Below are 111,718 nucleotides of genomic sequence, written 5' to 3'. Positions count from 1 at the left end.
CCGCTCGCCGCCCGACAGGGCGTGGAGGCGACGGTCCAGCGGAAGATCGGGAAGACCCGCCAGCGCGAGCGCCGCGCTGACACGGGTCTCCAGGGTCCAGTCCGCGGCGTCGAAATCGTCGGCGCTACCGGTGCCCGCCAGAACGCGGCCGAGCACTTCCACCGAGCCCGCGACGCCGAGCGCTTCGGCCAGGGTCCACGCCTGCGGCATGTCCTGCCGGAGAACGCCGATCGTCCCGGTCCGCCGAACGACGCCAGACGACGGTTCGGCAAGACCGGCGATGATGCGCAGGAGAGTGGATTTGCCCGAGCCGTTGCGGCCGACGAGCCCGACGCGTTCCGCCCCGATCGCGAAGGTCAGGTCTTGGAAAAGCGAGCGGTCAGGCGTCCGGGCGGAGACGGAATCGAGCGTGAGGAAGGTGGACATGGTCAACCGTGGCAGGTGTCGAGACAAGGCGGATCGCGTTGCTCATCCTGCTGTTCACGGCTGCACTCCTCGGCGTTTCCACCCCAACGTATGACCGGACGGCTCCTCGTGCAACCGGACAGCGGCGGTCCGGCGTAGGACGAGGCGCTCCCCGCCTCCGGGAGGGGTCGGCCACGGAACGTCTCCTCTCGGACACCGGGGGGCCGGATCCCGCTCGTCGCGGAACACTCGGCCCCCCCGGACCCGGGCCTCCAGCCCCGCCCGCCCGAGCGCGCCGAATCCCCCTCGTGCCGCCTCGGCCTGCACCGCCGCGGGATCGCCGAGGAGGCCCGGGCCGGGATCGGTCGCCACCGTGCCGGCGCGGCAAGCGCCCGGCCGGGAGCGCGGGGAGCGGCGTCGGTCAACCCGCCGCCCGGCACGCCGCGTCTTCGCGGGAAGCGGCCGTCGCCGTGATCTCGGCCAAGGCCGCCGCCAGCGCCGCCTCCGTCTCCGGACGTGGCCGCACCAGGGGCAGGCGCAGGTCGGGGGCGAAGCCCGGCCGCAGCAGCGCGAGGGCGAGCTTGACCGGACCCGGATCGGTCTCCCGCGACAGGGCGGCGACCAGCGGCATCAGCCCGGCCTGGAGCGCCCGGGCGCGCCTCTGGTCGCCGGCCCGGGCGGCGCGCTGGAGGGCGGCGCAGATGCCCGGCACCAGGTTGGCGACGACCGAGACGCAGCCCCGCCCGCCCATCATCGTGTAGGCGGCGGCGGTGGCGTCGTCGCCGGAATACCGGAGGAAGCCGGGGCCGGCGGCCCGCTCCACGGTCGCGAGCCGGGCGAGGTCGCCGGGCGCGTCGACGAGGCCCGCGATCCCCGGCAGGGCGGCGAGGCGCGCCAGGGTGTCGGGCAGGAGGTCGATCCCGGCCCGGGCCGGGACGGCGTGGAGGAGGAGCGGCAGGGTCCCGGCCGCCGCGATCGCGGCGAAGTGCCGGACGAGCCCGTCCTGCGTCGGACGGTTGTAATAGGGCGTGACCGCGAGCGCGGCGGCGGCCCCGGCCCCGGCGGCCGCCCGGGTCCAGGCGATCGCCGTGCGGGTGCAGTTGCTGCCGGTGGCGGCGATCACCGGCACCCGGCCCCGCGCCGCCTCCAGGGCGACGCGCAGGGCCCGGTCGCGCTCAGGGTCGGTCAGGGTCGGCCCCTCGCCGGTGGCGCCGCCGACCACCAGGCCTTCGGTCCCTTGCGCGACGTGCCAGGCGACAAGGTCGCCGAGCGCCCGCTCGTCGAGACGGGTCCCGCCCGCCGCGAAGGGCGTGACCAGGGCGGTGAGCGCGCCGCCGAGCCCGTGCAGGGGCGTCATGGGACGAGGGCGATGGGCGTGCTGGACAGGCGCACGGCGTCGGGCCGGCGGCCGGTCTCGGCGGCGGCGTAGTGCAGCGCGTCCCGGCGGCTGCGGAAGATGCCGCCGCCGAGGCCGTGGGTCTCGACCGCGAGCCAGTGGCCCTCGGCGCTCTGGCCGACCAGGAAGGCGAGCGGGAGACGGGCCGGCGCGGCGGACTGAATCGAGGCCTGGATCGAGGCTTGGATCAGGGGTTGGGGCATCGGGGGGATCGGGTTCGCGCGGCCGTCCGGCGGCCGCACCCTCAACCTGTCCCGGACCCCGTAAGGGATCGAGGCGGACGAACCGGCCCCGGTATCAGGATCCCGTATGGTTTTGCCTGCACCGAGCGGGCGCTCCCCCAGGCGGCGACGCCCCCGCGGAGAACCGCGAGGGCGAGGACGAGACCGGCAAGGCAGCGGATCAGCGTCATGGCTTCACGTCACGGCCTCGCGCCCGGGCGGGTCGCACCGGCCACGCGGGTCCACCACCGGGGCGTCGAGGCCGCCGAGCCGGCGCCCCCTTCGGCGAACGATACTTGGACACTTGGAGGCGCGGCGCATGGCAGGTCCAAATCAAGGGTCGAATGAGGCGAGGCGCCGATCGCATGACCATGGCCTCACGAGACGGTGACCGGCATCGATGATGCCGGTGTCAGGAGGCGAGCCCGTAGACCGCGTCGCCGAGGCGGCGAAAGACGCCGCCACCCTGCGCGCGCTTCCACAGCCGGGTGTTGAGGGCCGCGACCGGGTCGTGGCCCGGCAGGGTCAGGCCGCGGGCGGCGAGCTGCTCCCAGATCTCGGCGGCGTGCATCGGCCGCCCGGCCTCGGCCAGGATCTCCTCCGCCGCCTCGATCAGGCGGCGGCCCTCCCGGCGCGCGGCGGCGCCCGGAAGATCGGCATCCGGTGTGGGATCGGGCCGGACAGGCGCGGGGCTGGGCGCCGGGGCGGGCTCGGCGGAGGCCGACCTGGAATGGAGTGATTCGGAACGCGACGCCGGGTCCGGGCGCGAGGGCTCCGCCGGAACGGGCACGGGGCGGGCCGGCTCCGCGATCCCCGGCCGGGCGAGCCGGCGGCCGAGATCGAGATAGAGCTCGTGCTCGGCGATGGCCCGGTCGAGGGCGGCGCGCTGGCGCCGCAATTCGTCCAGCCGGGCCTCGGCTTCCGCTTCCGACAGGAACATGGTGCCCTCTTGGAATATTCTACATTCCCGAGACATCCCCATCGTCGCCGGGCGCCTCGAGAATAAGAATATTCCATACGGACGCAAGCCCGGCGCCGGACATTCCATGCCCGGTCCACCACGGAACGGCGTTCGCCAGGCCCTCCCTCTCCCCGCCCGGGGTTGCACCGCGTCTCGTCGCTCAGGCAGAACGAATGCGAAACATTCCATATTCCTTTGGAATGATCCCTGTTCCCATTCGTCCGGGGCGACCCATCACGATGGCCCCGACGATGGCCCATGACCGTGGTGCCGAGCCGGCCACCGCCTCCTCCCCTGCGTCCCGGACGGCGCAAGGCTATCCGGGGACGCGTCAGACGGAGGCTGGGCCGCGGGTCCCCCCTCTCCCGTGTGGGAGACGGAATCCCGCGCTGGATCGTGAACCGATCTTTTGCGGATGGCGGGAAAGGAAGGCGATCCGGGACGGGGCCGGAGAGGCAGGCGGTGGCCCGTCGCGCGCCGGACCTTTGCCGGTCCGACCGACCCGGCGCGATCCTCAGGCCGCCCCTGCCCCGGCCGCCGCGGCCTTGCGGCGGGCGGGCTTCGGCGGGACCAGGAGGGAGCCGGGATCGGTCGGCATCAGCTGCAGGCCGGCCTCGTCGAGGCTGATCGGCAGCTTCGGAAAAACCTCCTTGACGTGGGCCACGTCGGCCTTGAACGCCTGGCGGAAGCTCCTGAGGGAGGCGTTGTCGGCGCCGAACTGCTTGTGGACCGTGTCCCAGCTCAGGCGCAGCGGCCGCTGCAGGCTGCGCAGGCGGTAGCCGATCCAGAACAGCAGGTCGAGCTTGCGCGCCGAGCCCGAGAAGGCGCGGGCGGCCCGGATGTCGACCGGCAGGGCGTGCTGGACCAGGTTGTCGTAGAAATCCTGGTGGAACTGCACCGTCTTCGACCAGGCGATGCCGTCCTGGCCGCTCGAGCGCCACAGGTCGAGCTGGCGGAACGGCGGCATGGTGATGGTCGAGGAGCGCGACTGCCCGTCCCACAGGCCGATCTGCATCGTGCAGGCGGCCAGCCGATGCAGCTGTTCCTTGAACTGCCGGATCGTGCCGCGCTCGCCGCCGGTGACGGCGAAGCCCATCTCGCGCATGAAGCCCGACAGGCTGTCGGCGACCTCGACCGTCGGGCTGCGCTGGCGCACCGCCTCGGTGCAGAGATGCAGCAGCACCAGCCGGGCCTTCGGGCCGTAGGGGAGCCCTTGCAGCTCCATCTGGCCGGTCGCCGGGTTCTTCAGCCGCCCGGCCAGCAGGCTCAGCGTGTTGCGGCCGTATTCGCGAAAGAATTCCCGCTCGTCGCCGGGGTCGCGGTAGGGCAGCCCGCAGAGCGCCAGGACGGAATGGATGTGCTGGATCGTGTCCGGGGTCACCGGCTCGGCCTCGATCACCATCCGCACCGCGTCGCGGCGGCGCTGGTCGCGCCCCATCGCGGCGCGGGTCTCCTGCTGGCGGCCGGCCTCCGCCCGCTCGGCGTCGCGCAGGGCCTGGCGGTGGGCGATGTGCTCGACGATGACCGCGAACAGGAACCCGCCCCGGGCCGCTTCCAGCTCGGCCAGCAGGTCCTCGTCGTGGATCGCCGCGATCTTGGCCTCGATGCTCATGGCTGATGATGTCGCCTGCCGGTCGCCTGGTGCCGCGGCGCTCCCGCCGGTGTCGTGCCAAACCTTCATGCACGATTCGGCTCCCGGGATTCCGTGTCCCCGGGCGGGTTATCCCAAGATTCCCGCCACTCATCCCCGTTATCCCGCCCGTTATCCCGCCCGTACCCCGCGGAGATTCCGACCCGGCACGTCTCCGATGGCGCGTGGCGCGGTCCAGGAGCCCCGTGGAGGCCCATCCGACCCTCGGACGGCCTTGGGAGCCTCCCGCCCGGTGACGCGCCTGTGGGCCGCCTGTGCACGGCCCTGTGGGTCGGATGGGACCAAGCCTGTGGCCGGTTCCGGCCCAGGCCTGTGGGTGGAGGGTTGCGGGAGCGGTGGAGCACCGGTGCAGGAGCGGCGCAGAGTTCGATACGGGGCCGGTTTGCGGGTCGGCTCCCCGCGCAGAGTCCGATACGCCGGGGCGGATCGAAACCGGCTGGATTCCGAGGGCTTGGCTGGCGCCCGACGCCGAATCCGATGCACGGCCACGCCGAATTCGATGCGCGAACCCCCGGAATCCCCGCAGAGTCCGATGCGCCTCCACGCAGAGTCCGATGCCGATCCACGCAGATCCGTATGCGCGACCACCCTGCAAACCGTTGAAGGAGCAGGGGGATTCGCCCCTCCATATAATCCACATAACTGACTCTCTGAGAATCCATGACTGATAAGTCACCTATAGGCCCGAGAGAGTGTTCGTTTTGAAGAACGATCCAGACCAGCTCCGGCACCGATTGGATACAATCTTCAGAAGAAAGGAATTTACGGAATATGCCAATAAACTCAGTCCCCTGCCCTGCCCCTCGTGGCGCTTCACCGAAGTCCCGGCGGCGCCTATGAGCGGGGTGGAGGCGCCGCCGGACGCGGCGCGGACGGATGGCCCGACATGAGCACCCCCCCGATCGCGCGGCTTCTCGGGATCATGGCGCGCTTGCGCGACCCGGAGGGCGGCTGTCCCTGGGACCTGGCCCAGACCCCGGCCAGCATCGTCCCCTACACGATCGAGGAGGCCTACGAGGTCGCCGACGCGGTCGAGGGCGGCGACCCGGAGGAGCTGCGCGACGAGCTCGGCGACCTCCTGTTCCAGGTCGTGTTCCAGGCCCGGATCGCCGAGGAGGCCGGCGCCTTCACCTTCGACGACGTGGCGACCGCGATCGCCGACAAGATGGTGCGCCGCCACCCCCACATCTTCGGCGCGGTCCGCGGTCTCGATCAGGAGGCGGTGAACGCGCAATGGGCGGCGATCAAGGCGGAGGAGCGTGCCGCCAAGGCGGAGCGCGACACGACCTCCGGCCGCGCGCGGCCGGACGGGACGCTCGCCGGCGTACCCCTGGCGCTCCCCGCCCTCGCCCGGGCGGAGAAGATCTCGCGCAAGGCGGCAGCCGTCGGTTTCGACTGGCCGGATGCCGCCGAGGTCATCGCCAAGGTGCGCGAGGAGACCGACGAGGTCGCGCAGGCGCTGGCCGGGGAAGGCCCGGACGCGGTGGCCGAGGAGATCGGCGACCTGCTGTTCTCGGTCGCCAACCTCGCCCGCCACGCCGGCGTCGATCCGGAAGAGGCCTTGCGGCGGGCCAACCTCAAATTCCAGCGCCGCTTCGCCGCCATGGAAGACGAGGTGACGAGGGACGGCCGCACGCTGCCGGAGGCCGGACTGGCCGCCATGGAGGAGGCCTGGATCGCGGTGAAAAGGCGGGAGCGCTGACGGCCCTCATATCAAGAGAGTGACGACGACGGACGGGCTTGACCGTCGCTCTCGTGTGAGAGATTTTCTCTTTTATGAGAGATGGTCCCGCACCCGCATCCATGCCCGATCCCCTGCCCGAGGCCTCGGCCTCCGACACCGACCTGCGCCTCGCCGCGCGGCTCGCCTCCCTGCGCCAGGAGCACGGCCTGTCCCTCGACGCGCTCGCGGCGAGCAGCGGCATCAGCCGGGCGACCCTGTCGCGGCTGGAGCGGGCTGAGACCAGCCCGACCGCCTCGCTGCTCGGCCGGCTCTGCACCGTCTATGGCCGGCCGATGTCGCGGCTGCTGGCCGAGGTCGAGGCCGATCCGGCCCAGGTGGTGCGCCACGCCGAGCAGGCCGTCTGGGTCGATCCCGAGACGGGCTTTCGCCGCCGGGGCGTCTCGCCCCCGGCCCGGGGGTTCTCCGCCGAGCTCGTCCTCGGCACCCTGCCGGAGGGGGCGACCATCGCCTACGAGGCGCCGCCGGTCGGCGGCCTCGAGCATCACCTCTGGCTGCTGGAGGGCCGGCTCGACCTCGCTCTCGACGGCGTGACCCACGCCCTCTCGCCGGGGGATTGCCTGCGCTACCAGCTCGCCGGCGCCTCGCGCTTCACCTGCCCGGGCCCGGAGGCCCGCTACCTCATCGCGATCTGCCGGCCGTGAGAGACCCCGTCATGACATCGATCGAGATCCTCTCCCCCGCCGCGGCCGAGGCCGCCCTGCCCGACCTCGCCGCCCTGCTCCACGCCTGCGTCCTCGACGGGGCGAGCATCGGCTTCGTGCTGCCCTTCGCCCTCCCCGAGGCCGAGGCGTTCTGGCGCGACGGGCTGCCGGCCCTGCAGAGCGGCGCGCGCCGGCTGCTGGTGGCCCGTGACGACGGGCGCATCGTCGGCAGCACCCAGGTCGGCCTCGCCGGCCCGCCGAACGGCCGCCACCGGGCCGAGATCACCAAGGTGCTGGTCCATCCGGACGCGCGCCGCCGCGGCCTCGGCCGGGCGCTGATGCTGAAGGCCGAGGCGATCGCCGCGGCGGACGGGCGCTCGCTCCTGATCCTCGACACCCGCTCCGACGATGCCGGCGAGGCCTTGTACCGCTCGCCCGGCTACGCCGTCACCGGCGTGGTGCCGGACTATGCCTGCTCGCCGAGGGGCGTGCCGGAGGCCTGCACCTTCATGCACAAGCGGCTTTAATCCGCACCCAGCCTGGAATTTGACGAATTTTTGATCGGCATTCGCTTGCGCACAATCGAATGGTCGGGTCATCTCGCGCCGGGCCGACTCGGCCCTGTGAAGGGACCACCGACCATGACCCACTCCCTCCTCCGGCGCACGCTCATCGGCGCGGCGCTGACGCTCGCCGCGCAGGCCGCCTTCGCCCAAGCCGCCTTCGCCCAGACCGCCCCGGCTCAGGACGCCTCGACCACGGCCGAGCAGACCATCGCGGCGATGACCAAGATCTTCGGCGACCATCCGGGCCAGCGCGCGAACCACGCCAAGGGCGTGGTGGTGGAGGGCAGCTTCACCCCGTCGAAGGACGCCAGGACCCTGAGCAAGGCGGGCGTGTTCGCCGGCCCCGCCGTGCCGGTGACCGTGCGCTTCTCCGACGCGACCGGCCTGCCGCAGATCCCGGACGGCGCGCCCGAGGCCAACCCGCACGGCCTGTCGATCAAGTTCAAGCCCGCCGACGGCACCGAGATGGACATCGTCGCCAACTCGCTGAAGTTCTTCCCCGTCGCGACCGGCGAGGAGTTCCGCGATCTCCTGGTGGCCATCACCCGGAGCGGCCCCGACGCCGCGAAGCCGACCCCCGTCGAGCAGTTCATGGCGGCGCACCCGAACGCCCCGAAGGCGCTCGCCACCGCCAAGACCCCGTCGAGCTTCGGCCGCCAAGTCTATCACGGCGTCAACGCCTTCGTGCTGGTCGACGCCATCGGCAAGCGCAACGCGTTCCGCTACCGCTTCGTGCCGCTGGCCGGCGAGGAGATCCTGAGCGCCGACGACGCCAAGGCCAAGGGCCCGAACTATCTCGTCGAGGAGATGCCGGCGCGGCTGGCCCAGGGCCCGGTGGCGTTCCGGGTCGAGGCGCAGATCGCCCAGCCGGGCGACACGACCAAGGATTCGACGATCCCCTGGCCGGAGGACCGCCGCTTCGTCGATCTCGGCACCCTGACCCTGACCCAGGCGGTGCCCGACAGCCAGGCCGTCGAGAAGACCCTGCTGTTCATGCCCAACAACCTGCCGGACGGCGTCGAGGTCTCGGACGACCCGCTGATCGATGCCCGGGTCCAGGCCTACGCGATCTCGTTCGGGCGCCGCTCGCAGTGAGGAGCGGGCGCGCGGCTCGGGGAGGGCCCGCGCCGCGCGCCTTCAGGCAGCCTTCCGCGGCAGGGGCCGGATGCGGTCGACCTCCGCGCCGATCCGCCTCTGCGCGCAGCGGAGGTCGTGATCGCCCTGGAGGTTGATCCAGATCTGCGGGTCCATGCCGAAATAGCGCCCGAGACGGAGCGCGGTATCGGCCGTGACCGGCGTCTCCTCCCGCACGATCCGCTCGATCCGGGTGCGCGGCACGCCGCAGGCCTTGGCAACGGCATAGGCCGTGAGCCCGAGCGGCACCATGAAGTCCTCGCGCAGCACCTCCCCGGGATGGAGCGGCGGAAGCAGATCTTCGGTTTCCAGTTCGATCGCCATGGGGCGGTCCCCTCTGAGGCCGGGTCTATACCCATGCCTGCGATGGAATGTTTGCTTCATTGATAGTCCGTGATCTCGACGTCTTCGGGTCCCTGGCTCGTCCAGCGGAAGCAGATGCGCCACTGATCGTTGATCCAGATGGCGTGCTGCCCGGATTGATCGTTCAGAAGCGGATGCAACCTGTTGTCCGGCGGGACCTTCAAGGCGTCGAGTGAGGTCGCGCTGTGAAGATAGCGCAACTTGCGACGGGCGACTTTCAGGATGCCGGTCGGCAATCCCTTGGGTTGCTGATCGTTGAACACAGCCTTGTATGGGCTGCTCTCAGTCAAGGTCCTTTATTGCATTTGGATCCACCTTTCAGTCACGATAGTACGATCCGAGGGGAGCCTTCGCCCGGGCGCAGTCCGCGCCGCAACCTTGTATTCGGTCGGGTCATCCTGAACCCAGACCATGAAGCAGTCATTCGCTTCGGCGGCGTGGCTCCGAGGCGGCGGGCCCATTCTCGGTTCGGCAGGGTCGCCATGGCTGTGTTCGGGTCACCGCCACCTCGGATCGTGATCGGCGGCCCGCGCGCGTCGCGGCAGCCGTCGAAGTCGGGTGACGCCAGGCGTCAGGCTGCAATGGGGCGCAACTGCACACCCTGCGGAACCTCACCGCTCATCACCAGTCGCCAGAGGGCGATGAGTAGTTTGCGCGCCAGCGCCACGATCATCGTCGTTTTGCGCTTGCCCCCACCTTCCGTGCGCTCACGGTACCAAGTCGCTAATGCGCTCTCCGGCTGGAACCGGAGGAACCGCCAAGCGAACTGCATCAGACCGCGGCGAACTCTTGCGTTTCCGGCCTTCGCCAAGCCTCGCTCCCGGCGCTTGGTCCCGCTCTCGTCAGGCGAGCCCGTTACACCCGCGTAGCGAGCCACGGCTCGGCGATCTCGAAGGTTCCTACAGAGAACCTCGCGCACGAGCATGTCCGCCGTTTCCACCCCCATCCCGACGATCCGTGTCAGGAGTTGCACCTTTGCTTGTGCCTCGTCTGCTGGGGTCTGTTCCAGACGCTCGAGACGGCTCTTCTCGATCGCTGCGATCTGCTCGCGAACCCAGGCCAACCGAGCCATATCCCGCTTCAGCTCCGCCAACATGTTCGGCGGGACCAATATGCCCTCGGGCGTTCTCAGCTCTTCGAGCTGGGCTGACGCCTTGGTGCGGTCGGGCTTGAAGGAGCGAAGGCCGAGGCGAATGAGGGCTGCCTTCATGCGGTTGATGATTCGCGTTTGCTCGCCGACGAGGTTTTCGCGCTCACGGCTGGGGCGTTTAGCATCCTCTTCCTCAACCGTCGGCACAGCGACCATCTTGCAATGCCGTGGCTCACCGCGCAGCCAGCCAAGGAACACCCGGATCAGCATCTCGGTATCGAGCCGGTCTGTCTTGGCCCTGCGATGCTCGCGTGAGACCGCTACGCTCGTCGAATGGACGACGAAGGCCTCAACACCGTGTGCTTTCAGCCAGCGGGCCAGCCAGAACCCGTCGCGTCCAGCCTCATAAACCAGCACCACGCGATCCACGAATTGGCCCGATGCTCCTGCCTTCTCGCGCCATTTGCCGAGCCAACCCAGCAACGCGACTGGATCCGGCTCCAGCTTCTTGAGCGGTCGCTGGCTGATCCCAGGAACGACCGCCGCCGCCAGCCATCTCGACTGGCTCATCTCAAGCACAGCCACGAGGGTTCGGTTCTGGTCAAACGGAACGAAGGAACGGCTCAGATCATCCACCTGGGTCATGGCGCACCTCCACCTGCTGTCAGGCGACACCCGGATACGGCCCCCTGGCGATAACAAGAGGCACACGTGCACGTTGTTTTGATCAGATGATCGATGCTTCGCATCGACCATCTGCCTCATGCCCGTTCACTGGCGGGGGCGGGTCAAGGCCTTGTCGCGCAGAGCGCGATGGCGCGCAGCGCCAGCCTTGACGCGCTCACGACGGTGAACAATCCGAAGCTGCAGCAGCGCTCAGTGAGAGGTCCGCCTTCTTGTCACCCAAAGGTCGGTCCCGACGTCGCCGGACACCTGTTGTCCATGCCGGCAATGATACCAGAGCCGCCGCCCTCCCATAGCTTCTCGGTTCGGTCATCGGCAAAGCTGCGGATCACGATGAATTCTCGGCCGTCGTTTTTGGTATCATAGCATGATACTAAGAGGTCCGGAAGAGGTTGGTGTTGCCCGCTCGTGGCAATGCCCTTCGATCGAAGCCGACGGCGACAATTCGCGTTGCGGCGGTGGTCCGCTCACCGCCATTGTCGACCCACGCTCCTCCACTACCCCCAGTCGATGACCGCCTTCCTCAAGGACAACCTGCGCTGGCTCGCGGCCGGGTTCCTGCTGCTGTTCTGCTCCTGCTTCGGCCAGACCGTCGTGGTCGCCCTGTCGGGTGGGGCGATCCGGCGGGAGTTCGGGCTGTCCGACGGGGCGTTCGGGACGCTCTATGCCGGCGTCACCCTGGCCTCGGCGGTGGCGCTCGCGGGGCTCGGCGGGCTCCTCGACCGCTGGCCGGCCTCCCGGGTGGTGAGCCTCGCCGCTCTCCTCCTCGCGGCGGGCGCCGCCGGCCTCGGGCTTTCGCCGAACCTCCTGGTGCTGGCACCGAGCCTGTTCCTGCTCCGCCTCGCCGGCCAGGGGCTGATGCTGCAGACCGCCTACACGCTCATCGGGCGCTGGTTCGCGGCGGAGCGCGGCCGGGCGGTGTCGCTCGCCGCCACCGGGCTCAATGCCGGCCAGGCCTGCCTGCCCCTCGGCTTCGTCGCCGCCGCCGCCCTCTTCGGGTGGCGCGGCGCCTGGCTGGCGATCGCGGCGATTCTGATCGTCGGGGCGCTCCCCCTCGCCCGCCACCTCGTGCGGCGCGAGCGGGTGCCGGTGGAGACGGCCCGCTCCGGCCCGGCCGAGGGGGCGACCCGCGCCCAGGCCCTCGCCGACCCGTATCTCTACGGGTTGCTGCTGGCGATGCTGCCGCCCTCCTTCATCAGCAACACGATTGTCTTCCACCAGGTGCATCTCGCCGAGAGCCGGGGCTGGCCGCCCGCGATGCTGGCCGCCGCCTTCCCGCCCTACGCGGCCGCGACCCTGGTCTTCCTGCTCGTGGCCGGCCGCCTCGTCGACCGGTTCTCGGCCCTGGCCCTGCTGCCGTTCTACCTGGTGCCGTTCGGGCTCGCCTGCCTGATCCTCGGCGGGGTCGGCGCCCCATGGGCCGCCTTCGCCTTCATGCTGCTCTACGGCGTCACCGACGGGATCTCGCTGACCCTGTTCGGCGCCCTCTGGCCGGAGGTCTACGGCACCCGCCATCTCGGGGCGATCCGCGGCGCCATCGTGGCGATCATGGTGCTGGGCACGGCGCTCGGCCCCGGCCTGTCGGGCCTGATGATCGATGCCGGGGTGCCCTTTTCCGGGATCGTGACCGGGATGGGCGTGTATTGTCTGACGATCTCCGGCGGCCTGCTCCTGGTCCGGCGCCGGCTCGTCGCGCATCTGCACGGGCGCCGTTTCGCGGCGGCATGAGCTACCGCTTCGGCCAGACCCAGGATGGCGGGTCGTGGTCCGGCGCCAGGGTCTCGCCGAGGCGCTTGTCGAGGGTGATGCGGGCGGCGCCCTCCTGCTCCAGGCCCGCGACGAGCGCGGCGGCGTGCGACACCACCACGACCTGCGTGGCTTGCGCCGCCCGCGCGATCAGCCCGGCGAGGGGTGCCAGCAGGTCGGCGTGCAGGCTGGTCTCGGGCTCGTTGAGCACCATCAGGTCGGGCGGGCGCGGCGACAGAAGTGCTGCCGCGAGCAGGATGTAGCGCAGGGTTCCGTCCGAGAGCTCCGGCCCGCGCAAGGGGCGCAGCAGCCCGTGCTGACGCAGCTCGAGCGAGAACTGGCCGTCGCTCGCCGCCACCGACAGGGTTGCGCCCGGGAACGCCGCGGCGATGGTCGCGTCGAGGGCGTCGCGGTCGCCGATCTCCCGGATGGTCTGGATCGCCGCCGCGACGTCGGCGCCGTCGGCCGCGAGCACCGGCGTGCGGGTGCCGATCTGCGGCCGGCGGGCCGGGGCGTCGCGGTCGGTGCGGAAGTGATCGTAGAAGCGCCAGGCCCGCATCCGCTCGCGCAACGCGAGCACGTCGAGGGCGTCGCGGGGATCGGCGCCGTGGGTCATCAGGCTGTCGAACGGGGCGAGATCGCGAAGGGCCTCGCGCCAGGCGCCGGATTGGTCGCGCAGCCGCACCAGCGGCCCGCGCCGCTCGGCGAAGATGTTGGCCCGGCCGACGATCGGCCCGGTCCAGACGCTCTCGGCCTTGATCTCGGGGTCGTGGGCGAAGACCGTCTCCTCCCGGGACGCCGACGGCAGGCCGAGCGCGATGGCGTAGCCGTAATCGTCGTCGGAGAAGCCGAGCTTCAGCTCGACGGGGTGGCGCCGCACGGTCCCTTCGACCCGGTGCGTGCCGTCGAGGACCCGGCGCCCGAATGTCTCAGGCCCGGCCCACAGGGCCGAGGAGAAGCCGCCCTCCTGCGCGAGCGACGGGATCGCCCGCCCCTGCGCGACCTCGGCGAGGAGGCGCAAGGCGCGGTAGAGGCTCGACTTGCCGCTGCCATTCGCCCCCGTGACCACGGTCAGCCGGTCGAGGCCGAGGATGATGTCGCGTAAGCTGCGGTAGCCGGAGATGGCGAGACGGTGGATCGGCATGGGTATGACTCAGGCCCGGGTCATCATGCGATTGAGTTGCAATATGGCGACGATCTCAATCTCTATTTTGCTGCATTTTCTGCATCGATCCGTCATTCAATTCGGCAGAGAAAATTCGAGACCTTGGAGAAAGGATCGCTCCTCTATTTGGGTCGGTCTCCGATCAACCCCTCGTGGGCGGGATAGCCGTAATGAAGCGAGCATGACTGCTCGACTCGACCGACCAAATCGTTCTCACGCGTGGTATTCGGCCATCAGGCGCTTGAATCGGCCGTTCGAAAACCAGTTTGCGGTCGCACGAATCCGAGTTCGCGTCGCGCACAAGGTGGCTTGCGATCGAATGTTCCAAGAGGGCGAAGGCGAGTTCGTTGGGATTTTCAAGAGAGAAGCCGAAGCGAGCGAAGAACAGAGCCTTGGGACCGCCCGCTCGATGAGTTTAGTTCAGGAGGTAATGTGTGATCTTACGTGGCTCTATCAGCCACTCCGACGGCCAATCCGCCACCTCAGATCGGAGCTCGGGCGACGAGCGTAAGGTCGCCCGGATCGATCGTAGCCAAGGCACCAGGTGGCTCTGCGAACTCGACTTCGTAGGCTGCGCCACCGCGCCAGATTCCTACGATCGTACCCTCGGAGCCCGCGGCGATCTGGTCGCCGTCATCCGTGATGACGGCGACGTTGATCGTGACGCTGTCGAGGTCCTGAAACCTCGACCGCGGCTCTTGCCGCCGCATCAGGAAGACCATGTCCGCTGTCATGGCGTGAGGTTACCCGAGGCGAAGAATTCCGCAAGCTCCGGTGAACGGACCTCACCCGCCCCCCCGCAACCGCCGCGCCGCGCCGAACCGGTTGAGGAAGCGCGGCTCCTTCTCCGGCGCCACCCGGACGACGAGGTGCAGGGCACCCTCGGCATCCTCGCGGCGGTCGAGCACCTCGGCATTCTCGTAGAGCCAGTGCAGCTCGGCGCCTTGCGCCGGCTCCAGGATCACCGCGAAGCTCGTGCGGGCCGCCGCGATCCGGGCCTCGATCCGGCTCATCAGCCGGTCGATGCCCTCGCCGGTCAGCGCCGAGAGCAGGACGGGCTTCGGCCCTTCCTTGCCGTTCGGCCGGCTCAGGTTGAGCAGGCGCTCGCGCTCCGCCTCGTCGAGGAGGTCGGCCTTGTTCCAGACCTCGATGATCCGGTCGGCGTCGGGCTCGATGCCGAGCTCGGCCAGCACCTGCGCCACGTCGGCGCCCTGCGCCTCCGCATCCTCGTGGGCGATGTCGCGGACGTGGAGCAGGATGTCGGCCTCGATCACGTCCTCGAGCGTCGCCCGGAAGGCGGCGATCAGCATGGTCGGCAGGTCGGAGATGAAGCCGACGGTGTCGGACAGGATCGCGGTCTCGCCGTGCGGCAGCTTGATCGCCCGGGCGGTCGGATCGAGGGTCGCGAACAGCATGTTCTCCGCCAGCACCTCGGCCCGGGTCAGGCGGTTGAACAGGGTCGACTTGCCGGCATTGGTGTAGCCGACGAGCGCGACGATCGGGTACGGCACCCGGCGCCGGGAGCGGCGGTGCAGGCCGCGGGTGCGGGTGACGGTCTCGAGCTCGCGCTCGATCCGGGTCATCCGCTCCTGGATCATCCGCCGGTCGGCCTCGATCTGGGTCTCGCCCGGGCCACCGAGGAAGCCGAAGCCGCCGCGCTGGCGCTCGAGGTGGGTCCAGGACCGCACCAGCCGGCTGCGCTGGTAGGCGAGATGCGCGTGCTCGACCTGCAGCGTGCCCTCGCGGGTCGAGGCGCGCCGCCCGAAGATCTCCAGGATCAGGCCGGTGCGGTCGATGACCTTGACGCCCCAGGCCTTCTCCAGGTTGCGCTGCTGCACCGGCGAGAGCGCGCAATCCATGACCACGAGGCGGATGCCGTCGGCCTCGATGCGCCCGGCGATCTCCTCCACCCGGCCCTTGCCGAGGAAGGTCGAGGGCCGGATCTGCTGGACGGTGACGAGGAGCTTGTCGGCGACGTCGAGCTCGATCGCGGCGGCGAGGCCCACCGCCTCGTCGAGCCGGGCGAGCGGCGGACGCGGCTCGCCGTGGGCGTCGCGCTTCGTCGGGTAGGGGCCGATCACCAGCGTGCGGGTCTCGGCCGCGATCGCGGCTTCCGGCTCGGCCTGGCGCTGCAGGCGGATCTCGCCTGGGGTCCGCGGTTCCATCGTCTCTCCGGCTGCCCCCGGAATCGGTCGGGAGTCCATCGGACAGAGGTTGGATGGAGGCGTAAGATAATCAAGCGTCGGGGCGCATCCGCGGCCCGGGATTCGACGGCGACCCTGTCAAAAGGCAAACCGGCAAAAAACAGGCCGCGTCGCGCGGCCTGGACACTGGCATGGGGGCGCGAACGGGACCCGGGGGGCCGCGTCGCGCATCGGTCCCTCCGGACGGGATCAGGCCTTCTCGGCCCCCTCCTCGCCCTGCTCGAACAGCTGCACGGGGTGGCCCGGCATGATGGTCGAGATCGCGTGCTTGTAGACCAGCTGCGAGTGGCCGTCGCGCCGCAGCAGCACGCAGAAGTTGTCGAACCAGGTCACGACACCCTGCAACTTCACGCCGTTGACCAGGAAGATCGTCAGCGGGATCTTGTTCTTGCGAACGTGGTTGAGGAAGGTGTCCTGCAGATTCTGAGCGCGTTCGCCCGCCATTCTTCTTGTCCTTTGAACCCGCTGCCAGTCCTGTCGACGGGTCGGTCCGTGTTGTCGTTTTGCGGGAGGCGCGGCGCGCCGCCCCGGGATCCGGCCGTCCCATTACACGGTGAAGCTCGTCCGGACGCAAGTGCAGACTGGCCGCAGGGGAGATCCCCCGGGCCGCGATCCTGCCGCGTCCGGCCGTGCCCGCGATCCTGTCGCGTTCCGGCCACAGGATGCCTTAGCAGAACGACGGGAGCTTGACACTCACAAAAGCGGGTCCCGGGACCCGGCCGTCGTCAGGCGCCGATGCCGAGGGACTTGAGCTTCCGGTGCAGGGCCGAGCGTTCCATGCCGATGAACTCGGCGGTGCGGGAGATGTTGCCGGAGAACCGGGCGATCTGCGCCACCAGGTACTCGCGCTCGAAGATCTCGCGCGCCTCGCGGAGCGCCAGGCTCATCAGCTTCTCGCCGCCGGCGCCGCTCGGGGTGGTCGGCACGAGCGCCCCGACCTCGCTCGGCAGCATCTCGGTGGTGACCTCGGTCTCGGGATCCCCTTGCGTCAGGATCATCAGCCGCTCGACGTTGTTGCGCAGCTGGCGGACGTTGCCGGGCCAGTCGTGCGATTGCAGCACCGCCATCGCGTCGGCGGCGATGCGCCGTTGCGGCAGGCCGGTGGCGGCCGAGATCTGTTCCATGAAGAATGCGATCAGCTCCGGCACGTCCTCGCGCCGCTCGGCGAGCGAGGGAATGCGGATCGGCACCACGCTGAGGCGGTGGAACAGGTCCTCGCGGAAGCGGCCGCCGGCGATCTCCTCGGCGAGGTCGCGCGACGACGACGAGATGATCCGCACGTCGACATGGACCCGCGTCGTGCCGCCGACGCGCTGGAAGTTCTGGTCGACGAGGACCCGCAGGATGCGGTTCTGGGTCTCGCGCGGCATGTCCGCGACCTCGTCGATGTAGAGGCTGCCGCCATGGGCCTCCTCGAGCGCGCCCACGCGCCGCGGCTTGCCGTCCTGGGCCTCGACCCCGAACAGCTCGGCCTCCATCGTCTCCGGGGTGATCGTGGCGGCGTTGATCACCACGAAGGGGCCGTTGGCCCGCGACGAGGCGGCGTGGATGGTGCGGGCCGACAATTCCTTGCCCGAGCCCGGCGCGCCCGCGATCATCACCCGGGCGTTGGTCGGCGCCACCCGCTCGACGGTCTGGCGCAGCTGGTTGGCCGCGACGGAGGCGCCGACGATGCGGCTCGCCTGGCCGGAGCGCGCCTTGAGGTCGCGCACCTCGCGCTTGAGGCGCGAGGCCTCCAGCGCCCGCTCGGCCACCAGGATCAGCCGGTCGGCCTTGAACGGCTTCTCGATGAAGTCGTAGGCGCCCGCCTTGATCGCCGAGACCGCGGTCTCGATGTTGCCGTGGCCCGAGATCATCACCACCGGCAGGTCCGGGGCCTGGGCCTTGATCACGTCGAGCACCTGCAGCCCGTCGAGGCGCGAGCCCTGGAGCCAGATGTCGAGGAAGACGAGGTGGGGGCGGCGCGCCTCGATCGCCGCCAGCGCCTCGTCGGAGGAGCCGGCGGTGCGGGTGCGGTGGCCCTCGTCGTCGAGGATGCCGGCGACGAGCTCGCGGATGTCGGCCTCGTCATCGACGATCAGAATGTCGGCGCTCATGGCTCAGGGCCTCCCCGCGGCGCGGATGGCGGTCCCGGAGGCTCCGCACCCGCTGCTGTATCGAATTCGGCTGTGTGGAATGGGGCTGTGCGAGGTCCGGCGCTCCCGGCGGCCCCCGGCGGACGGGACCTTGCGCGTCACGCGGCGGTCTCCGGGGACGTCCGCGCGGCCTCGGCCGGCCGCGCCGGCCGGGCCGGCGGCTCGTCGCGCCGCACCTCCCTGAGGACCCGCATGCGCACCTGCCCGCCACGCCCGCGCGGGTTGTCGTTCAGCTCGATGCCGCCGCCGTGCTCTTCCAAGACCTTGCTCACGATCGCCAATCCGAGGCCCGTGCCCCCCTCGCGGGTGGTCATATAGGGTTCGAGCAGCCGCTGGCGCCCTTCCTGCGGGAATCCCTTGCCGGTATCGGTGATCTCGATCACCGCCGCCTCGCCCTCCTCGTAGAGGCGCACCGCGACCAGGCTCTCGCCCCGCACGTCCTCGGGCACCGCCTGCACCGCCTCGACGGCGTTCTTGAGGATGTTGGTGATCGCCTGCGACAGGAGCCGCGTGTCGAAGGCGGCGCTGATGCGGCTCGCGCCCTCCTCCAGCGTGAAGGTCACGTCGGGATGGGCCACCCGCATCATGAACAGGTTCTGCTTCACGATCTCGGTCAGGTCGTTGCGGGCGATGGCCGGCTTCGGCATCCGGGCGAAGGACGAGAACTCGTCCACCATCCGCTTGATGTCGTCGACCTGGCGCACGATCGTGGCGACGCACTGCTCGAAGATCTCCTTGTCGGCGGTGATGACGCGCCCGTACTTGCGCCGGATGCGCTCCGCCGAGAGCTGGATCGGGGTCAGCGGGTTCTTGATCTCGTGGGCGATGCGGCGGGCGACGTCGGCCCAGGCCGAGGTGCGCTGCGCCGTCACCAGGTCGGTGATGTCGTCGAGGGTGACGACGTAGCCGCGGTCGCCGTCCTGCGACTGCTCGCTCGTCATCCGCACGTCGATGGTGCGCTCGCGGCCGTTGCGGGCGATCTGGATCTGCTGCTGGGTCGGGCGGGCGCGGGCATCGCCCGGCAGGCCGCCGAGCTCCGGCATCACCGCCTCCAGCGGCTCGCCGACGAGGTCGGCGACGGAGCGCCCGAGCATCCGCTCGACGGAGGGGTTGGCGATGGTGATGATGCCGCGCCCGTCGACGCCGATCACGCCGGCCGGCACCCCGGCCAGCACCGCCTCGGTGAAGCGGCGGCGGCTGTCGATCTGCTCGCTCTGCTCGATCAGGGTGGTGCGCTGGCGGCTGAGCTCCTGCGTCATCTTGTTGAAGCTCTCGCCGAGATGCTGCAGGTCGCCCTCGGTCTTCCGGAACGGCACCTGGGCGTAGTAGTTGCCGGACGCGACCTGGTCGGCGGCGTTGATCAGCCGGCGGATCGGCACCACGAACCGGTTGGCGAAGTTGAGCCCGAACCACACCGCCGAGAGCAGCGCGATCAGGGCGATCAGCGCGAACATCGTCGCGAAGGCGATCTGCACGCTGCGCCGCCCGGCATCGATGGTCAGGAACTCGGTCGCGGCGGCCCGCGACACCCCCGGGAACTCGACCGCGAGCCGCGTCACCTCGCGCTCGACCAGCAGGAAGGCGTCGTCGTAGGCCGGCAGCCGCATCAGCGTGCCGAAGACCCGGCCCTCCCGCGGCAGCAGGCAGGTGGCGTCGGCGGATTTCGCCGCCTCCTCGAAGTCGCTGGCCGAGGGCAGCGGCGGGTCCTTGAGGATGTCGATATTGGCCCGTGCCACGGTCTCGGTCGGCGAACGCATGATCCGGGCGATCGGCAGGCCGAGCGAGGCGGCCCGCGCCGTCATGAAGCTCTCGAACCAGACGCGCTCGACGTCGAAGGCCGGCCGCGCCCGGGTCAGGTCGTCGGAGAGGATGCGGGCCTCGCGGGCGAGGCTCTGGCACTGGTTCGTCAGGTAGGCGTCGGCGACGTCGACCGACATCAGCACGACGTTGCGCATCCGGTCCGAGAACCAGGGCGACAGGCCGCGCTCGAGCGTGATCGACGCCACCACGGCGAGCAGCACCGTCGGCAGGGTCGCGATCAGGCTGAACAGGCCGACGATGCGGGTGTGCAGCCGCGCGGCCGCCGCGTTGGTGCGCCGCGCCCGCAGGAAGACCCGCGCCTCCCAGGCGATCACCACGACGAGCAGCAGCACCAGGGCGACGTTGCTGAGCAGCAGCGTCACCACCACGGTGTGGGTCGGCGCGATCGCGGTGGCGCCGACCAGGATCAGGAAGGTGGCGAGCGCCAGGGCCAGGGCGACGATGACCGCGAGCGCCCCGAACCAGCCCGGACCCCGCGGGGCGGCGTCGTGAGCCGGCCTGGACGGGGTCTGGACCAGCCTGGGCGGGGCCTCGACCGGCCCGGGGGTGGGACCGGCCGCGCCGGCAGGGGGCGCCGAAGCCCGGGGGCGTCGTGTGAACAGCATCCGTGGTGCAAGGCCACTACAGTGTGGCGAAATTAATACGGATGCCGCCGCGGCGGCAATCGCGGCCGCGGGGGATCAGGCCCGTGCGGAGGTCATCCGAGGCGGGCTCGCGCCGGGAGGGCGAGCCCGGGATCAGGCGGCCTGGGTCGAGCGCGGGCGGCGGACCACCGGCTTCTGGCCGAGGCCGATGCTCTTGGCGAGCTCGGAACGCTGGGCGGCGTAGTTGGCGGCGACCATCGGGTAGTCCGGCGGCAGGCCCCATTTCTGGCGATACTGCTCGGGGGTGAGGCCGCGGCCGGCAAGATGGCGCTTCAGCGTCCGGTACCGGCGCCCGTCCTCCAGGCTGATCAGGTAGTCGGGCGAGACGGTCTTCTTGATCGGCACCGGCGGGACCAGCCGCTCGGGCTCCGCCGGCGCGGCCGTGCCGAGCCGGGCCACCGCCTCGTGGACGCTGCGGATCAGGCTCGACAGCTCGCCCACCGGCACGCTGTTGTTCGACACGTAGGCCGATACAATATCGGACACCAGGCCGATCATCTGAGGCGTTTCGACGTGGTCAGCTGAACTCATTGCGGTCCTCGAGAAGTGCGGGCCCCCGTCCGAGGTGATGGATGTTACGCCAGTCTCCGTCAACTGCAAGGTGTCTCGATCAACATGAGAGATGGATCTGCTTTAGTGCAGCGTATTTCCGTAGGGTCAACCATACCGTCCGGTGCGGCGACCGGAGATCGGTCGGTCGGGCGGCGGGAGGATGAGCGCGGGGGATCCGGGTCAGGGATCGGATCGGGAAAACCATTGTCGATCAGCGGTTTGCCGTGGAATGGCGAAGTCGCGCGCGGATCCGCGGCGGGCCGGCGAGACGCGTCGACCGGGCGCCGCGCGCTTGTTCGGCCCTCACTTAATAACAGGTAAAACCAGCGGATTAATACGTTTTCGCCGCTCCGGCCGGTACGCAGAGGTCCAATCCAGGCCTGCATTCGCCAGCCGCCGCACCGCGTGTTGATCGGTCGAGACCGTACGCTGCCGCCGGATGCGCGGTCATGCCCGCTTCTGCTCACGGCCATCCGCTGTCTTCATGAGCTAACGTAGAGTATTGAGGCGGCGATCGCCGTATCCTTGACTTTGCGTCATGATTCGGCGCGACAGGAAAGGCTTCCTTTCCAGCCGTCGAGACGGACCGGACGTCCTGATCAGGCGGTGCAAGGTCGAACACGAGCCAGGACGCGGCGCGGGACCGTGGAGCGGCGCACCGCTCGCCCGCGACTCCGGTCAGGCCAAAAGCGGACCAGGCAAACCCGGCTCCACTCCCAATCTTGCCAGATTATCCCAACAGGCAAGCGCGAAGCAGGAAGCGGGGCCGTGGATGCGTCGGAATGCCGCGCGGGGTCGGGCCGGTTGTCCACCGGCCCGACCCCGCCGCGCCGTCAGCGCGGCGTCCGGAAGTCAGCGGGGCGTCCGGAAGACTTGGAGATCGAGGTCGCGCACCTTCTTGCGCAGGGTGTTGCGGTTCACCCCGAGCAATTCGGCGGCGCGGATCTGGTTGCCCCGGGTCGCCGCGAGCGCCGCGCCGATCAGCGGCCCCTCGATCTCGCGCAGGACGCGGTGATAGAGGCCGGGCGGCGGCAGGGTGTCCCGGTAGCCGGAGAAGTACTCCGACAGATGCCGCTCCACCGCCGCCGATAGGCCCTCCGATTCCCCGCCCCCCTTGCGCGCCGTCCCGCCCTGCGCGGGCGCGGCGAGCGGCAGGGTGTCGAGCTCGGCCTCGATCACCGGCCCGGTGATCGTCTCCTGCGGGTAGAGCGCCGCCAGGCGCCGCACCAGGTTCTCGAGCTCGCGCACGTTGCCGGGCCAGCGGTAGCGCTTGAGCTTCTCCATCGCGTCGCCGTCGAGCTGCTTGCGCGTCAGGCCCTCGCGCTCGACCAGCACGAAGAAGTGGCGCACCAGGTCCGGCACGTCCTCGGAGCGCTCGCGCAGGGCCGGCAGGCGCAGCGGCACCACGTTGAGGCGGAAGAACAGGTCCTCGCGGAAGATGCCCTGCTGGATCGAGACCCGGAGGTCCTTGTTGGTCGCCGCGATGATGCGGACGTTGGTCTTGATCGGCACGCGGCCGCCGACCGTGGTGTACTCGCCTTGCTGGAGGACGCGCAGGAGCCGGGTCTGGGCCTCCATCGGCATGTCGCCGATCTCGTCGAGGAACAGGGTGCCGCCCTCGGCCTGCTCGAAGCGGCCGGCCGACCGTGCGGTGGCGCCGGTGAAGGCGCCCTTCTCGTGGCCGAACAGCTCGGATTCGATCAGGTCGCGGGGGATCGCCGCCATGTTGACCGGCACGAACGGCCCCGAGCGGCGCCGGCCGTAATCGTGCAGCGCCCGGGCCACCAGCTCCTTGCCGGTGCCGGATTCGCCGGTGATCATCACCGTGAGGTCGGTCGGCATCAGGCGGGCGAGCGAGCGGTAGATCTCCTGCATCGCCGGCGAGCGGCCGACCAGCGGGATGTCCTCGTTCTCGGGCGCGGCGCCCGGCGCCGCGCTGCCGCGCGGGCGCGACAGGGCGCGGCCGACGATCGCGGTCAGCTCCTTCAGGTCGAAGGGCTTCGGCAGGTACTCGTAGGCGCCGCGCTCGGAGGCGCGGATCGCCGTCATGAAGGTGTTCTGCGCGCTCATCACGATGATCGGCAGGTCCGGCCGCACCCGCTTGATGCGGGGCAGGAGGTCGAAGGCGTTCTCGTCGGGCATCACCACGTCGGTGATGACGAGGTCGCCCTCGCCTTGCGCCACCCAGCGCCACAGGGTGGCGGCGTTGCCGGTCGAGCGCACCTCGTAGCCGGCGCGCGACAGGGCCTGGTTGAGCACGGTGCGGATGGCGGCGTCGTCGTCCGCCACGATGATGTGTCCGTTCGGCATGGCGCTCACTCGGTCTCGACGGAGGATTCGCGCCCGTCGCGGGCATGCGACATCGGCAGGAGGACGCGGAAGGTGGTGCGGCGGGGGGCGGGATCGCACTCGACGATGCCGCCATGGTCGCCGACGATCTTGGCCACCAGCGCGAGGCCGAGGCCGCTCCCTTGCGCCTTGGTGGTGACGAAGGGGTCGAACAGGTCCGGCAGGAGCTCGGCCGAGACGCCCGGGCCGTTGTCGCGGACCGCGACCTCGATCGGCAGGCTCACCCGCTCGCGCGAGCCCGGCACCTGGAGGCGCAAGCCCGTGCGGAAGGCGGTCGACAGGATGATCTCGCCGTCGACCGCGTCGGCGCCGATCGCCTCGGCGGCGTTCTTGACGAGATTCAGGATGACCTGGATCAGCTGGTCGCGGTTGCCGAGCACCGGCGGCAGCGAGGGGTCGTAGTTCTCGACGAAGCGGATGTGGCGGGCGAAGCCCGACTGGGCCGAGCGCTTCACCTGGTCGAGGACGCCGTGGACGTTGACCGGCCCTCGCTCGACCGGGCGCTCGTCGCCGAACAGTTCCATCCGCTCGACGATGCGCACGATCCGGTCGGATTCGTCGCAGATCAGCCGGGTCAGCAGCCGGTCGTCCTCGGTGCCGGACTGCTCGAGGAGCTGGGCCGCGCCGCGGATGCCGGCGAGCGGGTTCTTGATCTCGTGGGCGAGCATGGCGCCGAGCGCCACCATCGAGCGGGCCGCGCCGCGATGGGTGAGCTGGCGGTTCATCTTGTCGGCGATGGTGCGCTCCTGGAGCATCAGCACCACGAGGTCGTCGTCGAGATGGGTCGCGAACACGTCGACGCTGCGCTCGACGCCGGTGCGCGGCGAGGCGAGCTCGACCCGGTACTCGCTGACGCTGGCGCGCCGCCGCCGCACCTCGTTGACGAGGGCGATGATCGGCGAGGAGAACGGGATGATGTCGCGCAGGCGCTGGCGCTGCATCATCCGGCGCGAATAGTCGAAGAAGTGCTCCGCCGCCATGTTGACCTGCAGGATCCGCTCGTCGGGACCGATGGTCAGGACGGGCAGCGGCAGGGCGTTGATGATCATCTCGCTCGTCGGGCCGCTCATGAACGACGCCTTCCGGGTGCGGGCGGCAGGGGGGGCTGGCGCATCGCTCATCCTCATGCGGCCCGCGATGCGGGCCGTGCGGCCTGCTGCTCAGGCCGTGCCGGCGAGCCCTCGAAGGCGCGCCGCAGCAGCCGCGCGGCCTCGTCGGGGTCGGTGGTGGTGACCAGCCGGGTCCGTTCGGGCGGGGTGAGCCCGCCGGCCTGGTCGGCATAGGCCGCGAGATGCTTGCGGGCGTGGCGCACGCCCATCCGGGTGCCGTAGAGCGCGAGCAGCCCGTCGTAATGCTCGGCGGCGAGCGCGGCCCTGGCGGCGGCGTCCGGCTCGGTCATCGCCTCGCCGGCGAGCCCGGCCGCGACCGCCGCGACGAGCCAGGGCCGGCCGACCGCCGCCCGCCCGATCATCACCGCGTCGGCGCCGGAGGCCGCCAGGCAGGCCCGGGCATCGTCGAGGCTGCCGACGTCGCCGTTGGCGACGACCGGGATCGCCACCGCCTCGCGCACGGCGCGGATCGCCGCCCAGTCGGCGCGGCCGGTATAGAATTGCTGCCGCGTGCGGCCGTGCACCGTGACGGCGGCGTAGCCGAGCCGTTCGGCCCGCCGGGCGAGGTCCGGGGCGTTGCGGCTGGCGTCGTCCCAGCCGAGCCGCATCTTGACGGTCACCGGCACCGACACCGCCTCGCGCACCGCGGCGAGCAGGCGCTCGGCGTGGTCGAGGTCGCGCATCAGGGCCGAGCCGGCCTGGCCGCCGGTCACGGCCTTGGCCGGGCAGCCCATGTTGACGTCGATCACGTCGGCGCCGTTCGCCGCGGCGAGGCGCGCGCCTTCCGCCATCCAGCGCGGGTCGCAGCCGGCGAGCTGGACGATGTGGGGCAGCACGCCCTCCCCCTCGGCCCGGAGGCGGGCCTCCTCGGTGCCGCGGGCGAAATCCTCCGCCGCCACCATCTCGGACACCGTCGCGGTGGCGCCGAGCCGGCGGGCGATGCGGCGCATGTGCAGGTCGGTGACGCCCGAAAGCGGCGCGAGCAGCGCCCCGCGCACGCGCAGCGCCCCGTGCGCCGGCCCTGCCCCGGCGAGCGGCGATCCGCTCGGGATCGGCTCTCTTGGCAGCGCTGCCGGCCCGGCCCCCGGCGCCCCTGCGCTCAAATAATGGTCAGTCGTCATTGTGCACAGCAAATAGCCAAAACCTGGTCATACGCAAGCGCGTTCGGCTTTCGATCCCCGAATTGCCCGCGAATTGTCGGCTGGTGGGATCCTGCCCGGCCCGCGGGCGCCCGGTCGGCGCCGGCGGGCCTCGCGCGCGCCGGCGTTCCGCGCCGATCGCCGGCGTTCCGCGCCGATCCAGGTCCGTCGGGGCGACGATAACCGCCGCCAGCCGCCGAAGGAACGCGGCGAGAGCCGGTCTTTGCTGCATGGCGGGAATGGCCCTGGCGCGGGATTGCATGAGGTGGGACGCCCCGCCCACGCGGCACCGCCCTTCCCCTGGTGCATTTGCCTCGCCGGACCGCCCCGGCTAAGGAGCGGGCAATCCCGGGAGCGACCCTTTTGACCCTTCCCCAGATCGCCGCGGTGGTCGTCGCCGCGGGGCGCGGCATCCGCGTCGGCGGCGACACGCCCAAGCAGTATCGCCGCGTCGGCGGCCAAGCGGTCCTGACCCGGACCCTGGCGGCGCTCGCCGCCCATCCGGGCGTCACGCGGATCCAGGTGGTGATCGCCGCCGATGCCGCCGCCTTCTACGGCGAATGCCTGGGCGACCTGTCGCCCGGGGCGCAGGCCAAGCTCGCCCGGCCCGTCGAGGGCGGCGCCACCCGGCAGGCCTCCGTGCGGGCCGGGCTCGCGGCGCTGGCCCGGGACGGGACCCCCGATCTGGTGCTGGTGCACGATGCCGCCCGCCCCTTCGTCGACGACGCCCTGATCGACCGGGCGATCGCGGCAGCCGAGACGCACGGTGCCGCCGTGCCGGGGGTGCCGGTGAGCGACACCATCAAGGTGGTCGAGCCGGACGGCCGGGTGCGCGAGACCCCCCGGCGCGAGGACTTGCGCGCGGTCCAGACCCCGCAGGCGTTCCGCTTCGCGCTCCTGCACGAGGCCCACCGCCGCGCCGCCGCGGAAGGGCTCGACGGCTTCACCGATGACGGGGCGCTCGCGGAATGGGCCGGCCTGCCGGTGGCGGTCTTCCCCGGAGACCTGCGCAACCGCAAGATCACCCAGGCCGCCGACCTCGTCGAGGCGGACCGCGCCTTCTCGCCCGATTCCGGCGCCGCCCAGGATATGACCGCCATGACGCTTCTGACCCGCCTCGGCACCGGCTTCGACGTCCACGCCTTCACGGAGGGCGACCACGTGTGGCTCGGCGGCGTGCGCATCCCGGCCGATCGCGGCGTGCTCGCCCATTCGGACGGCGACGTGGTGCTGCACGCCCTGACCGACGCGATCCTCGGCGCGCTGGCCGACGGCGATATCGGCGTCCATTTCCCGCCGAGCGACCCGCGCTGGCGCGGCGCCTCCTCCGACCAGTTCCTCGCCGACGCGGTGCGGCGGGTGGCCGAGCGCGGCGGGGTGATCGACCATCTCGACATCACGGTGCTCGCCGAGGCGCCCCGCATCGGCGCCCACCGCGACGCGATCCGCACCCGGATCGCCGAGATCGCCGGCGTGCCGCTCTCGGCGGTGTCGATCAAGGCGACGACGACGGAGAAGCTCGGCTTCGTCGGCCGGGCCGAGGGCCTGGCGGCCCAGGCCGCCGCCACCATCCGCCTGCCGGAGGCGCGCGCCTGATGTTCGATGCCGCCCTCATCACCCGGGCGAGCGTGCTGATCGCCGCCTATCGCGAGCGCCAGGCCCGCCTCGTCACCGCCGAATCCTGCACCGGCGGCCTGGTGGCCGCCCTGCTGACCGAGGTGGCGGGCTCCTCGCAGGTCGTGGAGCGCGGCTTCGTCACCTATTCCAACGAAGCGAAGGCCGAGATCCTCGGCGTCGACTTCAACCTGATCTCGGCCCACGGCGCGGTGAGCGAGCCGGTGGCCCGGGCGATGGCCGAGGGGGCGCTCGCCCATTCCCGCGCCGACGTGGCGCTGGCCATCACCGGCATCGCCGGTCCCGGCGGCGCGACGGCGACGAAGCCCGTCGGCCTCGTCCATTTCGGCCTCGTCGCCGCCGGCCGGGCGACCCGGCACATCGAGCGCCGTTACGGCGATCTCGGCCGCTCCGAGGTCCGGCGCTGCGCCGTCGAGGATGCTTTGGGCTTCCTGGAGATGGCGCTGGAGAAGGTGTGACCGCGGCAGCCGGCCGGCGGATGCGGGAATGACAGGGAAGGCGCACGAGCCGTAGCGTGGTTCGCCCCCCTCACAGGTCCAGCACCCAGGTCTCCCCCACCAGATCCTGCCCGAACGAGCGGTGCGGCGCCGACTCGACGAGGCGGAAGCCCGCCCCGGCATAGATCCGCCGGGCGGCCGTGAGCACGTCGTTGGTCCAGAGCGTCAGCTGCCGGTAGCCGCGCTCCCGGGCGCCGGCGATGCAGGCCTCGGTGAGGCGCCGGCCGAGCCCCTGGCCGCGTGCGGCGGGCTCGACGTAGAGCAGGCGCAGCTTCGCGACCGTGTCCGATTGCGGCGCCAGGAACACGCTTCCCATGACGTCGCCGTCCTGATCGGCGATCCAGGCCCCGGCACGGGCCGGATCGCCGTCGCGCACGAACCCGGCCAGGATCTCGGCCACCAGGGCCTCGAAGGAGAGGTCGAAGCCGTACTCGCTCGCGTAGAGCACGGCCTGGCGGTGGGTGATCCAGCCGATGTCGCCGGGCGCCAGGTCGCGCAAGGTGGCAGCCTCCCTCTCCTGGGAGGGATCGCCGAGGAGCCGGCGCACCTGCGCCATCGCGCCGACGAGGGCCGCCCGGTCGCCGGCCGACAGCCGCCCGAGCAGGGCGCCGACCTCCTCCCGCGACGCCGCGTCGAGGGGCGCGAAGGCGGCCTGCCCCCCGGGCGTCAGGGCCAGGACCTGGCGCCGCCCGTCGCCCGCGGCGGCCCGGCGGGTGACCAGGCCCTGCGCCTCGAAGCGCTTGAGCAGGCGGCTCAGGTAGCCCGCATCGAGGCCGAGATCCTGGCCGAGGAGCGAGGCGGTCAGCCCGTCGCGGTGGGCGAGCTCGTAGAGCACCCGCGCCTCGGTGAGCGAGAAGGCGCTGCGGTGCAGCCCCTCCTCCAGGAGGCCGATCTGCCGGGTGTAGAACCGGCCGAAGGCCCGCACCGCCCCGATCGCCGTCTCGTCGACCGCCCCGCCCTGCATCATCGGCCCGCCTCCCGTCGGGAAGCAGGATCGTCCAATCACTTGACTCAGTCAAGTATCGGGGCGGTCGGCCGCGAGCTGCGCGACGAGGTCGCGGATCTGCTTGATGCGGAAGGGCTTTCGCAGGAAGACGGCGTGCCCGGAGGCGCGCTCGCGCACGGTCTCCTCGGGCATCGAGCTCATCAGCACGACCGGGATGCCGCGCGTCCCGGGGTCGGCCGCGAGGGCGGCGAGCATCGCCGGCCCGTCCATCACCGGCATCATGAAGTCGAGGAAGATCAGGTCGGGCCGGGCCGCCGCGATGCGGGCGAGACCCTGCCGGCCGTTGGCCGCGGTGACCACCGTGTGGCCGTCATCGGCCAGGACGGCGTCCAGCAATTCGGCGATGCCGAACTCGTCGTCCACGATGAGCACGCTCGCCACGGGCCTATTCCCCGCTGCGGCTCGTGGGGTCGCGGTCCGACAGGACCGCCTCGGCCCGGTCCGGGCCGTCGTCGATCGCCAGGCCGCCGGTCCGGATGTCGAAGACGCGCAGCCGCGGGTCGATCCGCGAATCCCGGGCCTTGGCGACGGCGATCAGGCGATGGAACCCGGAGCGCAGGGCGCAGGAGCGCATCAGCACCACGTTCTCGGCGACGCTGGAGGTTTGCCGCAGGGACGACTCGCCGGAGGGGGCATCGAGGAAGGTGCCGCGCAGATCGGTCTCCCGGGTGTACATCGCTGTCACGCCCAGCGCCCTCAGCTCCGCCGTGAGGGCGGCGAAGATGCGGACGATCCGGTCCTGATCCCCGGCGATCCGGCACATCGCGTCCAGACCGTCGATGAACACGCGCCGGACCCCCCGGTTCCGGATCGTCTCGAGGAGGTCGGTGCAGATCTCGTCGATCAGCCCCTCGGTCGCGGGCTGCCAGGTCACCGCGACCTGGCCGGTCTCGATCAGGCCGGCGACCGGCAGCGTGAGCGCCCGCGCCTTGGCGAGGATCGCGGCCTCGCTCTCGTAGAAGCCGCAGAGCAGGCCCGGCGCCTCCGGATCGGCGCCGAGGAACTGCAGGCCGAGCGTCGTCTTGCCGATGCCGGCGGGACCGCCGACGAGGGTGGTGGAATGGTGCGGCAGGCCGCCGCCCAGCATCGCGTCGAGGGCGGGAAGCCCCGTGGTCAGCGGCGCGCCCTCGACGTGGTCGCGCCGGCTCGGCACCCGCAGGGACGCCTCGATGCGCGGAAACACCCAGATCCCGTCATCGGTGATGCGGAAGGCGTGGCGCCCGCGCAGGAAGCCGCTGCCGCGGAACTTGCGCACCTCCAGCTCGCGCTCGGCCCGCCGGCCGACGAGCCGGCTCGACAGGGCGATCAGCCCGTCCACCATCGTGTGCTCGGCCGCCACCAGGTCGGCCCCGGCCGAGGCGCTGGTGAGGAGGAGTACCGTGACGCCGGTGGCCGCGGCTTGGGTCTGCAATTCGTGGATGAAGGTCTTGAAGGCGAGGGCCGAGGCGGCGGTCTCCTCCGCCGCCACCAGGCCGTCGAGGACGACGAGGCTCGCCTCGCGGGCGGCGGTCTCCCGGCGCAGGAGGGTCAGAAGGCCGGCCAGCCCCTCGTCCTGCAGGGTGCGGAAGGCGCTCAGGTACGTGATCCGGTCGGGGATCAGCGCGGGGTCGAAGAAGCCGAGCGGCGCGATGTGGCCGAGCATCCGCGCATGGCTCTCGGCCAGCAGCGTGACGTAGAGCGCCCGGTTCTCGGCGCCGGGACCCGACGGCGCCCCCGCATGCCTGGGAAGGGCGGGCGGGACGCCCGCATGCTTGGGAAGGGCGGGCGGGACGCCCGCATGCACGGGAAGGGCGGGCGGGACGCCCGCATGCGTGTAGCAGGCCTGGTTGCCGAAGATGGTCTTGCCCGAGCCCGGCGTGCCCTGGACGATGTAGACGCCGCCGCGAAACAGCCCGCCGCCGAGGATCCCGTCGAGGCCGGCGATCCCGGTCGGGACCCGCTCCAGCCCGCCATAGGCGCTGGCCTGCCCCATGCTCGGTCCCGTCCCCGTCATCCGCATGCTCGGTCGCTGTCTCGTCTACTGGTGGAGGGGCAGCGTGACCGTGAAGGTCGCGCCTTCGCCAGGGCGGCTTTCGACCGCGACGGTGCCGCCCATCGCCTCGGCGAGGCGGCGCACCAGCCACAGGCCGACCCCGAACCCGACCGGCGCCGTCCCGGGATCGGCCACCGCGCGCTCGAACCGCTCGAAGATGCGGGCCTGGTCGGCCAGCGGGATGCCAACGCCCCGGTCGCTGACCCGGATCCGCGCCGCCCCGGCCTCGCGGACCCCTGAGACGGCGATCGCGCCGCCGTCGCCGTACTTGATCGCGTTGGTGACGAGGTTGTCGAGGATCTGGTCGAGGGCGAGGCGCTCGCAGGAGAGCACCAGATCCTCCGGCACCGTCACGCTCACCGTGCTGCCCGCATGGGCCGCCATCGGCGCGAGGGCGTCCACCACCTCGGCCGCCACCTCGGCGAGCGGCACGGGCGCGGCCAGCAGGGCGAGCTGCCCGGCCTGGACCCGGGAGACGTCGAGGAGGGTCGTCGCCCGGCGCACGTAGCGCTCGACGAGCCAGCGCAGCTGCGCCAGCCCCTGCGCCACCCGGCCCTCCGGCGCGTCGCGCTCGGCCGCTCCCAGCAGCCGCTCGACCTGGCCGAGGATCGGGGTCATCGGGTTGCGCAGTTCGTGCGCCACGCCGGCCAGGAACGCGTCGCGCTCGGCGAGCGCCCGACGCAGGGTCTCGACCTCCCGGCGTAAGGAGGCGGCCTCGTCGGCAGGATCCGCCGCGCCGTCGATGAGGCCCGCGGACCCGGCGGGGGGGGCCGCGTCGTGCCGTGTCGCCGGCCCGTTCATGCGCCCGACCGTCCGCTCCCGGCGCGGGTTCGGCGGTGCAGCGTCGGCGACGCGGGAGGCGAGGTCTGTGTCACCGGGAGGACATAACAAAACATGGTGCGACAGGCGAGCGCCCACTGCCCGCTGCACGCGGCATCCCACGTCGGGTTCCTGCGGGCTACTGTCGCGGTGGATCAGCGCCGCGGCGCCTGGACCGAGACCACCCGCGCGCCGCCGACCGGCCGCTCGCCGCCGTTGATCACGTAGAGCACCGGGTCGGCCTTCGGCTGGGGCGGGATGCCGGCGACGGTCGGGATGCCGTAGGTGCCCTCGCCCCAGGCGGAGGGAACGAGTTCGCTCGGCCGCGGCAGCTTGAAATACGGCTCGGCGACGAGGCCGGGCTCCAGCGCGCCGGCGCCGCCGTAGAGGCCGAGCGGGGCGGCGAAGGTGGTGCCGCCATAGGCCGCGAACCGGCGGCCGTGGACCACCCCGCCCCGGCCGTGGCGCCCGCGCAGGTCGTAGATCGCGGCGCGGCCGCCCTGCCCCGGCGCGAAGTGGGGGCGCCCGGCCTGCCCCGGATGCCCGTCGCCGCGCAGCGGCTGGGCCTCGGCGCCGGCGCCCATCAGGCTGGCGGCGAGGGTGAGGACGATCAGGTCGCGGCGCATGGCGTGTCTTCCCGGCTCCCGGCACTCGCAGGGTTCAATGCTGGGGTGGCATCCTCGTTCCCGCGCGAGGACCGCGCCAGCCGTGGCAGAATGCGGATGAGCCAGGGCTCGCCCCATCAAGGGCTCGCCACATCACCAGCAGGATCTGCCGCGCCCAGGCTGGCACCGATGTCCCGGCCCGGGCGAACGGTCGGCCGCGATCGTCCGATCTGGGGGATCAACTCGCCGAGGCGGCGAGGCCCTTCTCGACGAGCCAGCCGTCGTGAAGCCACTTCTCGGTCTGCCGGCGGCCGGGGATGTTGATCCAGACGATGTCGCGCTCGAAAACGATCACCTCGCGATCGGCACCGACGATCGCCCAGAACCAGCGTCCGTCGGCGGTATTGCGCATCTTCACCTTCATGCCGGTGAGGGCGAGATCCTCGGTGCGGCCGTCTCGCACGGCGCGCAACGGCTCGTCGTGGCGATCGATCCAACGGATCGTCAGGACCGGCAGGAGGTCCGGCGCGTGCTTCCGGAGAAAGCGCAGGGCGATCTCCTCGGCCTCCTTCTTCGAGGGAAGCGGTCTGTTCACGAGGTCGAGGCTCATATGGGCAAGGCCCTTCAGCCGGCCCTCCGCATCGAATCCGGCGCGCGTCCCGCCACGGTGGCGATCAATCCCGGGACGGCCAGGGCGACGCCGGTGCTGAGAAGAGCGCTGGACCAGCCGAGGAAAACCGGCGGGAGAACGACGGCCAGCGCCAGGGCTCCGAGCGCCAGCCCCGCCGCGGCGGTGGCCGCGGAACCGAGGCGCTTCGCCAGGGGGTCGACATGAAAACGTGACACGTGAGGTCCGCCCCGTCCTCATCGCCGTCGCGATACCGGTAGTCATCGCAGTCTCAGGTCCGATCGACCAACCTTACGTTGGGAAATCCTCTGCCGTAGCCCGCACCGTTTCTCGATCAGGTGTATCCGGCTGCCAGAACCGCCCACCTCCCGATTCTTGGTCGAAGAGCTGCAACGGCCCCGATGCTTGCCGGCACCGAATAGACGATGCCGTCGATCTTGTCCGCGCCCGCATGGTCTGCAAGGACGCCGTCCCAACCGGCTGTCTCACGGTGCCGGGTGCCCGATCAGGCGAACTGATCGGCTCCGAATATGCGGCGATGTGGAGGAAGCTCCCAAGCCGTCTCGATGAAAGCCAATTTTGCCGCTCTCTCAGGATCGAGCGCAGCAGCTCTCGCGGCATCACAGGTGAACCATGCGTCGACTTCGACAACATCGCCGTCGAAATGATCGACCGACGTGATCTTGCGCAGAGCGAGGCCGAAAGGCCGTAGCAATCGCACGATATCATGGAGGAGTTTTTGTCCTTCGTAGATAGGATATAGATGCGACTCCACTTTGATGCCAAGGCAATTAAACAATGTGTCTCCAAATCCTTCCAATACTTCGTATTCGAAGCCTTGAACATCGATTTTGATGGCGTCCGGCAGGGGTACCTCGCCGCGACCGACGAGAGAGTCGTAGCGTACACAATCGACCTCGACTGTGTGAGTAATTCGAAATGCCGGCTCGATCGAGTAGCGCCAGAGCAAACTGTCGTTGGGCTTGAGCAAGGATGTGCATCCAAGACTTTTGGTCACGTTGAGGGTGCGCCGCTCGCTGCGATTGCTTAATGCTCGCTCGACGACCGACGTGCCTTGAATGCCCGCCATGCGCTCCCGAATGGCGGCTGCTTCGGGCGGGTTCGGCTCGAAGACAACTGGCAGAATGCTCTCGATGTAAGGTTGCCATTCGGCGCCGATGCCGCCGAGTCCGCCGACATCGACCAGATTGATCGGAGGGAATTTTGGCTTCATCGCCAGCTCGGCTGGGAGATCAGGAAACGTGCGGGTGTTTTTCCGCATCCACAGATCAGCCACCGCGCCAATGTCAAGGACGACAGCTCCGCTCCGTTTAAGTTTATGGGCGTATATCTTGCCAAGTATGCCGGCCGCCACCAAAAATAGCTGCCCTCGGCGGTCGATTGGCTGATCGAGTTCGGCGCACAGCTCGCGAAAACGATGTGGCCAATGCGCTCCCTCAACCGCACGGTCGCCGAGAGCGGCCCGGTGACTTTGCTCCCCGGGCACCTTGAAGTGCTCGACTTCGCTGATCCCGTATGTGCGCCGAAGCGCCTCCGGCAGATCGTCGTGGCAACTGATGAGACCGATCTTGCCGCGGCCACGCAGGAGGCGGGCCAGCGTTCCGCTCAGTACGAGATCGTAATGCAGGACGAGGCTATGCACCGAGGTTCGTGCGGCCCAGGACGGATCGTTCTCGGAAAGCAGCAGGACTTTCCGCATCGTATTGACAACCCAGGCGATTCCGCGCCGCGATCCAATCCCGTATTCGTGCTCGATGGCGTCTGCGTAGATGCCGCCCAGGCAATCCGCCGCAGGAATGGCGGCATTGAACAATCTGATCGCCTCTATGAATTCAGGATTATCGATTATGGAAGTATCCTTGAACCATATATCTGCAAATTCGATTCGATTTGCTCTGTAATATTCATGATACTCTGCTTCGTCGCTATCGTCGACAATCGTGCATGACCCCTCGCCATCGCCAAGGCGGAGAAGAAGGTAGGGTGTACCGGTGTCGAGGGCTCGGTTAATTTCCTTTTCGACATCCGATATGCTTGCGCTGGAAAATATATTTTTGATTTCTTCAAGCATATGAAGGGATTTTTTATAGGGAAAACGAGCAACAAGTCTAACAAATTGCTCATGGATACGTGCTTCCGATGCGAGCCCGGGAAATTTCGAGCTGGCCTCTGCGATCAAGCCGAGAGCCAGATCGCCGTCACCGACGCGAGCGTGCTGCACGGCAGAAAAAAGCATCATCTCCCCGGAGAGCTTGCCGGCCCGATGGGCTGCACCCAGATGGGGAATCGCGCGCGCAGGCGATTTACAGTATACGCTGACGTTATAAGCTAAATCCTTGAGACACCAATCCCAAAATTCAGGATATGACAAAAAATTTTCTGAGACACGCAAGAAAGATTGAAGATCTTTACTTTTATGGATAAAATAAGTGATCCTGAGTGGGATGTCTTGGAAGCCTTCTTGGTTTGCGTTAGATCTTATATAATCGTATATGCCATCGTGCTCATTTTTATTGCCGGTTTGAAGAATCGAAGACCAATTTGCAACGATCTCATCCGCAATCTTCATGAGTCGCGTTTCCAGAAATGGAGAGAAGTATGGCGTATGCGATCGATTTCTGACTGGCAATGCCAAAAATTCGCGATATTGGCGATTTATGGTCTATCCTGGCCATTCGCCGCTGCTGCGTGTGGAATATCATCAATATAAAATAGACAATTAGAGGCTTGGCCGCTCGAATCGCGGCGATCAAGACAAATAAAATAACTTACAACAAACGTAGGTGTTTGTAGTCGCTAGCTTATGATCTGCAAATTAAGCAAACAAATATTTAAGATTTTCGGTGATGCATTGGGCCGCGGTAGCATGATGGGCCGGCAAGCACGGCGGGATCGTATGCGAGGCGGACCTTCACGCCAATCGGAATCGAGACCCGATCCCCCCGACGGAAGTCTCACGACCTAAGTCTCACGACGAATTGTCGAATAGGCCGGATGGCATGACCGGCTTAACGATTCCCTTGAGCGGCGGACACGCGCGAGCGGGCGGTGGCAATCCCCTCGCCCGGCGGAAAGGCGCCGCCGCACACCCGGTTCACCCTGAAACGCGACGATCCCGACGCGGCGAAGATTCGCGCGGCCGACGCGTGCCGTCCCTCAACGGAAACGCTCCCCAAGGAGGAACACCCCATGGCAAGCTCAGCCGCCCTCGGGAAAGCCGGCGATGCCGCGCGCCCGATGACGCGGGAGGAGAAGAAGGTCATCCTGGCCTCCTCCCTCGGCACCGTGTTCGAGTGGTACGACTTCTACCTCTACGGCTCGCTCGCCGGCATCATCGGCGCGCAGTTCTTCTCGTCCTACCCGCCGGCGACCCGGGACATCTTCGCCCTGCTCGCCTTCGCGGCGGGCTTCCTGGTGCGGCCGTTCGGCGCCCTGGTGTTCGGGCGCGTCGGCGACATCGTCGGGCGCAAGTACACCTTCCTGGTCACCATCCTGATCATGGGCCTGTCGACCTTCATCGTCGGCATCCTGCCCAACGCCGCCCAGATCGGCATCGCGGCGCCGATCATCCTGATCGTGCTGCGCCTCGCGCAGGGGCTGGCGCTCGGCGGCGAGTATGGCGGGGCCGCGACCTACGTCGCCGAGCACGCGCCACAGGGCCGGCGCGGCTTCTACACCAGCTGGATCCAGACCACGGCGACGCTCGGCCTGTTCCTGTCGCTGGTGGTGATCCTGGCGGTGCGGACCTTCACCGGCGAGGCCGCCTTCGCCGAGTGGGGCTGGCGCATTCCGTTCCTCGTCTCGGTGCTGCTGCTCGGCATCTCGCTCTGGATCCGGCTGCAGCTCAGCGAATCGCCGGCCTTCCAGCGCATGAAGGAGGAGGGCAAGACCTCGAAGGCTCCGCTCACTGAGGCGTTCGGCCAGTGGCGCAACGCCAAGATCGCGCTCATCGCGCTGCTCGGCCTCGTCGCCGGCCAGGGCGTGGTCTGGTATACGGGTCAGTTCTACGCCCTGTTCTTCCTGCAATCGATCCTGAAGGTCGACGGCTACACGGCGAACCTCCTGATCGCCTGGGCGCTGCTGATGGGCACCGGCTTCTTCGTGGTGTTCGGCTGGCTCTCGGACAAGATCGGCCGCAAGCCGATCATCCTGGCCGGCTGCCTGATCGCGGCGCTGAGCTTCTTCCCGGTGTTCAAGCAGATCACCACCCTGGCCAATCCCGCCCTCGAGAAGGCGATCGAAAACGTCAAGGTGAGCGTGGTGGCGGATCCGGCCCAGTGCGGCAGCCTGTTCAACCCGGTCGGCACGCGGGTGTTCTCCGCACCGTGCGACCTTGCCCGCGACTACCTCGCCAAGTCCTCGGTGCGCTACACCACCGAGGCCGCGCCGGCCGGCCAGCCGACGGTGGTGCGGATCAACGGCGCCGAGGTCCCGTTCGCGGCCGGCGCCCCGGCGGCGGAGTTCAACAAGGCCGCGGCCTCCGCGCTCCAGGCGGCGGGCTACCCGAAGGCCGGCGACGCCCAGGTCGTCAAGATGGCGAACCCGTTCGACATCTTCCGGCCGCAGGTGGCCGGCGTGATCGGGCTGCTGTTCGTCCTCGTGCTGTTCGTCACGATGGTCTACGGCCCGATCGCCGCGGCCCTGGTCGAGCTGTTCCCGACCCGGATCCGCTACACCTCGATGTCCCTGCCCTACCATATCGGCAACGGCTGGTTCGGCGGCCTGCTTCCGGCCACCGCCTTCGCGATGGTGGCCCAGACCGGCGACATCTATTACGGCCTCTGGTACCCGATCGTCATCGCGCTGATGACCTTCGTGCTCGGCCTGCTCCTCGTGCCCGAGACCAAGGACCGGGACATCTTCGACGAGCGGGATACCGCCGCGCAGTGAGTCGAGGATGACGGCATGAGAGGGGCGCCCGCGGCGAAGGCTGCGGGCGCCCTTTGCTATCTGCTTCTATCCGCCATGATTTTGCTGGCGGACCAAATATGTTTATGTATTTTTATAATAACATATATCAATCAACTTACGTATAAAATTTGAAAATCAGCGTTTATATAATGACCTGGGAATCTGCTGATAGGTGATCACAATGTATTGTTTATTAGAAGCACCAATAAAGACTGCTATATTATAATATATTAAATAAAAAAACAAAATAAAGCAAGTGTTTTACAATGTTGTCTAGCGATATTATTTGACTTATAAATAATAAATTTGACATAATCAAATTAATTCTGATACATGTCATTTTCGGAAAACAGTTTCCACATAATTTAAATTTAATTTTAGTGCAGAGGCTGGCCTGGATCGATAATATGAACTTGGCTTCATGCCGTTGCTAAGTGGTGGAGGGAAGAATGCGGTTGGCGTTTGCTGCGATAGTGTTTGCCCAAACAGTTTTGTTTTCAGGCCAGGTCAGCGCGCAGGCTGTCAACTGCAAGCAAATAGAATGCTCTGGTAAGCATATTGAGTGCAGAAGTAAGTTTCCATGGAAGAAGATTGATTGTGAGAGAAAGAAATCGCAGTGGAAAATGCAGTGCGAAGCTAAGAAAAAGGCATGCCTCGCAGTGGAAAAAATTTAAAATTTGGCAGTTCTTAGGGTAAAATATCTTGGGGCACGCATGTGTCGAAACTTCCAATCTAACGTCCTGTGTGCCCCGTCATATCGGCAAGGCCCAATCCCTAAGGGTGACAATGAAGGCTTGCTTCCAGGGCCGGACCGTCCGAGCTGCTGGTATCGAGGCGCGGCGCTGATATGAGGCGTCGAGAGCGGAGGCCGCAATCAAGCTCTGCTCCCAACGAAAAATGGCCCGCCTCAACGAGACGGGCCCCCAACGATCAGTCAACGCGGCCGCGTCAGCGGCAGGTCGTCACCCGGCGCACGATCCAGCCCTCGCCGTCGACGAAGAGCTTCTTGCGCGAGGTCGAGCACTGGGCGTCGTCGGCCTCCGCGGCCGGGGTGGCGACGCTCGCCGTCGCGGCGACGTCGCGGGTGGTGCCGGCTCCGGCCTTCGGCGCCTTGTCGACCGCGGGCGCGGCGCTCGCCACGAGCGGGGCGCCGGCCGTGGCCAGGGCGGCCAGGAGGGCGAACAGGGGCAGTCGGGCGCAGGGACGCGCACGCATAGTGAATGATCCTATCGGTTGGATGCGGAGCGGCATGGGCCGGCGGCGTGGCTCTGGACCGCTCTCCCTTGCCATGAATAAGTCGCCAGCGCCCGAAGAGTTGCGTCGCCCCGGCGGGTCCGTTGGAAAAACGGTAAACACGCAGAGGCGACGCCACGGTGACAATCACGCGACGGCGCGGGATTGCCGGAGCGGCCGCGTCGAAGCGGCCCTTGATTGGTACCGCATTTCACCAGGACTGCAATAGACTTCGAGCGTGCGAAATACCGACGTCTCCATTCCGCAGGGTCGGGCAGAGGATCCGGGTCTCGACTTGAGCCGAACTCGCCCCGCTCAGGCGAGCGCCGGCCGCCCCTGCCCGGCCCGGCGCTGCACCAGCCAGAGCGTGATCGCGACGTTGAGCAGGTTCCAGCCGATGCCGTTGGCGAAGGCCGCCGCGTAGGAGCCGCTGAGGTCGAAGATCACCCCGGACAGCCAGCCGCCGAGCGCCATGCCGAACAGGGTCGCCATGATGACCACCCCGACCCGGCCGCCGGCCTCGCTCGCCGGGAACAGCTCGCGCACGATGATGGCGTAGGCCGGCACGATGCCGCCCTGGAACAGGCCGAACAGGGCCGAGATCACGTAGAGCGAGGTCAGCCCGTCGAAGGCGAGGTAGAGCAGCAGCGCCACGCCCTGCAGCACCGAGCCGACGAGGAGCGTCGGCAGCCCGCCGATCCGGTCGGCGAGGAATCCCGACGCCACCCGGCTGACGATGCCGAAGCCGAGCATCAGGGACAGCATCTCGGCGCCCCGGGCGACGCCGTAGCCGAGATCGCCGCAATAGGCGACGATGTGGACCTGCGGCATCGACATCGCGACGCAGCAGGCGAGGCCCGCCACCACGAGCAGGCCCTGCAGCACGCTCGGCGGCAGGCCCAGCGTGCCGCCCGCCCCTGCCTGCCCGATGCGGGCCACGGCCTGGACCGGCGGGCGCCGGCGCATCAGGAGTGCCAGCGGCAGCATCGTGGCCAGGCAGAACAGCCCGATCCCGGCTTGCGTGGCGCGCCAGCCGTATTCCGACACCGCGTGCTGGACCAGCGGCGGCCACAGGGTCCCGGCGAGGTAGTTGCCCGCGGCGCAGACCGAGACCGCGATGCCGCGCCGGCGCGCGAACCACAGTGAGATGTCGGCCATCAGCGGCCCGAAGGCGGCCGACGAGCCGAGGAACCCGATCAGGATCCCGTGCGCCAGGGCGAACTGCCACAGGCTCGTCGCGAGCGCGGTGGCGCCGTAGCCGAGGAACAGGCACACCCCGCCGAGCACCAGCGGCGCCAGGATGCCGAACCGGTCGGCGAGCCGGCCCATCAGCACGCCGCCGAAGGCGAAGCCGATCATGGTCAGGGTGTAAGGCAAGGACGCCGCGCCGCGGGCGGCGCCGAACTCCGCCTGCACGGCGGGCAGCACCACCACCACCGACCACATGCCGACGCCGCCGATGGTGGTCAGCAGCACGGAGACGACGAGGCGCCGCCAGGCGGCGGCGGAATCGAGCCCGTCGGCGGGCATCGCTTGGGTCGGCACGGGCGTTCCTCGAATCGGCTTTTCGGCTTTGCCGGTGCTGTAGCAGGCGGGGTGCACGGCGAGGAGCGATCCGTGTGCAACCCCTGCCCGCTTCGCGTCACCCCTCCGCGACCGTGCCCGGATACCGCGCCGCCAGATCCCGCCGCACCGCCTCCCCCCAGTCCCGCCCGCGCTCGCTCTTCGGCGTCGGCAGCGGCACCTCCGCCACCAGGCTCGCCGGCCGGCCGGAGAGCAGCAGCAGCCGGTCGGCCACCGCGAGGGCTTCCGGCACGTTGTGGGTCACCATCAGCACCGCCGCGCCGCGGGAGCCGGCGCTGCCGAACACCGCCGCGCGGAGAGACGAAGCCGCCGCGTCGTCGAGGGAGACGAACGGCTCGTCGAGGACGAGGAGGCGCGGCGCCAGCGCCAAGGCGCGAGCGAGCGCGACCCGGCGGGCCATGCCGAGCGACAGAGCCCGGGGGTAGCGTCCGCGCCAGGCCGAGAGGCCGAGCTCCTCGAACAAGGCGTCGAGCGACTGCCCGCGCTCGGCCCGCGGCAGGGAGAGCCGCACGTTCTCCTCGACGGTCCGCCAGGGCAGGAGCCGCGGCTCCTGGAACACCATGCCGATGCGCAAGCCCGGATCCGCGGTCAGGCTGCCCTCGAAGTCGCGGTCGAGCCCGAGCAGGATGCGCAGGGTCGTGGTCTTGCCCGCCCCCGAAGGCCCGATCAGGCACAGAATCTCCGCGGCCCGGACCGTGACGGCGAGGTCGCGCACCGCCTCGACCGGCTCGGACCCGGCCGGGCGGTAGACCTTGCGGCGGACCGTCAGGGTGAGGATCGGGGTGGCCGCCGCGCGGCGGAACTCGGCGGCGGGCTTGGTCAGCGCCATCGGCGGGCCCGGGCGTCGAGGGGGCGGAGCAGCCCGGCGTCGACCGCCAGCATCACGGCGCTGAACACGAGGCTGTAGCCGATCAGGGCCGCGACGTCGAAGAGCTGGAAATAGTACGAGATCGCGTAGCCGACGCCGTTCGGCCGGCCGAGCAGCTCGACCACCAGCACGATCTTCCAGGCGAGCGACACGCCCGAGCGCGCCGCCGCCACCGCGAAGGGCTCGAGCTGGGGCAGGAGCACGTGGCGGATCCAGGTGCGGCGGTCGTAGCGGTAGGCCTCAGCCATCTCCTCCAGGCCCGGATCGAGCCCGCGGGCGCCCTCGCGCAGGATCACCGCGACGTTCGGCATCTTGTTCAGCGCCACCGCCAGGATCGCCGCGGTCTCGGTCAGGCCGAGCCAGATATAGGCGAGCACCGTGATGACCAGCGCCGGGGTGTTGAGCAGCACGAGCAGCGGCGTATCGAGGAGCCGGTCGGCGGCCCGCGAGCGGCCGAGCGCGATGCCGAGCACCGCCCCGGTCGCCATGGCGAGGCAGAACGAGGCGGCGACCCGCCACAGCGTGATGCCGACATTGCGCAGGAGATCGCCCGAGGCCGCCTCCCGCACCACGAACGCCGCCACCGCCTCCGGCGACGGCAGGGTGCGGGGATCGACGCTGCGGCTCGCCAGCCACCAGAGCGCCAGGAGCAGGAGTACCGAGCCGAGGCGGGCAAGGACGGCCATCAGGCGGGCGATAGGCGCGGGGACCGCTCAGCCATTCGGCCCGCCATCCCAGTACAGCCCGTCCGGCAGGGTCGCCGCAGTACCGACCAGGCGCTCGCCGCCGAGCCGGGCCAGCACCGCGTAGAGGCGCTCGGCATCCATGCGCTCGGCGGCGGCCGGGCGGCGCGGGATGCCGTCCAGGAAGGCGCGCTTGAGGGTGGCGTAGGTCGCCTCGTCCTCCGCCGCCATCAGCGGGCGCACCGGCGCCCAGGCGGTGTCGCTTCCGGCGAGCGCCTGCTTGGCCCGGGCCGAGGCGCGGGCAAAGCCCGCGACGGCATGGGGCTGGCGCTGCAGCAGGGCCTCGTCGAAGACGTAGCCGAGGAGCGCGATCGGGCCTTCGACCCCGAAGGCCTCGGCGATGCCGTCGGCGCCGATCAGGCGGCGGAAGCCCCGCGCCTCGAGCCGGGCGCAGAAGGTCCAGTACAGGAGCGCGGCGTCGAGCTCGCCGGTCTCGAGCTTGCGCATCAGGAGCGGCGGCGCGCCGAAGACCGGTTGCGCCTCGCGCTCGAGGTCGAGCCCGTCCTTCTCGCGGGCCCGGGCCCGCAGCAGCAGCCAGTTCTTGTCGAGCGGCCCCCCCGCCACGCCGAGGCGCTTGCCGGCGAGGCCGGCGACGCCGGTCACGGAGCTTCCTCCCGGCACCATCAGGGCGCCCTCGGTCGAGGAATAGGGCAGGAACTTCACCGCCCGCCCCTCGGCCCGCAGGCGCGCGGCCCAGAGCAGGTCGGACACGATGGTGTCGACCTGGCCGCCCTGGAAGGCGATGCGGGCGGCCTCGCTCCCGGCGAGGCGCACGCCCTCAACGGATAGCCCCTCCGCCGCGTCGATCCCCTCCGCCTTGATGACGGCCGCCTCCCACGAGACGGTGCCGAAGGGCAGGAGCCCGACCTTGAGCGAGGTCTGCGGAACGGCCGGCTGCGCCCCGGCCGCACGGAGCGCGATCGGCCACAGCCCGGCCGCCGCCATCAATCCGCGCCGTGAGAGCATGGCCCCCCTCCTCCTGTCCCCGGCCGTGTCGCCGGCCGTTCCCCGGAAGAGGTAGGCGGCGCGGGCCGCGGCGTCCACCGCTTGCGCGCCGGGCCGCGAGGCCGCACCCTGGGCGGGTCCGCCGCCGCGGTCACTTGTACTCTCGTCAGGACGACGAAGCCATGCCGAAAGACCAGGTTCTCGCCCCCGACGCGGTCGCCGCACGCCTTGCCGATCTGCCGGCCTGGACGGCGGCCGACGGCTGGATCACCCGCACCTACCGGACGAACAGCTGGAAGGGCACCCTGATGGTGATCAACACGATCGGCCACCTCGCCGAGGCGGCCTGGCACCATCCGGACCTCACCGCCTCCTATGCCTGGGTCGAGGTGCGGCTCACCACCCATTCGGCCAAGGGCCTGACCGACAAGGACTTCGCCCTGGCGCGGAAGATCGAGGAGGTGGTCGGCTGGCAGCCGGGGCTGGAGGGCGGCGCGCTCGAGGGCACGCCGACCGATCCGCGCTTCGCCTACATCAAGCACGACCGGTAGGGACGGTCGGGACCGTGCGCGCCGGAGCGGCGTCCGACCCGGCGCTGCGGCGTTCCGGCCTGCGAACGCGCGATCGCTGCGGTGCGGATCGATCGAAATCCTGATCAATATGAGTGATGCGTCTCGGTGTGGTTGCGCAACGCTTCGGGGCGATACGGTTGCATGACGTCGTAGTGCAGAACACCGGGCGCAGGCGCCGCGAACCGATCGAGCACCGACGAGTGCAGCGGCGCATTGCGCGGAACGTGGCGCACCCAAGGCTTCCAGCCCAGCTCCTCCCGGGCCCAGATCCGCGTCAGCAGCCACACCGTCCAGGCCGGCCACCCCGCCACGGTGCTCTTGCGCTCGTCGTGCTGCGGGCCCGTGGCCGAGGGCCAGAGGTTCAGCATCGTGCGATCGACCCGCAAAGGCTCCGGCAGGCCCGTCGCCTCGTCCACCATCCAGGCCAGGGCGATGTCGGACAGCCGGGCTTCGTTCTCGATGTAGCTGCCCCCCACGTCCGAGTGGACGCCGGCGAACCACAGCTGGATCAGCTGGGTATGGCCGTCCTGCCTGGTCGTCGTGGCGGCCTCGGCCGCTTTGCCGGGCGTGTCGGTCCACGGCACCCTGTCGAAATCCTTGCGGTTCTCGTCGATCGCCAGGGCATGCCGCGCATGCTGCACGTACGGGCTCAGGACGGTGTCGTAGAACGTGACGCGCCAGCCGGTGACGTGGAGGGTCTGGAGCACGGGCCGACTGCTCTTCGTCGTAAACTTGACGTAGGTCCGCAGCCAGGCGACCGCGGCGGCGGCTGCACCGATGCCGAAGACGAACAGGAACATCCACCAATACGAGGCCGCATCGACCCGGTCGTTGAACAGCCATGCGCGGAGCAGGTTGCCGACGACCGCGAGGAGGCCGATCACGGTGATGAGGCCGCCCGCCAGGGCCAGGGTCCGGCCGGTGGTCAACCCGAGCGCCGCGACGGTGTCCCAGACGCCGATGAAGTAGGGATAGGCATTGGCCAGCGCGGGATCGTTCGGGGCGGCGGAGGCGTAGCGGCTCCGGAAGCGCTCGGCCAGTTCCAGCCGGACCGGGCGGTACGGGTCGCCCTTCACGGAATTGCCGAACTGGTAGACGTCCTTGACCGCTTCCTTCGCGAAGGTGTTCAAGGCCGCCGGATCGCGCCGCAGCGGCGCTCCGTCCGCGCCCCGGGTGGGGATGCCGCACAGGCCGAGCACCCCGGCGACGCAGCGCACGGTGTAGGCGCCGCGGCTGAACCCGATCAGGTAGATGCGGTCGCCCGGCTCCCACACGCGCAGGATCGCGGCGTAGCAATCGATGATGTTCTGCGTGATGCCGAGGCCGGTGGCCCGGCTCAGGATATCGTAGATCCGGCGCCACCCTCCGACCTTGATGCGCATGCCGGCCATCGTCGAGCCCAATCCGGGATCGTAGAAGGCGACCTGTTCGGCCGGATCGATGCGCGTGTCCGGGCAGACCCGCGCAGCCCGAAACAGCTTGTAGACGTTGCTGCGATTCTCGTCGGGCAGCAGGCCGCCGCCTTGTCCCGTTCCGTCCGAAAAGATGACGATGTTCTTGGGCAAGGCGGGTCTCCCTCGCCGCAATCTAGCGGCAAGGGGGGAGAGCTGCCACGCTGACCGATCCGGCCGGACGCGTCCCAGGCGGAAACTTTTCGTGATTGCGACCGTCGCCGTCACGGCGGCAGGCGCCACCCGGAATCCGTGTTCGGCGCGTCGATGGGCGATCGCGGATCGGCACGACGCTACCCGCTGGCTCAGCCGCCCGCCTTCACCCGCCGGCACTGCGTCTTGAGATAGGCGCTCCGCCCCACCCCCTCGCGGATCTCCGAGCGGGCGATGATCTCCTGCCAGCCGGTGGCGCAGCCGATCTCGCTCGCGACCTTGGTCTTGAACACGTCGGTGGCGGTCGCCTCCTCGCAATCCTGCACCGGGATCGCCTGGGCGCAGACCAGCACCACCGCCAGGAAGCCGTTCATCGCCATGCCCCTCCGCTCGAAGGGTCATGATGGGGCGGCGCGGCGCCCGGCCCACCCGGACTCTCGTCCGGGTCGCTCAGGCCGTCACCTCCGCCACCAGCCCGGGATCGAAGGTGCGGCCCTCGACCGGGTTGGCGAGGCAGCGGGTGCCGTGGAGCCGGAGGTCGTGGCCGGCATGGAAATGGCCCGAGACCCACAGGTCGGGCCGATGCGCCTCGGCCAAGTCGGCGAGGAGCGTGGTGGCGTAGAAGGCCGGCACCCACCAGGGCACGCCGGGGGCGTCGCGAAACCGGTCGGCGGCTTCGGCGATCGGCGGGTGGTGGGTGACCGCGACGGTCGGGCCCGGATGCGGCCGGGCGAGCGCCGCCCTCATCGCCGCCCGGTCGGCGGCGTGGGCGTCCATCGCGGCCCGCGGCGTCCAGGGCGTGCCGTCGGATGAGCGGATCGCCCGGTACTCGCGCGAGCCGGTCGCCGGGTCGGTCATCCGGGCGGCGGCGAAGGCCACCGGGTCCTCCGGGCGGTCGGGCGTATCGGGCGACAGCCAGCGCCCGGCGAGGCGCCAGTCGCTCCACAGGGTCGCGCCGACGAAGCGCACGCCGTCGACGACCCGAACGGCCCCGCCTTCGAGCAGGACCACCCGCTCGCGCGAGGCCGCGCGGTTGATCGCCTCGACCCCGGCCCGGAGCGCCGCCAGCAGCTCTGGGCCGGTGCGCGGATCCTCCGAGGGCGCGTAACGCTCGTGGTTGCCCGGCACCAGCACGACCGGCCGCTCGCCGGCGAGCTGGAGGAGCGCCGCGAGCCCCCGCTCCGGCTCGCCCTCCCAGACGTCGCCGGCGCAGACCATCAGGTCGAAATCCTGGGTCGGGGCCGGCACGGCGGCGAGGGGCCGGCGTTCGAGATGGAGGTCGGAGAGCGGGAAGAGGCGCATCGCTCAGGCGCCGAACAGCGACAGCACCACCGGCCGCCGGTCGAGGTTGTAGACCTGCGCCTCGCGGGCGGCCTTGGCGGCGCGCTCGGCGGCGTCGGCGAGCGCCGCGAGGCGGGCCGGCGGCTCGCCCTGGCGCTCCTCGATGGCGGCGGCGAGCCGCCGCTGCACCGTGTCGAGGGCGGCGGCGTAGAGCCCGTCGGCGTCGCGGCCGGCGAGCCGCTCGGCGAGCTTCAGGGCCCGGCGCCAATCCGGCCGGTCGCCCTGCGCCAGGAGCGCCTCGACCTCGTCGACCACCGCGAGGGTGTCGGGATCGAGGAGGTCGAGGGCGCGGGCGACCGAGCCCTCGCTCAAGGATGCCGCCCGCTCGATCAAGGCCGGCGGATGACCGGCCTGGGGGGGGCTAAGCCCGTGCAGCACCTGCGCCACGGTCCCGGCGGTGAGCGGCTTCAAGGTCAGGCGGCGGCAGCGCGAGCGGATCGTCGGCAGGAGGCGGCCGGGGGCGTGGCTGACGATCAGGAACAGCGAGCGCGGCGGCGGCTCCTCGATCACCTTGAGGAGGGCGTTGGCGCTGGCGAGGTTCAGCTCGTCGGCGCAGTCGACGATGCAGATCCGGTAGCCCGCGTCGGCCGAGGTGGCGGCGAAGAGGTGGAGCGCGCGGCGCGCCGCGTCGACGCCGATCTGGGTCGGGATCGTCTTGGAGCCGGGCGCCTTCTGGCGCCGCAGCAGCACGAGGTTCGGATGGGCGAGACCTGCGACCTGCCGCGCCACCGTGTGGCCGGGCGGCAGCGCCAGGCTGTCGGGCGTGCCCTGCCCGTCGCCGCGGGCGAGCAGGTGACGGGCGACCCGGAAGGCGAGCGTCGCCTTGCCGATGCCCTTCGGCCCGCCGATCAGCCAGGCATGGTGCAGCCGCCCGGCGCCGATCGCCTCGCGGAACGCGCGCTCGGCGGCCTCCTGGCCGACGAGGTCCTGGCGCTCGCGCGGGCGCGGCACGCCCGGGATCTCGCCGATCTCGAGCTCGTCGTCCCCTCTCTCAGGCGGCATCGGCGGCTCCGCGGGCGAGGTGCGGCAGCCGCGCGGCCACCGCCTGGCGGATCGCCTGGGCGACGCTCTCCGGGGTGCCGCGCGCGTCGATGACCGCGCAGCGCGCCGGCTCGGCCTCGGCGATGGCGAGGAAAGCCGCCCGCAGGCGCTGGTGGAACGCCAGGGCCTCGGCCTCGAACCGGTCGGGCCCGCGGGCGGCGGCGCGGTCGCGCTGGCGGGCCCGGGCGAGGCCGGCCTCCGGCGGCAGGTCGAGGATCAGGGTCAGGTCCGGCCGGGTCGTGCCGACCACCACCCGCTCCAGGGCGGCCAGCGTCTCCGCATCGACCCCGCCTGCGGCGCCCTGGTAGGCCCGGGTCGAGTCGCTGAAGCGGTCGCACAGGACCACGGCGCCGCGGGCGAGGCTCGGGCGGATCAGGGTGGCGAGGTGGTCGAGGCGGGCGGCGGCGAACATCAGCGCCTCGGCGAAGGGGCCGTAGGGCTTGGCGACGCCCGACAGCACCGCGGCGCGGATCCGCTCGGCCCGGGGCGAGCCGCCGGGCTCGCGGGTGGTCACCACCTCCCAGCTAGGCTGGGCCCTGCTTGCCTCGCTCCCGCCATCGGTGCGCAGCCAGGCGGCGAGCCGGGCGATCTGGGTCGACTTGCCGGCGCCCTCGCCGCCCTCGAAGGTGATGAAGCAGCCGGCACGCCCGGCCGGCAGGGGGGCGCCCGTCACGACTTGCTGGTGATCCGGCTGAGGGCCTGGCGGAACCAGCCGGTGCCGACCTCGAGCGCGGCGTCGAGGGCGCGCTGGGTCATGGTGCCGGCCGGGACCGATTCGGCGGTGTAGAGCGGCATGTCGAGCACCACCTGCTCGCCGCGGGTGACCTTGAGCCGGCCGACCTCGCGCCCCTCCTCCACCGGCGCGGCCAGCGGGCCCTGGTAGGTGGCGCGCGCCACCAGCCGGTCGCTGTTGCCCCGCGGCAGAAGCAGCCGCACCGGCTTCTTCGTGACGAGCGGCACCCGGCCCTTCTCGGCGCCGTAGGTCTCGGCCTCGGCCACGGTCTCGCCGGCATTGAAGATCTGGCGCGCCTCGAACGCGCGAAAGCCCCATTCGAGCAGCTTGCGCGATTCCGCGGCCCGGTCGCGGGCGGTCTTGAGGCCGCTCACCACCAGGACCAGGCGCTGGCCGTTCTGCACCGCCGAGCCGGTCAGGCCGTACCCGGATTCCTCGAGGTAGCCGGTCTTCAGCCCGTCGGCGCCGATGTCGAGGGTCAGCAGCGGGTTGCGGTTCTGCTGTCGGATCTTGTTCCAGGTGAATTCGCGCTCGGCGAACAGCTTGTACTGCTCGGGATAGGCCTCGATCAGGTGGATGGCGAGCTTCGCCATGTCCCGGGCCGTCACCTTCTGGTCGGGCGCCGAGTAGCCGGTGGCGTTGCGGAAGGTCGAGCGCTCGAGCCCGATCTCCTTCGCGTGCCGGTTCATGATCTGGGAAAAATTGTCCTCGGTGCCGGCGACGCCCTCGGCCGCCGCGATCGCCGCGTCGTTGCCGGACTGGACCACGATGCCGCGTAGGAGGTCGGGCAGCTTCACCTTGCTGTTGAGCTGGGCGAACATCGACGAGCCGCCGCCGCCCGCGCCGCCGCGGCGCCAGGCATTCTCGCTGATGGTGAACTCGGTGTCGGGGCCGAGCTTGCCCTTGCGCATCTCGTCGAAGAGCACCTCGACGGTCATCAGCTTGGCCATGCTGGCGGGCGAGAACGGCTCGTCGGCGCCCTTCTCGAACAGCACCGCGCCGGTATCGGCGTCGATCAGGATCGCGTGCGGCGCGAGTGTCTGGAACGCTTGCGCCCGCGCGCCGGAGGCCGCGACGGCGGCTCCGAGGATGGCTGCCAGAGCCAGACCCGCGGCGCGGCGCGCGAGCGCCCTGCCCGCTCCGGTGGTCGCTGTCACACGCAACTCCTCAACCGCTCGCAATCCCGGCCGACCGGGAGACCCAGACCACTCTGCCGCCCCGCTTGGCGGTGCGCAACCGCGCCGGTGCCGCAGTGCGGGAGGGGGAACCGTTTTCGACGCAGGGTTGATCGCCGTCCGGCCTCCTCGGCCTCATCCGACCGCTGTCTCGACCGCGTCGTCATCCCGGCGCCGCGCAGCGGAGCCCGGACCGACCAGGAGGGTGGATGGTCCGTCGAGAGAACGGGCGGGCGCGAGACCCGCCCTCAATACATCCCCGCCACCTTCGAGCGCGGCGCCATCCCGGGCCTGCGGCCGGTCTCCTTCGCGTCCTCCCGGTCGCCCTTCTGGGCGCCGGCGAGGCGCAGCGGCGGCGCGATCGGAGCTGGGCCGCCCTTCGCCACGACGGTGGTGCGCGGGGCCTTGGTCGGCATCGCGGCGGCGTGCATCGCCTGGGCGAGCGAGGCGCGGTCCGGCGCCGAATGGCCCGCATAGGCCAGGGCCTGGCTCGGCGGCGCGGGCTTGCGCGCGACGGCGACCGACGGCTTCGCCGCGTGGGCCGCGGCGAGGCCCGGGTTCAGGCCCTCGACGGCGGCGATCCGCATCGGCGCCGCGGCCGGCGGGTGGACCGGTGCGCGCGGCGCCTCGGCGACCCGGACCGGCGCCGGGCGGCGGACCTCCGGCGCGTCCTCGGCCTCGGCGACCTGCACCGGGGCGACGACCCGCGGCCGCTCGACGATCGGGCGCACCGGCTCCGGTTCGGGCCGGCGGAAGGCGAAGGGCTTCGCGTCGTCCCCGGCATCCGCCACCATGATGTTGGCGCCCATCGGCGAGCCGGCGGGCGTGCCGTCGGTGCGTAAGGTCGCCATCAGCTTGCGGTCGTCGCTGCCGCCGACCGAGGCCTTGCCGACATATTCCACGCGGACCTTGGTTGTGCCGCGGCGGCGGAAATCCAACGCCTCGGCCACCGCCTGCGACACGTCCATCAGCCGGTCGGCGTGGTAGGGCCCGCGGTCGTTGACCCGCACCACCATCGAGTGGCCGTTCGCCAGGTTGGTGACCCGGGCATAGCTCGGCAGCGGCAGGGTCGGATGGGCGGCGGCGACCGAGAAGCGGTCGAAGATCTCGCCGTTGGCGGTCTGGCGGCCGTGGAAGGCGGTGCCGTACCAGGAGGCCAGGCCCTCGCGCACGTAGCCGCGGGCATCCTGGCGCGGCACGTAGGTGCGGCCGGCGACCACGTAGGGCTTGCCGGTCATCTGCCGGCCGCCGCCCTTCGGGATCTTGTCGTTCTCGCCGTAGAGCCGCGGGCTCGCGGCGACGCCGTATTTCGGATCGATGTCGCGACCGCCGCTCCGCATCGCCAGATTCTTGGGCGTCGGCCCGGCGCAATTCGCTGCCGCCAGCGCGATTCCCGCCACTGCGGCCCACCGCACGACCGGCATCGGCCGGAGGGCCCCCCGCTCCGTCGCCGGGCGCGGACGACCGCTCTTCGAAGATCCCGCCATCGACCCCTCGGATCCCCGTGCCGCCTGGGCCGCGCCCCCGCCCGGAGGGGCTGGGACGCGAGGCCTTGGGGCCGCACAGGGTTACGCTGCACTTGTGGAAGACCCTGCCGGCCTTGCGTAAATGAAAGCGTAACGGGGGTATTGGCGCGAGTCCCCTCCACCGCCGTCCACAGGCTTCCCGCGCCTACTCCGCCGGCTGCGGCGTTCCGGCGGGCCTTTTCTCGTCCGCGCGCCCGCGCTTGTCCACCAGCCGCTCCGCCGCGACGTAGAAGACCGGGGTGACGAACAGGGTGAGCAGGGTCGCGACGAGCAATCCGCCGATCACCACCGTGCCCATCGAGATCCGGGCATTGGCGCTGGCGCCGCTGGCGATGGCAAGCGGCACCGAGCCGAGGATGAAGGCAAACGAGGTCATCAGGATCGGCCGCATCCTGAGGCGCACCGCGTCCTGCGCGGCGGTGACCGCGTCCTCGCCCTTCGCCCGCAGGTCGCGGGCGAAGGAGACCAGGAGGATCGCGTTCTTGGCCGCGAGACCCACGAGGAGCAGCAGCCCGATCTGCCCGAAGATGTCGAGGGGCAGATCGCGCAAGGCGAGCGCGCCGACCGCGCCGAACAGCGCCAGCGGCGTCACCAGGATCACCACGAACGGCAGCCGCAGGCTCTCGTACTGGCCGGCGAGCAAGAGCACGATCATCACCACGCCGAGCCCGAAGATCAGCGGCGCCCAGCCGCCGGCGATCTTCTCCTGGTAGGCGACCTCGGTCCATTCGACCGCGTAGTCGGTCGGGAGCGCCGTCTCGGCCAGGCGCTCGACCGCCGCGATCGCCGCGCCGGAGCTCGCCGTGTCGGCGGTGTCGAGGGCGATCTCGATCGCCGGATAGGTATTGTAGGACAGGACCGCCGTCGGCCCGCTGACGAAGTGCGGCGTGACGAGGGAGCCGATCTGCACCGGCTCGCCACGGTTGTTCGGCACCGTCAGCCGCGCCAGGTCCTCGAAGCTCCGCCGGCCTTGCGACTCGCTCTGGACGTAGACCTGGTAGACGAAGCCGAACTTGTTGAACAAATTGACGAAGGACGAGCCGACATAGGTGCCGAGCGCGTCGAACAGCGATGACAGGCTGACGCCGAGCTGCTCGGCCTTGGCCCGGTCGATGTCGAGGCGCAGCTGCGGCACGCCGTAGCTCGTGGTGGCGGTGGCGCCGCCGATCTCGGGCAGCGTCTTCAATTGCGCGATGAAGCCCTCGGCGGTCTTGGCGAGCTTGAGCCCGCCCTCGCCGCTGCGATCCTGCAATTCGAGGGTCAGGCCGCCGCGGGAGCCGAGGCCCGGCAGCGGGGAAGGGTCGACGATGCGCAGCACCCCGTCCGGGTGGTTCTTGAACTGCCGGCGCAGGCGACCGATCACGTCGGTGACCGTCTCCTCGCGCTGGTCCCAGGGCTTCAGGGTCGGGATCTGGAAGCCGTAGAACGGCGCGGTGACGTCGGCCAGGATGCCGCGCCCGGCGACCCCGATGGTGCCGGCGGCCGAGGGCTGGCTAAGCACCGCACGCCCCACCTCCTCCACCATGGCGGCGGTGCGGCCGACCGAGGCGCCCTTCGGCATCGCGATGTCGGCGAAGAAGTAGCCCTGGTCCTCCTGCGGCACGAAGGCGCTCGGGCGGCTCGTCACCATCCAGGCGGTGAGGCCGGCAAAGACCAGAAAGACCAGGCCCGTGGCGATCAGGTGGCGCGACAGCCGTCCCGCCGAGCCGACCGTGAACCCCGTCGCCCGGTCGAGGACGGCGTTGAACCAGCGCAGGGGCGCCCGCCAGCGGCTCCGGTGCGCCGCTTCGTCGTGGGGCTTGAGCAGCAGGGCGCAGAGCGCCGGGGTGAGGGTGAGCGACACCAAAGCCGAGATCAGCACCGAGATCGCGATGGTGAGCGCGAACTGGTTGTAGAGCTGGCCCGTCAGCCCCGGGATGAACGCCACGGGCACGAACAGGGCGGCGAGCACCAGGGTGGTGGCGATGACCGGGCCCGCCACCTCGTTCACCGCCTCAGCCGCCGCCTCGCGGGGGTTCTTGCCCTCCGCCATCAGCCGCTCGGTGTTCTCGACCACGATGATCGCGTCGTCGACCACGAGCCCCACCGCCAGCACCAGGCCGAGCAGGCTCAAGGTGTTGAACGAGAAGCCGAGCGCCGCCATCGGCCCGAAGGTGCCGATCAGCGCCACCGGCACTGCGATCGCCGGGATCAGGGTCGCGCGCCAGTTCTGGAGGAACAGGTAGGTGATGACGACGACCAGCACGATCGCCTCGATCAGGGTCTTGACGACCTCGTGGATCGAGGCCTCGACGAACTCGGTGCGGTCGAGGGCGATCCGGTATTGCAGGCCCGGGGGAAAGCGCCTGGCCAGATCCTTCATCGTGGCGCGGACGCCCTTCATCACATCGACGGCGTTGGCCTCCGGATTCTGGAACAGGCCGAGCGAGGCGGCGGGCTTGTTGTCGTAGGTCGAGCGGCTGCCATACTGCTCCGAGCCGAGCTCGACCCGGCCGACGTCGCGGATGCGCACCACCGAGCCGTCGGGGTTGGCCCGGATCACGATGTCGGAGAATTCCCGCGGCTCGGTCAGCCGGCCCTTGGTGACGATCTGCAGCTCGAAGGCGGGCGCGTCGCGCACCGGCTCCTTGCCGAGCGAGCCCACGGTGATCTGGGCGTTCTGCTGCGACACCGCCTGGACGATCTGGCTCGGCCCGATGCCGAGCGATTCCATCCGGGCCGGGTCGAGCCAGACCCGCATCGCGTAGCGCTTGTTGGAGAAGTTGACGATGCGGCCCATGCCGGTGACCCGGCGCAGGGGCTTGATCACCTGGGTCTCGGCCCAGTTCGACAGGAACAGCTCGTCGTAGCGGTTGTCGTCGCTGTAGAGCACCACGTTGCCGAGGCGCTGGCGCGACGATTTCACGATCTCGAGACCCTGGTCGCGGACCGCCTGCGGCAGGCGCGATTCGGCGCGCTGGGCCCGGGTCAGCACGTCGGCGGCGGCCGCGTTGAGGTCGGAGCCGACCTCGAACGTCGCATCGAGGTTGACGCTGCCGTCGGCGTTGCTGGTCGAGCTGATGTAGATCAGGTCCTGCGCGCCGTTGATCTCCTGCTCGAGCGGGATCGCGATCGCCTCGTAGGCCTGCTGCGCCGTGGCGCCCGGATAGGTCGCCTGGATGTTGATGATCGGCGGCGCGATCTCGGGGAACTGGGCGATCGGCAGGGAGAAGCCCGCCACCGCCCCGATCAGCGTGATGAGGACCGAGATCACGCCCGCCAGGACGGGCCGGTCGACGAAGAAGGCGAACATCCCGGGTCCCGCTCGACCGCCCGCGAAACGGCCTGGGACCGACGCGGGGCCGGAGGGCCATCGGGACGGGAAGCGGGGCCTGCGACGGTAAGGTGAAAGCTCGCGTGCAACGCGACCGTGGTCGAGGGAGTTCCCCTCGAGAGACCATCCATGACCGCCCCGGGCGGCCCCGCTTCGGTGATCCGCCGACCGGGACCGGGCCCCGATCCGAAGGACACCCGCCTCGTGCGTGCAGGGATTCGCTACGGCCTCATCGGCCTGACCGCCGTCGCGGCCGGGGCCGGCCTGTGGTGGGGGCTCGGCCACCCGCTGCCCGCCGGGGTGTCGGGCGCCCTGCCCGGTCCCGTGGCAAAGGTCCTGGCGCCGCCGCCGGCGCCGAAGACGAAGCCCGAGGGCCCGGAATTCGACGTCGCGGTGGCGCGGGCCGCCACCGAGACCGTGCCGGTCGCCTTCTCGTATACCGGTACGGTGATCTCGCCGAAGGACGCCGCGCTCCAGCCCCGGGTCACCGGCGTGGTGGTGGAGCGGCCGTTCGAGCCCGGCGGCCACGTCAAGAAGGGGCAGGTGCTGTTCCGCATCGATCCGCGCCCGTTCGAGGTGGCGTTGCGCACGGCGGAAGCCCAGCGCGAGCAGGCGGTGGCGCAAGCCTCCTTCGCCGATGCCGAGGTCGACCGCACCCAGACGCTGGCCGACAAGGGCTACGCCTCCGAGCAGCGCTTCCAGCAGCTCGAGAGCAACCGCCAGGTCGCCCGCAGCCGGGTGCAGGAGGCCGAGGCCGCGATCGCGCGCCAGAAGCTCAACCTCGAATACGCGGTGATCCGCGCGCCCTTCGACGGGCGCTCCAGCCTGTCGGACGTCAATCTCGGCGATCACGTCAACGAGAACACCACCCAGCTCGTCAGCGTGGTCCAGGTCGATCCGATCGAGGTGCAGGTCGCGCTCTCGACCGAGGATTCGGAGGCCGTGCGCGCCGCGCTCAAGGAGGACCGCGCCTTCATCCAGACCCTGGACATCCAGGGCAAGCCGGAGCGCAAGGCGACGATCTACAAGCTCGACAACCGCTTCGATCCCCGCACCGCCCGCCGTCTGGTCCGGGCCTGGCTGCCCAATGCCGACGAGCGCTACCTGCCGGGCGAGTTCGTGCGCACCCGGGTGCAGGTCGGCACCGAGGAGCGCCTGCTGGTGCCGACGGTCGCCCTGTCGGCCCAGCTCGACCAGCGCATCGTCTGGCGCGTCGACGATCAGGGCAAGGTGGCGATGGCCCCGGTGACGACCGGCGAGGAGTTCGGCGACCGCACGGCGATCCTCAAGGGACTCAAGGCCGGCGACCGGATCGCCACCGACCACCTCCAGCTCCTGCGCCAGGACCAGCGGGTCGGGATCAAGCCGGAGGCTCGGGAGAGCGGCAAGGACGAGAGCAACAAGGACGGGAGCGGCAAGGACGGGAGCGGCAAGAATGCCCGGCAGGCGGCCAACGCTCCCGCCGACCCACCCGGCGATGCCGTGCGCTGACGCACGGCGTCAGAACTTGCTCCGAGGAAAGTCCGGACGCTACGGTTGGCGGGACGCCCCCGCCACGGCATGCGAGCGACCGGCCCCGTATGACTTCTTCCGAGACCGCGTCTCCCGAAGCCGCACGTTCCGAGGCTTCCGATCTTCCCGAGGCTGCGTCTCCCGAGGTGTCGCATCCGGCCGCGACGCCGGATGATGCCGAAGCGCCGGATTCGGCCGAGGTGGCGCCTCCGCCCGTGGCGGCGGCATCTCCCGGGGCCGCGCCGGGCGGTGCCCCCCGCTTCTCGGTCGTGACCGCCGGGCCGGACGAGGTCGAGCTGGTGGTGGCGTTCGGGCCGCGGGACTACGCGGTCCGGCTCGCCCCCGCCGAGGCGGCGGAACTCGGCCTCGCCTTGCTCGCCACCGCCTCGGTGGCGGCGGATGCGGCGCAGGACGTGCCGGCGGGCACGCGGGTGGAGAACTGCTTCTTCCCGGCCCTCGGCTGGACCGCCGGCGAGGTCGCCCCCGGCGTGCCGGCCCTGGCGCTCCGGCTCGCCGAGGGCACCGAGATCGCCTTCCAGTTCGACCGCGCCGCCGCCCGGGCCTGTGGCCGCGACCTCGCCCGCAGCGGCCGGGTGCCCTGGCGCCAGCGCCTGCGGCGCGCCTTGCAGCGCCGTGCCCCGATGCTCGCCGGTCCTCAGGGGGACTGAAGGGCCCCGCGCCACGCCAGATCGAGGACCAGCCCCCGCGGCAGGGTGTCGAGGAGCGGCGTCATCGGCAGGCCGGCGTCGTGGAGGAGCCCGGCGCTCCAGTGGTTGCAGACGTTATGCAGGCCGAAACGCCCCTCCGCCGCGTAGAACAGGCTCGGGCCGTAGAGGCCGGGCCCCAGGATCACCGGATGGCCGTCGCGCGCGGTGACGGCGCGGCCGAGGGCGGCGGCGAGCCGGTCGAAGCCCGCCCGCGACAGCCGCAAGGTCACGATCTCGGCGCCCGGAAAGGCGGCCTCGGGCGAGGCCGCGACCCCGACCACGTGCAGCACCGCCGGGCGCCCGCCCGGGGTGAACAGCGCCCGGAGCGCCAGCCGCCAGTCGAGGGCGTCGAGCGTCGGCACGGCGCGGTAGAAACCGGCATCGCCCCACCCGATCTCGAGCGCCGGATAGGCGCGAAAGCGCTCGACGACCTCGACGAGCGCCCCGTCCGCGGCCTCGGCCGCTGCCCGGGCCAGGTCCGCGCGCGGCAGCAGCAGGCCGGAATGCCACGCCTGGGCGACGAGCCGCACCGTGACCGTCTCGGCGCCGGGCGCCGGCGGGTAGAGGCCCGGGTCGCCGGGCCGGGCGGTGAGCCAGGCCGCCGACGCGAGGGCGAGCGCGAGAGTGAGGACGAGGAGAGCCGCCCACCGGACGATGCGCGGGAGGCGGCGCAACGCTTCAGGCCGCCTCGGCGAGCCGCCGCAGGTCCTGGTCGGCCGCCAGCCGCCGGTCCGAGGCGCCGCGGATCTCGATTCCCGCCACGGTGCCGGCCTCGTCGTCGGTGACGACGATCCCCGGCCGCACCTCCCGGCTCGCCGCCACCGCCGCAGCGGTGACGCGCACGGACAGCATGTCGGTCGCTGTGTCGTAGCGGGCCGTCGCGGCGCGGGCGGCGGTGGCTGTCTTCGGGCTCATGCCTATGCGGATGCTCGGGCGGGGTGCGACGGGGCGCCTCTCAAACGCGCACAGGGCCGCCCGGTCTTGAGCCGGACGCCGCGCGGGCGCTTCGCCCCCGACGGTCGTTCTGTCTTGGAACGTGCTCCGGTGCGGGCGATCCGCGCCCGCACCGGAGGGCCGTCTGGAGGCCGGGCGTCAGCCCTGGAGCCGGGTCAGCGCCTCGCGCACCTTCTCGCGGCGGGCGAGTCCTGCGTCGCGGCGCTCGCGCTGCTCCTCCACCACCTCCTCGGGGGCGCGGGCGAGGAAGTCGGCATTGCCGAGCTTGGCGTCGATCTTTCCGATCTCGCCGTCGAGCTTGGCCTCCTCCTTCTTCAACCGCGCCACCTCGGCGGCGAGGTCGACCACGCCCTCGAGCGGCAGGGCCGCGACCTCGCCGCGCACGATCAGCTGCACGGCGTTGCGCGGGCTCGCCTCCACGATCTCGATCGCGGCGATGCGGCCCAGCCGCCGCACGGTGTCGCCCCAGCGGGCGACGCGCTCGCGCACCGCCGCGCTCGGGGCCACCAGCACCAGGGGAATCTGGGCGCCGGCCGGCACGTTCGTCTCCGAGCGGGCCGAGCGGATCTCCGACACCAGGTCGACGACCCAGCCGATCTCGGCCTCGGCCTCGGGCTTCGCCAGCGCACCGAGATCCGGCCAGGCGGCGAGCGCCAGAAGCCCGCGCGTGATCCCGGCCTCGCGCGCCTTCGTCGCCCACAATTCCTCGGTGAGGAACGGCATGAACGGGTGCAGCAGCACGCAGATCTGGTCGATGAGGGTGGCGATCGTCCGGCGCGTCTCCTCCTTCGCCGGCCCGTCCTCGCCCTGGAGCACGGGCTTGGCCAGTTCGAGGTACCAGTCGCAGAAGACGTTCCAGACGAAGCGGTAGGCGGCGTTGGCGGCGTCGTTGAAGCGGTAGGCCTCGATCGCCGCGGTCACCTCGGCGACCGCGCGGGCGGCCTCGCCGAGCGCCCAGGCGTTCAGCGTCTGGGTCACGCCCGACGGGGCGAAGGCCGGATCGAGCCGGCAGCCGTTCATCTCGGCGAAGCGGGCGGCGTTCCAGAGCTTCGTGGCGAAGTTCCGGTAGCCCTCGACGCGCTGCACCGAGAGCTTGATGTCGCGTCCCTGCGCCGCCATGGCGGCCAGGGTGAAGCGCAGGGCGTCGGCGCCGTAGCGGTCGACGAGGTCGAGGGGATCGACCACGTTGCCCTTGGACTTCGACATCTTGGCGCCCTTCTCGTCGCGGACGAGGGCGTGGATGTAGACGGTCCGGAACGGCACCTCGTCCAGCGCGTGAAGGCCGAGCATCATCATCCTGGCGACCCAGAAGAAGATGATGTCGAAGCCGGTCACGAGCGCGCTGGTCGGGTAGTAGCGCGACAATTCCGGCGTGGCGTCGGGCCAGCCCAGCGTCGAGAACGGCCACAGGCCGGACGAGAACCAGGTGTCGAGCACGTCCTCGTCGCGGCGCAAGGTCACCGGGCGGCCGTGCTTCGCGGCGGCCTGGGCCAGGGCCTCCTCCTCGCTGGCCGCGACGAAGCAGTGGCCCTCCGGGTCGTACCAGGCCGGGATCTGGTGGCCCCACCACAGCTGGCGCGAGATGCACCACGGCTCGATGTTCTCGAGCCACTGGAAGTAGGTCTTCTCGTAGGTCTCGGGCACGAAGCGGGTGCGGCCGTCGCGCACCGCCTGCAGCGCCCGCTCGGCCAGCGGCTTGACGTTCACGTACCACTGGTCGGTCAGGTAGGGCTCGATCACCACGCCCGAGCGGTCGCCGTGCGGGACCGCATGGGTGTTGGACTCGATGGTCACGAGCCGGCCGCGCGCCTCCATCAGGGCGACGACCGCCTCGCGGGCCTTGAAGCGGTCGAGGCCGTGCAGCGCCAGGGCCTCGGGCTCCGGGCTCGAACCTTCCAGGAATTCCGCGTTGCCCTCGAGGCTTATGCGGGCTTCCTCATCCAGGACATTGATCTGGGCGAGCCCGTGCCGGCGGCCGACCTCGAAGTCGTTGAAGTCGTGGGCCGGGGTGATCTTGACCGCGCCGGTGCCCTTCTCGGGGTCGGAATACTCGTCGGCGACGATCGGGATCAGGCGGCCGACCAGCGGCAGGCGCAGGCGCATGCCGACCAGCGCCCGGTAGCGCTCGTCCTCGGGGTGCACGGCGACCGCGGTGTCGCCCAGCATCGTCTCGGGCCGGGTCGTCGCGACCGTGATGGTCTCGCCGGTCTCGTGGCCCGCCTCGTCGACGACCGGGTAGGCGAAGTGCCAGAGATGACCCTTCACCTCGAGCTGCTGCACCTCGAGGTCGGAGATCGCGGTCTGGAACTTCGGGTCCCAGTTCACCAGGCGCTTGTCGCGGTAGATCAGGCCTTGCGCGTGCAGGTCGACGAAGACCTTCAGGACGGCCTTCGACAGGCCCTCGTCCATGGTGAAGCGCTCCCGCGACCAGTCGCAGGAGGCGCCGAGGCGCTTGAGCTGGTTGACGATGGTGCCGCCCGATTCCGCCTTCCACTCCCAGACCCGGCGGACGAACTCCGCCCGGCCCAAGGAGCGCCGGTCGGGCTGCTGCTGCTCCATCAGGCGGCGCTCGACCACCATCTGGGTGGCGATGCCGGCGTGATCGGTGCCGGGCTGCCACAGCACGTCCTTGCCGCGCAGGCGCTCGAAGCGGGCGAGCACGTCCTGCAGCGTGTTGTTGAGGGCGTGGCCCATATGCAGCGAGCCCGTCACGTTCGGCGGCGGGATCATGATGCTGTAGGGCTCGGCGCCGGCGCGGTCCGGGCGCCCGGCCCGGAAGGCCTGCGCCTCCTCCCACTCGGCGGCGATGCGCGCCTCGACGGCGGCGGGATCGAAGGTCTTGTCCATCATCGCTGACACAGCCACTCGCACGGCGCCGCCTCGGGTCGCGGCCTCGAGGGCGCGTCCCGCCGGCGGACGATGGCCCCGGGGCGCCGGGACCAGAAACGAACGAGGCCGGCCGCGTGAGCGACCGGCCCCCGAGCCCGCTTTCAAGCGGACCCGCACCGTTCCGTCAACTGGAGCCGGCCAGGATTGACCCGCCCGGGCTCACCGCCCTCTCGCGACGCGCTCGATCTCGGCGCGGACCAGGCGCTCGACCAGGACCGGCAGGTTGTCGTCGAGCCAGGATTTCAGCATCGGCCGCAACATGTCCTGCACCAGGTCCTCGATGGTGCGGGCGTTGCGGGTCATCACCGTGCTCGCCAGAAGGTCGAAGGCGTGCGTGACGGTGGCGTCGGTCGCCTGCGACAGGAGCCGGTCCTCGACGCTCGGGCGCGGCGGCTCCGGCGGCGGCGCCGCGGCCTTCGGGGGCTCGGGCGGCAGGGGAGCGGCCTTCACCGGCTCCGGCTCGATCTCGATGGCGTCGAAATCCATCGGCTCGTCGCGGAAGGCGATCTCCGACATCGCGTCGAACTGGTCGTCGAAGCGCGGCGCCGGCTCCGGCTTCGGCGGGGTCTTCGCAGCCGGCTCGGGCTTCGGCGCAGGGGCCGGGGCGGGAGCCGGCTTGGGCGCGGGCTTCGGCAGCGGGGCCGCGATCCCGGCGAGGTCGAGCACGTCGTCCTCCGGCTCGGGATCCGGCACCGCCACGGGGCGCGACCCGGCGGCGGGCGGCTCGGCCGGCTTCTGGTCGTCGGCGATGATGCGGCGGATGGAGGCGAGGATCTCCTCCATCGAGGGTTCCTGCGTCTTATCCTGCGTCTTGGGGCTCGCGGCGCTCATCCGGCTCAACGCTCGAGTGCAGAGGATCGGGGGGTCGTACTACGCAGTATTCCACAGGGCGCGCCCCGCACAAGCGAGGCGGCCCGCAACTCACAGGGAGCCGCTCGGGCCACCGGTGGCCGCCGCGTTCAGCGGCCGTCCGGCGTGCGTACGCCGTACCACAGATCCTTGACTTGATCGTAATGCTGCTTGGCGCTGTACTGCGCCACCGGCACGGCGATGAAGCGGGTGGTGAGGCGGCCGACGGTCTGCACCACCTGGTAGGAGCCCACCACCCGGTCGCGCTGGGCGGCGATCAGGCTGACGCGGGCGGTCAGCAACTCCTGCTGGGCGTTCAGCACGTCGAGGGTCGTGCGCTGGCCGACCCGGGCCTCCTCGCGCACGCCGTTCAGCGCCACCTCGTTGGCCTGGACCTGGGCCTGCGAGGCGATGACGCGGGCCTTGGCCGCCTCGAGGGCGCCCCAGGCGGTGACGATGCCGGCGCGGACCTGGTCGCGGGTGAATTCGGCCTGGAGCCGGGCCTGGCCGACCTGCTCCTTGGCCTGGCGGATCTGCGCGTATTCGGCGCCGCCCTGGTAGAGCGGGACCGAGAGCTGGCCGATGATCGAGCCCGCGAAGTAGCGCGTGCCGGCGATCTGCTGGTCGAGGGTCTGCGCCGCGTTGCCGGTGATGGTCGCCGTCGGGTAGAGCGATGATTCGGCGATCTTCACCTGCGCCTCCGCCGCGTCGACGGCGTGGAGGGCGGACAGGATCGCCGGATGCTCGGCAAGGCCGATATCGACCGCGGCCGTGAGCGTGCTCGGCACGTAGCGGTCGATCGGGCGCCCGGGGGCGAGCTGGCGCGGCTCGACGCCGATCACCTGCCGGAAGGTCGCGATGCTGGTGCGCAGGTTCGCCTCGGCCAGGCTGACCTGGGCCCGGGCGCCGGCCAGCCGCGCCTCGGCCTGGGCGACGTCGGTGCGGGTGACCTCGCCGACGTTGAAGCGGTCGCGGGTTTGGCGGAGCTGCTCCTCCAGCACCTCGACGTTGTTGCGGTTGAGCTCCAGCGTGGCGGTGTCCGCCAGCACGTTCATGTAGGCCTGCGCTGCCGTGAACAGCGTCTGCATCTCGGTGTTGCGCAGGGTCTCACGGCCGCCCAGCACCTGCGATTCGGCCTGACGGGTCTGGTTGTCGGTCCGAAAGCCGTTGAACAGGGTCTGCTGCACGCCGATGCCGACGGAGCGCGGATAGAGGGTTTCCTGCCCGCCACCGCCGCCTGCGGCCGCCAGGGCGCTGAGCTTGCCCGAGATGTACGACACGCCGGCGCTCGCCGAGCCGGTGACGGTCGGACGGTAGCCCGCCAGGGCGCGGGGCACGTTCTCGTCGGTGGCGCGCTGGCCGGCGCGCTGCGCGTTGAGTGTCGGGTTGCCCGCATAGGCCCGCGCGAGCGCGCTCTCCAGGGTTTCCGCGGCCGCGCCCTGGCCCGCCATGGCGAGCGCCATGGCGGCGAACCCGCCCAGCCGAAGCCCGCGGAACGCCCGAGTTCCTGTGTCAGTCACGCCTGTCTACCCTGTGCGGCTAGCCCACAAGACCGTCTCTGCACCGCGGGGCGGCGGAGCCGGTTCGTATATCGCTGTGCCCACCTCGAGCGGGACCTTAGCCGAGGGCGGTTCCGGGAGCACCGCCCCCGGACTGTGGACGGCTGTGTTTGACCACCAGTGCCGCAAAAAAGCGACAGGTGTCTCTGGGGAAATCGAGGGGTGCGGCCCGGCGCCGGGGGGTGATTCGCGCCCGGGCCCGGGCCGGGCCGCGGCGGGGTCGGCGCACCCTGCAAGCCATTGATGAAGGAAGTGCTTCCGCGGGGCGCGGCGTCGTGCCCGCCCGGTGCGCTCGCCCCGTCCATCCGGCCTAGGCCGGTGCCGCGGGCCGATGGGTCGGCGGATCGGGCGCCGCCGACAATACCAGGCGCCAAGGAAATTCCGCTCCGGATTGGCGGCCCGGCGCGACCGGCGCCGCCGTCCTTCGACGGAAGGCCTACCTCTTTCGAGGGTGGCGTCGGCGCGGGGATGTCGGCCGCGCCCGACGGCGGTCAGAACGCGAAGCCGGTCTCGACCGCGAAGGCGCGCAGCGGCGGCAGGGTGGCGTCGAAGAGCGGGCGCGAGCCGAAGGCGTCGCCGGAGCGCACCCACAGGGTCGCCTTGGCCGGACGGCCCTGTCCCTGGACGCAGGCCAGGCGGCCGCCATCGGCGAGCTGGTCCAGCAGGGCTTGCGGGCGCCGCTCGACCTGGCCCTCGACCAGGATCGCGTCGTAGGGGCCGTGGCCGGCCGCCCCCTTGTCGAGCGGGCCGGTCTCGACGGTGACGCCGCTCCCCAAGGCCTCGCCGGCCGAAGCGGCGAGGCCGGGAAGCGATTCGAGGGCGACGACCTCGACGCCGAGGCGGCGCAGGATCGCGGCGCCGTAGCCGAGGCCCGACCCGACATCGAGGACGCGGTGGCCGGGCTTGAGGCTGAGCGCCTGGATCAGGCGCGCCAGCACCATCGGGGCCGGCATGAAGCGGGTCTCGCCGGCCTCGGTCCCGACCGCCTGGGGCTGGTCGATATAGGCGAAGGCCGCGCGGTCCGCCGGCAGGAACCGCTCGCGCGGGACGGCGTCGAATGCGTCGAGGAGCGCGATGTCGGTCACGTCGAACGTGCGGAGCTGGCAATCGACCATGAGGCGGCGCGCTTGCGCGTAGTCGAGCATGAACGTCTCTGGGGAGCTTGAGCGACGGTCAAGCCGTCGGGCGACGCGGTTGTGGTGGATCCCCGGCCAAAAGGCAAGGATCGGAGACCGGCGCTCGACCGCGCGTCACGCTGCGTCACGTCTCGGCCGGGCACTCGCGCCGGCCTGATCGGAATTGTGCTGGATCAAGGAAAGATGGAGGCCTCGCCCGGAATCGAACCGGGGTGCAAGGATTTGCAGTCCTCTGCGTAACCACTCCGCCACGAGGCCATCCGGGTCGGCGTCAGCCGACGATCGGGCGTGCCTGGCTCTCCGAGCCGGCTGCGCCGTCTCCCCGGCATCGGGCGGACAACCCGGGGACGAGGGCTCTCTAGCAGAGCCCGCCCCGGCTCCGCAACAGGATCCGGCGGCAAAAACCGCGATCCGCGACAGGAATGGAGCCGGCTCGCGAAACCCCTTGCGCCCCCTGCCCGCCTCGGCTAGATGTGCCGCCGCGATCCCCGATAGCTCAGTTGGTAGAGCAGGCGACTGTTAATCGCCTTGTCGCAGGTTCGAGTCCTGCTCGGGGAGCCATTCCCTCCCGCACAATATTGAAGTCCAGATGCGCCGCCCGCCCAGGGCCGGCGCTCGTCGCGCGTGGCGAGGGTCTCACGGCCGGCAACCGGCTTTCATCCGAAAAAATCCGCGGAACCTGTCGTGGGGTCCGGCGGTTTCTCGTTCAACTTGCTGCAACGCTTCTCTGCACGGCGCCGCGAAGCAATCCAGCAGCCTTCGAACGGGAGTTTCCAATGATCGGCTGGGCCATTACCTTCCTCGTCGTCGCCCTCGTCGCGGCTCTGCTGGGCTTCGGCGGCATCGCCGGCACCGCCATGGAGGCGGCCAAGATCGTGTTCTTCGTGGCGATCGTGCTGTTCGCCGTCTCGGCGATCTTCGGCCTGATGCGCGGCCGCTCGCCCCGGATCTGACGCACCGCACCAGCGGCGGGCCCGGCAGGGCCCGCCTCCCCGATCGAGGCGGCCGTCAAGGCCGCCTTTTTCTTTGGCGTCAGGCCTCGGCGGCGCGCCGCAGGCCGTCGGACGGCACCGGCACCAGGCGCGGCCGTGCCCGGCGCGGTACCAGCCGGTGCACGGTCGCGGAGGGCGGCGGCGTGCGGGCGGAGAGGAGGATCGCTGCGGCGAGGTAGCCGAGGGAGGAGACCTCGATCCGGTCGGGCCGGATCGGCCATTCGAAGCGGGCCGTGGCGTTCATCGCACCCTCCCTGTCCCGCGCGGCAACCCGCGCCCGTCGCCCGAGGCGACCGCCCCGCGACGTCCGGCCGGGGCCGCATCGCGCGCGGATCCCCGCTCGGTCCAGCGCCGCGGACGGGCGGGCCAGGCAGCCCTCGGAGTCTCACTGCCTGGCCCGTCGACCACGCCCGGCCGTGCAAGGGAGAGTGGACACGGCGGGTGCAGTGAACGGTGCGTCGCAAGCGCCGTGCCAAGCATGAGGCCAGGCATCGTGCGTGGCGCGACGGCGACGGCGGATGACGCGACGGGCATCGGGGCGGCCTCTCGCGGGGGACGGACACTCCCGTTCTAGGCACGCCGCGCCGCAGCCTCGACATCATACGATAGGGGCTGCCCGGTCCGGCGCGGCCGTACCGGTGCGCGAAACCCCGCTTTCGCGCCCGGACGGGTGGCGGCAACGCCTGGAATTCGGGCAGAATGCACCAGATGGGCGTCAGAGCCCCTTTCGGAGACACACAGGCATGTCGATCGGCCCCTTCGTCACGGCGGACTGGCTCGCAGAGCGGCTCGCGGCGCCCGACATCGTCGTGCTCGACGGCTCCTGGTACCTGCCGGCGATGGGGCGGGACGCGGAGTCCGAGTTCCGCGCCGGTCATATCCCGGGGGCGATCCGCTTCGACATCGACGCGGTGCGCGACGAGGCGAGCGCCCTGCCCCACATGCTCCCGTCCCCGGAGGCCTTCGCCTCGCGGATGCGCCAGATGGGCATCGGCGACGGCATGACGGTGGTGGTCTATGACGGGATGGGCCTGTTCTCCGCCCCGCGGGTGCGCTGGACCCTGAAGGCGTTCGGCGCCCGCGACGTCGCGATCCTCGAGGGCGGGTTCCCGGCCTGGGTCGCCGGCGGGCATCCGGTCGAGGAGGGCGAGGCCGGCCCGCGCGACCGTCGCCACTTCACCGCCCGCCTCGACCACTCCGCGGTGGCCAATGTCGGCGACGTGCAGCGGGCGCTCGCCGGCCAGGCCCAGGTGGTCGATGCCCGCTCTGCGGCCCGCTTCGCCGGCGAGGAGGCGGAGCCCCGCCCCGGCGTGCGCCCGGGCCACATGCCCGGCGCGCTGAACCTGCATTACGGCGCGCTCCAGGAGAACGGCCGGCTCAAGGACGAGGCGTCCCTGCGCGAGGCGGTGGCCCGGGCCGGCATCGACCTCGACCGCCCGGTCGTCACCACCTGCGGCTCCGGCGTCACCGCGGCGATCGTCGCCGTCGCCCTCGAGACCCTGGGACGGCCGCCCCGCGCCCTCTACGACGGCTCGTGGTCGGAATGGGGCGCGCGGGAGGACTTGCCGGTGGCCACGGGGCGGTAGAGCCGGGGCTGTCCCCTCTGCGACTGCGCAGGGCTGATCGTGCGCATCCGCCTCTCCCCGCGAGAAGCCGGGCTTGCCCGACGTCGTCCATTGCTTGCAGATCCCGGACGAGCCCGGGATCTGTCGGGGAGAGGTGGACGCCGGCGCTTGGCCTGATTTGTGCGGGTCCCCGGGCCCTCAATGCAGGATCTGGCTCAGGAACAGCCGGGTCCGCTCGTGCTGCGGCGCGCGGAAGAACGCGTCCGGAGTGTTCGATTCGACGATCTGGCCCTCGTCCATGAAGATCACCCGGTCGGCGACCTGGCGGGCGAAGCCCATCTCGTGGGTGACGCAGAGCATCGTCATGCCCTCGTCGGCCAGCCCCACCATGGTGTCGAGCACCTCCTTGACCATCTCGGGATCCAGCGCCGAGGTCGGCTCGTCGAACAGCATGATCTTGGGCGCCATGCAGAGCGAGCGGGCGATCGCCACGCGCTGCTGCTGGCCGCCCGAGAGCTGGCCCGGATACTTGTGCGCCTGGTTCGGGATCTTCACCCGGGTCAGGTAGCGCATGGCGATCGCCTCGGCCTCGGCCTTCGGCATCTTCTTCACCCAGATCGGCGCCAGCGTGCAGTTCTCGAGCACGGTGAGGTGCGGGAACAGGTTGAAGTGCTGGAACACCATGCCGACCTCGCGGCGGATCTCGTCGATCCGCTTGAGGTCGTTGGTGAGCTCGATGCCGTCGACGACGATGCGCCCGGCCTGGTGCTCCTCCAGGCGGTTGATGCAGCGGATCAGGGTCGACTTGCCGGAGCCCGAGGGACCGCAGATCACGATCCGTTCGCCCTTGCGCACCGTCAGGTCGACGTCGCGCAGGACGTGGAAGGCGCCGTACCACTTGTTGACCCGTTCCAGCGACACCGCGGTCGGCGCGCTGGCGAGCCGCGTCGCCGAGGTGTTGCGGGGCGCGAGGTCCGGATCGGCCTCGGGCAAGGGAACGGAGGCTGTCGGGGTCGGGACGGGGGAGGAAGCCATCGGGGATCTCACCGTGTCTGGCCCGCCGCGAGCCGCCGCTCCATGAAGCGGGCGTAGCGCGACATGCCGAAGCAGAAGACGAAGTAGAACAGGGCTGCGAAGGCGTAGCCGGTCATCACCACCGTCGGTGCCGCCCAGGCCGGATCGACCCGGGCCGATTCGATCGTGCGGATGAAGTCGAAGATGCCGACGATCGAGACGAGGCTGGTGTCCTTGAACAGTGCGATGAAGCTGTTGACGATGCCCGGGATCACGATCCGCAGGGCCTGCGGCAGGATGATCAGGCGCATCCGGTGCCAGGGGCTGAGCCCTAACGACATCGCCCCCTCGGTCTGGCCGCGGGGGATCGCCTGAAGGCCGCCGCGCACCACCTCGGCCATGTAGGCCGCCGAGAACAGCGCGATGCCGACGAGCGGCCGCACCAGCCGGTCGACCGTCACGTCGCCGGGCAGGAACAACGGCAGCATCACGTTGGCCATGAACAGCACGGTGATCAGCGGCACGCCGCGCCAGAACTCGATGAAGATGACGCAGAACAGCCGCACGATCGGCAGGCGCGAGCGCCGCCCGAGGGCCAGCAGGATGCCGAGCGGCAGCGAGGCGACGATGCCGACGAGCGACACGAGCAGCGTCACCAGCATCCCGCCCCACAGGGAGGTCGGCACGGACGGCAGCCCGAGCACCGGCACCCCGGCGAGCAGCCCGTAGGAGAGAACCGGGAACACGACGAAGAAGTAGAGCGCCCCCCACGCGCGCTTCGGCGCGTCGAGCCACAGCATCCAGCCGACCCCGAACGCCATCAGGACGAAGAACACGTTCGGCCGCCAGCGCTCCTCGATCGGGTACGAGCCGTAGATGAAGTAGTTGATCTTGTTCGCCACGAAGGCCCAGCAGGCGCCGACAGGCCGGCCGATCACCTCGGGCCGGCAGGCATCGCGGTTCTCGCCGGTCCAGACCGCGTCGATCACCAGGAAGCGCAGCAGTGGCGGTACCACGAGCGCGATGACCGCGAGCGCCGCGAGCGTCATCGCGGCGTTGGCGGGGCTGGAGAAGAGGTTCTGGCGCAGCCAGGCGAGCGGCCCGGCCACCAGCGAGGGCGGGGGCGCGGCGGGCACCGCCTCGCGGCGGACGAAGGTGAGCGGCTGGGCTCCGGCGGTCATCGGTCCGGCGGTCATCGTGTGCCTCACCGCTCGATCAGCGCGACGCGCCGGTTGTAGAGGTTCATCGCGAAGGCGGTGACGAGGCTGATCGTCAGGTACACCGCCATGGTGATCGCCACCACTTCCACCGCCTGCCCGGTCTGGTTCAGCACCGTGCCCATGAAGACCTGGACGAGGTCGGGATAGCCGATGGCGACGGCCAGCGACGAGTTCTTGGTCAGGTTCAGGAACTGGCTGGTCAGCGGCGGCACGATCACCCGCATCGCCTGCGGGATCACCACCAGCCGCATGGTCGGGCCGGGCTGCAGGCCCAAGGCGCGGGCCGCCTCGGTCTGGCCCTTGTTGACCGCCTGGATGCCGGCCCGCACCACCTCGGCGATGAAGGCCGCGGTGTAGACGGTGAGCCCGAGGACGAGCGCGACGAATTCCGGGTAGAGCTGCATCCCGCCGCGCAGGTTGAAGGTTCCCTTCACCGGATAGTCGAGCGCCACCGGGGCGATGCCCATCAGCGCCAGCACCCCGTAGGTGAGGAGCGGCAGGCCGAGGATCAGCGCCAGCCCGACCGCCGGCACCGGCAGGCGCCGGCCGGTCCGCGCCTGCTCGCGCTTCGCGTGCGCCCGGAACACCAGGGTGCCGACGATGCCGAGGACGAGGGCGATCGGCAGCGCCCAGGCATCGGCCGCCAGCAGGGGCTTGGGCAGGTAGAGGCCGCGCTGGTTGAGGAAGACCGAGGTGCCGAGCGCGTAGGAATCGCGTGCCCCCGGCAGGCTCGCCAGCACCGCGACGTACCAGAACAGCAATTGCAGCAGGAGCGGGATGTTGCGCAGAACCTCGACATAGACCGTGGCGAGCGTGCGCACGATCCAGTTCGGCGACAGCCGCGCCACGCCGACGACGAAGCCGAGCAGGGTCGCCAGCACGATGCCGATCGCCGCCACCATCAGGGTGTTGGTGAGGCCGACCAGGAAGGCGGTGCCGTAGGTGGAGGTCGCGGCGGCGAAGGGGATCACCGTCTGGTTGACGTCGAACCCGGCGGTGTTGTTGAGGAAGCCGAAGCCTGAGGCGACGCGGGCGTTGCGCAGGTTCTCGGCCGCGTTGCCGATCGCGATCCAGGCCACCCCCCCGACCGCCACGAGCAGCAGGATCTGGTAGGCGGCCCCGCGGAAGCGGGGATCGTAGAGGGGCGAGACCCGGGGCGGGCCGGGCGGCGCATCGGCCGGAAGCTGCGTCGGCAAGGGGCGTGCTCGCGTCTTGTGATGAAGGGAGCGGCGCCCGGGTGGCCCGGGCGCCGCTCGTCACGATGTCAGCGGATCGGCGGGCCGTATTGCAGGCCGCCCTTCGACCACAGGGCGTTGAGGCCGCGCTGGATCTTCAGGGGCGAGCCCATGCCGACGTTGCGCTCGAACACCTCGCCGTAATTGCCGACGAGCTTGACGATCCGGAAGGCCCAGTCGTTGGTCAGCCCGAGATCGGCGCCGTACTTGCCCTCGGTGCCGAGGATGCGCTTGACGTCCGGGTTGTCGGTCGATTTCGCCATCTGGTCGACGTTGCCCTGCGTGATGCCGGCCTCCTCGGCGTTCAGCATCGCGTAGTGGGTCCAGCGGACGATGTCGGCCCACTGGGCGTCGCCCTGGCGCACCGCCGGCGCGAGCGGCTCCTTCGAGATGATCTCGGGCAGCACGATGTTGTCGTCGGGGGCCGAGGCGCGCAGGCGCTCGGCGTAGAGGCCCGAGGCGTCGGTGGTGAAGGCGTCGCAGCGGCCGGAATCGTAGGCCTTGAAGGTCTCGTCGGCGCTGGCGAAGGCCACCACCTCGTACTTCATCTTGTTGGCGCGGAAGTAGTCGGCCAGGTTCAGCTCGGTGGTGGTGCCCTGCTGGGTGCAGACCGAGGCGCCGTCGAGCTGCTTGGCCGAGGTGATGCCGAGCTTCTTCTTCACCATGAAGCCTTGGCCGTCGTAGTAGTTGACGGCCGGGAAGTCGAGCCCGAGGGCCGTGTCGCGCGACATCGTCCAGGTGGTGTTGCGCGACAGGACATCGACCTCGCCCGACTGGAGCGCCGTGAAGCGGTCCTTGGCCGAGAGCGGGATGAAGCGGACCTTGCTGACGTCGTTGAAGATCGCCGCGGACAGGGCCCGGCAGAAATCGACGTCGAGACCGGTCCAGCGCCCCTGCGCGTCCGGCACGCCGAAGCCGGCCAGCCCCGGGTTGGAGCCGCAGGAGATGTAGCCCTTCTGCTTGATGCTGTTCAGCGTCCCTTGGGCCTGGGCGGCGCCCGCCAGCAGGGTGGCACCGAGCCCGAAGGCCAGGGTCGCGACGATGTTCTTCATGGGGTCTCGGATCTCCCGTTCCGGTCGCGGCGCCCTTGAAGCCGCCGTCCGTCTGCTCAAGCACGGACACTGCCTAAGCAAGAGGCATTCCAAGCGAAGCGGGCTGCCCGGTCAAGGGGTTGGCGCGATAGACGAACAGACTAGGCAGGCCTGCCGCGGGGGCGGCGAAGCGCCCACGGTCGGGCTTGACGTCGGAGCGCGGCCCGGGATGTGCTCCGCGCCGGTTTCCCGAACGCCGTTCGCCACGCCAGAGGCCCGATGAGCATCACCCCGCCCCGCGACAGGAGCCGCCTCGGCACCCGCACCCGCCTGGTCCATGCCGGCCGCGACCCGTCGCAGCAGCACGGTTTCGTCAACACCCCGATCTATCGCGGCTCGACGGTGCTCTACGAGAGCTACGACGCGCTCAAGAACCGGCGGGCGGACTATACCTACGGCACCACCGGCACGCCGACGGTCCGCGCGCTGGAGAGCGCCTGGACCGAACTCGCCGGCGCCGCCGGCACCGTGCTGACCCCGTCCGGCCTCGCCGCCGTCACGGTCGGGCTTCTGTCCTGCCTCAAGGCCGGCGACCACCTGCTGGTGAGCGATTCCGCCTACCGCCCGACCCGGATCTTCTGCGACGGGTTCCTCGCGCGCTTCGGGGTCGAGACCACCTATTACGACCCGACGGTCGGCGCCGGCATCGCCGGGCTGATGCGCGACAACACGACGGCGGTGCTCACCGAGGCGCCGGGCTCGCAGAGCTTCGAGATGCAGGACATCCCGGCCATCGCCGAAGCGGCGCATGCCCGCGGCGCCTGCGTGCTGATGGACAATACCTGGGCGACGCCGCTGCTGTTCCCGCCGCACGAGCGCGGGGTCGACATCGCCATCGAGGCCGGCACCAAGTACCTGTCGGGCGGCTCGGACCTGCTCCTCGGCCTGACGTCGGCCAACGCGAGATATTGGCCGGCCCTGCGGCGGACCTTCGACCAGTTCGCGATCTGCGCCGGGGCCGAGGATGTCTTCCTGGCGCTGCGCGGCCTGCGCACCCTGCCCCTGCGCCTGCGCGAGCACGGCGAGCAGGCGTTGAGGCTCGCCCGCTGGTTCCAGGGCCGGCCGGAGGTCGCCCGGGTGCTGCACCCGGCCCTGCCGGAGGATCCCGGCCACGCGATCTGGGCCCGCGACTTCCTGGGCTCCTCCGGCCTGTTCTCGATCATCCTCAAGCCCTGCCCGGAGGCCGCCGTGGCGGCGATGCTCGACGGGCTCGAGCTGTTCGGGATGGGCTTCTCCTGGGGCGGCTTCGAGAGCCTGGTGATCCCGTTCGACTGCGCGCCCTACCGCACCGCGAACCCCTGGGCCCCGGGCGGGCCGGGCCTGCGGTTCCAGGTCGGGCTGGAGGACATGGAGGATCTGACGCGGGACCTGGAGGCGGGGTTCGCGCGGCTGCGGGCGGCGTCGTGAGACGTCCCCGCGTTGGACAAGGAATACCGCCGCGCCGTCGAACGGATCGGTTCGACGGCGCAAGGCAAGCCCGAACGGGCGGCCGACGCCTTGGCATCGACGTATCGATGCCAAGGCGCGAGGGAATAACTCGCACCTTCCCTCTCCCGGCGCCGTCGGGAGGGGGGATCCCACGCCCTGCCGGTCATCGGAGCGAGGCGAGGGGCATCTCACGGCGCCAGCCATGTCGCTCCCGGCTCCTCCCCGTCCCAGGTGAACACGGCCCGCCGGTGCCCTGGGCGGGCGAGGTACAGGAATTCGAGGCGGGCGGCGGTGAGGACGATCACGCGAAACGCCGGAAACCCCGCCTCCACCGCCGCCTCGTCCCGCGGCTGGGCGTAGGCGCCCCCGTCGGGCAGCGGTGTGCCGGGACCCGGCACGGTGCCGTAGCAGACCCGGCTCATCGGCCGGGACGCCTCCCAGGCGGCGCGGGCCACCGCGTCCTGCCCGTGCAGGCGGGCGATGCCCTCGATCCTGACCTGGAGCTTGGCCTTGGGATCGTAGGCGTGGAGCGCCGCCCGGGGATCGGCGGCGATCTCGGCGGCCTTGTCGGAGCGGGCGTCGCAATGGACCCGCACCGTGCGGCTGTCCCGGTCGACCCCGCGCAACACCACCGTGCGCAGGCGCGGGGCGCCGTCGCGGCCGAGCGTGGCGAGCGCCGGGGTGTGGAAGCCGCTCTGATGAGCGGCGCCCTCCTCCAGCCGGCGCCAGGCCTCGGCGAGGCAGCCCGCGAGGTCGTCGTAGAACGGCGGCAGCTCGGTCATGCGGGCCCACGTCTCCGGTTCGTTCACCAATCTAGGTCACGATCCGGGGAACCGGGATGCCCCGGCGAAGCTTGTCCGTACGACCGTTCCTGCCGAGGTTTCGACCCGTGAGGCTTGACCCATGACGCTCCGCACGACGCCGGCCTGGCTCGCCCTGGCCGCCGCCCTCACGGCCCCGCCGGCGATGGCCGCCGACATGCCGGCCGGGTATGCGCCACGCGGCGGGGCCGGGTTCTCCGCCGGCTGGGGCGCGCCGCCTCCCCCGCCGCCGCCCGTCGCGGTCGAGGCGGAGGCCGACATCATCGTGGCCGCGCCGCCGCCGCGCCGGCTCCTCGGCTTCGGCTACGCGCCGGTCCTGCCCTATTACGGCGTCTCGACCGGGCCCTACGGCTACCCGCCGCGGCCTCAGCCCGGCGTCGGCGTCGGGCTGTTCTGATCCGCGCTCGCCAGCGCCTCGGCCACGAGGGCCTGCATGGCGAAGAGGTGGCGATCGCGGATGCCCATCGCCTCGCAGGCCGTCACGGTGTTGAGCAGGTACTCGGCGCTCGGGCCCGTGGGCCCGCAGGCCGCGGCGATGCGCGCGGCGATCCCCGCCTCCGACAGCCGCCCGGCGTAGCGCGCCCCCGCCCGGTCGGCCACGAAGGCGAGGACCGGGACCGGGCCGTCCGCCGTCTCGGCGGTGAGCCAGCGCGAGGCGTAGCCGCGCCCGCGCATCTCCCGCCGCCAGACCGGCTGGATCGCCTCGCGCAAGGTCTCTCCTGGCGAGCCGTCGCCGGCGATGCGGTAGGCGAACCCCCGGCACTGCCCGCCGCGGTCGAGGGCGAGCATCACGCCCGGACGTTCCGGCGTGCCGCGAAAACCCGGCTGCCACAGGCAGAAGCGGCGGTGCCAGCCCCGCAGCCGGGCCACGCGCCGCTCGGCGAACGGGAATTCCGGCCGCCACATCAGGGCGCCGTAGGCGAACAGCCACAGGGTGCCGGGATCGCCGGGCTTCTCGGCCAAGGCCGCGTCGAGGCGCGCATCGGCCTCCGCCTCGTCCATCAGCGCCATGCCGCAGCCCGGGCCGCGCCCGTCCGCCGGCACGGGGTGCGGATGGGCGCGGGCGATCAGTGCGGCGTCGAGCGTGAGGGAGCGTTTGGGCATCGCAACCGTTAGTCCGGTGGGGTGCGGCAGCGCGGCTGGGGACCGATCGGCTTTCCAGCGAAGCTCGGCCGCACCATGTTAGTGCCGTGCTAAGCCGCACAGGTCCAGGTTGTCCGGGAATGGAGGACGCGTCATGGCCATCACGGGTCGCTTCAATTTCCGCAAGACCCTCACCGGCAAGCTCGTCCTGCAGGTCGAGACCGAGCGCCGCTCCTGGTGGCCCTTCGCCCGCAAGGCCTCGCCGGGCCATGTCTGGCGCGATGCCACGCCGAAGGACCTGACCGCGGTGGAGCTGCAGCAATTGCTGAACCTGCGCCGCAACCCCGGCTATATGCCCCGCAACCCGGTGATCTTCATGATGGGCCGGGACCAGAAGGGGGACGCTCCCTCCGCCGAGGTGGTGACGCTCGCCGCCCACCGCGCCGCCGGCCAGCAGCAGGCGGGCTGAACGCGAAAGACGGCACCGCCCGCGCCCGGCCGCGTTGTCCCGGTCCAAGGGGGGCACGACCCTACCGAACGGGAGAGCGCAGCATGGGCATGACCTCCGTGAACCAGGCCGTGATCGAGGCCTTGTCGGAGCAGATCGTCACGACCTATTGCGACGCCGGCGAGCCCGCGGAAGGCAAGGCGCGCCGACGGCTGATGGACGAGGTCATGCACGCGATCGAGGGGCCGGTCGGCACCCGCACCCTCGCCGAGCAGGGCCCGGAGCGGGTCAACGCCGTCCTCGCCGACTGGGAGGCGCAGGAAGGCCGCAGCTTCGGCCTGCGGCTGATCGAGATCGATCCCGGCCGCACCGTGGTGACGATGGGCTGACAAGTCTCGCCCCGGGACGACCCGAGGGTGTCCAACGCCGCGTGAGCTAGGATCAGGCGCCGGCCCCAAGCTCGACCAGCAGGTCGGCCAGCGGGCCCGGGGCGCTCACCATCGCATCGTGGCCGGTGGCGAGCTCCTGCCAGCCCCAGCCGGGCTGGCGCCGCACCCACGCCTTGACGCCGTCGAGGGTGGCGTAGGACGGCGTGGTGCAATCGACGTAGGTGCGCGGCAGGTCGTTGCCGACCGGGCCGCGGATCGGAAGCCGGCTCTCGTAGGTGCTCAAGGGGTGCGGGGTCAGGCGCCGCTCGACCCACGGAACGTCCGCCGGATCGAGGACCCCGAAGGCTGCGGCCGGGGGCGGCGGCAGGCTGAGGCCCCCGCTCGATTCCGCGGCGGCGCGGCGGCGGGCCGCCACCACGTCGGGCGGCAGCCCATCGAAGGGCGCGCGGCCGGCCTGCGCGATCAGCGCGTCGAGATAGACGAGGTGGCGCAGCCGCTCGGGCATGGCTTCGGCGACGCCGCTGATCGCCAGGCCGCCGAAGGAATGCCCGACCAGGACGACGTCGGTCAGCTCCTCGGCGACGATCACCCCGGCGATGTCGTGCACGAAGGTGTCGAGGGTGATGTCCCGGGACAGGAGGTGAGCCCGCTCGCCCAGGCCGGTGCAGGTCGGGGTGAAGACCCGGTGCCCTCGCGCCCGCAGGATCTCGGCGACGCGCACCCAGCACCAGCCGCCGTGCCAGGCGCCGTGCACCAGCACGTAGGTCAGCCCGTCGCTCATTCATCCCTCCCTCGATGGTTGGGCGGGAGCCAAGCGCGAACGGACGCAGCGCGCAAGGGTTCGCGACCAGGAAGGAGTCGCGAAGCCGGGGCTTTACTCCTCGTCCTCGTCGCGGTCCTGCCGGTTCGCGTCGAAGCCGGCGATCATCCGCTCGAGGGACTGGAAGCTGCGCACCGCTTCCTGGGTGCGGCCGGCGGCACAGTTGCCTTCCGCCGAGCGGTACCACAGCAGCATGCTGTTGAAGGCGTGCTGGTGCGGCGCCTCGGCGACGCGGGCGCGGCGGGCGGTCTCGGCGTCGAACCAGACCCGGACCGCGTGGCCGGCATTGGTGCAGATATCGGCGGAGGGCGGCAGGGCGGCGCGGGAGACGGTCGGGTCGCACAGCATCGCGAACCAGATCGCCCCGGCGGCGAGGCCGGAGGCGCCCAGCATGCCGGCAGCGCCGCGGAGGCGACGGCGCCAGTCGGGCCGCGCCGTCTCGGAAGCCGGCAGGGCATCCACCGTCTCCGGATGGCAATGGGTGTAATGCACCGAACCGTCGGTGTGGTGGTGTGGCCACGGATGGGTCATCGAGCACCCCCTTCGGGCAGGGTGGGACTCCGGAGCCTCGCGTGGGCGGTCAAGGGTGCCGGGTCGTTTCAGGCGGGTCGCGGCGGAACGAACAAAGCCGCGGCCGATCGCCGAACGATCTGCGGCGGCATCGGACCCTCGCGAAGTGGCCGGAGGGTAGGCGCACGCCCCCACTCCCGGCGTGCTCCAGCGCACATTCCGCGCGCAAAGGCTGGCGATTTCTCGGGCGGCATGCTCTGCCTGGCGGCAAGGGGGCGGCGACGGCGCCCGTGGGAGGATTGGCGATGCGTTGGCAAGGGGCGGCCGCGGCCGCGATCTGTCTCGGATTCCTGGGCGCTCCGGCCCCGGCGCAGGATGCCGGCCGGACGGCCGGTCGGGTGCGCCACTGGTCGACCGCCTGGACGGGCTCGGTCCAGGGTCCGTACCCGATCGGCAACCCCTCGGCCCAGCCCGACCAGAGCTTCGCCTTCCCCGATCCCGCCGCGGGCAGCCGCGACCAGACCCTGCGGCTGGTGCTGCGGCCGGACGTGTGGGGCCGCGAGGCCCGCCTGCGGATCTCCAACGCCTTCGGCACCCGGGTTCTCACCCTCGACGGCGTCCATGCCGGGCTGCAGCTCGGCGGCGCGGCCCTGGTGCCGGGGACGAACCGCCCGGTGCTCTTCGGCGGCCGGGACCGGGTCACGGTCCCGCCCGGGGGCGAGGTCTGGTCCGACCCGGTCGCCCTGCCCTTCGCGGCCGACCCGGATGCGCCGCTTCTGGCCGGGCGCAAGCTCGCGGTCTCGCTCCACGTGGTGGGATCAAGCGGGCCGATGACCTGGCACGCCAAGGCGCTCCAGACCTCCTACGTCACCGCCCCCGACGCCGGTGCGCACGGCGCCGACGAGGGCGAGGCCGCCTTCCCGTTCTCCACCGCCTCGTGGTTCTTCGTCGATGCCGTCGACATGGCCATGAACGACCCGGCGGTGAGCGCGCCGACCCCCGTCGTGGTCGCCTTCGGCGATTCGATCACCGACGGCACCGCCTCGACGATGAATGGGGACGACCGCTGGCCCGACGTGCTGTCGCGCCGCCTGCACGCGCAATTCGGCAACCGGGTCGCGGTGGTCAATGCCGGCATCGGCGGCAACCAGGTGGTCGGCCCGGCTTCGTACGGGCCGCAGGCCCCCTTCCCGGGCGGGCCCTCGGCGCTGTCCCGGCTCGACCGCGACGTGATCGGGCTGTCGGGCGTCGCCAGCGTGATCTGGCTCGAGGGCATCAACGATTTCAGCCGCAACGGCGAGGCCACGCTGCAGGCGGTGCAGGCCGGGATGCGCGAGGGCGTCGCCCGCCTGCGCGCCGGCATCCCGGGCGTGCGGGTGATCGGCGCCACCCTCCCCTCGGCCAAGGGCAGCTCCAGCCCCGCCCACGGCCACCCCGAGCAGGACGAGAAGCGCCGCGGTCTCAACGCCTTCATCCGCGATTCGGGGGTGTTCGACGGGGTGGTGGATTTCGACGCCGCCACCCTCGACCCGGCGACCGGGGGATTGCGCCCCGAGATGGTCCCGGAGAGTACCACCGGCGGCAAGGGCGACCGGCTGCACCCGAACCGGGCGGGCTACCTGGCGATGGGGAGCGGGATCGATCTGGGGGTGGTGCTGACGAGGCGCTGACGCCTCAATCACCCTTCACGCGGGCGTAGAGACGGCAATCGCGCGGCTCGGGCTGAATGTTGGGATGGACGGTGTGACGGCGCAGCACGCCTTCGAACCGCATCCTGGCCTTCTCCATCACTCGGGCCGAGGCCTGGTTCGCCACGTCGCAGGTGGCGAAGGTGCGCCAGATTCCCTCTTGCGCCAGCGCCCAGCCACTGAGCGCCTGCAGGGCTTCCGGCATCAGGCCGCGTCCCCAGGCGGCGCGGGCGAGGACGTAGCCGAAATCCGCGCTCGTCCCCGCCGGCCTGAGGGCGATGGCGCCGATCGGCCCGGCCCGATCGGCCTCCTCCAGCAGGTCAGTGAAGCAGGTCCCCGCCGCCCATTGCTCCGCGCAGGCGCGCAGGTAGGCCTGCGTCTCCTCGACGGCCCGGTGCGGGCGCCAGATCATGAAGCGGGCGACCTGCGGATCGGCCGTGTAGGCGGAAAACAGCGCCGCGGCGTCGGCGGGCTGCGCCGGCCGCAGGACGAGGCGCGCGGTCGCGAGGCGGTGCGGTGGGGTGAGGCTTGCGGCGCTCATGTCGCAACGTAAGCTATGAAGTCGCGAATCGACCCGCAGAGGTTGGCACACCATGCGCTTTCCCAGCCAGCCCGGTCTCATCGCTGGCCTCAGCCTTCAGGTGACCAGCCTGGCGCGGGCCATGCCGTTCTGGCGCGCCATCCTGCATCCGTTGGGATTTGGTCGCACCTGGCGCGATACCGATCACTGCCTCTGGGCCCGGGAGGGCGCGCAGATCCTGATGTGGGAGCGACAGCCCCCGACGTCGGGCACGCGTCTCATGCTGCGTGCGCCCGATCGGGCGAGCGTGGACAGGCTCTGTGCGGCGGGCGTCGCGGCCGGCGGCCGCGTCGTCATGGAGCCGGCCGCGCGTCCCTTCGCGACCGGGTATTATAGCGGCATCCTCGCCGATCCCGACGACATCCGGGTCGAACTGGTCCACGCCCTCGACGACCTGCCCGAGCAGGACGGGGCCGAGCGGGTCACGGTACCCGGGGCCGACGGCGTGGTGCTGGGCGGCTACCTCTTCCGGCCGGGCGGCGACGAGGCGCCCCGCGCCGGCGTGATCGTGCTGCACGGCTACGCCTCCGACGCGACGGTGCTGGTCTCGGGCGGCGGCGACCTGGCCCGGGCCGGCCTCGTCGCGCTCTGCCTCTCGCAGCGAGGCTGGCTCGGCTCGACCGGTGACGAGGACCAGGGATTCCGGCAGCCCGACGACGTGCTGGACGCGGCCGACTGGCTGCGCCGGGAGGTCGGCCTGCACAGCGTCGGTCTGCTGGGTTTCTCCCAAGGCGGGCAGACCGCACTTCTGGCTGCGGCCCGGCCGGCCGCCTCGTTCGGCGCCGTGGTGTCGTATTTCGCGCCGGCTGACCTCGCGGCGTGGCGCGAGCAGTCAGGCCCCGGGATCGGCGACTATCTCGACGACTTCGTCCCACCGGAGCGCCTCGCCGCCTGCTCCCCCGTCACCGTCGCGCCCGCCCTGGCCTGCCCTGTGCTGCTCCTGCACGGCAGCGAGGACGGCGTCGTGCCGATCGCCCAGAGCCGGGCGCTGGTCACCGCCAACCCGGCGATCGCCTTGCACGTCGTCGAGGGCGCCGACCATTTCGGCCCGAGCGAAGCCTGGGTCGAGGCCTGGCCGGTCGCCCGGGACTTCCTGGTGCGGACCCTGTCCTGACGCAGTCACGCCCGCGCGTACAACCGGTCCGCCCGGCTCTCGAACGCATCCGTGAACTTGCGGAACGCCCGGTCGAACATCTTGCCCATCAGGAGCCCGAGCGCCAGGCTCTTGAACTCATAGGTGATGAAGAACTCGACCGTGCAGCCGCCGTTCGGCGCCTCGCGGAACGTCCAGCGATTCTCGAGATGCCGGAACGGCCCGTCGATATACTCGGCCAGGATCTTCAGGTTCGGCCGGTCGAGGCGGACCCGGGTGGTGAAGTGCTCCGAGATCGCCTTGTAGCCGACGCCCATGTCGGCGACGAGGGTCTCGGTGCCGTCCTCGCCCTCCTGCCGGCGCAGCACCCGCAGGGAGTCGCAGAGCGGCAGGAATTCCGGGTAGCGCTCGACGTCGGCGACGAGGTCGAACATCTCCGTCGGGCTGTGGCGGACGGTGCGGGTGGTGCGGAAGCTCGGCATCGGGTCAGACGGTCCCCAGCCGGTCGAGCCGGGCCTGCTTGAGCCGGGCGAAATCCTCGCCGGCATGGTGGGAGGAGCGGGTGAGCGGCGTCGCCGAGACGAGCAGGAAGCCCTTGGCGTAGGCCGTGGTCTCGTAGGCCTTGAACGCGTCCGGCGTCACGAAGGACAGGACCGGGTGGTGCTTCTTCGTCGGCTGCAGGTACTGGCCGATGGTCAGGAAGTCGACCTCGGCCGAGCGCAGGTCGTCCATCAGCTGGAGCACCTCGTTGCGCTCCTCGCCCAGCCCCACCATGATCCCCGACTTGGTGAAGATGGTCGGATCGAGCTCCTTGACCCGCTGCAGCAGGCGGATCGAGTGGAAGTAGCGGGCGCCGGGGCGCACCGTCAGGTACTTCGACGGCACGGTCTCGAGGTTGTGGTTGAACACGTCGGGGCGCGCCGCCACCACGATTTCCAGGGCGCCGTCCTTGCGCAGGAAGTCGGGGGTCAGGATCTCGACGGTGGTCGCGGGGCTGAGGCGCCGGATCGCGCCGATCACCGCGGCGAAATGGCTTGCGCCGCCGTCACGCAGGTCGTCGCGGTCGACCGAGGTGATGACGACGTGGTGCAGGCCGAGCTTGGCCACCGCCTCGGCCACCCGCTCGGGCTCGGCCAGGTCGAGGGCGTCCGGCATGCCGGTGCGCACGTTGCAGAACGCGCAGGCCCGGGTGCAGGTATCCCCCATGATCATGAAGGTGGCGTGCTTCTTCTCCCAGCACTCGCCGATGTTGGGGCAGCCGGCCTCCTCGCACACCGTCACGAGCTTGTTCTCGCGCACGATGGCGTTGGTCTCGGCCCATTTCGGCGAGCCCGGCGCCTTCACGCGGATCCAGTCCGGCTTGCGCAGGATCGGCTGGTCGGGCCGGTGCGCCTTCTCCGGGTGGCGCGGGCGCTGGTCGTTGCGCAGGAGATCGAGGACGACGGCCATGGGATCCGAGGCGGCAAGGGGTTTCAAGACGAAAAGCGCCCGCGAACCCCTCGCGGCGCAGAGGTGACTTAAGATGTCCGGGCCGCCGGGGCAAATGGGGCGTGACGCGCCGCCGCGCGGCGCGCCATGCATCCAGGCCTGCGCTGGATTGCGACGGCGCCCGGCCGGGCCTGCCGTCGCGCGAGGTCCCGGCTGTCCGACCCCAGCGGTCAGTACCGCCGCTCGCCCCGGACCGCCCGCACCACCGCGATGATGATGACCGCGCCGATCGTGGCGGAGATCAGGTTGCGCCAGAACCCGAAGATCGGGATGTGGAGCTGCGCCGCCAGGAAATTGCCGACCACGCCGCCGATGATGCCGAGCACGATGTTGCCGAGCAGGCCCATGCTGGAATTCATGAAGCGCTCCGCCAGCCAGCCCGCCAGCGCGCCGATGACGATGGCCATCAGGAGGCCGACGCCCGGCTGTCCGAGCGCCCCGTACACGTGACCGTCCATGCTCTTCCCCTGTCTCGCCGCGTCTCGCGGCTGGAGCCCTCTAGATGGGGCAGGCGTGGCCGTGTTGCACCGGCCTGCGCGCGTCCCGGCCCGAAAACCTGACGATGCGGAACCCCTCCGGCGCGAGGCCGTTCTGCGCACGGCCCGCGCCGCGGAGACGGGTGTGGGCCCCCTCGGAGAGTTTCCCCATGACGCTGAAGACCGCCCTCGCGACGGCCGCCCTCCTCCTCGCCTGCGGGCCCGCCCTGGCCCAGACCGCGACGCAGCCGGATGCGGGCGGGGCGATGACGACCCAGCAGGTCAAGACCGCCACGGTGCAGTTCGTCACCCTCCAGCCGACGGCGGCGGTGACCTCGCGCATCCTCGGCACCAAGGTCACCAACGCCCAGAACGAATCCGTCGGCGACATCGCCGACCTCGTGATCGTCGACGGCAAGACCGTGAGCGCCGTGATTCTCGGGGTCGGCGGCTTCCTCGGCATCGGCGAGCGCTACGTCGCGGTCAGCCCCGACAGCGTCGTGCTGACCCGCGACGGCGACAGCTGGAAGGCCACCGTGGCCGCCACCAAGGACGAGCTGAGCAAGGCCCCGGCCTTCGACTACAAGAAGAAGGGCTGAGGGCGGCCCCGCCCCGGCAGGTCCGGGGCGCGTCTCAGGCTTGCCTGACGAAACCGGCCCGCTCCGCGTCGTTCCGGGTCCGCGACAGCGGAGCCCGGAAGGACCGGGAAGGTCGCCCCGGTCCGAGCGGACGGTCGCCCGCCCCCTACTTCCCCCCGGCCCGCCGCTCGCGGAACACCAGGGCGAGGTTGCGCAGGTAGATCACCGTGCCGAGGCTCTGGCCGAGGATGAAGACCGGGTCGCGCCGGTAGAGCGCGTAGCCGAGCAGCACCGCCGAGCCGCCGAGCGACAGGAACCAGAACGAGAGCGGGATCACGCTGCGCCCCGCCTTCTCGCTGGCGATCCACTGGACCAGGAAGCGGGCGGTGAACAGGCCCTGCCCCACCAGCCCGACCAGCAGCACCAGGTCGACCGGGCCGGTGAACAGCGACCAGAAATAGGCGCCGAGCCCGTGCATGATGTCGGCGACCATCGGGCTACTCCGCCTTCGCCGGGTTCGTCGGCCCCGCCGGGATCACCTGCGGCACCCGGCGCCGGCGGCGGATCAGCCACCACACCCCGGCGAGGTCGAGGATGCCGACCCAGAGCCGGTCGAACAGACCGTAATTCGAGTGCCCGGTGAGCCGCGGCCGGTCGACCACGTCGCCGTGGACGACGGCAAAGCCCTCGCGGGCGACGAGGGCCGGCATGAAGCGGTGCAGCGCGTCGAAATAGGGCAGGCGCAGGTACACGGCCCGCCGGAAGACCTTGAGGCCGCAGCCGGTGTCGCGCGTCGCGTCCTTGAGGATGCGGCCGCGCACCCCGTTGGCGATGCGCGACTGGATCATCTTGCGCCGCCCGTCCTTGCGGCCGACCCGCTGGCCCTGCGCCAGCCCCGCCCCCGGCCCGGCCGCGACGAGCGCGGCGGCGAGCGCCGGGATGAAGGCCGGATCGTTCTGGCCGTCGCCGTCCAGCGTCGCCACCAGCTCGCCGCGCGCCGCCAGCACCCCGGTGCGCACCGCCGCGCTCTGGCCGCAGCTCTCGCGGTGGCGCAGCACCCGCAATTCCGGGTGGCGGGTCCCGGCCTCCGCCAGCACGGCCGGGGTGGAATCGGTCGAGCCGTCGTCGACGTAGACGATCTCGAACGGGTGCAGCGGGGCGCAGGCGCTGGCGATCTCGGCCAGCAGCGGCGCGATGTTGCCGGCCTCGTTCTTCACCGGCACCACGACGCTGAGGCGGATCGCCTCCCGATCCGATGTCACGTGCGCATTCTCGGGCTGGTTCTGGGTCACGGCGTCACCGCATAGGCCGACAGGCCGACCGGCTTGCCGCCGTTGATGTTGAAGCCGGTCACGCGGCCGACCGGCTGCGGCGGCGTCCCGGCATTCGCGGTCGCGAAGTCCTTGGCGAAGCGGTCCTCGACATACACCAGGCGGCAGCCGCCCTGGCGCAGGAAGGCGATGGCCTCACCGGCGGAATCGAGCAGCGCGAGGTCGGTGCCGATCAGGAAGACCAGGCTCGGCTCGCGGTAGCCCAGACTGGCGACCGTCGGATTCGGGCAGGGCAGCGCGTCGCGGATCGCGGCGAGGCGCGGCGAGACCTTGAGGGCGGCGAGCGCCGGCTGGGTGAGCCCGAACACCGCCGGTCCGAGCAGCGCGCCGGCCAGCACCGCGACCGCGAGCGCCCGCTCGGGAAAGCCGTCCGCGAAGGCGCGCCAGGCCAGGAACGCCACGGCGCTGGCTGCCAGCAGCAGCGGCAGGCCGGCCCACGGGATCACCCCGTCGAGGCGCCAGGCGGCGATGCAGAGTCCCACCGTGAGGCCTGCGGGGATGAACGGCACCAGCAGCGCCACGAGCCGCGCCCCCGGCCGGTCGCGGTGTACCGCCCCGCGGGCGACCGCCATGACCGCGAGGATCGCCAGCGCGGTGCAGAGCGGCAGGACGTAATGCGGCAGCTTGGTCGGCACCGCCTCGAAGACCAGCCAGGACGGCAGCACCCAGGCGATCAGGAAGGCGACCCCATCCTCGCGGCGGGTCGCCCAGGCGAAGGGGATCGCCATCGCGGCGAAGGCGGCTGCGGGCCAGAAGGTGGCGAAGATGACGAGGAGATAGGTGCCGGGCGGCGCCCAGTGCTGGGTCTGGGCGGTGCCGACCTTGCCGAGCATGTCGTGGCCGACCGCCTCGCCGTAGAAGGCGCCGCCGCTCTTCAGCGTGATCGCGACGAACCACGGCGCGACGAGGACCAGCACCAGCACGAGGCCGAGCCCCGGCCGCAAGGGTTTGAGCCAGGCGCCGGAGCGGGCGAAGACCGAGAGGCACAGGGCCGCGAGGCCAGCGAACATCGGGACCATCGGCCCTTTGATCAGGATGCCGAACGCCACCGCGAGCCAGAAGGTCAGGACGACGGCGTTCGGCAGCCGCGTCGCGGCGGCGCGGGCGAGCCAGGCCCGGGCGAGCGCCGCCATGGCGGCGACGGCGCAGGCGGTGAGCAGCGCGTCGGTCTTGGCGAGCCGTGCCTCGGCCGAGAGCATCACGGAGGCGCCGACGAGCGCGGCGGCGAGGAACGCCCCGCGCCGCGGCAGGAAGGCGAGCGCAGCCCAGTAGCTCAGGAGCACCGTGGCAACGGCACCGATCAGCGAGGGGATGCGGTAGAGCCAGATCGCCGTGCGGGCGCCCGGCACGCCGAGCGCCTCTCCGGCGGCGACGACCGCGCTCTGCGCCCAGTAGATCCCGACCGGCTTCTTGTGCCGGGCCTCGCCCTGGAAGCGGATATCGACCAGATCGCCCGATTCGAGCATCTGCTTCGAGGCCTGGGCGAAGCGCGGCTCGTCCCGGTCCATCGGCTGGAGCGAGGCGAAGCCCGGCACGAAGCAGACCAGCGACAGCACGACGAGCAGCGCGCACGCCGCCCCGTGGCTGCGCGCCCCGAGGTCGAGAAGGCGCTCCGCGAGGGATCCCAGGGAGGCGGCGCGGCCGGGGCGGTGCCCGGCGGCAAGGCTCGTCAATGCACTGCTCCGAACCGGGAATCCCGACGCCCGCGGCACCAGCCGGGCCGCCCGACCGGCGCCGGTCGCGGCGGGCGCCCGTGTCGGTGATCCGGGTCGGAAAGTCAATTTTGACCGGGTCGGGCTGGGCAGTCGAACTGGCTGGTGCCGGGTTTCGCGTTCCCAGGAGGTCGCGGCAGCCGTCCTCGGCTCCTTGAGGCCGCCTTGTTGCGCTCGACGGCCCCCCGAATCCTCCGCGTCGTTTCGGGCCCAGGCGGCGCCTGAGCTAAGCCGATCTCCGCATTGCGAAGCAATCAACCGGAAATCGTATGACGGGTTGGCATCGGGCGGGTCGAACAGTTCCGAGCGATTCGCCTATGGGGAGGTGCTCGAACGCGCGCCCCTCACGCCATCTCGAACAGAAACCCGTCCCGGGCCGGGATCGGCACCGACAGGCTCACCCCGCGCGAGGCCCGCGACAGGCGCCAGGGGCGCTCGCGGCCGGCGCGGACCGCCTCGGAGGGGCGCAGGCGGCGGGTGGCGCCGTCCTCGTCGACCTCGTCGATGGTGAGGAAGCCGTAGACCAGGAGGCGCGAGGCGAGGAGCTTGGTCTCGCGGTCGCCGGCCGCCACCGGCAGGGTGCCGGCCTCGTAGACCGTGTCCATCAGGCTGCGCTGGTCGCGCCGCGCGGCGGCGATCCGGGGGCTCGGGGCCAGCTCGTGCTCCACCGGCGCGGCCCGCTCCTTGCGCCGGAACGCCACGACCGTTCCGCTCTCGCCCGACAGGTTACGCATACGCCCGACACCCTTCACGACCGCGCCGCCGACTCGCTCCGGTCGCGGCGATGGGAAGGATTCGACGAATCCGCTTAACGCCCGATTGACCCTGGCGCGGCCTCTCCCGTGCCGGATCGGCGCACGGCCCTGCGCCCTCGCCTGCGCCAGCCGGCCCGTGTATGAGCGCGACGCTGCCTTCGCCCGTCGAGGATCCCCGCATGACCGATCCGGCCCCGTCCCGCCCGGCGCCCGCCCTGGCGGTGGAGGACGTGGCCTGCCGCTTCGGCCGGGTGCAGGCCCTCGCCGGGGTCTCGCTCACCGTGCGTCCCGGCGAGGTGATGGCGCTGCTCGGCGATTCCGGTTGCGGCAAGAGCACGCTGTTGCGGGTGGTGGCCGGTCTGGAGACGCCGGATTCCGGCACGGTGCGGCTCGACGGGCGCCTCGTCGCCGGCGGGGGCGCGGTCGTGCCGCCGGAGGCGCGCGGCGTCGGGCTGATGTTCCAGGACTACGCCCTGTTCCCCCACCTCACGGTGCGCGAGAACATCCGCTTCGGGCTCAAGGGCCAGCCGCAAGCCGCCCGGGCGTCGGCCGACGAGCTGCTGGAGCAGGTCGGCCTTGCCGGCCATGCCGGCAGCTACCCCCAGACCCTGTCGGGCGGCGAGCAGCAGCGCGTGGCGCTGGTGCGGGCCCTCGCGCCGGGACCGCGGCTCCTGCTCCTCGACGAGCCGTTCTCCAACCTCGACCGGCGGATGCGCGACCGGGTGCGCGAGGACACGGTGGCGCTCCTGCGCCGCACCGGCACCACCGCCCTGATGGTGACGCACGACCCCGAGGAGGCCCTGGCGGTGGCGACCCGCATCGCCCTGATGCGCCGCGGCCGCATCGTCCAGGTCGCCACCGGCGAGGCCCTGTACCGCCGGCCCGGGAGCCTGTTCGCCGCCCGCTTCCTCGCCGATGCCGCCGAGATCCCGGCCCGCATCCGGGACGGCCGGGCGGCGACACCCTTGGGCGACGTGCCGGCCCCCGACCTGCCCGAGGACGCCGCGGTGCAGGTCTGCCTGCGGCCCGAGGCCCTGCGGGTCGGTCCCCCGGGCGAGGGCATCGCCGCGCAGGTCGCGCGCCGCACCTTCCTGGGGGCGGCCTGCATCCTGCATCTCAGGCTGCCGGGCATGGAGGGAAGCGTGCGCGCCCGCCTGCCGGATCCGGGCACTTACGGCCCGGGCGACGCCGTCGGGGTGACCCTGGTGCCGGATGCGGTGCTGGTCCTGCCCGACCACGATGCGGGTTGAGCGGCAGACTTGCGCTCGCTTACATTGAAACAAGTAAAATCTATCGCGCTTGATTTTGTTTCGCGATTGCTTCTCAAGGGGCCGCCACTCTCGGGAGACGCCCCTTGTCCCTGTCACGCACCGCGCTCGCGCTTCTCGGTCTCGTCACCCTCGCGGCGCCCGCCCGGGCCGAGAGCGAGGTGAACCTCTACACCACCCGCGAGCCCGGCCTGATCCGCCCGCTCCTCGACGCCTTCACCAAGGCGAGCGGCGTGAAGGTCAACACGGTGTTCGTCGACAAGGGCCTGGCCGAGCGCGTCGCCGCCGAGGGCGCCCGCTCCGCCGCCGACGTGATGATGACGGTCGATATCGGCAACCTGATCGAGCTCGTTGACCGCGACCTCGCCCAGCCGGTGCGCTCGCCGGCTCTCGAAGCGGCGATCCCGGCGAACCTCCGCGATGCGGAAGGCCGCTGGTTCGCCCTCTCGACCCGCGCCCGGGTGGCCTATGCCGATCCCGACCTGCGCGACCTCGCCGGGATGACCTACGAGGATCTCGCCGATCCGAAGTGGAAGGGCAAGGTCTGCCTGCGCTCGGGCCAGCATCCCTACAACACCGCGCTGATCTCCGCCTACCTGATCAAGCACGGCGAGGCGAAGACCGAGGCCTGGCTGCGGGGCGTGAAGGACAACCTCGCCCGCAAGGCCGGCGGCGGCGACCGCGACGTCGCCCGCGACATCGTCGCCGACCTCTGCGAGATCGGCCTGGGCAATTCCTACTATGTCGGCCTGATGCGCAGCGGCCGCGGCGGCCCCGACCAGAAGAAGTGGGGCGAGGGCATCCAGGTGGTGCTGCCGACGTTCCAGGGCGGCGGCACCCACGTCAACGTCTCGGGCGCGGTGGTGGCGAAGTCCGCCCCGAACCGCGACAACGCCGTCAAGCTGCTCGAGTACCTCGTCTCCGACGAGGCGCAAGCGCTCTACGCCAAGGCCGATTACGAGTACCCGGTGAAGCCCGGCGTCGCCGCCGACCCGCTGCTCACGGCCCTCGGCCCGCTCAAGGTCGACCCCACCTCCCTCGTCGAGATCGCCCGCAACCGCAAGGCGGCGAGCCTGCTCGTCGACAAGGTCGGGTTCGACCGCTAAGGCCGCCCTGCCCGCGTCATCGAACGGCGATGCCGCGGGCACGGACTTCGCGCAAGCCCGCGCCTTGACCGGACGGGCGCGGTCCCGGACGAGCGGAAGACCGGCCGATGCCGCCACGCTGGAACCCTGCGATGCCTGACGATCCTCGCCTCCCGACCCGACGGACGCTCCTCGGCGGCGCGGCGGCCCTGACCGCCGCCTTCTCCGTCGGGGGGGGCGCGGCGCAGGCGCAGATGCCGGCCCCTGCCCCTGCTTCCCGCCGCTCGCGGCTGATCCTGCTCGGAACGGCCGGCGGCCCGACGCCGAAGCCGAACCGGGCCGCCCCCGCCCAGGCGATCGTGGTCGACGGCCACACCTACCTGATCGATGCCGGGAACGGGACCGGCCGGCAGATGGTGCTGGCGAAGCTCAAGCTCGGCTCGCTCGACTCGGTGTTCCTCACCCACCAGCATTCGGACCACAACGCCGATTACGGCAACGTGCTCCTGCTCGCCTGGGCGACCGACCTCGCCCACCGGGTGGATACCTACGGGCCGCCGCCGCTCGCCCGGATGACGCGCCAGTTCCTCGAACTCAACGAGTACGACATCAAGACCCGCATGGCGGATGAGGGGCGCCCGCCGCTCGCCGACCTGATCGTGCCGCACGAGATCACGGGACCCGGCCCCGTGATGCGCGACGAGCGCGTGACGGTGACGGCCGCCCTGGTCCAGCACCCGCCGGTCGAGCCGGCCTTCGCCTACCGTTTCGACTGCCCGGACCGGTCGATCGTGATCTCGGGCGACACCCGCTACTCGCCGAACCTGATCGCGCTGGCCAAGGGCGCCGACGTGCTCGTGCACGAGGTCATGTACCTGCCCGAGCTCGAGAAGCTGATCGCCACCGAGCCCAACGCCAAGACCCTGCGCGAGCACCTGATCGCCAGCCATACGACCACCGAGGAGGTCGGACGCGTCGCGACCGAGGCCGGCGTCAAGACGCTGGTGCTGTCGCATTTCGTGCCCGGCGGCTACCCGTTCATCACGGACGAGGTCTGGCTCGAGGCGGTGCGGCCGCACTTCAAGGGCGAGATCGTCGTCGGCCGCGACCTGATGGAGCTCTGAGGGTGCGCGTCCTCGCGCCGAGCCGGCTCGTGACCCGCGCCGGGCGGACCGCGCCGGCGTCATGACGCGGGGTCCAGCCTCGGGCCGCCTCGTCCCGCCGGGGCCCCGGCCGGCGCATCCCGCGACCGAGCGCCTTCCGGCTCACGCTCCCTCGGAGCGGGCGACCGGCGCGCCGGGGCGTGCCGCCGCGCCGCCGGTCCGGTCGCGGCCCGCCGCCGGGCGCTCGTGGGCTTCGTCGAACCGGGGCTGGACCCTCGCCGCCGGCCTCGTCGCCCTCCTGGTCCTGGCCCCGGTCGCGTCGCTCGCCGTCGAGGCGCTGCAGGGGTCCGGCGGGCTATGGCCCCACCTCCTCGCCCATGTCCTGCCGCCGGCCCTGCGCGAGACCGCCCTGCTGCTCGCCGGGGTCGGGGTGCTCGTCGTCATGGTCGGCACCGGGGCGGCCTGGCTCGTCGCGGCCTACGAGTTCCCGGGGCGGCGCCTGCTCGACTGGGCGCTGCTGCTGCCGCTGGCGGTCCCGACCTATATCGGGGCTTACGCCTATCTCGACCTGCTGCACCCGGTCGGCCCGGTGCAGAGCGCGATCCGGGCGCTGCTCGGCTATGCCCGCCCGCGCGACCTGATCCTGCCGGACCTGCGCTCGCTCCCGGGCTGCATCCTGCTCCTCGGCTTCGTGCTCTACCCTTACGTCTACCTGCCGACCCGGGCGCTGTTCCTGATGCAGTCGGCGACGCTGGTCGAGGCCGGGCGCAGCCTCGGGGCCGGGCCGGGGGCGGTGTTCCGCCGCGTCGCGCTGCCGCTCGCCCGCCCGGCCATCGCGCTCGGCGCCAGCCTGGCGCTGCTGGAAGCCCTCAACGACATCGGGGCGGCGGAATTTTTGGGCGTCCGCACCCTCACGGTCTCGATCTACGACACCTGGGTCAACCGCTCCGACCTGCCGGGCGCCGCCGGCCTGGCGCTGGTCATGCTGGCCGCCTGCCTCGGCCTGATCGCGGTCGAGCGCCGGGCCCGCCGCGGGCGCGGCTATGCCGGGGCGGCGCAGCGCCCGCGCCGGATGAGCCGCACGCGCCTCGCCGGCCCGGCGGCGCTCGCGGCCCTCGGCCTCGGCCTCGTGCCGGTCGCCCTCGGCTTCCTGGCGCCGGCGGGCTACCTCGCGGTCGAGGCGGGGAAGCGCCTGCACTTCGCCGGCCTGTCCGGGGCGATCCTGTCCGAGAGCCTCAACACCCTGGTCTATGCCGGCCTCGCGACGGTGATCGCCACCGTCCTCGGCCTCCTGGTGGCGGCGGGGCCGCGGCTCCTCGGCGGGCGCTGGCACGGGCTGCTCCTGCGCTGCGCCACCTTCGGCTACGCGGTGCCGGGCGCGATCCTGGCGATCGGCCTCCTGCCGCCGCTCGCCGCCCTCGACGGCCTGCTCGATACGGTGAGCCGGGCGCTCGCCGGCGCGTCGCTTACCGCGATGGGCCTCGGCACCGGGGCGGCCCTGGTCTACGCCTATGTGGTGCGCTTCCTCGCGGTCACGGCGGGCAGCAGCGAGGCCGGTCTCGCCCGGGTGCCGCGCTCGCTCGGCGACGCCGCACGGGTGCTCGGCCGCGGCCCGACCGGCGCCCTGGCGCGGGTCCACCTGCCGCTGACCTGGCCGGCCCTGCTCGGCGGTGCCCTCCTGGTCTTCGTCGATTGCGTCAAGGAACTGCCCGCGACCCTGATCCTGCGCCCGCTCAACGTCGAGACCCTGGCGACCCACCTCTACGGCGAGGCCGCCCGCGGCACCTACGAGGACGGCGCGGTCGCCGCCCTCTTGATCGTCGCGGTCGGGCTGCTGCCGGTGGCCCTGCTGCTGCGGGTCTCGACGCCGAAGGCGTGAATCCTCAGGCCGCCCGGGCGTGCGACCGGAAGAACCGCAGCATCTCGGCGCTGGCATCGGGACCCCGCGGCTCGGTGTAGGAGCCGTCGGGGCTGCCGCCGGACCAGGCATGGCCGGCGCCGTGCAGCACCCACCGCTCCACGATCCCCCGCCCCTGCGCGTCGGCATGGACATGGCGGGTGTAAGAGATCCCGCCCGGTGACGCGCCCCGCGTCACCGTCTCGGTCAGTTCGTCGCCCGGCAGCGCCTGGGCGGCGACGCGCTCGCCGTTGAGCGGGTTGACGGTGCGGTCGCCGTCGCCATGGAAGACGATGGTCGGCACGGTCGCGCCGGTCCGCGGCGGCGCCGTGCCACCCTGGCCCATCGCCGCGAGGGCGGAGGGCAGGTCCCGGGCCGCGCCGCAGGCCAGGCCCGAATGGATGCCGGCCGCCGCGAACACGTCCGGATAGGTCGCGGCCAGGATCGCCGCCGCCGCGCCGCCGGCCGAGAGCCCGGCGACGAAGACGTGGGCCGGATCGGCCCCGAACTCCTCCACCACCGCCTGCGCGATGCCGGCGATCAGCGCCGGCTCGCCGGCGCCGCGGCCCTGGTCGGCGGGCTGGAACCAGTTCCAGCATTTCTGCGCGTTGGCCGAACGCTCCTGGCGCGGATAGACGATGATCGCGCCGTCCGTCTCGGCCAGCGCGTTCATCCGCGTGCCGAGGGCGAAATCGTCCGGGTCCTGGGTGCAGCCGTGCAGCATCACCACGACCGGCAGCCGCTCGCCCTGCCGGCCGCTCGGCACGTAGACCTTGTAGGTCCGGCTGCCGGCGGCGCTCGCGAAGGTCCGCTCCTCGAACCGGGCGCCCTCCGGCACCGGGACCGGGCGGCGGGCCGTCAGCCCGGCCCCCGGAAGTCCCCCACTCAAGCCTCCGCCCAAGGCGTCACCCAGGCCCTGGCTCAAGCCTTGGAGCCCCTGCAGGCCCTCGCGGAGCTTGCCGGCCAGGCCGGGTCCGGCCTCGCGCAGGGTCCGCATCGCCTCGGGGAGATCGGGGAAGCCTTTGCCGGCGAAGCCTTGACCAGGGGAGCCTTGACCAGGGGAGCCTTGGCCGGAGGCGCCGTTCGCGGCGGAGTGCTGTCCGGACGAGCCTGGGCCCGTCGGTGCCGTCCAGGCCGCGCCGGGCTCCGTCGGTGCGACGAGGTCGATGACCGCCTCCGGCCCGCGCGGCGACGGCGCGGCCGAGCGCGATGCCGGCTCGGGTGCCGGGGCGCGGCCCTGGATCAGCGCCATCGCCTCCGTGAGGCGGCCGGCGCGGGTGAGGCGGGTCACCTCGGCCATATCGACCTTCGTCAGGTCGACCTTGGTGAAGTCGATCGGGCCGGCCCCGGGGAACGTGTCGAACGGGTTCATGAGCGTGATCCTGTGCTGGGGAGCGGCCGCGGCGCGACCGGTCAGGCGATACGGTCGGCGAGCGCCGCCTTGACGGCGGCGCTGGCGTGGAAGGCGCCGAGCACGTGGATCGACGCGATGGCCGCGCGGGCGAGCTCGGGCGTGACGTCGTCGGCGATGCTGGCGAGCCCGAGGACCTGGAGCTTGAGCGGCGTCCCGGCGTCGCGGGCCGCCTCGAGCTCGGCCCGGGTGATGTGGGTCAGGCCGAGGCTGAGCTGACGCCGCGCCACCGACTGGCGCACCGCCTCGTCCTGGCGGTCGAGCTGGTTGCGCACCGCCGTGCGGATGAAGTCGGCCCGGTTGGCGTAGAAGCCGTCCCGCACCATCAGGTCGATGCGGCCGAGATCGACGAAGCCGAGATTGACCGTCACCTTCTCGCTGTCCGGCAGCCGCGGCCGCAGTTCGTGAACCTTGTCCGCCATCCTCGCGCCATCCCTGGACCATCTGGTTGGATGGTCTATAGATGGAGGGCCGCCTGATGCAGCGCAAGGGGGCCGCCCGCGGAACGGAGCGGCACCCCTCCCGTTCCCCTCCCGCGGCCTGCGGCGGCGTCGCGGTCCGGACCAATCGGGGGACCGCGCCGGCGCCGCGCGGCGGGCTTACGGCCTCGACGCACCCATCGCCTGCGCGTAAGGCTTGCGGCCAGCATGACCACACGACAGCCGAGCCCGCCGGGCAGGACCACGGCGCCGCGCCGCGCCGGGGACAGGCCCCATCTGGCCGACGGCCTGGCGGCCGGCACCGCCGTGCGCGTGCTGGCGATGCGGCTGGTGATGCTGGGGGTGCTGGCGGTCTCGGCCTTCCTCAGCGACGGCGTGCTGCATGCCGGCAGCCACTGGTTCATCCTCGGCGGCTACGCGGTGTCCTCGCTGTGGATCGCCGCCACGGTACGGCGGCGCAACAGCGCGCGGCTCGCCTGGATCGCCACGTTGCTCGACGCAGGCCTCGCCGCCTACATCGTGCTCGAATTCATGATGGCCGCCTCCGACGGCGCCGACGAGCCCGGCACGATGGCGAGCCGGCTGCCGGCCTTCCTGCTGCTGCTCGAATCCGGCCTGACCCTGAGGCCGCGCCACACCGTGGTCTTCGCCGCCCTGGTCGCCGGGGTGTGGTCCGGAGCGCTCGGCCTCGGCCTCCTGAACCCGCATCTCGGCCTGCCGCCGGCGGGGCCGCAGGTGTTCGGGCTCCTGTCCTTCGTGGTGGCGGCCGCCTTCGTGATCGAGGGGGCGTTCCGCCTGCGCCGGGGCTTTGCCGCGATGCTGCGCCTGGAGCACGAGCGCGCCACCCTGGCGCGCTTCGTGCCGGCGGGGATCGACCTCGTGCGCCGCGACGGGGCGACGGTGCTCCAGCCGCGCCATGCCTGCCTGCTCGCCCTCGACATCCGCGGCTTCTCGGCCCTCACGCGGCGCTGGGGCGAGGCCCGGGTGCTAGATTGGCTGCTGGCGGTGCGGGCGCTCGCCCACGCGGCGGTCACCGAGCATGGCGGCCTCGTCGACAAGTATGTCGGCGACGGCATCCTGGCCCAGTTCGTCGACGGCACGCCGGCCGGGCAGGCGGCGGCGGCTCTGGCCTGCGTGCGCGAGATCGAGGCGCGGATGGAGCGGATGAACGAGGCGCGCCGGCGGCAGGACCTGCCGCCCCTGGCGCTGACCGCCTCCCTGCATGCCGGCGAGGTGCTGGTCGGCGTGCTCGACGACGGGCTGCGGGCCGAGTTCACCGTGCTCGGCCCGGCGATGAACGCGCTCGCCCGGGTCGAGGCTCGGGCCAAGCGCGAGAACCTCGCGGTCGCCGCCTCGAAGCGGGTGATGCGCCTCCTCGGTCCCGACGCGCCGCCGGCCCGCCGCCTGCCGCGCCGCCCCGGCGAGGAGGATTGCCCGGACCTGTTCGGGCTCGAACCCGTTCTTATGGCTCAGCCGTCGCCCGTCCCGACGGCGGTGTCGTGAGCGGATCCTGCATGACCGAGTCGCCCAACCCCGAGTCGTCAAAGCCCGCGCCGCCAAAACCCGAGGGTCGCACGGCCGAGTTCCTGATGCCGCCCCGGCCCCTGCGGGCCGACGGGACGCCGCGCCGGGTCGGCGTCGAGATCGAGTTCATCGGCCCCCCGGCCCGGATCGCCGCCGCGGCGCTCGCCGCCGGCCTCGGCGGGCGCGTCGCCGAGGAGGACCCGCACGCCTTCAAGGTCGAGGGCTCGTCGCTGGGCGACATCCGGGTCGAGCTCGACCTGCGCGCCGCCCACCCGCAGCGCCGGATGCCGGATCCGGGCGCGACGCCCCGCCTGCCGGTCCGTGCCGCCGGGCGCACCCTCGGGGCCCTGCTGAGCCCGGTGGTGCCGCGCGAGGCGATCACCGGCCCCCTCGCCTTCGACCGCCTGCCCGAGGTCGACCGGATGGCCGCCCTGCTGCACGGCGCCGGTGGGCGCGGCCGCGGCGCGGTGCTGCTCGGCTCGCTCGGCCTGCACTTCAACGTCGAGCCGCCGGACCTGACCGCCGGGACGATCGCGGGCCTGCTCAAGGCCTATCTCCGCTCCGAGCCGGCCTTGCGCCGGGCGACCGCGGCCGGCGGCTTCCTCGCCGCCCGCGGCCTGCCGCCGCCCTTCCCCCCGGCCTACGCCGCCAAGGTGCTCGACCCGGCCTACCAGCCCGACCTCGATACCCTCGCCCGCGACTACCTGACAGCGAACCCGACCCGCCACCGCGGCCTCGACCTGCTGCCGCTGCTGACCCACCGCGACGAGGCCGGCGTGCGCGCGGCCCTGCCGCCGGACGAGAAGGTGAGCCCGCGGCCGGTGCTGCATTACCGGATGCCGCAGGCGCATATCGGGCTGGCGGGCTGGAGCGTGGCGCCGGCCTGGAACCTGTGGGTGGGGGTCGAGGAGATGGCGGAGCGCGGTGCGGTGAGCGGGAAGCCGCAGGCGGCGGGATCCGGCATCACTTAAGCGGAGTGCGAAGGCGGTTAAGGGTTTTTTTGATGACCGCCATCGCAATCCCAAATTAGTTTTTAATAGATATTATATTATCATATGTTGGGTAAATTACGTACTAAGAAATTGTTTTTATAATCTTTTCTGTTCCATCAATTAAATCTGCAACTTGTTCTTTTGTTGGTTCTTTCGATTTATTATGATCGCATATATTTCTAATGTCGGCAAGCATTGATATGTGTCTCCATTGTGGCACATCAACAACAGAATTAGACTTGAGTAATTCGTTGAGGTCTCCGATGCCTGGATTTTTCTTGGAAATATTAATATTATGATTTTCGCATGTTTGCTTAAGATGCTTTTCCAGTACGACGCCCGATACTGCGCCGGCAGCTCTCAAAAATCCCTTCTTCAAAAGCTCCCGTGCTTCATCGACTTCTGCGTCAAAGAGATCGGCTTGTAGTATCTGTTTTATTTCGAATAAAGACGATGTAAATCGCTCCTCTGCTGACTTTACTATTGCAAGCTGTTGACGGAATTTGAGGAGGCCAGCGTCAGGTCCAACGACAATCTCACCAAATTTGCTAACCCGAAGTCCAATGAGGTAATCTTGAATTCTATATGTTGCATAAGTAATATCTTTGCGATTTTTTGGAATTTCATAAATATCTTTAAAATGATCTAATCTGTCTGGTATAAGCTGTTTCACCACCCGTAAGCCCGTTGAAAACCATGCTTCGTACGCTGTATTAAAACTAGGGAGTTTCTGCATTATTTTTTCCGCGTCGTCCTTTCCAAGCTGCGATGTCAATCTTTTCTTCATTTTTTCTGGGGTGTGGATTTCTGACTCCATCGACATGGCAAGTAGATTTCCCTTCAACATTAAATCGGAAAGATCTTTCTTAAATCTTTCGATATTTTGTGACATATCGGGGACCCTTCGTTAAATCTATAAAAACTATATGCCGCATACGATTTTTTTCAAGTCGAATCATTGCTTCAAAATAATAAAGATAAACTACTGCAATCCAAAGATTTCCTTTTCTGCAATAGCAATTTTGTTTGAATATCATATCAAGTAGCGATTTTGTTTTAAATTCTTGCAAAACAATTTTACATCATCTTCTAATTTCAGCCTATAAATCGTCTTGCGGCACGGCTGCATATCTGTCTCGGACGGCTGCAGTCATTACCTAGTGCTCGACGAAGCTCAGGCGCCATCGACAACGCCCACGATCCGGCGCTGACCACGATCTGCGTGCAATCCGCCCTGCCGGCCCTGGCCGAGCTGACCCTACTCTACCTGAACTTCGTCACGGTGGCGCGGCTCGAGCGCAACCCGACGATCAAGGACGAGATCCAGGCCCGCGGCTTCGGCCGTGACATCCCGGCGGGTTTCCTGTGCTACCCGGCGGCCCAGGCCGCCGACATCACGGCGTTCCGCGCGACCCTGGTGCCGGTCGGCGAGGACCAGGCGCCCCTGATCGAGCAGACCAACGAGATCGTCCGCCGCCTCAACCGGCAGGCCGGCCGCGAGATCCTGCCCGAGGCGACGGCGCTGATCCCGCAGGTCGGGCGGCTGCCCGGCGTCGACGGCCGGGCCAAGATGAGCAAGTCGGGCGGCAACGCCGTGCCGCTCTCGGCCTCGGACACCGAGATCGCGGCGGCGGTGCAGCGGATGTACACCGATCCCGGCCACCTGCGTGCCAGCGACCCGGGCCGGGTCGAGGGCAACGTGGTCTTTACCTATCTCGACGCCTTCGATCCCGACCGGGAGGCGGTCGCTGCGCTGAAAGCGCATTACAGGCGCGGCGGCCTCGGCGACTCGGCGCTCAAAACCCGCCTCACGGGCGTGCTGCGCGACCTCCTCGGGCCGATCCGCGAGCGGCGGGCCGAGATCGCCCGCGATGCCGATCACGTCATGGACGTGCTGCGCACCGGCACGGCGCGGGCGAAGGCGATCACCGCGGAGACCCGGGACGCGGTGCAGGACGCCCTCGGGATGTTCCGGTTCTGAGGGGCGGCTCGATCCGCACGGCGGATTCCCGGCGCTCCATGCGCCACCGCAAGCCCATCCTTGCAAGGCTGCGCATTTCAAACGCGGCCCGTCACGTCCATCTTGCCCTCCATGACACAGACCCTGCAATTCGGCCTCGACACGTTCGGGGACATCACCGCCCGGAACGGCGAGCCCGTGCCCCACGGCCAGGTCCTGCGCGACGTGGTCGCCGAGGGCGTGCTGGCCGACCGGGTCGGGCTCGACTTCTTCGGCGTCGGCGAGCACCACCGCGAGGACTTTTCCGTCTCCTCGCCCGAGATCGTGCTGGCGGCGATCGCCGCGCGGACGGAGCGGATCCGCCTCGGCTCGGCGGTGACGGTGCTGAGCTCCGACGATCCGGTCCGGGTCTATCAGCGCTTCTCGACACTGCAGGGGATCTCGAACGGCCGCGCCGAGGTCATCCTCGGCCGCGGCTCGTTCACCGAGTCGTTCCCGCTCTTCGGCTACGCCCTCGACCAGTACGAGACCCTGTTCGAGGAGAAGCTCGATCTGTTCGCCCGGCTCCTCGCCGGTGGACCGGTGACCTGGCAGGGCACCACCCGGGCGCCGCTCGAGAACCAGAGCGTCTATCCCACGCCGGAGACGCCGCCCACGACCTGGATCGGGGTCGGCGGCAGCCCGAACTCGGTGGTGCGGGCGGTCCATCACGACCTGCCCCTGATGCTCGCGATCATCGGCGGCGATCCGCAGCGCTTCCGCCCCTACGTCGACCTCTACCACCGGGCCTGCGCCCAGCTCGGGCGGACGGTGCGGCCGATCGGCGTCCACTCCCCGGGCTATGTCGGCGAGACCGATGCCGGCGCCCGGGAGGAGTTCTTCGCCGATTACAAGCGGATGCGCGACCGCATCGGCGCCGAGCGCGGCTGGCCGCCGATGACGCGCCAGGAATTCGACCGCGAGGCCGATCACGGCTCGCTCTATCTCGGCGGCCCGGAGACGGTGGCGCGCAAGATCGCCGCGACGGTGCGGGGCCTCGGCCTCGGCCGGTTCCAGCTCAAGTACAGCGCCGGCCCGCTGCCGCACGAGCGGTCGATGCGCTCGATCGAGCTCTACGGTACCAAGGTGGCGCCGCTGGTGCGCGAGATGCTGGCTTGAGGACAGGCACCCGCCCCGCGAGGGGCGGGCGCGGTTCCGTCGCGGCGGGGCGGCGCTGGCAGAGGCGGCGAAACGTGCCATCCCTCCGGCGCGCCGAACGACGACAGGAGCCTGCCATCTTCCACCTCATCTTCGCGACGCCGTGCCTCCTGGTGATCGCCCGCTGGCTCGCGCCCCTCGGGCTGCCGCTCGCCGCCAAGGCCGCGCTCGCCCTGCTGCTGCTCCTCGCCTCGCAGTTCCACCTCTGGAACCGGCTCTCCTCCGGCTCGGTCTTCGCGCCCGAGTTTCCCCGCGCGGTCGTGCTGCTGCTCAACTGGGCGTTCGGGGCGCTCGTGCTGCTCGCCGTGCTGCAGATCGCGCTCGATCTCGGCGCCCTGGCGACGGCGCTCGTGCAGCGCGGCATCGTGACCATCCCGGACGGCCTGCGCTATGGCGCGGCCGGGCTCGCCGGCCTGCTCGCGGCGATCGGCGTCGCCAACGCCGCGCGGGTGCCGCCGGTCCGGGACGTCGCGGTGACGGTGGTCGGCCTGCCGCCGGACTTCGAGGGCTACCGGCTGCTCCAGCTCACCGACCTGCATCTGAGCCGCCTGTTTCCGGCGCCCTGGGCGAGAGCCGTGGTCGCGCGGGCCAACGCGGCGGGCGCCGACCTGATCGTGGTGACCGGCGACTTCATCGACGGCTCGGTGGCGATGCGCCGGGACGACGTGGCGCCGCTCGCCGACCTCCGCGCCCCGGACGGCGTGCTGGCGATCCCGGGCAACCACGAATATTTCTTCGACTATCCCGCCTGGATGCGCCACCTCGCCGGCCTCGGCCTGCGGATGCTGCCGAACGCCCACGCGGTGATCGCCCGCGGCGAGGCCCGCCTCGTCGTCGCCGGCGTCACCGACGCCTCGGCGCCCCATGCCGGCGAGGCCGGGCCCGATCTCGCGGCGGCGCTCGCCGGCGCCCCGCCCGGCGCGCCGGTCGTGCTCCTCGATCACCAGCCGAGGGCCGCGAAACGGGCGGCGGCGCGCGGCGTCGCGCTCCAGCTCTCGGGCCACACCCATGGCGGCATGATCCTCGGCCTCGACCGGCTGGTGGCCCGGGGCAACAATGGCTTCGTGTCCGGGGCCTACGCCGTCGGCGGGATGACGCTCTATGTCGGCAACGGCACCGGGATCTGGCCCGGCTTCGCGCTCCGCCTCGGCCGCCCCTCCGAGATGACCCGCTTCACCCTGAAGAGCGCCGGCGGGTGATGCCACGCCGGCACGCCTCCTGTCCGCGGGCGGGCGATTATTCCACCCCCTGCAACGATGAACTGCCGAAAGCGGGCATTCTCGTCGCGGGGTGGGTGTGGCCATCTGGGGGTGCAACGCGGGATTGATCCCGCCGCCCCCAGGGAGCGCGATCGTGAAGCTCTACCACCATCCCCTGTCCGGCCACGCCCACCGGGCCCGCCTCTTCCTCTCGCTGCTCGGCGTCCCGCACGAGGCCATCGCCCTCGACCTGAAGGCCGGCGCGCACAAGGCCCCGGACTTCCTGGCGCTCAACCCGTTCGGCCAGGTGCCGGTGCTCGACGACGACGGCACCGTGGTCGCCGATTCGAACGCCATCCTGGTCTACCTGGCCAAGACGCTCGGGCGTACCGACTGGCTGCCCGAGGACCCGGCGGGAGCGGCCGCGGTGCAGCGCTGGCTCTCGGTCGCCGCCGGCGAGCTCGCCTACGGCCCGGCCGCCGCGCGGCTCGTCACGGTGTTCGGGGCGGCGTTCGACCCGCAGGAGGTGATCGCCCGGGCGCATGGGCTGCTCGGCCGCCTGGAGGCGCATCTGGCCGGCCGCGACTGGCTGGTGGGCACCCGCCCGACCATCGCCGACGTCGCGCTCTACAGCTACCTCGCCCGCGCGCCGGAGGGCAATGTCGACCTCGCGGGCTATGCCGGCGTCCGCGCCTTCCTGCGCCGGATCGAGGCCCTGCCGGGCTTCCTCCCCTTCGCCGAGACGCCCGCCGGCCTCTCGGCCGCCGCGTGATTCCCGCCGGGACGTGACCCAGGCCGGGTGCGCCGCCACGGCGCGCCCGGCCGAACGGAGCGGAGGACGACATGAGCGACACCACGACAGCCTCGCCCTGGCACCCGGGCGAGACGGCACTCCAGGCGACGGTCGGCGTCGTCGCGCGCATGGCCGAGATCGGCCGCCGGGTGGTTCGGGAGGCGATGCCCGACCAGCACCGGGCGTTCCTCGCCGGGCTTCCCTTCGTCGTCGCCGGCAGCGTCGACGCCCGGGGCGAGGCCTGGGCGACCCTGCTCGCCGGCGCCCCCGGCTTCGTCGCCGCGCCGACGCCGCGGCGGCTGACCCTCGACGTCCGGCCCGATCCCGCCGATCCGGCCACCGAGGGCCTGCGCGCCGGGGAGGCCGTCGGGCTCCTCGGCATCGAGCTGCACACCCGCCGCCGCAACCGGGTCAACGGGGTCCTGCGCGCCGCCGCCGGCGACGGGCTGCACCTCGCGGTGGAGCAGAGCTTCGGCAACTGCCCGCAATACATCACCTTGCGCGACGCCGCTCCCGCTGCCGCTCCCGCCGCGCCGTCCACCGGACCGGTCGAGGAGAGCGCCGGGCTCGATGACGCGGCCCGCGCGGCGATCGCCGCGGCCGACACCGTCTTCGTCGCCACCTACGCCGAGCAGGACGGGCATCGCCAGGTCGACGTCTCGCATCGCGGCGGCAAGGCCGGCTTCGTCCGGGTCGGCCCGGACGGCACGCTGACCATCCCCGACTTCTCCGGCAACCTGTTCTTCGCCACCCTCGGCAACATCTGGCTCAACGGCCGGGCCGGGCTGGTCGTCCCGGATTTCGCGACCGGCGACCTGCTGCAGGTGACCGGCGAGGCGCGGGTGATCCTCGACTCGCCCGAGATCGCGGCCTTCCGCGGCGCCGAGCGCCTCTGGACCCTCCGCCCGCGCCGGGTCGTGCGCCGGCGCGCCGCGCTGCCCCTGCGCTGGATCGCGCGGCCGCAGGGGGCGTCGCCCTCCTCCCTCGGGACCGGGGACTGGCAGGAGGCCGCCGACCGGATCCGCTCCGATCCCCGCCCGGCGGCGCCGGGCGGGGATCGGGCGGCGCAGGGCGCGTGAGCGCCCGCCGGTTGACGCGCGGCGGTCGACGCGGCGTTCTGTGCGCCGGCGGGCCGCCGTAGGGGCCGGCGGGAGGGGCCATGGATCGCCTGCAGGCCATGCGCATCGTCGCGAAGGTCGCCGAGACGGCGAGCTTCGCCAAGGCCGCCCGCCACCTGACCATGAGCCCGCCGGCGGTGACCCGGGCGGTGGCGGCGCTCGAGGCGGCGATCGGCGCCCGGCTGTTCCTGCGCACCACCCGCAATGTCCGGCTCACCGAGGCCGGAAGCCGCTACGTCGCCGAGTGCCGGCGCCTGCTCGCCGAGATCGCGGAGGCCGAGGCCGCGGCGGCGGGCCAGACCGGGATGGTGACCGGCACGCTCTCGGTCACCGCCTCGGTGCTGTTCGGGCGGATCCACGTCCTGCCGATCCTCACCGACTACCTCGACGCCCACCCGGCGGTGAAAGCCCGGACGCTGTTCGTCGACCGGCCGGTGAGCATCGTCGAGGAGGGCATCGACGTGGCGATCCGCATCGGCCGCCTCGCCGATTCCGGCCTCACGGCGCTTCGGGTCGGTGCGGTGCGCCGCGTGGTCTGTGGCGCGCCCGGGTATCTGGCCCGCCATGGCATCCCGGCCACGCCCGCCGACCTCAAGGCGCACCGCATCGCCGTCTCGACCGGTGCTTGGCCCTCCCCGGAATGGCGGTTTCGCGATGACGAGCGCGTGACCCTCCACCCGACCCTGGACTGCAACACCAGCGAGGCCCCGATCGCCGCGGCGCTGGCCGGCTGGGGGTTGACCCGGGTGCTCCACTACCAGATCGGGCCGGCCCTCGCGGATGGTCGCCTCCGGATCGTGCTGGCGGATCACGAGGAGGCGCCGCTGCCGATCCATGTGGTGTTCCCGGAGGGGCGGCATGCGTCGGCGAAGGTGAGGACGTTCGTGGATCTGGCGGTGGAGCGGTTGAGGGGGAACCCGGTCTTGAATCAATGACGGGCGGGATCGGGATCCCCGCCGCTGGCCGGTGCATTTCGAGCCACCGGCGCATGTCGGAAACAGGGCGCGGCCCCGGATCGCTGCCGGACGTTTCGGCGGCACATGGCCGGTCCCTCCCCGACCGCCCTTCCTGCACCCTCCCCGGTCCCGAACGATAGGCGGTGCGCCAAGCCCCGATGCGATCCGTCATGGACCGAGCCCGAAAGGCGCAAGACCGATCCTCGATGCAGGCCTCGCGACCTTTGGCGCGAGTTTTGCCACGGCTTGTTGGACGGGGACCTGAACGCTGCCGGGAGCCAAGCGCTCGCGGGACGGTCGGCCCTCGCGGTAGCATGGCGCTACGGACAGGTTTGGGGCGATCGCCTCATTCGGGAGACGAGGCAGTTGGAGGCAGCGTGACCGCTCACCACTCAGACACCCGATTCGCGCAAGTGTTCGCTGCTCGCTCCCGGTCTCTGGACGCGAGCCTCGAGAACCAAGCCGAGACCCGCGAGCGTGAGAAGCGGGCACTCGACGAAGCCCTGACTGTGACGCGCTCACAGGGTATGGAGGGTGGTCGAGCGTCGCCGAGGCCCCGGCACGATCACCCTGCCTACCTTTGAGGCAGCCGGCCCGAAGCCGCGCAGGGTCGACGAGGACGGCAGCCGCGGCTCATGCGATGCCCGGCTGCTCGTCTACGTCAAATAGCTCCGCGTTCTCGTAAGAAAAATGCCGATCTTTCGCGCTGCCGACGCGAGCACGTTCCGTGCCCGTGCATCGTGCGTCTTCTGCAGCACGGACACGAGTGCCGGGGCGGCCGGACTTGCCAGGGTCCCCATCTGACCGAGCGCGTTCGCCACCGCGCGGCGCAGGTCATCCGATGGGGCCTTGTGGAGCAAGCGGGTGAGCGGTTCGACCGCAGGCTCGCCGATCCCGCCGAGAAGCAGGCTCAAGCGCCACCAGATCGGCAAGAAGGTCGTCCGTTCCAGCACGCCCACCAGATCGTGGAGATGATCTGCGGATGGCTGGCCAATGCGTCTGAGTTCATCGATGATCTGCAAGCGAACGGAATCCTGGCGCGCGCGCGCCAGGGACGCGACGATGGACCCGATGGCCGGCCGGGCGGCCGGGCCTATCGATCCCAGGGCCTGGATCAGCAGGACCCGGACGTCGTCGTTCGGCGCCCGCACCAGGCCGTCGCGCACCGGATCGACGGCCGCAGGTCCCATTCCGCCCAGCAGCACCGACAGCCGCCGCCCATCCGCGCCACGGCTTTGCGCGACGATCGTCTCGACCAGGCCGTGGAGAGCCGGGATCCCGACCGCGGCGCCCGACGGCATCGCCGTTATGATCTCGGCGCGCGTGGAGCTGCAATCCGTCGCGCGCAGCGCCCGGATCTGTGCGGTCAGCGTGATTCCGGCTGGCGCTTCGACGTGGTGGAAGGCCCGCGCGATCGCGACGATCAGAGGCGCGTCCTCGGCGGTGTCGGCCAAGGCGATCAAGGAAGGGAGCGCAGCCGCGGCCGGCGGTCCGATTCCACCCAAGGCCGTGACGATCGCGCATCGTGCCGGGGCCTGCTGGGCAGCCGCGAGCTCCTCACGCAAGACCGCGATCGACGGGCGACCGAGGGCCGCCATCGCGGCGGCGACCGCTTGCAGGGCCTTGTCGGCCTGCAGGCGACGAAACACCCGCCCCAGCCGCGCCAGCGAAGCGGGTGAGCGCAGCCCGACATGCCTGATCGCCTCCGCGATCGTGCATGAAGCGTCCTCGTCCGTCGCCGCCTCCAGCGCGTCGAGCAGGTCTGCAAGGGCCGGGCCGCCTTCCCGACCGATCTGGCCGAGCGCTCGCGCAACCGCGGCGCGCTGGCGGTCGTCCGATGCGCGACGGAGGGCATCGATCAGGCTCGGCAGGGCTGCCGCTCCGACTTGGCCGAGTCCGTAAGCAAGCGCGCATTGCGTGCCGAGGTAGCGCGCCGCGAGAAGACTTTCGACGAGGTCGGCAATCGCGGGCGGCGTGGCGGAGGAGACCTGCTTGATCAGGTCTCCGATGTGGTTCGATGCGTTCCACCCATGCGTCGCTCCATGCGTCGCTTCGACGACCCTGACGGCTTCGGTCAGCGCAGGGGCGGCCCGCGCACCGATCCGTGCGAGCGCGTACACGATGGCCCTGACGCTCTCCGGGTCCCCCGCCGTCCGCAGCATGGCGTGCAGTGCCGGCACGGCCGGGGCGCCATCGGCGCCGATGCGACCGATCGCGTAGGCGATCCACCGTCGGACGTCGGTGCACGGGTGCGAAAGCCCCGCGACGAGACCATCCAGGTCCGCGGGGCTCGACTGCCATAGAACCGACGCGATACGGCTGCCGGGCACCGTGGCCCCCTCCGCCGCCATCACCTGGGACAGCCCGGGCATCGGTGACGGTCCGGCGGCCGGCTTCGACCGGGTGTCGCCCGTCCGGGGAAGCACCGATTCAAAATAGGCATCGACGCTGCGGGCGTGCGTCAGCGGAATGCGGCCCTGATTTTCGAAGGTCGCCTCAGCGATGATGAGTCCGTGCCGAAGCCGCAGCATCCGGAATTGCCGGGGTGCCGGCCCCCCGGATGCCCCGTCGATGCTGTCCGACGTGGCACAGAGGAAATCACCCGCGATCCACCTCGCGGGTATCGGCTCGTCGGTTTCATGGATGTCCTGCAGCCCCACCTGCACGGTGTCTTGGCTGCGGGCGGCCCGGAAGTCGCCACCGGGCGGCGTCGATCGATCGCTTCCGACGGTGCCTCCGAAGCTCGTGAGGAACAAGGCGCCCCGTCTGATCGCCCAGTGCGCACGATAGCCGCGGGCATCGGCCGTCGATCGTCCGACGAAGCGGCACCAGTCCCAACGCGGATCGCCCGGCGGTAGCAGGGACGGACAACCGAGGAGAAAGTAGTCCTTCCCCTCGATCTCGAGCCGGTCGGGGCACTGAAACGTCATGGGGCGTTCCTGATCCGTAAAACGATGCATCGTCACCGCCCGGCCCGGCGCACGCAGGACGGGCAAGGCAATCGATCCTGTCGGATCCGACGGGGGAACGGGCCGGTGTCGAGCACGATGCCGGCGCGCGGGGCGAGCTCTCGACGGGCCTGCACCCGTCGGCGTCGGCGGCCTGTTCTGAGTGAAGGAGGATCATTCCGCTGGCGGCGGCGTCGCTCGTCAAGGGGATGCCGGCGCAATCGCCTGTCTTTCCTCTCGCGGCAGGCGGGTCATCATCCTGCGGCGAACCAGGCAGGTTTCGAGGCCCGTCGCGAGGGGCGCACGTCGCAACGACCTGTGGCGCAGATGGCGGATAATCCTCGTCCGACGACGGGTCGGAGACCTGGCGGCCGCCCCGCGAAAGGGGCGGAGTTCGTGCTGCTGATGTGAAGTATGCAGCTCTCTCATCATAGAAAAACAAGGACAATGCTGTCACTGACGTCCGTGCTGGGCATTTTGCCGGATGGGACGGTCCCCCTCGCCGATCGGCCGTTCTGCATCATCCGATCGGGTTGCGAGAAGGCACGGGAGGTCATGACGACCGACGACCAGTGCCGGCCTCTCAGATCCTGTCCTGGCGCGAGCCGCGTGCCACCTCGGCCATTGTCGCATCGGCACGCGGGCTCTGAGCCTGCTCTGGCGCATCTCAGTATTCGTCCGCACTTAAAGGTGCTTGTTGGCGTATCTTTCTCGTCATAGATCGTTATGAAAAATAACTTTATACTGAAATAAGCGCGCCGCCATCTCGGCGTCCGGATCCATACATCCTTTTTCCTGTCAGCGGGCGGAATATGCCAAGTGATGCATCATATTGAGCCGCCGCCGAAAGGCGCAGTCGAAAATTACAACCAAAGACAGGTTTTGGGCATCGACGGCTTGAGATTTTGCGCAGCTGTGTCCGTCATGCTGTTTCACCTGGGATGCACGTCGTGGCGTGTGCCGTCAAGCGAGGCGATGATGCTTCTGAATGGGCGCGCCCAATTTCCAGAGCTTCTCGGCGTCGCCTCGGTCGGGTGGGTCGGGGTTCCTGTGTTCTTTGCCATCTCGGGTTTCGTAATCGCATACTCGGCAGAAGGGTCGTCGCCAGATCGCTTCTTTCGCAGCCGGTTCCTCCGACTTGCGCCGGGGGTGTGGATATGCTCAAGCGTCTCGTTTCTCATAGCGTTGGCGTTTCTGCCAATCCCGGCAAAAAATATCGTGATAGAATACATAAAGACACTCGTTTTATTCCCTGCCCCGCAGTGGATTGACGGTGTGTACTGGACATTGGGGATTGAAATATCTTTTTACGCCATCATATTTGTTTTAATTTTGCTACGAAAGGAGAATAAGATTGAAGATGTCATGACGGCGATCGGGAGTGTCAGCGCAATCATATGGATCATGGCCTCGACCCCGTGGTTTCCAGGGCTGGATATTCTTGCAAGCAAGCGGGTTTCCAAGCTCCTTCTCATCACGCATGGCTGTGACTTTGCACTGGGTGTGCTGATTTGGCTGATGGCATTCAAGGGAGTGACGACCAGGCGCCTGTCCGTGGCTGCGATCTGCTGCCTCGGCAGCATTCTGCAAATTTCATATGACACGAGATTCACGGAAACCGAGCTTGGTATCACGTCGCTGGGTCATATTCCGATTTACATATTTATCGCATTCTTGCTTTTGATGATGCTGAGCCTGTCGCTCAATCAAAAAATTCACGCCCTGCTTGGGAGCCGCGGTGGTTGGGCTCTTCGGACGCTCGGGCTCACGACCTATCCGCTTTACCTCCTGCACACGTTCGTCGGTGTCTTGGCCATGCGGGCTGCTCTTGCATGTGGCTGTCCGCCGCTTGCCTCGCTTGTGATCGGGGCTCTCGTCGCTGGTTGCGCCGCCCTGGTCGTCGCGACGAAGGTCGAGCCGATGCTGAGGCAGCAAATGGGAGGAGCGTTCGATCTAGTCATCGGAAAAAAATTACGAAAATCATCGTAACGGCATTCAGCGACAAAAGGCGGAATAAGTTCTACATGTGACTGGCTTGGCGGGATCGAAGTCGGGAGTGCCGGCTTCGCCGCATGGGACTGCGTCCGCCAATCACCAGTCGTGGAGGCAAAAGTGTTTCGGGTGCTCCCCTCCCCGCAGGCGTGCGACGGCGGCGTTGCGACTCGTCCTCATACGCATCGCCCCGGATCCCGACCCTCGGCGCCAGGGGTGCCTTTCGCCGCCCCGCAGCACGAAAAAGCCCCGCGCGGCGGCTGCCGGCGGGGCTGAAGGCGGGTCTCGAGGGTCCGAAAAGATCCGCTGGTTAACGAGTGGGCGGCCCGTCGGGTTCCGGAGCGCTACTCGCGCCAATCGTGGCCGTGATTGCGGACCTGCTCCCGGTCGATGCTGCGCAGCAGATCGGTCTGGGCTTTCGCCTCGTCCCGCGCGACCCGCGCGCATTCCGCGATCCGGGCCAGGTGCTCGACCTGCTGGCGACCGAGTTCGCGCAGATCGCGCAGGAGGCTCAGCACCTCGGCCGGTCCTTGCAGATGCACCATCGCATCCCCCACCGAACCGGGCGCCGGGGGCGGCACCTCGTGCCTGTCCCTGTTCGCCCTCAGCACCATGGCGACGCACGTGACGGCCACGGCGGCGCCGACGAAGACCTGCAGCGCCGGCATCGACGACAGCAGCGGCAGCAATGCGATCAGGTGCTCCATCTCACGTCGCACGCTCCAGCGCAGCCAGGGCCCGGCCGAGCCGCGACCGCCGGTCGACCGCGTCGAGGCGCGCCACGTAGCACGAGATCGCCTCGAACACGGTCAGGGTGCCGAAGACCGGGATGACGAAGGACGGCGCCTCGGCCGTGAAGGCGTCGACCACCAGGGCAAGCGTCAGCTGGCCCATCACCAGGGCGCCGAGTGCCGAGCACACCGCCCGGATGTTGGCGCCGTTCGGCTTCGTCACCCCGTTGTTGATGTGGCCGTTCAGCCAGAGGGCGGTGACGCGCAGCACGCCCACCGCCCCGAAGAAGAAGGCCATGTTGCCCTCGCTGAACCCGAGCTCGGCGATCGGCTTGAGCGAGGCGCGTTCCATCGTGTCGCCCGGCAGCGCGAGCGTCACGGCGATCAGCAGCATCATGACCGCCATGGCCCATTCGAACAGGCGGTTGAAGCTGTAGGCACCCGCCGGGTGGGCGGGCGTGCTCGGGCCGGCGGGGAACAGCATGGCGGGCCTACGGCACCGTCACCTTGGGGCTCGGCACGGCCGCCGCCAGCGGGGCAGCGGTCGGCGCGACGGTGATCCGGTCGACCTCCGGCAGCGATGCGGCCGCCTTCAGCAAGCCTGCCGGGCGCCGGGTCCATACGCCATAGGCGAAGCTGCCGATCGCCATCGCGGCGCCGACCACGGCGGTCAGGGTGCTGGCATCGGTCAGGTACGAGACCTGCTCGGCGGTCAGCCACCCCCTGGTGACGAGGGCGCCGCCGACGAAGATGATGAGCGCGCGGAAGGCGCTCGCGACCTGAATCGCGTTCATGGGAGTGTCCTGATCGTGGGGATGCTCGGCGAGCCCGGCCGGCGCGGGGTTGGGTGCTACCGGCCGATCCAGGGCGGCAGGAGGATGACGACGGCGACGGCGCCCACGATCGCGAGGCAGCCGAAGGCAGCTCCGATCAGCATCACGCCGCCAGCAGCTTGCCGCAGGTGGAGCAGGTCGGCACGGTCGGCGCCACCGGTTCGGCCGCCATGGCGAGCGCCGCCTTGCGCACCTCCTCGACCCGCCGGCCCCAGCCCCTGCCGAACCGCGGCCAGGTCGACAGTGCTCGCAGGAACGCCAGTCGCCCGTCGCAGAGGGCGTCGATGAGGTCGGCGGGCTTGTGCCTCGCCACGGCCGCCAGGGTGACCGGCCCGAGCTTGCCGTCGTCGGCGATGCCGAGACCGCGCTGCAGCCCGATCACCGCCCGCTTCGGCCCGCTGTTCACGGCGAAGTCGAACAGCGCGTAATCCAGACCCGCCGGCAGCGCGTCGCCCTGGATCGTGTCCCAGAACCGCCGACGGTACAGCGGCGCCACCGATGCCGCCGTCAGCGCCCGCACCTCGGCCTTCGTCGCCGGACGGCCGAGCCACAGGCTCAGCGTGCCGATCGTCACCCCGAGGTTGGTCGCGCCGCCCGGGTCGTGCGGGTCGTCCGACCACCCGCCCTCGTGTGTCAGGACGAGCGAAAGCGCCCGCTCGAACGTCGCCGCGGTCATACCGTCTCTCCGGATTGTAGGGGGGGCAGCGCGCCGGCCCTGACGCCGCGCGTCAGGCCGCGATCACAGGCAAGGGGTCACAGGCAAGGGGGCACAGGCAGGGGGCACAGGCAGGGGATCAGAGCGTGGCCGCCTGGCGCCACAGCGCGTCGAGCGCGGCAGCGTCGTAGCCGAGCGCCGCACCGAGCCGCGCCACCATCGGGTGACCGCGCTCGAACGCCGTCGCGCCCGACAGCAGCATCCGGGCGGCGAACTGCTCGGCCTCCGGCAGCCCTGCCACCGCCGCGTCGATCCGCGCCGGCAGCGTGCCCGTCATCACCGCCGCCAGCGCCTCGGCCGGGTCGATCGCCCCGGCCAGCGCGAGCGCCTGGAAGAACTGCCGGTCGGATACCGCCGGCAGGGTCGCCGCCGGCCCCGGCTCGCGCGCGGCGAGCTGCGCCGCCAGGGCGTCGCGCTCGGCCGCCACGCCGTCGCGCTCGCTCGCCGCCGCGTCCCGCTCCCGCCGCGCGGCCTCCGCCTCGGCCAGGGCCGCATCCCGCCCGGCCAACGCCGCCGCGTCGATCCCCGCCAGCACCGCGGAGAGCGGGAACCCGGCGGCCTCGGCCTGCGCCGGGGTCAGGGCGCCGCTCGCCACGAACTGCGCCTCGCGCGCCCCCGGGGGCGTCACGTACTGGCCGAGGATGACGTGCCAGGCCGGCGCTTCGGCCGAGCCGGCCGGCCGGCCGCGATACAGGAACTCGTAGAGAAACGGCTGCACGATCTTTGTCCCTATGCTGCGACCGGGCTGTCGTCCGACAGCCTCCGCCAGTTGCCGTTGGAATAGAAGGCGATGACGCCCGTACCAGCGCCGGCACCTTCCGTGACCTTGCGAGCATTGGAGGCATAGACGACCGTGCCGTTGGACCCGGCCGGAAGCGTCGCCACTGTATAGATGCCTGGACGGATGAAGCCGAACACTTCGAGGCCTGACGACCAGATGCTCGCGAACCGCGTCGCGAAGTCCCGGCTGTAGAAGGCGTGGTACGTATTCGTATAGTAGTTTGTCGGATCTCCGGTCCCGCCAAGATTGATGGCGGGCACGGCGCCAGACCCATCTCTTATGCGCGTAAAGCCCCCTTGC

Annotated in this window: 104 protein-coding genes, 2 tRNA genes and 2 pseudogenes (1 of these 108 cut by a window edge); 34 read left to right on the top strand and 74 right to left on the bottom strand. The window is 70.8% G+C overall.

The genetic code is table 11. The features are described from left to right. From FF100_RS16100 to FF100_RS16080, 5 genes are all read right to left on the bottom strand, one after another. Positions 1-426 carry the 5' portion of an ABC-F family ATP-binding cassette domain-containing protein gene (locus FF100_RS16100; RefSeq protein WP_139036707.1) on the bottom strand. 1,143 nt of this gene lie to the left of the window's left edge, so 426 of the gene's 1,569 nt are visible here — the first part of the coding sequence; its start codon is at positions 424-426; its stop codon lies off the left edge, out of view. A 400-nt stretch (positions 427-826) separates the two neighbouring features. Continuing rightward, complete coding sequence (gene dapA / locus FF100_RS16095) at positions 827-1,762, bottom strand: 4-hydroxy-tetrahydrodipicolinate synthase (RefSeq protein WP_139036706.1); 936 nt, start codon at positions 1,760-1,762, stop codon at positions 827-829. Beyond that, positions 1,759-2,004, bottom strand: coding sequence for a hypothetical protein (locus FF100_RS16090; protein WP_139036705.1), 246 nt, complete (start codon positions 2,002-2,004; stop codon positions 1,759-1,761). The genes dapA and FF100_RS16090 overlap by 4 nt, the downstream gene beginning before the upstream one ends. 430 nt (positions 2,005-2,434) lie before the next feature. Further along, the gene (locus FF100_RS16085; protein WP_139036704.1) at positions 2,435-2,962 is read right to left on the bottom strand and encodes an HTH domain-containing protein; all 528 of its coding nucleotides are present in this window, start codon (positions 2,960-2,962) and stop codon (positions 2,435-2,437) included. Positions 2,963-3,497: 535 nt separating this feature from the next. Beyond that, positions 3,498-4,595 (bottom strand): replication protein RepA, encoded by a 1,098-nt coding sequence (locus FF100_RS16080; RefSeq protein ID WP_139036703.1) that lies wholly within the window; start codon positions 4,593-4,595, stop codon positions 3,498-3,500. A 925-nt stretch (positions 4,596-5,520) separates the two neighbouring features. Between FF100_RS16080 and mazG the strand changes: the two genes are divergently transcribed. The 4 genes from mazG (at position 5,521) to FF100_RS16060 (ending at position 8,680) form a co-directional block, all read left to right on the top strand. Continuing rightward, a complete protein-coding gene (gene mazG, locus FF100_RS16075; protein WP_139036702.1) occupies positions 5,521-6,336 on the top strand; it encodes a nucleoside triphosphate pyrophosphohydrolase in 816 nt (271 codons plus the stop codon). Between the two features lie 101 nt (positions 6,337-6,437). After that, a complete protein-coding gene (locus tag FF100_RS16070) occupies positions 6,438-7,019 on the top strand; it encodes a helix-turn-helix domain-containing protein (RefSeq protein ID WP_205824915.1) in 582 nt (193 codons plus the stop codon). An 11-nt stretch (positions 7,020-7,030) separates the two neighbouring features. Then, entirely contained in the window at positions 7,031-7,546 is a 516-nt protein-coding gene (locus tag FF100_RS16065; protein ID WP_139036700.1) for a GNAT family N-acetyltransferase, read from the top strand. A 114-nt stretch (positions 7,547-7,660) separates the two neighbouring features. Beyond that, positions 7,661-8,680 (top strand): catalase family peroxidase, encoded by a 1,020-nt coding sequence (locus tag FF100_RS16060; RefSeq protein ID WP_139036699.1) that lies wholly within the window; start codon positions 7,661-7,663, stop codon positions 8,678-8,680. Between the two features lie 42 nt (positions 8,681-8,722). Here the strand turns inward: FF100_RS16060 and FF100_RS16055 are convergent, their stop codons facing one another. The 3 genes from FF100_RS16055 to FF100_RS16045 all read right to left on the bottom strand — a co-directional run bounded on the left by FF100_RS16055 (position 8,723) and on the right by FF100_RS16045 (position 10,817). Then, entirely contained in the window at positions 8,723-9,043 is a 321-nt protein-coding gene (locus FF100_RS16055; RefSeq protein ID WP_139036698.1) for a HigA family addiction module antitoxin, read from the bottom strand. A gap of 56 nt (positions 9,044-9,099) precedes the next feature. Further along, on the bottom strand, positions 9,100-9,372 hold the full coding sequence (locus tag FF100_RS16050) for a type II toxin-antitoxin system RelE/ParE family toxin (protein ID WP_139036697.1): 273 nt from the start codon (positions 9,370-9,372) through the stop codon (positions 9,100-9,102). A 281-nt stretch (positions 9,373-9,653) separates the two neighbouring features. Next, complete coding sequence (locus tag FF100_RS16045; RefSeq protein ID WP_139036696.1) at positions 9,654-10,817, bottom strand: IS110 family RNA-guided transposase; 1,164 nt, start codon at positions 10,815-10,817, stop codon at positions 9,654-9,656. Positions 10,818-11,366: 549 nt separating this feature from the next. Between FF100_RS16045 and FF100_RS16040 the strand changes: the two genes are divergently transcribed. Next, positions 11,367-12,584, top strand: coding sequence for an MFS transporter (locus tag FF100_RS16040; RefSeq protein ID WP_139036695.1), 1,218 nt, complete (start codon positions 11,367-11,369; stop codon positions 12,582-12,584). Position 12,585: 1 nt separating this feature from the next. Here FF100_RS16040 and FF100_RS16035 read toward each other — a convergent pair whose 3' ends face one another. From FF100_RS16035 to dusB, 11 genes and pseudogenes are all read right to left on the bottom strand, one after another. Next, positions 12,586-13,746: an AAA family ATPase gene (locus tag FF100_RS16035; RefSeq protein ID WP_139036694.1), complete on the bottom strand. Its 1,161-nt coding sequence runs from the start codon at positions 13,744-13,746 to the stop codon at positions 12,586-12,588. A 163-nt stretch (positions 13,747-13,909) separates the two neighbouring features. Continuing rightward, positions 13,910-14,170, bottom strand: a pseudogene (locus FF100_RS38635) (DUF6883 domain-containing protein); the annotation flags it as partial. 79 nt (positions 14,171-14,249) lie between these two features. Continuing rightward, positions 14,250-14,489 carry a DUF4926 domain-containing protein gene (locus FF100_RS16030; protein WP_246102114.1) on the bottom strand — a complete coding sequence of 80 codons (240 nt, stop codon included), beginning with the start codon at positions 14,487-14,489 and terminating at the stop codon, positions 14,250-14,252. 63 nt (positions 14,490-14,552) lie between these two features. Then, positions 14,553-15,932: a GTPase HflX gene (hflX, locus tag FF100_RS16025; RefSeq protein WP_246102113.1), complete on the bottom strand. Its 1,380-nt coding sequence runs from the start codon at positions 15,930-15,932 to the stop codon at positions 14,553-14,555. A gap of 228 nt (positions 15,933-16,160) precedes the next feature. Further along, positions 16,161-16,415, bottom strand: coding sequence for an RNA chaperone Hfq (gene hfq / locus FF100_RS16020; RefSeq protein WP_048429571.1), 255 nt, complete (start codon positions 16,413-16,415; stop codon positions 16,161-16,163). Between the two features lie 281 nt (positions 16,416-16,696). Next, the gene (ntrX, locus tag FF100_RS16015) at positions 16,697-18,067 is read right to left on the bottom strand and encodes a nitrogen assimilation response regulator NtrX (RefSeq protein WP_139036691.1); all 1,371 of its coding nucleotides are present in this window, start codon (positions 18,065-18,067) and stop codon (positions 16,697-16,699) included. 137 nt (positions 18,068-18,204) lie between these two features. After that, positions 18,205-20,532 (bottom strand): sensor histidine kinase NtrY-like, encoded by a 2,328-nt coding sequence (locus FF100_RS16010; protein WP_139036690.1) that lies wholly within the window; start codon positions 20,530-20,532, stop codon positions 18,205-18,207. Positions 20,533-20,664: 132 nt separating this feature from the next. Continuing rightward, entirely contained in the window at positions 20,665-21,102 is a 438-nt protein-coding gene (locus FF100_RS16005) for a Ros/MucR family transcriptional regulator (protein WP_139036689.1), read from the bottom strand. A gap of 873 nt (positions 21,103-21,975) precedes the next feature. Further along, positions 21,976-23,433, bottom strand: a complete 1,458-nt coding sequence (gene ntrC, locus FF100_RS16000) for a nitrogen regulation protein NR(I) (RefSeq protein WP_139036688.1) — start codon at positions 23,431-23,433, stop codon at positions 21,976-21,978. A 5-nt stretch (positions 23,434-23,438) separates the two neighbouring features. Beyond that, complete coding sequence (locus tag FF100_RS15995) at positions 23,439-24,599, bottom strand: two-component system sensor histidine kinase NtrB (protein ID WP_425463316.1); 1,161 nt, start codon at positions 24,597-24,599, stop codon at positions 23,439-23,441. Continuing rightward, a complete protein-coding gene (gene dusB, locus FF100_RS15990; protein WP_139036686.1) occupies positions 24,596-25,702 on the bottom strand; it encodes a tRNA dihydrouridine synthase DusB in 1,107 nt (368 codons plus the stop codon). The genes FF100_RS15995 and dusB overlap by 4 nt, the downstream gene beginning before the upstream one ends. A gap of 381 nt (positions 25,703-26,083) precedes the next feature. On the opposite strand from dusB, the gene FF100_RS15985 reads away from it, so the two are divergent. Next, positions 26,084-27,316: a bifunctional 2-C-methyl-D-erythritol 4-phosphate cytidylyltransferase/2-C-methyl-D-erythritol 2,4-cyclodiphosphate synthase gene (locus FF100_RS15985; protein ID WP_246102112.1), complete on the top strand. Its 1,233-nt coding sequence runs from the start codon at positions 26,084-26,086 to the stop codon at positions 27,314-27,316. After that, entirely contained in the window at positions 27,313-27,813 is a 501-nt protein-coding gene (locus tag FF100_RS15980; protein WP_139036849.1) for a CinA family protein, read from the top strand. Before FF100_RS15985 ends, FF100_RS15980 begins: the two co-directional genes overlap by 4 nt. Positions 27,814-27,883: 70 nt before the next feature. Here the strand turns inward: FF100_RS15980 and FF100_RS15975 are convergent, their stop codons facing one another. From FF100_RS15975 to FF100_RS15935, 8 genes are all read right to left on the bottom strand, one after another. Continuing rightward, positions 27,884-28,819, bottom strand: a complete 936-nt coding sequence (locus FF100_RS15975; RefSeq protein WP_139036685.1) for a bifunctional helix-turn-helix transcriptional regulator/GNAT family N-acetyltransferase — start codon at positions 28,817-28,819, stop codon at positions 27,884-27,886. A gap of 48 nt (positions 28,820-28,867) precedes the next feature. Next, entirely contained in the window at positions 28,868-29,239 is a 372-nt protein-coding gene (locus FF100_RS15970) for a response regulator (protein ID WP_139036684.1), read from the bottom strand. Positions 29,240-29,243: 4 nt separating this feature from the next. After that, complete coding sequence (locus tag FF100_RS15965) at positions 29,244-30,830, bottom strand: ATPase domain-containing protein (RefSeq protein ID WP_246102111.1); 1,587 nt, start codon at positions 30,828-30,830, stop codon at positions 29,244-29,246. 45 nt (positions 30,831-30,875) lie between these two features. Beyond that, positions 30,876-31,691, bottom strand: a complete 816-nt coding sequence (locus tag FF100_RS15955) for a sensor histidine kinase (protein WP_139036683.1) — start codon at positions 31,689-31,691, stop codon at positions 30,876-30,878. Positions 31,692-31,864: 173 nt separating this feature from the next. Next, a complete protein-coding gene (locus tag FF100_RS15950; protein WP_139036682.1) occupies positions 31,865-32,335 on the bottom strand; it encodes a hypothetical protein in 471 nt (156 codons plus the stop codon). A 217-nt stretch (positions 32,336-32,552) separates the two neighbouring features. Next, positions 32,553-32,909, bottom strand: coding sequence for a hypothetical protein (locus tag FF100_RS15945; protein WP_205824903.1), 357 nt, complete (start codon positions 32,907-32,909; stop codon positions 32,553-32,555). Positions 32,910-32,938: 29 nt separating this feature from the next. Then, entirely contained in the window at positions 32,939-33,160 is a 222-nt protein-coding gene (locus FF100_RS15940) for a hypothetical protein (RefSeq protein WP_139036680.1), read from the bottom strand. Positions 33,161-33,447: 287 nt separating this feature from the next. Next, complete coding sequence (locus tag FF100_RS15935) at positions 33,448-35,532, bottom strand: FkbM family methyltransferase (protein ID WP_139036679.1); 2,085 nt, start codon at positions 35,530-35,532, stop codon at positions 33,448-33,450. Positions 35,533-36,200: 668 nt separating this feature from the next. Between FF100_RS15935 and FF100_RS15930 the strand changes: the two genes are divergently transcribed. Beyond that, positions 36,201-37,853 carry an MFS transporter gene (locus FF100_RS15930; protein WP_139036847.1) on the top strand — a complete coding sequence of 551 codons (1,653 nt, stop codon included), beginning with the start codon at positions 36,201-36,203 and terminating at the stop codon, positions 37,851-37,853. Between the two features lie 969 nt (positions 37,854-38,822). Here the strand turns inward: FF100_RS15930 and FF100_RS15925 are convergent. From FF100_RS15925 to FF100_RS15905, 5 genes are all read right to left on the bottom strand, one after another. Then, positions 38,823-39,089 (bottom strand): hypothetical protein, encoded by a 267-nt coding sequence (locus tag FF100_RS15925; RefSeq protein ID WP_139036678.1) that lies wholly within the window; start codon positions 39,087-39,089, stop codon positions 38,823-38,825. A gap of 333 nt (positions 39,090-39,422) precedes the next feature. Beyond that, on the bottom strand, positions 39,423-40,637 hold the full coding sequence (locus tag FF100_RS15920) for an MFS transporter (protein ID WP_139036846.1): 1,215 nt from the start codon (positions 40,635-40,637) through the stop codon (positions 39,423-39,425). A gap of 112 nt (positions 40,638-40,749) precedes the next feature. Beyond that, a complete protein-coding gene (locus FF100_RS15915) occupies positions 40,750-41,520 on the bottom strand; it encodes an ATP-binding cassette domain-containing protein (protein ID WP_139036677.1) in 771 nt (256 codons plus the stop codon). Beyond that, entirely contained in the window at positions 41,511-42,245 is a 735-nt protein-coding gene (locus FF100_RS15910) for an ABC transporter permease (protein ID WP_139036676.1), read from the bottom strand. The genes FF100_RS15915 and FF100_RS15910 overlap by 10 nt, the downstream gene beginning before the upstream one ends. A gap of 27 nt (positions 42,246-42,272) precedes the next feature. After that, a complete protein-coding gene (locus tag FF100_RS15905) occupies positions 42,273-43,268 on the bottom strand; it encodes an ABC transporter substrate-binding protein (RefSeq protein ID WP_139036675.1) in 996 nt (331 codons plus the stop codon). Positions 43,269-43,429: 161 nt separating this feature from the next. On the opposite strand from FF100_RS15905, the gene FF100_RS15900 reads away from it, so the two are divergent. Continuing rightward, the gene (locus tag FF100_RS15900; RefSeq protein WP_139036674.1) at positions 43,430-43,798 is read left to right on the top strand and encodes a 4a-hydroxytetrahydrobiopterin dehydratase; all 369 of its coding nucleotides are present in this window, start codon (positions 43,430-43,432) and stop codon (positions 43,796-43,798) included. A gap of 104 nt (positions 43,799-43,902) precedes the next feature. On the opposite strand, the gene FF100_RS15895 is transcribed toward FF100_RS15900, so the two are convergent. The 8 genes from FF100_RS15895 to FF100_RS15860 form a co-directional block, all read right to left on the bottom strand. Then, on the bottom strand, positions 43,903-45,384 hold the full coding sequence (locus FF100_RS15895; protein ID WP_139036673.1) for a DUF2235 domain-containing protein: 1,482 nt from the start codon (positions 45,382-45,384) through the stop codon (positions 43,903-43,905). Between the two features lie 191 nt (positions 45,385-45,575). Continuing rightward, positions 45,576-45,797: a hypothetical protein gene (locus tag FF100_RS15890; protein ID WP_139036672.1), complete on the bottom strand. Its 222-nt coding sequence runs from the start codon at positions 45,795-45,797 to the stop codon at positions 45,576-45,578. A gap of 76 nt (positions 45,798-45,873) precedes the next feature. Next, positions 45,874-46,725, bottom strand: a complete 852-nt coding sequence (locus FF100_RS15885; RefSeq protein ID WP_139036671.1) for a metallophosphoesterase — start codon at positions 46,723-46,725, stop codon at positions 45,874-45,876. Between the two features lie 3 nt (positions 46,726-46,728). Beyond that, the gene (locus tag FF100_RS15880) at positions 46,729-47,766 is read right to left on the bottom strand and encodes a DNA polymerase III subunit delta' (RefSeq protein WP_139036670.1); all 1,038 of its coding nucleotides are present in this window, start codon (positions 47,764-47,766) and stop codon (positions 46,729-46,731) included. Next, positions 47,756-48,478, bottom strand: coding sequence for a dTMP kinase (gene tmk / locus FF100_RS15875; RefSeq protein ID WP_139036669.1), 723 nt, complete (start codon positions 48,476-48,478; stop codon positions 47,756-47,758). The genes FF100_RS15880 and tmk overlap by 11 nt, the downstream gene beginning before the upstream one ends. Beyond that, complete coding sequence (locus tag FF100_RS15870; RefSeq protein ID WP_139036668.1) at positions 48,475-49,695, bottom strand: D-alanyl-D-alanine carboxypeptidase family protein; 1,221 nt, start codon at positions 49,693-49,695, stop codon at positions 48,475-48,477. The genes tmk and FF100_RS15870 overlap by 4 nt, the downstream gene beginning before the upstream one ends. A gap of 266 nt (positions 49,696-49,961) precedes the next feature. After that, on the bottom strand, positions 49,962-51,137 hold the full coding sequence (locus FF100_RS15865; protein WP_246102110.1) for a septal ring lytic transglycosylase RlpA family protein: 1,176 nt from the start codon (positions 51,135-51,137) through the stop codon (positions 49,962-49,964). A 247-nt stretch (positions 51,138-51,384) separates the two neighbouring features. Continuing rightward, positions 51,385-54,531, bottom strand: coding sequence for an efflux RND transporter permease subunit (locus tag FF100_RS15860; RefSeq protein ID WP_139036666.1), 3,147 nt, complete (start codon positions 54,529-54,531; stop codon positions 51,385-51,387). 225 nt (positions 54,532-54,756) lie between these two features. Between FF100_RS15860 and FF100_RS15855 the strand changes: the two genes are divergently transcribed. Together FF100_RS15855 and FF100_RS15850 are read left to right on the top strand one after the other, a co-directional pair. Then, entirely contained in the window at positions 54,757-56,043 is a 1,287-nt protein-coding gene (locus tag FF100_RS15855) for an efflux RND transporter periplasmic adaptor subunit (RefSeq protein ID WP_139036665.1), read from the top strand. Positions 56,044-56,264: 221 nt separating this feature from the next. Continuing rightward, positions 56,265-56,732 (top strand): hypothetical protein, encoded by a 468-nt coding sequence (locus FF100_RS15850; RefSeq protein ID WP_139036664.1) that lies wholly within the window; start codon positions 56,265-56,267, stop codon positions 56,730-56,732. Here the strand turns inward: FF100_RS15850 and FF100_RS15845 are convergent. The 7 genes from FF100_RS15845 to FF100_RS15815 form a co-directional block, all read right to left on the bottom strand. After that, positions 56,720-57,445, bottom strand: coding sequence for a DUF2459 domain-containing protein (locus FF100_RS15845; protein WP_139036663.1), 726 nt, complete (start codon positions 57,443-57,445; stop codon positions 56,720-56,722). The genes FF100_RS15850 and FF100_RS15845 overlap by 13 nt on opposite strands. A 4-nt stretch (positions 57,446-57,449) precedes the next feature. Continuing rightward, a complete protein-coding gene (locus FF100_RS15840) occupies positions 57,450-57,686 on the bottom strand; it encodes a DUF2283 domain-containing protein (protein ID WP_139036662.1) in 237 nt (78 codons plus the stop codon). 177 nt (positions 57,687-57,863) lie between these two features. After that, positions 57,864-60,575 carry a valine--tRNA ligase gene (locus tag FF100_RS15835; protein ID WP_139036661.1) on the bottom strand — a complete coding sequence of 904 codons (2,712 nt, stop codon included), beginning with the start codon at positions 60,573-60,575 and terminating at the stop codon, positions 57,864-57,866. 198 nt (positions 60,576-60,773) lie between these two features. Next, positions 60,774-61,445: a PopZ family protein gene (locus FF100_RS15830; protein WP_246102109.1), complete on the bottom strand. Its 672-nt coding sequence runs from the start codon at positions 61,443-61,445 to the stop codon at positions 60,774-60,776. A gap of 128 nt (positions 61,446-61,573) precedes the next feature. Further along, the gene (locus FF100_RS15825) at positions 61,574-62,983 is read right to left on the bottom strand and encodes a TolC family outer membrane protein (RefSeq protein WP_139036660.1); all 1,410 of its coding nucleotides are present in this window, start codon (positions 62,981-62,983) and stop codon (positions 61,574-61,576) included. Positions 62,984-63,513: 530 nt separating this feature from the next. After that, the gene (locus FF100_RS15820) at positions 63,514-64,167 is read right to left on the bottom strand and encodes a protein-L-isoaspartate O-methyltransferase family protein (RefSeq protein WP_139036659.1); all 654 of its coding nucleotides are present in this window, start codon (positions 64,165-64,167) and stop codon (positions 63,514-63,516) included. 175 nt (positions 64,168-64,342) lie between these two features. Continuing rightward, positions 64,343-64,416 (bottom strand) — tRNA-Cys (locus FF100_RS15815). A 227-nt stretch (positions 64,417-64,643) separates the two neighbouring features. Between FF100_RS15815 and FF100_RS15810 the strand changes: the two genes are divergently transcribed. Both FF100_RS15810 and FF100_RS15805 read left to right on the top strand, forming a co-directional pair. Next, a tRNA-Asn gene (locus FF100_RS15810) sits at positions 64,644-64,719 on the top strand. 215 nt (positions 64,720-64,934) lie between these two features. Beyond that, positions 64,935-65,111 carry a DUF1328 domain-containing protein gene (locus FF100_RS15805; RefSeq protein ID WP_048431004.1) on the top strand — a complete coding sequence of 59 codons (177 nt, stop codon included), beginning with the start codon at positions 64,935-64,937 and terminating at the stop codon, positions 65,109-65,111. Positions 65,112-65,190: 79 nt separating this feature from the next. Here FF100_RS15805 and FF100_RS15800 read toward each other — a convergent pair whose 3' ends face one another. After that, positions 65,191-65,394, bottom strand: a complete 204-nt coding sequence (locus tag FF100_RS15800; RefSeq protein WP_139036658.1) for a hypothetical protein — start codon at positions 65,392-65,394, stop codon at positions 65,191-65,193. A 499-nt stretch (positions 65,395-65,893) separates the two neighbouring features. On the opposite strand from FF100_RS15800, the gene sseA reads away from it, so the two are divergent. Further along, positions 65,894-66,736 carry a 3-mercaptopyruvate sulfurtransferase gene (gene sseA, locus FF100_RS15795; RefSeq protein ID WP_139036657.1) on the top strand — a complete coding sequence of 281 codons (843 nt, stop codon included), beginning with the start codon at positions 65,894-65,896 and terminating at the stop codon, positions 66,734-66,736. Positions 66,737-66,913: 177 nt separating this feature from the next. Here the strand turns inward: sseA and FF100_RS15790 are convergent, their stop codons facing one another. From FF100_RS15790 to FF100_RS15775, 4 genes are all read right to left on the bottom strand, one after another. After that, positions 66,914-67,750, bottom strand: coding sequence for an amino acid ABC transporter ATP-binding protein (locus tag FF100_RS15790; RefSeq protein WP_139036656.1), 837 nt, complete (start codon positions 67,748-67,750; stop codon positions 66,914-66,916). An 8-nt stretch (positions 67,751-67,758) separates the two neighbouring features. Then, a complete protein-coding gene (locus tag FF100_RS15785; protein ID WP_139036655.1) occupies positions 67,759-68,925 on the bottom strand; it encodes an amino acid ABC transporter permease in 1,167 nt (388 codons plus the stop codon). A gap of 8 nt (positions 68,926-68,933) precedes the next feature. Further along, on the bottom strand, positions 68,934-70,145 hold the full coding sequence (locus FF100_RS15780) for an amino acid ABC transporter permease (RefSeq protein ID WP_139036654.1): 1,212 nt from the start codon (positions 70,143-70,145) through the stop codon (positions 68,934-68,936). 68 nt (positions 70,146-70,213) lie between these two features. Then, positions 70,214-71,236 carry an amino acid ABC transporter substrate-binding protein gene (locus tag FF100_RS15775; RefSeq protein WP_139036653.1) on the bottom strand — a complete coding sequence of 341 codons (1,023 nt, stop codon included), beginning with the start codon at positions 71,234-71,236 and terminating at the stop codon, positions 70,214-70,216. Positions 71,237-71,494: 258 nt separating this feature from the next. On the opposite strand from FF100_RS15775, the gene metC reads away from it, so the two are divergent. Beyond that, entirely contained in the window at positions 71,495-72,682 is a 1,188-nt protein-coding gene (gene metC, locus FF100_RS15770; RefSeq protein ID WP_139036652.1) for a cystathionine beta-lyase, read from the top strand. 209 nt (positions 72,683-72,891) lie between these two features. On the opposite strand, the gene FF100_RS15765 is transcribed toward metC, so the two are convergent. Continuing rightward, complete coding sequence (locus FF100_RS15765; RefSeq protein WP_139036651.1) at positions 72,892-73,485, bottom strand: pyridoxamine 5'-phosphate oxidase family protein; 594 nt, start codon at positions 73,483-73,485, stop codon at positions 72,892-72,894. Between the two features lie 121 nt (positions 73,486-73,606). On the opposite strand from FF100_RS15765, the gene FF100_RS15760 reads away from it, so the two are divergent. Further along, entirely contained in the window at positions 73,607-73,921 is a 315-nt protein-coding gene (locus tag FF100_RS15760) for a hypothetical protein (RefSeq protein ID WP_139036650.1), read from the top strand. On the opposite strand, the gene FF100_RS15755 is transcribed toward FF100_RS15760, so the two are convergent. Beyond that, positions 73,891-74,628 (bottom strand): gamma-glutamylcyclotransferase, encoded by a 738-nt coding sequence (locus FF100_RS15755; RefSeq protein ID WP_139036649.1) that lies wholly within the window; start codon positions 74,626-74,628, stop codon positions 73,891-73,893. The two genes, FF100_RS15760 and FF100_RS15755, sit on opposite strands and share 31 nt — an antisense overlap. A gap of 133 nt (positions 74,629-74,761) precedes the next feature. Here FF100_RS15755 and FF100_RS15750 point away from each other — a divergent pair, with 133 nt between their 5' ends. Further along, on the top strand, positions 74,762-75,076 hold the full coding sequence (locus tag FF100_RS15750; protein WP_139036648.1) for a hypothetical protein: 315 nt from the start codon (positions 74,762-74,764) through the stop codon (positions 75,074-75,076). An 83-nt stretch (positions 75,077-75,159) separates the two neighbouring features. Continuing rightward, positions 75,160-75,444: a hypothetical protein gene (locus FF100_RS15745; protein ID WP_139036647.1), complete on the top strand. Its 285-nt coding sequence runs from the start codon at positions 75,160-75,162 to the stop codon at positions 75,442-75,444. 52 nt (positions 75,445-75,496) lie between these two features. Here the strand turns inward: FF100_RS15745 and FF100_RS15740 are convergent, their stop codons facing one another. Then, positions 75,497-76,225 carry an alpha/beta fold hydrolase gene (locus FF100_RS15740; RefSeq protein WP_139036646.1) on the bottom strand — a complete coding sequence of 243 codons (729 nt, stop codon included), beginning with the start codon at positions 76,223-76,225 and terminating at the stop codon, positions 75,497-75,499. Between the two features lie 93 nt (positions 76,226-76,318). Then, the gene (locus FF100_RS15735) at positions 76,319-76,795 is read right to left on the bottom strand and encodes a hypothetical protein (RefSeq protein ID WP_171070192.1); all 477 of its coding nucleotides are present in this window, start codon (positions 76,793-76,795) and stop codon (positions 76,319-76,321) included. 284 nt (positions 76,796-77,079) lie between these two features. Between FF100_RS15735 and FF100_RS15730 the strand changes: the two genes are divergently transcribed. Continuing rightward, positions 77,080-78,444 (top strand): GDSL-type esterase/lipase family protein, encoded by a 1,365-nt coding sequence (locus tag FF100_RS15730; RefSeq protein ID WP_139036645.1) that lies wholly within the window; start codon positions 77,080-77,082, stop codon positions 78,442-78,444. Positions 78,445-78,448: 4 nt separating this feature from the next. Here the strand turns inward: FF100_RS15730 and FF100_RS15725 are convergent, their stop codons facing one another. Beyond that, positions 78,449-79,003, bottom strand: a complete 555-nt coding sequence (locus tag FF100_RS15725) for a GNAT family N-acetyltransferase (protein WP_171070191.1) — start codon at positions 79,001-79,003, stop codon at positions 78,449-78,451. A 52-nt stretch (positions 79,004-79,055) separates the two neighbouring features. Between FF100_RS15725 and FF100_RS15720 the strand changes: the two genes are divergently transcribed. Further along, positions 79,056-80,156: an alpha/beta fold hydrolase gene (locus FF100_RS15720; RefSeq protein WP_139036643.1), complete on the top strand. Its 1,101-nt coding sequence runs from the start codon at positions 79,056-79,058 to the stop codon at positions 80,154-80,156. 5 nt (positions 80,157-80,161) lie between these two features. Here FF100_RS15720 and FF100_RS15715 read toward each other — a convergent pair whose 3' ends face one another. The 3 genes from FF100_RS15715 to FF100_RS15705 all read right to left on the bottom strand — a co-directional run bounded on the left by FF100_RS15715 (position 80,162) and on the right by FF100_RS15705 (position 82,081). Then, positions 80,162-80,617 carry a type II toxin-antitoxin system RatA family toxin gene (locus FF100_RS15715; protein WP_048450163.1) on the bottom strand — a complete coding sequence of 152 codons (456 nt, stop codon included), beginning with the start codon at positions 80,615-80,617 and terminating at the stop codon, positions 80,162-80,164. Positions 80,618-80,621: 4 nt separating this feature from the next. Continuing rightward, positions 80,622-81,584, bottom strand: coding sequence for a lipoyl synthase (gene lipA, locus FF100_RS15710; RefSeq protein WP_139036642.1), 963 nt, complete (start codon positions 81,582-81,584; stop codon positions 80,622-80,624). Between the two features lie 209 nt (positions 81,585-81,793). After that, entirely contained in the window at positions 81,794-82,081 is a 288-nt protein-coding gene (locus FF100_RS15705; protein ID WP_139036641.1) for a GlsB/YeaQ/YmgE family stress response membrane protein, read from the bottom strand. 188 nt (positions 82,082-82,269) lie between these two features. On the opposite strand from FF100_RS15705, the gene FF100_RS15700 reads away from it, so the two are divergent. Then, positions 82,270-82,698 (top strand): PRC-barrel domain-containing protein, encoded by a 429-nt coding sequence (locus FF100_RS15700; RefSeq protein ID WP_171070190.1) that lies wholly within the window; start codon positions 82,270-82,272, stop codon positions 82,696-82,698. 145 nt (positions 82,699-82,843) lie between these two features. Here FF100_RS15700 and FF100_RS15695 read toward each other — a convergent pair whose 3' ends face one another. The 4 genes from FF100_RS15695 to FF100_RS15680 form a co-directional block, all read right to left on the bottom strand. Then, positions 82,844-83,170 carry a lipid-A-disaccharide synthase N-terminal domain-containing protein gene (locus FF100_RS15695; RefSeq protein ID WP_139036639.1) on the bottom strand — a complete coding sequence of 109 codons (327 nt, stop codon included), beginning with the start codon at positions 83,168-83,170 and terminating at the stop codon, positions 82,844-82,846. Positions 83,171-83,174: 4 nt separating this feature from the next. After that, complete coding sequence (locus tag FF100_RS15690; protein WP_139036638.1) at positions 83,175-83,939, bottom strand: glycosyltransferase family 2 protein; 765 nt, start codon at positions 83,937-83,939, stop codon at positions 83,175-83,177. A 26-nt stretch (positions 83,940-83,965) separates the two neighbouring features. Further along, complete coding sequence (locus FF100_RS15685) at positions 83,966-85,681, bottom strand: ArnT family glycosyltransferase (RefSeq protein WP_139036637.1); 1,716 nt, start codon at positions 85,679-85,681, stop codon at positions 83,966-83,968. 383 nt (positions 85,682-86,064) lie between these two features. Further along, positions 86,065-86,454 (bottom strand): hypothetical protein, encoded by a 390-nt coding sequence (locus FF100_RS15680; protein WP_139036636.1) that lies wholly within the window; start codon positions 86,452-86,454, stop codon positions 86,065-86,067. Between the two features lie 200 nt (positions 86,455-86,654). Here FF100_RS15680 and FF100_RS15675 point away from each other — a divergent pair, with 200 nt between their 5' ends. From FF100_RS15675 to FF100_RS15660, 4 genes are all read left to right on the top strand, one after another. After that, positions 86,655-87,725 (top strand): ABC transporter ATP-binding protein, encoded by a 1,071-nt coding sequence (locus FF100_RS15675; protein WP_139036635.1) that lies wholly within the window; start codon positions 86,655-86,657, stop codon positions 87,723-87,725. A gap of 110 nt (positions 87,726-87,835) precedes the next feature. Beyond that, entirely contained in the window at positions 87,836-88,849 is a 1,014-nt protein-coding gene (locus FF100_RS15670) for an extracellular solute-binding protein (protein WP_425463320.1), read from the top strand. Positions 88,850-88,980: 131 nt separating this feature from the next. Next, positions 88,981-89,952, top strand: a complete 972-nt coding sequence (locus FF100_RS15665; RefSeq protein ID WP_139036633.1) for an MBL fold metallo-hydrolase — start codon at positions 88,981-88,983, stop codon at positions 89,950-89,952. A gap of 61 nt (positions 89,953-90,013) precedes the next feature. After that, complete coding sequence (locus tag FF100_RS15660) at positions 90,014-91,810, top strand: ABC transporter permease (protein WP_139036632.1); 1,797 nt, start codon at positions 90,014-90,016, stop codon at positions 91,808-91,810. Positions 91,811-91,814: 4 nt separating this feature from the next. Here the strand turns inward: FF100_RS15660 and FF100_RS15655 are convergent, their stop codons facing one another. After that, entirely contained in the window at positions 91,815-93,128 is a 1,314-nt protein-coding gene (locus FF100_RS15655; protein WP_425463319.1) for an extracellular catalytic domain type 1 short-chain-length polyhydroxyalkanoate depolymerase, read from the bottom strand. Between the two features lie 113 nt (positions 93,129-93,241). Further along, positions 93,242-93,661: a CopG family transcriptional regulator gene (locus FF100_RS15650; protein ID WP_139036630.1), complete on the bottom strand. Its 420-nt coding sequence runs from the start codon at positions 93,659-93,661 to the stop codon at positions 93,242-93,244. A gap of 225 nt (positions 93,662-93,886) precedes the next feature. Here FF100_RS15650 and FF100_RS15645 point away from each other — a divergent pair, with 225 nt between their 5' ends. Beyond that, entirely contained in the window at positions 93,887-95,182 is a 1,296-nt protein-coding gene (locus tag FF100_RS15645) for an adenylate/guanylate cyclase domain-containing protein (protein ID WP_139036629.1), read from the top strand. A gap of 11 nt (positions 95,183-95,193) precedes the next feature. Then, the gene (locus FF100_RS15640; protein WP_139036628.1) at positions 95,194-96,174 is read left to right on the top strand and encodes an amidoligase family protein; all 981 of its coding nucleotides are present in this window, start codon (positions 95,194-95,196) and stop codon (positions 96,172-96,174) included. 103 nt (positions 96,175-96,277) lie between these two features. Here the strand turns inward: FF100_RS15640 and FF100_RS15635 are convergent, their stop codons facing one another. Next, on the bottom strand, positions 96,278-97,087 hold the full coding sequence (locus tag FF100_RS15635; protein ID WP_139036627.1) for a HEPN domain-containing protein: 810 nt from the start codon (positions 97,085-97,087) through the stop codon (positions 96,278-96,280). A 210-nt stretch (positions 97,088-97,297) separates the two neighbouring features. Here FF100_RS15635 and FF100_RS15630 point away from each other — a divergent pair, with 210 nt between their 5' ends. From FF100_RS15630 to FF100_RS15605, 6 genes and pseudogenes are all read left to right on the top strand, one after another. Then, entirely contained in the window at positions 97,298-98,176 is an 879-nt protein-coding gene (locus tag FF100_RS15630) for a tryptophan--tRNA ligase (RefSeq protein ID WP_139036626.1), read from the top strand. A gap of 111 nt (positions 98,177-98,287) precedes the next feature. Further along, on the top strand, positions 98,288-99,313 hold the full coding sequence (locus FF100_RS15625) for an LLM class flavin-dependent oxidoreductase (protein ID WP_139036625.1): 1,026 nt from the start codon (positions 98,288-98,290) through the stop codon (positions 99,311-99,313). 116 nt (positions 99,314-99,429) lie between these two features. Continuing rightward, positions 99,430-100,551: a metallophosphoesterase gene (locus FF100_RS15620; protein ID WP_139036843.1), complete on the top strand. Its 1,122-nt coding sequence runs from the start codon at positions 99,430-99,432 to the stop codon at positions 100,549-100,551. Positions 100,552-100,705: 154 nt separating this feature from the next. Then, complete coding sequence (locus FF100_RS15615) at positions 100,706-101,323, top strand: glutathione S-transferase family protein (protein ID WP_139036624.1); 618 nt, start codon at positions 100,706-100,708, stop codon at positions 101,321-101,323. Positions 101,324-101,394: 71 nt separating this feature from the next. Next, a pseudogene (locus tag FF100_RS15610) lies at positions 101,395-102,372 on the top strand (FAD-binding oxidoreductase); the annotation flags it as partial. 131 nt (positions 102,373-102,503) lie between these two features. Further along, the gene (locus tag FF100_RS15605) at positions 102,504-103,397 is read left to right on the top strand and encodes a LysR family transcriptional regulator (protein ID WP_139036622.1); all 894 of its coding nucleotides are present in this window, start codon (positions 102,504-102,506) and stop codon (positions 103,395-103,397) included. Positions 103,398-104,074: 677 nt separating this feature from the next. Here FF100_RS15605 and FF100_RS15600 read toward each other — a convergent pair. Beyond that, entirely contained in the window at positions 104,075-106,414 is a 2,340-nt protein-coding gene (locus FF100_RS15600; protein ID WP_139036621.1) for a HEAT repeat domain-containing protein, read from the bottom strand. Positions 106,415-107,188: 774 nt separating this feature from the next. Here FF100_RS15600 and FF100_RS15595 point away from each other — a divergent pair. Then, positions 107,189-108,355, top strand: coding sequence for an acyltransferase family protein (locus FF100_RS15595; RefSeq protein ID WP_139036620.1), 1,167 nt, complete (start codon positions 107,189-107,191; stop codon positions 108,353-108,355). A 347-nt stretch (positions 108,356-108,702) separates the two neighbouring features. On the opposite strand, the gene FF100_RS15590 is transcribed toward FF100_RS15595, so the two are convergent. From FF100_RS15590 to FF100_RS15565, 6 genes are all read right to left on the bottom strand, one after another. Further along, positions 108,703-109,065, bottom strand: coding sequence for a hypothetical protein (locus tag FF100_RS15590; protein WP_139036619.1), 363 nt, complete (start codon positions 109,063-109,065; stop codon positions 108,703-108,705). A 1-nt stretch (position 109,066) separates the two neighbouring features. Further along, on the bottom strand, positions 109,067-109,573 hold the full coding sequence (locus FF100_RS15585; RefSeq protein WP_139036618.1) for a hypothetical protein: 507 nt from the start codon (positions 109,571-109,573) through the stop codon (positions 109,067-109,069). A gap of 7 nt (positions 109,574-109,580) precedes the next feature. Continuing rightward, positions 109,581-109,883, bottom strand: a complete 303-nt coding sequence (locus FF100_RS15580; RefSeq protein WP_139036617.1) for a Pam3-gp28 family putative phage holin — start codon at positions 109,881-109,883, stop codon at positions 109,581-109,583. 142 nt (positions 109,884-110,025) lie between these two features. Continuing rightward, complete coding sequence (locus tag FF100_RS15575; RefSeq protein ID WP_139036616.1) at positions 110,026-110,598, bottom strand: glycoside hydrolase family 108 protein; 573 nt, start codon at positions 110,596-110,598, stop codon at positions 110,026-110,028. 118 nt (positions 110,599-110,716) lie between these two features. Then, positions 110,717-111,355, bottom strand: coding sequence for a hypothetical protein (locus FF100_RS37080; protein WP_171070189.1), 639 nt, complete (start codon positions 111,353-111,355; stop codon positions 110,717-110,719). An 11-nt stretch (positions 111,356-111,366) separates the two neighbouring features. Further along, positions 111,367-111,718, bottom strand: a 352-nt coding sequence (locus FF100_RS15565) for a hypothetical protein (RefSeq protein ID WP_205824901.1), incomplete at its 5' end; no start/stop codon positions are given.

This window comes from Methylobacterium terricola, assembly GCF_006151805.1.
GTDB lineage: Bacteria > Pseudomonadota > Alphaproteobacteria > Rhizobiales > Beijerinckiaceae > Methylobacterium > Methylobacterium terricola.
The sequence above is the reverse complement of the archived record's forward strand: the minus strand, read 5'-3'. Positions and strand labels throughout refer to the sequence as shown.

Bases quoted from the DNA above. Each gene is read 5' to 3' on its own strand.
- FF100_RS15935 (WP_139036679.1), bottom strand. From the start codon at position 35,532: ATGAAGATTGCGGATGAGATCGTTGCAAATTGGTCTTCGATTCTTCAA.
- hfq (WP_048429571.1), bottom strand. From the start codon at position 16,415: ATGGCGGGCGAACGCGCTCAGAATCTGCAGGACACCTTCCTCAACCAC.
- FF100_RS15975 (WP_139036685.1), bottom strand. From the start codon at position 28,819: ATGATGCAGGGCGGGGCGGTCGACGAGACGGCGATCGGGGCGGTGCGG.
- metC (WP_139036652.1), top strand. From the start codon at position 71,495: ATGAGCATCACCCCGCCCCGCGACAGGAGCCGCCTCGGCACCCGCACC.
- FF100_RS16040 (WP_139036695.1), top strand. From the start codon at position 11,367: ATGACCGCCTTCCTCAAGGACAACCTGCGCTGGCTCGCGGCCGGGTTC.
- ntrX (WP_139036691.1), bottom strand. From the start codon at position 18,067: ATGAGCGCCGACATTCTGATCGTCGATGACGAGGCCGACATCCGCGAG.
- FF100_RS15880 (WP_139036670.1), bottom strand. From the start codon at position 47,766: ATGCCGCCTGAGAGAGGGGACGACGAGCTCGAGATCGGCGAGATCCCG.
- FF100_RS15885 (WP_139036671.1), bottom strand. From the start codon at position 46,725: ATGCGCCTCTTCCCGCTCTCCGACCTCCATCTCGAACGCCGGCCCCTC.
- FF100_RS15755 (WP_139036649.1), bottom strand. From the start codon at position 74,628: ATGCCCAAACGCTCCCTCACGCTCGACGCCGCACTGATCGCCCGCGCC.
- FF100_RS15760 (WP_139036650.1), top strand. From the start codon at position 73,607: ATGACGCTCCGCACGACGCCGGCCTGGCTCGCCCTGGCCGCCGCCCTC.
- dapA (WP_139036706.1), bottom strand. From the start codon at position 1,762: ATGACGCCCCTGCACGGGCTCGGCGGCGCGCTCACCGCCCTGGTCACG.
- FF100_RS15665 (WP_139036633.1), top strand. From the start codon at position 88,981: ATGCCTGACGATCCTCGCCTCCCGACCCGACGGACGCTCCTCGGCGGC.
- FF100_RS15595 (WP_139036620.1), top strand. From the start codon at position 107,189: ATGCATCATATTGAGCCGCCGCCGAAAGGCGCAGTCGAAAATTACAAC.
- FF100_RS15775 (WP_139036653.1), bottom strand. From the start codon at position 71,236: ATGAAGAACATCGTCGCGACCCTGGCCTTCGGGCTCGGTGCCACCCTG.
- FF100_RS15720 (WP_139036643.1), top strand. From the start codon at position 79,056: ATGCGCTTTCCCAGCCAGCCCGGTCTCATCGCTGGCCTCAGCCTTCAG.
- FF100_RS15680 (WP_139036636.1), bottom strand. From the start codon at position 86,454: ATGCGTAACCTGTCGGGCGAGAGCGGAACGGTCGTGGCGTTCCGGCGC.
- FF100_RS15805 (WP_048431004.1), top strand. From the start codon at position 64,935: ATGATCGGCTGGGCCATTACCTTCCTCGTCGTCGCCCTCGTCGCGGCT.
- FF100_RS15705 (WP_139036641.1), bottom strand. From the start codon at position 82,081: ATGGACGGTCACGTGTACGGGGCGCTCGGACAGCCGGGCGTCGGCCTC.
- FF100_RS15785 (WP_139036655.1), bottom strand. From the start codon at position 68,925: ATGACCGCCGGACCGATGACCGCCGGAGCCCAGCCGCTCACCTTCGTC.
- FF100_RS15585 (WP_139036618.1), bottom strand. From the start codon at position 109,573: ATGCTGTTCCCCGCCGGCCCGAGCACGCCCGCCCACCCGGCGGGTGCC.
- FF100_RS15965 (WP_246102111.1), bottom strand. From the start codon at position 30,830: ATGGGGCAGGCCAGCGCCTATGGCGGGCTGGAGCGGGTCCCGACCGGG.
- FF100_RS15915 (WP_139036677.1), bottom strand. From the start codon at position 41,520: ATGGCGCTGACCAAGCCCGCCGCCGAGTTCCGCCGCGCGGCGGCCACC.
- FF100_RS15840 (WP_139036662.1), bottom strand. From the start codon at position 57,686: ATGAGCCCGAAGACAGCCACCGCCGCCCGCGCCGCGACGGCCCGCTAC.
- mazG (WP_139036702.1), top strand. From the start codon at position 5,521: ATGAGCACCCCCCCGATCGCGCGGCTTCTCGGGATCATGGCGCGCTTG.
- FF100_RS15930 (WP_139036847.1), top strand. From the start codon at position 36,201: ATGACGCGGGAGGAGAAGAAGGTCATCCTGGCCTCCTCCCTCGGCACC.
- FF100_RS15715 (WP_048450163.1), bottom strand. From the start codon at position 80,617: ATGCCGAGCTTCCGCACCACCCGCACCGTCCGCCACAGCCCGACGGAG.
- FF100_RS15605 (WP_139036622.1), top strand. From the start codon at position 102,504: ATGGATCGCCTGCAGGCCATGCGCATCGTCGCGAAGGTCGCCGAGACG.
- FF100_RS15905 (WP_139036675.1), bottom strand. From the start codon at position 43,268: ATGCTCTCACGGCGCGGATTGATGGCGGCGGCCGGGCTGTGGCCGATC.
- dusB (WP_139036686.1), bottom strand. From the start codon at position 25,702: ATGACGACTGACCATTATTTGAGCGCAGGGGCGCCGGGGGCCGGGCCG.
- FF100_RS15640 (WP_139036628.1), top strand. From the start codon at position 95,194: ATGACCGAGTCGCCCAACCCCGAGTCGTCAAAGCCCGCGCCGCCAAAA.
- lipA (WP_139036642.1), bottom strand. From the start codon at position 81,584: ATGGCCGTCGTCCTCGATCTCCTGCGCAACGACCAGCGCCCGCGCCAC.
- FF100_RS15890 (WP_139036672.1), bottom strand. From the start codon at position 45,797: ATGAACGGCTTCCTGGCGGTGGTGCTGGTCTGCGCCCAGGCGATCCCG.
- FF100_RS15950 (WP_139036682.1), bottom strand. From the start codon at position 32,335: ATGCGCCGCGACCTGATCGTCCTCACCCTCGCCGCCAGCCTGATGGGC.
- FF100_RS15695 (WP_139036639.1), bottom strand. From the start codon at position 83,170: ATGGTCGCCGACATCATGCACGGGCTCGGCGCCTATTTCTGGTCGCTG.
- FF100_RS16065 (WP_139036700.1), top strand. From the start codon at position 7,031: ATGACATCGATCGAGATCCTCTCCCCCGCCGCGGCCGAGGCCGCCCTG.
- FF100_RS16010 (WP_139036690.1), bottom strand. From the start codon at position 20,532: ATGCTGTTCACACGACGCCCCCGGGCTTCGGCGCCCCCTGCCGGCGCG.
- FF100_RS15925 (WP_139036678.1), bottom strand. From the start codon at position 39,089: ATGCGTGCGCGTCCCTGCGCCCGACTGCCCCTGTTCGCCCTCCTGGCC.
- FF100_RS16045 (WP_139036696.1), bottom strand. From the start codon at position 10,817: ATGACCCAGGTGGATGATCTGAGCCGTTCCTTCGTTCCGTTTGACCAG.
- FF100_RS15675 (WP_139036635.1), top strand. From the start codon at position 86,655: ATGACCGATCCGGCCCCGTCCCGCCCGGCGCCCGCCCTGGCGGTGGAG.
- FF100_RS15725 (WP_171070191.1), bottom strand. From the start codon at position 79,003: ATGAGCGCCGCAAGCCTCACCCCACCGCACCGCCTCGCGACCGCGCGC.
- FF100_RS15820 (WP_139036659.1), bottom strand. From the start codon at position 64,167: ATGCTCGACTACGCGCAAGCGCGCCGCCTCATGGTCGATTGCCAGCTC.
- FF100_RS15745 (WP_139036647.1), top strand. From the start codon at position 75,160: ATGGGCATGACCTCCGTGAACCAGGCCGTGATCGAGGCCTTGTCGGAG.
- FF100_RS15765 (WP_139036651.1), bottom strand. From the start codon at position 73,485: ATGACCGAGCTGCCGCCGTTCTACGACGACCTCGCGGGCTGCCTCGCC.
- FF100_RS15995 (WP_425463316.1), bottom strand. From the start codon at position 24,599: ATGAGGATGAGCGATGCGCCAGCCCCCCCTGCCGCCCGCACCCGGAAG.
- FF100_RS16030 (WP_246102114.1), bottom strand. From the start codon at position 14,489: ATGGTCTTCCTGATGCGGCGGCAAGAGCCGCGGTCGAGGTTTCAGGAC.
- FF100_RS15830 (WP_246102109.1), bottom strand. From the start codon at position 61,445: ATGAGCGCCGCGAGCCCCAAGACGCAGGATAAGACGCAGGAACCCTCG.
- FF100_RS15575 (WP_139036616.1), bottom strand. From the start codon at position 110,598: ATGACCGCGGCGACGTTCGAGCGGGCGCTTTCGCTCGTCCTGACACAC.
- FF100_RS16080 (WP_139036703.1), bottom strand. From the start codon at position 4,595: ATGAGCATCGAGGCCAAGATCGCGGCGATCCACGACGAGGACCTGCTG.
- FF100_RS15590 (WP_139036619.1), bottom strand. From the start codon at position 109,065: ATGGAGCACCTGATCGCATTGCTGCCGCTGCTGTCGTCGATGCCGGCG.
- FF100_RS15800 (WP_139036658.1), bottom strand. From the start codon at position 65,394: ATGAACGCCACGGCCCGCTTCGAATGGCCGATCCGGCCCGACCGGATC.
- FF100_RS15645 (WP_139036629.1), top strand. From the start codon at position 93,887: ATGACCACACGACAGCCGAGCCCGCCGGGCAGGACCACGGCGCCGCGC.
- ntrC (WP_139036688.1), bottom strand. From the start codon at position 23,433: ATGCCGAACGGACACATCATCGTGGCGGACGACGACGCCGCCATCCGC.
- FF100_RS16090 (WP_139036705.1), bottom strand. From the start codon at position 2,004: ATGCCCCAACCCCTGATCCAAGCCTCGATCCAGGCCTCGATTCAGTCC.
- FF100_RS16060 (WP_139036699.1), top strand. From the start codon at position 7,661: ATGACCCACTCCCTCCTCCGGCGCACGCTCATCGGCGCGGCGCTGACG.
- FF100_RS15790 (WP_139036656.1), bottom strand. From the start codon at position 67,750: ATGGCTTCCTCCCCCGTCCCGACCCCGACAGCCTCCGTTCCCTTGCCC.
- FF100_RS16035 (WP_139036694.1), bottom strand. From the start codon at position 13,746: ATGCCGATCCACCGTCTCGCCATCTCCGGCTACCGCAGCTTACGCGAC.
- FF100_RS16070 (WP_205824915.1), top strand. From the start codon at position 6,438: ATGCCCGATCCCCTGCCCGAGGCCTCGGCCTCCGACACCGACCTGCGC.
- FF100_RS15740 (WP_139036646.1), bottom strand. From the start codon at position 76,225: ATGAGCGACGGGCTGACCTACGTGCTGGTGCACGGCGCCTGGCACGGC.
- sseA (WP_139036657.1), top strand. From the start codon at position 65,894: ATGTCGATCGGCCCCTTCGTCACGGCGGACTGGCTCGCAGAGCGGCTC.
- FF100_RS15920 (WP_139036846.1), bottom strand. From the start codon at position 40,637: ATGCCCGCCGACGGGCTCGATTCCGCCGCCGCCTGGCGGCGCCTCGTC.
- FF100_RS15650 (WP_139036630.1), bottom strand. From the start codon at position 93,661: ATGGCGGACAAGGTTCACGAACTGCGGCCGCGGCTGCCGGACAGCGAG.
- FF100_RS15700 (WP_171070190.1), top strand. From the start codon at position 82,270: ATGACGCTGAAGACCGCCCTCGCGACGGCCGCCCTCCTCCTCGCCTGC.
- FF100_RS15955 (WP_139036683.1), bottom strand. From the start codon at position 31,691: ATGAACGGGCCGGCGACACGGCACGACGCGGCCCCCCCCGCCGGGTCC.
- FF100_RS15750 (WP_139036648.1), top strand. From the start codon at position 74,762: ATGGCCATCACGGGTCGCTTCAATTTCCGCAAGACCCTCACCGGCAAG.
- FF100_RS15735 (WP_171070192.1), bottom strand. From the start codon at position 76,795: ATGACCCATCCGTGGCCACACCACCACACCGACGGTTCGGTGCATTAC.
- FF100_RS15860 (WP_139036666.1), bottom strand. From the start codon at position 54,531: ATGTTCGCCTTCTTCGTCGACCGGCCCGTCCTGGCGGGCGTGATCTCG.
- FF100_RS15835 (WP_139036661.1), bottom strand. From the start codon at position 60,575: ATGATGGACAAGACCTTCGATCCCGCCGCCGTCGAGGCGCGCATCGCC.
- FF100_RS16005 (WP_139036689.1), bottom strand. From the start codon at position 21,102: ATGAGTTCAGCTGACCACGTCGAAACGCCTCAGATGATCGGCCTGGTG.
- FF100_RS15910 (WP_139036676.1), bottom strand. From the start codon at position 42,245: ATGGCCGTCCTTGCCCGCCTCGGCTCGGTACTCCTGCTCCTGGCGCTC.
- FF100_RS15865 (WP_246102110.1), bottom strand. From the start codon at position 51,137: ATGCCGGTCGTGCGGTGGGCCGCAGTGGCGGGAATCGCGCTGGCGGCA.
- FF100_RS15580 (WP_139036617.1), bottom strand. From the start codon at position 109,883: ATGAACGCGATTCAGGTCGCGAGCGCCTTCCGCGCGCTCATCATCTTC.
- FF100_RS15635 (WP_139036627.1), bottom strand. From the start codon at position 97,087: ATGTCACAAAATATCGAAAGATTTAAGAAAGATCTTTCCGATTTAATG.
- FF100_RS15900 (WP_139036674.1), top strand. From the start codon at position 43,430: ATGCCGAAAGACCAGGTTCTCGCCCCCGACGCGGTCGCCGCACGCCTT.
- FF100_RS15660 (WP_139036632.1), top strand. From the start codon at position 90,014: ATGACGCGGGGTCCAGCCTCGGGCCGCCTCGTCCCGCCGGGGCCCCGG.
- FF100_RS16055 (WP_139036698.1), bottom strand. From the start codon at position 9,043: ATGGCGATCGAACTGGAAACCGAAGATCTGCTTCCGCCGCTCCATCCC.
- hflX (WP_246102113.1), bottom strand. From the start codon at position 15,932: ATGGAACCGCGGACCCCAGGCGAGATCCGCCTGCAGCGCCAGGCCGAG.
- FF100_RS16085 (WP_139036704.1), bottom strand. From the start codon at position 2,962: ATGTTCCTGTCGGAAGCGGAAGCCGAGGCCCGGCTGGACGAATTGCGG.
- FF100_RS15655 (WP_425463319.1), bottom strand. From the start codon at position 93,128: ATGGCCGAGGTGACCCGCCTCACCCGCGCCGGCCGCCTCACGGAGGCG.
- FF100_RS15730 (WP_139036645.1), top strand. From the start codon at position 77,080: ATGCGTTGGCAAGGGGCGGCCGCGGCCGCGATCTGTCTCGGATTCCTG.
- FF100_RS15625 (WP_139036625.1), top strand. From the start codon at position 98,288: ATGACACAGACCCTGCAATTCGGCCTCGACACGTTCGGGGACATCACC.